Source organism: Candidatus Tumulicola sp., assembly GCA_035601835.1.
Classification (GTDB): domain Bacteria; phylum Vulcanimicrobiota; class Vulcanimicrobiia; order Eremiobacterales; family Eremiobacteraceae; genus DATNNM01.
The window spans coordinates 1-115,094 of sequence record DATNNM010000009.1 but is presented as its reverse complement, the minus strand read 5'-3'; the positions used below and the strand labels follow the sequence as shown (position 1 = coordinate 115,094).

Below are 115,094 nucleotides of genomic sequence, written 5' to 3'. Positions count from 1 at the left end.
ACCGCATCGAATCGCGGACCCTTGGAGTGTTCAAAGCGTAATGCATAGGCTCGTTGTTCGCGTACGTCAGCCGATGACCCCTAACAATTGGGGGGCTAGTCTGTAGCTGAGGACTCCACGGCGGTTATCTCAGCAGGCACGGCCTCGCGGCGTTGCGCGAGCAATCCCATGACTAGCGCGACGGTCGCCCACACGGCCGACGTCAATCCGGCGTAATGCGGGCCGAAACGTCCGAGGATCCCCGTCGACACCGGCGGCATCAGCACGCCCGAGAGATTGTCGAGCGACGAGCCGACGCCCAATATCGTGCCGCGCTGATTCTCGGGAGACGCCTCGGTGAGCAACGAAGTCAGCCCGGGTCGCGCCAGCGCCATGCCGAAGGCGAAAAGCACCATCGTCGGCAGCACCGTCACAATATCGTGCGCGATGGGAACGAGCAGAAACGCGAGCAGCGCGCTGGCGATGCCGATGTTGGAACTGCCCCGATCGCCCAGCCGGTCGTAGATCCGCCCCACCACGAAGACTTGCAGCACGACGCTCAAGACGCCGAAACTGGCGAAGAAGAACATGGTCTGCGTGGGGCTGAAGCCGAGCCCTTCCTGCATCAGCAGCGTGAAAACGGCGAACCACGCGTAGAGCGCGAGCGAAAACGCCCACAGCTGCCAGAGCAACGGAGCGAGCTTCGGATTGCCCAGCGACTTGGAGATGTCGGCGAAGGTCGCCACCTGCGCCTGCTGGTCGCGGTTGCGCGACTCGGGCAGCATGAAGATCGTCAGCAGCAAAGTGAAGAACTGCAGCCCAGCCGCCGCGAGAAACGGTGCAGGGAAACCGAAACGCGCGTACAGCAAGCCGCCGAACAGCGGGCCGAAGACGATGCCTGCGCTGAACGCCGCGCCGACGTACGCGAACGCGCGTGCGCGCTTCTTGGGTTCCACAAGGTCGGCGACATAGGCTTGGGTCACGCTGATGTTGCCGCCGGAGGCCCCCTCGATGATGCGTGCCACGAACACCAGCGGCAGGCTATTGGCGAACGCGAGCAGCCCCCATCCGAGGGTCGCGCCGATCTGGCTGATGATGAGCACCGACTTGCGCCCGATGCGGTCGCTGACGTTGCCCCAGACAGGGCCCGCGAGGAACTGGAAAGCGGCAAAAGTCGAAAACAAGAGGCCGACCACCAGATCCGAAGCGCCGAAATGCTTCGCGAAATAGGGCATGATCGGGATCAGTATGGAGAATCCCAGAATGTCGATGAACGTGATGCCGAGGATGGGGAGAAGCTTCGTGAACATGCGCTTTAGTATGGGTGCGCCGTGCGGGCCGCTTTACCTGTGCTCGCGACGTCCCGAAGTGCGGAAGCCCATGTAACGAAAGGCCTGGCGGCTTCGTCATACTAGTGCCTGGGGGCGAGAGGAAAAGACTCAAGTTGCATCTCTTCATTACGACCATCATGCCTATAGCCGCTACCGCGATCGCCGTTACGCTGGCAACCGTATCGCTCGCCGTTGTGGCCCTTAGCCTACGCCGTCAAGAGCAAGACGAAATACGCCGTGTTATGACGATAGTCGACACCATGTGTTTCGACGAGGACGCAGCCGCCAGCTAAAGCCCCCTCCTAAAACTCTTTCACGAACCGGAATAACGACCCGCGGCTGCGAAGCGGCCGCGTGTTGCATTTATACCGCTTGGCGTTGCCTCTTGTCTCGGTGATGATCGCCGGCGCTTCGCCCGCAGCCTCCCAGCAAACCGACACGACGTTCACCGTGGATCCGCTCGCCGGCACGGTACGCATCGTCATGCAGATCGGCAGGCAGCCGACGCTCGACATCCCGACCGTCACGCTTTTCCATACTTTGGCCAGAGATTTTTTCCGCCAAGATGACGGGACCATGTACGTCCAGACCGGCGATATCCCCGCCATGTGGCTGCGCGATTCGTCGGCGCAGACCATCCCCTACGTGCGCTTCATCCCGGCGGTCACAAGATTAGGCTCACTGATACGCGCCGTGATCGAGCGCAACGCGAAGAACGTGCTCAAGAATCCGCGCGCCAACGCGTTCACGGTCGGCTACCAGATCTGGGAAGAGAAGTGGGAGGTCGATTCGTTGGCCTACCCCGTGACGCTCGCGTGGACCTATTGGAAACAGACGCACGACCGCAGGGTCTTCACGCGAAAGCTGCACTGGGCGCTGGCTCATACGGTTTCGACCTTTGCTTGCGAGCAGCAACACCGGCGCTGCTCGCAGTACACGTCTCGGTTCTTGGACAATCACGGCCGCGGCGCGGACTATGCCGACACGGGGATGATCTGGAGCGCATTCCGCCCGTCAGACGATCCCGTGCGCTATCCGTTCAATATTCCGCAGCAGATGTTGGCAGAAGTGGCGCTGCGCGAACTTGCCGAGCTGGCGGTGACGGGATACGGCGATCTCGACCTGGCCGCAAAGGCGCGCGCGCTCGCCGGCCAAGTCCGGGCCGGCATCGACCGCAACGGCGTCGTCTACGACTTCCGCTATGGCTGGCTCTACGCGTACGAGGTGGACGGCAGGGGCAACGTCGAGCTGATGGACGACGCCAACGTGCCCAATCTGGTCTCGGCGCCGTACCTCGGCTACGTATCTAAGGAAGATCCGGTCTACAACAACACGCGGCGCTTCGCGCTCTCGTCCGACAACCCGTATTACTATCGGGGCCGCTACGCGGAAGGATTGGGCAGCCCGCACACGCGCACGGGATGGGTGTGGCCGCTCGGCATCATCGCTCGTGGGCTCACCGCGCCGACGCCCAAGGAAGTGTCCGACACCATCGGCCAGGTCCATCTCTCGAATCCAACGGACGAGCTCATCCACGAGAGCTTCGACCCGAACGATCCGTCACAGTTCACGCGCACGGAGTTCGGATGGGGCAACGCGATGTTTGCGGAGTTGATCTTCCGCAGCGCCACCGTGCTGCCGTTAAACCCGCTTCCGCCGCTCGAAGAGATTTCGATTCTGCCGCTGGAACGCCGAACGCCACGTGTGGTCGATGACGCTCAAGCGCTGCTCAACGCATACGCGATCCAAGCGACGCTGCTGCGCCTGCTCCAGGAATGACCTTTTCGTGACGCTATTTTACGAATGAGGGAGCGGGGCGTATGCCATACGTGGCGCGCAGGCGATCTATCGCGGCATTATCTTTCGGGATCCTCAGACCCCGCTTACTCGCCTCTACAAAGAATCGGTCCAAACCGCCGGGGACTATTGTCAAGATCAGCTCACCTGTCGTTTTACCAACGTTGAGCCACTGATGCGGTTTATTACGTGGCAAAAAGATAACGCTCCCTGGCATTGCGTCGACAACGCGCGTACCGCTCCAAAAACGAAAGTGCCCACGCATGACAACGTAGATCTCGTCCTCGCGGCTGTGGATATGCGCTCTCGGACCATGGCCCGGGGAAGGATCCACGCGCAACGTCGAGCTGACGCCGTTCGTGTCGGTCGAGGATACCTCTACCGTCATGCGGTCCCCAACAGTATCGATGAACGGGTGCGAGGTTGTGGCGCCCGAGCCCAACGTGATGAGAAGGCCGAGAATGGTTAGTGGACGGATTAGTGAAGCGAGCATGAACTTCTCCCCTCACCGTTTGAGGTTCAATGCCAAAACGGCTGCAACCCGCCGTGGAGTTGCGAAGGGGAGCTACTTTGTTGTTGGTTGGGTGGGCAGCGGAGCGAGGGCCAGTGCGCCGCGCAAGTATCTGCCTTCTTGGCGGACCACGTGCACGAATTGTGAATCAATCCGGCCGGCTAACCGCCATCCGTCGCGCAGGGCCTCAGAGAGCGTTTTCATCGTATTAGTTAGACCGCCGAAGCCCCGAAAACGTTACGCCTTGCGGCCGCAGGAGCGGGGGACTGGCAAAAGGCCGTCTGGAATCCTCGGGCGACTATGGACCCCCTAGAGAACTTCAAATTCCGCGTCAAGTGGGATGGCCGCTACGTCGCCGGCGTGAGTAAGGTGAGCGCATTGCGACGCACGACCGAGGTCGTCCAACACCGCGAAGGCGGCGACCCGAGCGGGATTCTCGAGTTGCCGGGGCGGACCAAGTATGAGCCGATCACGCTCGAGCGCGGCATCACCAGCGACACTGAATTCGAGAAGTGGGCCAATCTCGCGGTGAATCCGGGCGCCGGCCCGGGCATCGCCAATTTCCGAAAAGACATGATCCTCGATGTCTTCAATGAAGCCGGCCAAAAAGTGCTCTCGTACTTGATCCACCGCTGCTGGGTTTCGGAGTATCAGGCCCTCCCCGATCTTGACGCGAACGCCGATGCGGTCGCGATCGAGCACATCAAGCTCGAAAATGAGGGTTGGGAGCGCGACACGCAGGTCGTCTGGCCACCGTAGCCGGAACTTCGGCCCGTGCAATGCCAATGCTACGAGTCGGCTCACGAGGGCGGGAACCACAGACCTGCGATGAGCCCCGAACTCGGCCGCGACGATGAAGAGCGGCGCAAGCTGGTTCGCGGCGAAAACGATTGGCCCAAGGACGCGACCGAGCGGCGCAAGTCGGTTCGTTGCCAAAACGAGGCCAGCGCAGGCGCAGAATACTGTGACGACTGCGGCGCGCACTACAAAGCCGATCCGCACTAGATCGGCGCAGCCGGTGGCGTCGAATTTCGGATCATGAGCGCGACTGAACGCTTGAAGTCACTGACCGTGAGAATAACGTGGTCTATCATATTTTCCTTTCTGTTTAAAAACGACCGCGACTACAATGCGTTGCTTGCAGCCACCCACTCTGGCCGCATCAAGGCGACGCACAATCTAACACAGCGGAGCGCATAGCCAGGGCCTCTTGAGGGCGAGGCGCTACGGCTTGCGCGCGACGACCTCGAGCTTCGTGCCCGCCGGATCCTCAAAGAACACGGCAGACCAGTCTTCAAAGGATGATGAGGGTTCAACATTGCGCGCGCCGATGCGGCCGAGCAACGCGACCCAACGATCGAGCTCGCCGACCGAGGCGATGCGGAAAGCGATGCGAGTGGAAACGGGCTTCATCGCTGGGTCCTCGATGAAGCCGATGAAATGCGCTGGTTGTCGGTCCGACGGTTTTTCGTGGTACTCGATCGTATTGTACTGCTCTCCCGGTTTAGCTCTGCTCCAGGCGCCGGTAGCATCGACATTGTGGCACTCTTTGTCCGGTAACCCGATCTCAGGCATGAGTTTATCGTAAAAAGCTTCGACCGCGGCAAGCGAGCACACGCGCGTGTCGACGTGATCGAACCCGAGGAAATCCGCCATCGCCTAACCTCCCGCTAAAGTGCCGCGCGGTTCCGGGAGCGGCGCGCGATCACCTCGACGTCATTTCGGCGACATCGTTTTGGCGCGCGGCTCCTCGACTCTTCTTGGCGGACGTTCTAAGGTGGTGTTATCGCTTAGCGGGCTGGGGCGCCTTGAGCAAGCCGAGTTCGCGGCCGACCTTTTCGAACGCCGCGAGCGCGCGGTCCAGGTGCTCCCGCTCGAGCGCCGAGCTCATCTGCACGCGGATGCGCGCGGTGCCCTCGGGCACCACCGGGTAGCCGAACCCGGTGACGAACACGCCTTGCGCCAAGAGCATCTCGCTCATCTTGATCGCAAACGCGGTTTCGCCCACGATGATCGGGATGATCGCGCTCGTCCCCTCGAGCGGCTTGTAGCCCAGCGCGCCCAGGCGCTCGCGGAAATACCGGATGTTCTCGCGCTGCTTGGCGAGCAGCTCTGGATGCTCGTCGAGTTCGTCGATGGCAGCAAGCGCGCTGCACGCGACCGTTGCGGGGAGCGCGTTGGAGAAAAGCTGAGGCCGAGATTTCTGGATGAGCGTATCGACGAGCTCGGCGGAGCCCGCCACAAAACCGCCGGCCGCGCCGCCGAGCGCCTTGCCCAGCGTGCCGGTGATGATGTCGATCTGATCTTCCAGGCCGTAGTGCTCGATCGTGCCGCGCCCCGTCCGGCCGGTCACGCCCGTGCCGTGGCTGTCGTCGACGATGGTGACGGCATTGTAGCGTTTTGCCAACGAGGCGACCTCGGGCAGTTTGGCGAGGTCGCCCTCCATCGAAAAAACGCCGTCGCTGATCACGAACTTCGTCATCTCGGGCGGCAGGGCGGCTAGTTTCGCCTCGAGATCCGCCATGTCGGCGTGCTTGTAGCGCAGCCGCTGCGCTTGTGTCGCGAGCCGGCAGCCGTCGATGATGGAGGCATGGTTGAGCTCGTCCGAGACGATGGCGGTGCCCTCGACCGCAACGGTGGGGATCAGCCCGGTGTTCGCGCTCCAGCATGACACGTACGTGAGCGACGCCTGCGTCCCCAAAAACGAAGCGATGCGCTCTTCAAGGCGCCGATGGATGTCGAGCGTGCCGCAGATGAAGCGCACGCTCGCCGTACCCGCGCCGTAGTGCTTGAGTCCTTCAATGCCCGCCTGCACGACGCGCGGGTTGTCGGCCAGACCCAAATAATTGTTGCTGGAAAGCACGATCGTATCGCCGGCCTCTTCCATGTGAACGACTGCACCCATCGGCGTGGTGATGTGACGCAGCGTCTTCAGCGTACCGGCGGCACGCAGCGCGTCGAGGTCCTCGCGCAGCTTGCGATTGTAGGTTTGATTCATGGGCGGTCTAGGCTCCGGACGTCAAGTCAAGCACGATCTTGACGGCCTCGCTTCGCTTGAGCGTCGTGAAGCATTCTTCGAAGCGCTCGAACGGCACGACGTGCGTGATGACCGGCTTCAAGTCGATGCGCCCCAAACTCACGAGCGCTTGCATCTGATACCACGTCTCCCACATGCGCCTGCCGAACACGCCGACCACCGTGATGCCCTTGAGCACCACGTGCTCGGCGAGATCGAAGGTGACGTTACCGCCGGGGATGCCCAGCACCGCCGCGCGTCCGCCGTTGCGCAGCGCCGCCAGACCGGAATCGAACGCGACCGGATTGCCGCTCATCTCCAGCAAGACGTCGGTGCCGTTGCCGCCGGTCTCGCTGCGGATCGCCTCGCGGAGGTTTGGCGCCGCGGAGTCCAGGACGACGTGGGCGCCCATGACGCGGGCCAGCGCGAGCTTGTGCGGATTCGGGTCGACGGCGATGATCTTCGAAGCGCCGGCCGCAGCCGCCACGCCGACGGCCATGAGCCCGATCGACCCGGCGCCGGTGATCAAGACGGACTTCAGACTGACGTCACCGACCGCAACAGTGTGGACCGCGTTGCCGAACGGGTCGAAGATGGCGGCCCATTCATCCGGCACGCCGGGATCGAGCTTCCAGACGTTGCTCTCGGGCATGGCGATGTAGTCGGCGAAACAGCCGTCGCGATCCACGCCGATCACTTTGACGGCGGCGCAGATGTGCGCCTGACCCGAGCGACACAGGAAACAGGTGCCGTCCGGGATGTGGCCTTCGGCCGACACGCGCTCGCCGACGCTCACGCTGCGAACGGCGGCGCCGATCGCGGCGACGACGCCCATGAATTCATGCCCGATGACCAGCGGCGGGCGCAAGCGGTTTTGCGACCACGGGTCCCAGGCCCAGATGTGCGCGTCGGTGCCGCAGATGCCGGCCTTGAGCACGCGGATGAGCACGTCGTTGGGACCGATCGCGGGAACAGGCACTTCGCGCAAAGCCATGCCGGGACCGGGCCGCTCTTTGACGAGTGCACGCATGCTGCGCGGGATGTCGTGCCTCGCAGCCGCGGCGCGAACTGGTTGCGCTATGGACACAAGTCCCGCATATTCGGGCAGCATTTCTGGCTTGCCTTTGCGAACTTCGTGCCATAAAACATGAAGCGTAAGAAGAAGAAATCGCCGAAACGCGCGATCGCGACGGCCAAGAAAAAACTCGCGATTCAGCGGCGCAGAGCAGCAAGACCGACGCTGCCGGTCAACGCGCACGCGCAGGTGAGCGAATCGCTCGTGGAGCGCAAGCGCCGCCTTGAAAAGCGCCGTGTCCAAAAACGCGACTGGGAGAACCTCTAAAGATGTAGTGCCGGGGCTTTAGCCCCGGGGTAAACCTAAAGGTGCCGCCCCACCAGGGTACCAAACACTTGTTTGGTACACGTGGCGAAAACATTGCTAACGATAGAACGCGCGCTTGGGCCCGGTGGCCTTATGGCCGACTCGCTGAGCGGTTACGAAACCCGCCCGGCGCAGATCGCCATGGCCAAACTCGTGAACCGCGGCTTCCTCGAGCACGTCCACGTGATGGTAGAAGCCGGCACCGGCACCGGTAAGTCGCTCGGCTACCTGATCCCCGCGCTGCTCTCGGGGCAGCGCATCGTGGTCTCGACGGCCACGCTCGCGCTTCAAGAGCAGCTGCTCAACAAAGATATTCCGCTGGTGCTCGACGCGCTCGCCAGCAAAGCGCGCGTGGTGCAGCTCAAGGGCCGCAGCAACTATCTGTGCCGCGACAAACTCGAGCAGCTGCGCCGGCGCTTCACCCTCGCGCAAAGCGATCAAGAGCGCAAGATCTTCCGCTGGGCAGGCGTGACCGACACGGGCGATCGGTCCGAGTTGGATTTCGTGCCTTCCGACGCGCTGTGGCGCGAGCTCGACACCGACGCGGACGATTGCATCATGGAGGCGTGCGACTTCTTCGGGCCGGAGCGCTGCCATCACATGCGCGCGCGCGAGTCCGCCCGGCACGCCGACATCGTGGTCGTCAATCATGCGCTGTTCTTCATCGACCTCGCGATGGGAGGCGGCCTGATCCCGCCCTACGACTATGCGGTCCTGGATGAAGCGCATCAAATCGAGGAATGGGCCACCGCCGCGTTTTCTTCTTCCATTTCGCGCGCCGGCATCGGGCGGCTGCTCCAAAAGATCAACCGCGCGTATGTTTTCAATGAAGCGCTGCACGCCGAAGTGAGCGATACCGCCGACGCATTCGCTGCAGCATTGGCCGACGGTCCCAACGGGCGCTACCCGATGCGCGCGAACGAAAAAGCGCTGGAGTTGATGGATCCGCTGCAGCGCGCTCTGTATCGCACGGAGAACTGGGTCGCCGAGCACTGGGCGCGCGGCGCGCGGTTTCCGCAGATGGGCGAGCAGGCGCTCGAGCGGCGCCGCGATCTGCTGATGCACTCGATCACCGCGCACACGCAGACCATCGAACGGCTGCGCGCCGACCTCGACGGTTGGATATCATGGGTCGAGCGCACGAGCGAGCGGCGGGATTCGCACGCGGCCCTGTGCGCGCCGGTCACGGTCGCGCCGCTCCTGCGCGAGCGGCTCTTCGAAAACGCGCGCAGCGTCGTCATGACCTCCGCGACCATCGCGGCGGGCGGCGATTTCGACTACTTGCGCCGCCAAGTCGGACTCGAGGGCGCGCAAGTCGACGAACTGGTGCTGGATTCGCCGTTCGACTTCGAACGCCAAGCGATGCTGTATCTGCCGCCCGAACGGATCAATCCCAAGGACGTGCGTTTCGCCACGCTCGCAGCCGCCGCCATCGACCCGGTGCTTGCGGCGACGCACGGCCGCGCGTTCGTGCTGTTCACGTCCTATGCCGTGATGCGCGAAGTGGCTGCTGCGTTGCGCCCGACGCTGCCGTTCCCTAGCCGCATGCAGGGCGAAGCTCCGAAAGGTCAACTGCTCGACTGGTTCCGCGCAGAATCCAATCCGGTGCTGTTCGCGACCGCGTCGTTCTGGGAGGGCGTGGACGTCGTCGGCAAAGCGCTCTCGTGCGTCATCATCGATCGCATTCCGTTTCCGCCGCCCGACGATCCCATCGTCGCCGCGCGCTCGAGCTTGCTCCAGGCCGAAGGCGTCGATGCGTTCGACGCGCTCATGGTGCCGGCGGCGATCACGCGCTTGAAACAAGGTTTGGGTAGACTCATCCGCAGCCGCTCCGATAAGGGCTTGATGTGCATCCTCGACGGCCGCTTGGAAACGATGAAATACGGCCGGCGCATTTTGGCGGCGCTGCCGCCCGCGCGCCGGGTGCATTCGCTTGACGAAGTGCGCGCGTTCCTTTCAGGCTAAAGGGACGCTGTGCCGGGTCGGCGTACCATACATTTAGCACTCTCGAGTGCCGACTGCTAATGCCAAAAAAAGCTAAAACAAGCGACCTGCCGGAGCCTCAGACCGAAGCGGACAAGGCGTCAAGCCAACCCGAGCTCGACCGCCGCAAGACCTCGATTCTAGGCACGGTCGTCTATGAGTACATCGCCACCGGCGAGCCGGTCGGCTCCGCCACGCTCACCCAAAAATACAACCTTGGGATCAGCCCGGCCACGGTGCGCGCCGAAATGGCGAGCCTGGAGGATGAGGGCTATCTCGACCAACCCCACACCTCGGCCGGACGCGTGCCGTCGGACCGCGGCTATCGCTATTACGTGGACCGCCTGATGCTGCCGGAGATGCTCAGCAACGAGGAGCGCGAGCAGATCCACGGCGAGGTGCGCCGCGCGAGCCGCCAGCTCGACACAGCCGTCGATCACGCCTCCCATGTTTTGTCCGGCCTCACGCGCAGCATCGCGTTCGCCATCGCGCCTCGGCTCAACAGTCAGACCTATCGTCATTTGCAACTCATCTGGCTGGGCAGCCGAAGCGTGCACGCCGTGCTCGTCACCGACATCGGCCTGGCGGCGCAGACGACCATCGAAACTTCAGAGGACGTTCTGCCGGACGATCTTACCCGCTTTTGCAACAAGCTCAACGGCCTCTTGCCCGGCCGGCGCCTGTCAGCCATCTCGATCGAACTGCTGCGCGAGCTCGCGCGCGAGCAGCCGCTGCCGCCCGACCTCCTGCGCGCGCTCGCCGGCATGTTCGCGCAACATGGCGAGAACATCGTCGAGCAGCGCCTCTTCGCGGGCGGCGCCAACAATCTGCTCGATCAACAGGAATTCCGCGACTTTCGCAAGCTGCGCGCCATCCTCGATCTGCTGGAAGAGCAGCGCACCCTGTATCGTTGGCTTCAGGATTCCTTGCTGCACGACGGCACGACCGTCGTCATCGGCAGCGAACTTGGCAATATCGACATGAACGAGTGCAGCGTCGTCACCGTGCCGTACAAAGTCGCCGATCGCAACGCGGGAGCGGTCGGCGTGCTCGGACCGCGCCGCATGCACTACGCGCGACTCATCGCGCTGGTGAACTGCATGGCCGAAAACCTCAACGAGTTGTTCCAGGGCGAGCAATAGACGCACGGTGCCCACGCAGCGCGACTATTACGAAGTCCTAGGAGTCTCTCGCACGGCATCCGATGCGGAGATCAAGCGCGCCTACCGGCATTTGGCGCGGCAGCATCACCCCGACGTCGTGCACGAGCGCGAGAAGTCCGGCGCCGAGACACGCTTCAAAGAGATCAACGAAGCCTACACCGTGCTGTCCGACCAGAACAAGCGCGCGCAGTACGATCGCTTCGGCACCGTGCATCCGCAAGCCGGACCGTCGGGCTTCAGCGACTTCTCGCCGTTCAACGATATCTTCGACGCTTTTTTCAGCGGCGCCGCCGGGCGGCGCGCCGGGCCCGCGCGCGGGGCGGATCTGCGTTACGACGTCGGCGTGAGTCTCGAAGAAGTGCTCGAGGGCGTCGAGCGGGAGATCAAGTTCGAACACCTCGGTCTGTGCGACGCGTGCGGGGGCACCGGATCGGCCAACAAGTCGCGCCCGGCGACGTGTCCGGATTGCCGCGGTACCGGACAGGTGCGCTCGGTGCGCAATACGCTGCTCGGTCAGTTCATGAGCACGGGCCCGTGTCAGCGCTGCGGAGGAACCGGCGGCGTCGTCGTCGATCCGTGCAAGGCGTGCCGCGGCCAAGGCCGGCGCGAAATCTCACGGCGACTGACCGTCAAGATCCCGCCGGGCGTCGAAGACGGAACGCGACTGCGCTATGCGGGCATGGGCGAGGCGGGAGAACGCGGGGGCACCAGCGGCGATCTGTACATCTTCGTGTCGGTGCTCGAGCACGACGTCTTTGAACGCCACGGTGCGGACATCCATTGCGAGACGGCCGTGTCGTTCACGCAAGCGGCGCTCGGTGCCAAACTCGAGATCGAAGGACTCGATCGCGAGGAGGAGCTCGAACTGCCGCCGGGCACGCAAAACGGCACGCGCTTTCGCATTCCCGGCCGCGGCTTGCCGCGCATGCGCGGCGCGGGGCGCGGTGACCTGCTCGTGGACGTGAGCGTGCGCGTGCCCACCAAACTGACCAAGAAGCAGCGCGAGCTGCTCGAAGCCTTCGCGCGCTCTGGCGGCGAAGATGTCCACGATCGAAGCTTTTTCAAGAAGGTAAAGGAAGCATTCGGCGGCGAGTAGCCCCGGCGTCGCACCTGGTCCGCTTCTCACTCGAGGTCGCGGCGGAAGAGTTCGAGCCGGCTTCAGCGGTGCTGCACCACGCTACCCGCGCGCGCGTGGCGATCGAGCAGCCGCTCTCGGGCAGCCATCGAGTAGGCAAGGCATTCGTGTCGGCATGGGTGCCGCAGAACCGTGCGGCGGCCGTCAAAAAACGGCTTACCGCGGTGCTCGCGCAAGCGCGTCGAGCCGGCATCCTCGGTCCCGTGCGTCTTCGCACGAAGCGCGTGCGCCAAGAGGAATGGGCCGAATCTTGGAAGCGTTTCTTCAAACCCTCTAAGATCGCCGAGCGTTTGTACGTCGTGCCTTCGTGGGAGAAAGATTTCCGGGTGCCGCGCGGACACGACGCGATCGTCATCGATCCCGGCATGGCTTTCGGCACGGGCCAACACGCGACGACCGCGCTGACCCTGCGACTTTTGCTGCCGCGCATCCGTCTCCGGCACAGAGTGCTCGACGTCGGCTGCGGGTCCGGCATCCTTGCGCTCGCGGCCGCGCGACGCGGCGCGGTTGTGTATGCCTCCGACAATGATCCGCTGGCAGTCACCGCGACGCGCGCCAATTTTCGCAAGAACCGGCTCAAGGCGCGGGCGATCCTGCGCGCGTGCGGCGTGCCGCGCGCCTTTCCGCGCGTAGCGATCATCGCGGCCAATCTCAGCGCCGAGGTGCTGATCGATCTCGCTCCCGCGTTCGCTAAGAAACTTCTGCGCGGCGGCATCCTCGTCACCAGCGGCATCACGCGCCGCTCGCGCATGCAGGTTCAGCACGCGCTCGCCATGGCGGGCTTCGAGCTTGAAGAGGAGCGCCGCTCCGGTGAGTGGCTGGCGCAAGTGCACGTCAAATGAGCCGGCCGCGCTTTTTCGTTTCGCAAACCTGCGGGCCTGGCCGAGAGATCGAGCTCGACGCACTCGATGCACGCCACGCCACACTCGTGCTGCGCATGAAAGCGGGCGGGGAGGTCACGCTCGTGCGCGATGGCGTCGCGTGGAACGCAACGCTCTCGCATGTCGGAGCCGACGGCGTGCGCGCGACGTGCGCCGGTGTCGCAGCCGGCGAGCGCGGCGAACTTCCGCTGGACGTCTCGCTGCTGCAAGGCGTCACCAAAGGCGCGAAATTCGACTTCGTCGTCGAGAAGGCCGTCGAGTTAGGCGTGCGGCGCATCGTGCCGGTGGAGTGCGAGCGCAGCAGCGCGCGCGCAGGCCAGCAAAAGATCGATCGGTGGCGGCGCATCGCTCGCGCCGCGGCGGAGCAATCACGCCGCGTCAATCTCCCGACGGTCGAGGCCACGCGCGATTGGGCGAGCGCCGTCCGAGAAGCGGCCGGCAAGCTTATCGTGGCGGTCGAGAGCGCTCCGCCCGGTTCGCTCGCGCCGATCGTACGCGCACTAAAAGCGCGCGACGTGCTGACCATCGCCGTCGGTCCGGAGGGCAGCTTCACGGAAAGCGAACTCGAGACCGCGCGAGCCGCGGGCGCGACACTCGTCTCGCTCGGCCCCACGATTTTGCGAACCGAAACTGCGGCGATGGCGCTGCTCGCCGCGATCGCCTCCCATTTCTGGTAGGTCGGGTTAACAGCGTCCATGAACACACACCAAATGCCGCAATACGAAGTGTCCGTCGTCAGTCCGTCCTACAACGAAGCCGGCGGCATCGAGAAGCTGATCGCCGCCCTCACGGACGTCTTCGCGAAGAATAATATTGCCGGCGAGATCGTCGTCGTCGACGACAACTCGCCCGACGGCACCGGCGCGCTCGTGGATTCGCTCGCTGCGAAATATCCCGTGCGCTGCGTGCATCGCGCCGGCAAACTCGGTCTGTCGTCAGCCGTCATCGACGGCTGGGCGACCTGCATGTCGCCGATCATCGGCGTCATGGATGCGGATTTCAGTCACGATCCCAACGTCGTGCCGCAGATGATCGAAGCGATCAAGAGCGGCGCATGCGAGCTGGCGATCGGCAGCCGCTACGTGAAGGGCGGCGCCATCATCAATTGGCCGTTGCGACGCAGGATAACCTCGCGCGTCGCGATCGCGCTCGCGCGCCCGCTCACGCCGATCCGCGACATCACCTCTGGTTTTTTCTTTTGCAGACGCTCGGTGATCGAAGGCGTCGCGCTCGATCCGATCGGATTCAAGATCGGGCTCGAGGTCATCATGAAAGGGAAGTATCGCGCCGCAAAGGAAATACCATATGTTTTCACCGACCGCGCCCACGGTTCGAGCAAGCTCAACTCCGGTGAGATCATAAACTATTTGAAACAATTGTCGAAATTCTACCTTAGGCGAAAGAAACGGCCCGAACTCGCCGCCTCGCTTGAAGCCTCCAAGGGACGTGAGTAGTCTCATTTGACACCGACACCGAACTGGTTGCGTCGGCGCACCCCACGGCCGCAAGCGGCCGAAGACACGCTATGGGAGATCTGCCCAAGCTGTAACGAGCGTCTTTACATCAAAGACCTCGAGCAGCGTTTGCGGGTCTGCCCGAAGTGCGGTTACCATTTCCGTTTGAGCGCGCTCGAGCGCATCGCGCTGCTCGCCGACGGCGATTTTCACGAGACCGCGGAAAATCTTGCCACCGGCAATCCGCTGCAATGGCACGACCGCATTCCTTATGCGGAGAAGATCGCCGGCGATCGCGCCAAAGCCGGTCTGCTCGAAGCGGTGATGACGGGGTTTTGCACGGTCGACGGTATCCCAATCGGTCTCGGCGTGATGGATTTCGCATTTCGAGGCGGTACCATGGGCGGGGTCGTCGGTGAAAAGATCACGCTGCTGATCGAAGATTGCGCCCGGCGCAAGTTGCCGGCCGTCATTGTGACCGCCTCGGGCGGCGCGCGCATGGAAGAAGGCATGATCGCGCTCATGCAGCTGGCGAAGACCAGCGCGGCGGTGCAGCGTTTCGGCCAGGTCGGCCTGCCTCTCATCACTATCCTCACGGATCCGACCACCGGCGGCGTTTCGGCCTCGTTTGGTTTCCAAGCAGACGTCATCATCGCGGAGAGCGGCGCGGCGATCGGGTTCGCAGGCCGGCGCGTGATCGACCAGACGATCCGGCAAAAGCTTCCCGAAGGCTTCCAATCCGCAGAGTTTCTGCTCGAGCACGGACAGGTGGACATGGTCGTGCGCCGCAGCGAGATGAAGAGCGCGCTCGCGGGCGTGCTGCGCTTTCTCACCGCCAAGGCGGTGCCGGCGTGAACCTCATCGCCGAACTGGAGCGCCCGCTGGTCGAGCTCGAAGCGAAGATCGACGGGCTCAAGAAGCTCAACGAGTCGCAGCGCGTCGATTTCTCGGCGGAGATCCGCGCGCTGGAAGAAAAGGCGGTCTCGCTCCGGCAGGAGATTTTCGGCAATCTCACGCCATGGCAGCGCGTTCACATGGCGCGCCATCCGAAGCGGCCGCTCGCGCTCGACTATCTCGCCGCACTCGACGGGTTCGTCGAGCTGCACGGCGATCGGCACTTTCGCGACGACCCAGCCATGGTCGCGGGCTTCGCAAGCCTGGGTGGCGTACCGATATTCGTGCTCGGCCAGCAGAAGGGCCGCGACACCAAAGAAAATCTCTACCGCAATTTCGGCATGTCGCATCCGGAAGGTTATCGCAAAGCGCAGCGCATCATGCGTTTGGCCGAGAAATTTCACAAGCCGCTGGTGACCTTTATCGACACGCCGGGCGCTTATCCGGGCATCGGAGCGGAAGAGCGCGGCCAATCCGAAGCCATCGCAGCGAACTTGACGGTGCTCGCCGGGCTGCGCACGCCGATCGTGATCAACGTCATCGGCGAAGGCGGCAGCGGCGGAGCGCTCGCCATCGGCATCGGCGATCACATCGCCATGCTGCAGCACGCGATCTATTCGGTCGCTTCGCCCGAGCCCGCGGCTTCGATCCTGTGGCGCGACGCCTCGAAGGCAGAAGAGGCGGCGAGCCGCTTGCGGCTGACCTCAGACGATCTGTTCGAATTCGGCATCGTGGACGAGGTCGTGCCCGAACCGCTCGGCGGGGCGCACAGCAAACCAGATGTGGTCATTCGAAGCGTGCTCGAAACCGACAAGCGCGCGCTAGCCCAGTTGCTGCGTCTGCCGACGGACGAGCTCCTCGACCGTCGTTACGAGAAGTACCGCAAGATCGGCGCGCATGCCGAACTGGTGCACGACCGTGCGGCGCGGTAGCTTCGGCTTCAAAGTCAGCCGCATCGCCGGCAAGCCCGCAGGGCGTGCCGCTCGCCGCGCGCGCGAACGTAAGCTGCTGCACTGGACCGTTCTGGCGGGCCGGACGATCGCTATCGTTGCGGTGCTGCTCGTCGCCGTATCGTTCGGCGCGCAAGCATGGCACATCGGCTACCGGAACTATGAGCTTCACAAGCAGATCGTGACGCTCGAGGCGCAAAACCACAACTTGAGTGCCCGCGCGGTCACGCTGAGCCGCGAGATCCTGTACTCACACAATCCTGAGTACTTGGTGCCGCTCATCCACGAACAGCTGGGTCTCACCAAACCGAACGAAGTCTTCATCCAAGTCGCCCCAGCCCCGAAATAGCGCCGCCGATGGAACGTGTCAACGGAACTGCCGTTCATTGCAGCCGCTTCGGCTGCGTCGTTCGTCTTGAGGACGGCCGCCTCGCGAATCTAGCGCCGTCGGAACCGGGGCACGCCGCCGTCCGCCGCGCGCTCGCAGGAGGCAAACGCGCGCGCTTCGGATTCATGCTCGAGGAGACCGACGGCCGGCCCCGCTTGAGCCTCGCGCCCGACCAACCCGCCGTCGAGACCCCCGTCACACAAACCCAAACATCCACACTCGACGAGAAGATCATCGACTACTTGCGCCAGACGGCCGATTGGGATCCCAAAGGCGCTATCGCCGAGCAGGCGTATCAAACCGGACCGCCGCGTGCCGATCGCCTGCTGCCGTTCGAGATGCGCGCCCGCCGTCAGTATCGCGAGTCGGCGAAGCGGCCCCCGCGCAAGAAGCGTTAGTCATGCGCCTTGCCGTCATCTCGGCCGGCACCAACTCGTGCCGGTTGCTGATCGTGCGCCGAGAAGGCCGTGACCCGATCGAAATTGAGCACCACGATATCCGAGGCACGCGGCTCGGCGAGGGCGTAACGGCATCCGGCAAACTCTCCGACGAGGCCATGGCGCGCACCCTCGCGGCGATCGTCGAGTTCAACCGTCTGGCGAGCCAGGCGGAGAAGACGTTCCTCATCGGCACCGGCGCACTGCGCCAGGCGGCAAACGCGAGCGCCTTCGCGGATCAGGTCAAGGCGAAGACCGGGCTCACTCTGCGAGTCCTGAGCGGAGAAGAAGAAGCGCGCGCCTCGTTCGCCGGCGCGATGTGGTCGCTCGACCGCGCTGGCATCGATCGATCAAACGGAGCCTGCGTGGCCGACGTCGGCGGCGGCAGCACCGAACTTGCGCTGAGCGACGCGCGTGACGCCGCGATCCGTGCGATTTCCCTGACGCTGGGCGGAGTCGCGCTTAAGGAAGAATTCTTCAAGACCGATCCGCCCGCGGCGAGCGAGATAGCCGCATGCCGCACGGCGATCAGAATTTCGCTCGCGAACGCTCTGCCCGCGCTCGGCGAGAACCAGTCGCTCGTGGCGGTCGGCGGCACTGCCGACACAGCAGCCCGCATGCTGCAAGCATACGACGCGATCGGTCCGGGCGTCGCAAGAATCGAGCGCGCGGATATCGCCGACTTGACAGATTTGACTGTCGCCCTGCCGCTCGCCGAGCGGAAGCGGCTGCGTGGTCTGCCGCCGCAACGCGCGGACATCTTTCCAGCGGGGCTGATGATCCTCGACGAGATCGCGCGCGCAGCGAAAAGAGACGCAATGATGGTGGCCGAGAGCGACCTGCTCCTCGGCTACCTCTTGCTCAACAGCCCATAAACGCTCGCTTGTAGTGCCGGGGCTTTAGCCCCGGAATGAATGTAGCGTTCCGAGCGAAGCTCGGACGTCATAACCGTGTAGTGCCGGGGCTTTAGCCCCGGAATGAATGTAGCGACCCGAGCGCTAGCTCGGGTGTAGCGTTCCGAGCGAAGCTCGGATTACCGGAGGGATACAACTCTAGACGCCCAAACCTCCGGTCCACAACCCACCGACGAATCGAGTTAGCTTCACCCACACCTAGATCAGGCGCGAGTGAGAAGGGAATCGGTTCCTATGGAAGGCGTTGATCACCCCGCGTCATCCGCGCCGGGGGTGGAGTCCGCACCGTCGAGTCCGCTGGGCCCCGGCATAGCGCGAGAGTGGTTTTCCAACATGCCGGCGATCGGCTGGGTCGCGCTCGCGATTGCTTTCTACGTCATCCTTGCGGATGCCGCGATTGAGACCTTCATTAGCGGTTCGCCGGGGCGCTGGATCACCGCAGGGACGGTTGCGCTCTACGCTGCCGCCACCGCCCTGTTCTGGCGCCGCACTTCCTGGGCGACCAAGATGGTGGCCTCGGCGCTGGTGCTGCTCTTCCTCATCACACTGACTGCTTGGCTTCCAGACGGCGTATCGCGCGGCATCGTCTTGCTCGGATGGCCCACGTCCACGGTTCTCGCCCTGGCCACGGCTCTGGCGATTCTACTGGCCGGCGGCGTCCTGGCTGTGTCGACAGCGCTCCCACCGCCGGTGAGATGGGCAGCCGGCATCATCGCAGCCTACGGCATCGCGGCGTTCGTGCCCGCCATCATCGCGGGTAACGATTATGCGGATCTCTTTCACGGCGCGAGCCTATGGGCGCGGCTGCCATTTTGGCTCCAGGGGACATTCATCGGTGCGTTGATTCTGGTTCCTGCGGCGCTGGTGTTCCAGCTCGCCACCGGCTTGCGTGAAAGCCCGAGCCAACACTCGTTCTTACGCAGGCGCGGGTTCCAGGTCGCCGGGTTGAGCGCGGCTGTCATCGTGGCCGTGGCGGGCTTGAGTACACCCGCGAGTTTGGCGCTAACCGGGCTGCGCATCGAGGTTCCCCCGCTTTCTTACCAGCTTGGTCCGGTCATCTTCGCAAGCGGCCAGTCCGGCGATCAGCCAATCGGTCAGGCAACGAGTTTCCAGCAAGGCATCAAGGCAGTTTACGCCTTCGCCGATTTCGAGGGTCTGACGGGTGATGACACGATCGACTCGATATGGTACAAGGGGGCTGCGCAACTGGCCGAGCGGAAGTTCAAAATGTCGGAGATCTACGGGGCTGCGGTCCCCAAGAAGGGGCGCCTTTGGTTCACCCTTACCCTCGAGCAAGGCGCGCAGCCTGGCGGGTACTTCCTGCGGATTTCCATAAACGGCATCCTGGCCGAGCCAGGAATCCTCCGGGTCGACGCAGCTCAATGAGGGAGGCCTAACGTGCGTAGTACACAGACGCTCCGGGGTTTGCTTGCAGGTGCTTTGGCTTTGACGCTCTTCCAGTTCCCACGCGCTGCGGCCGGAGGGTCATCACCCACGTACACAATTCCTCCCAGAAACTTCACCGGCTGTCAAACCGCAAATGCGGGCGACCCAGGCTCGTGCAATCCCAGTTATCAGGGCAGGGGAGGTACCTTTGCCTGCACTGACCGTGGTCCTGAGGCGAGCTATGTTAAAGACCGTGAGGCCAAAATCAAGGCCTTAACTGACCTAATCGACACATTAGACGCTGAAATAGCGGCCCTGGACGCCGACATGGCTCTTCTGCAGGTGAGGATTGACCAAGCAGAGTCGCCCGGCAGCACTACGGACCTCGCCACGTTGAGGGATCTCCAGAAGCGATACAGCGAGGACGGTAAGAGTCGTCATTCCCTCAACGTAAAGGATTTTAACGCGATGCGTGACCGCGCGTTCCTGCTGAATGAAAGAGACAAAACGGAGTACAACCATCACGAGGGTTGCCACTGCCAATATTTTTGCGACACCGGCTCCTACCAGTGCCCCGGCGAACCCCCTCCACCTCCGGCGCCTAACAAACCTAGAATTGGAATCGGGGGAGGGCAGTGCCGGTAGTGCGCGCGCCCCTCGGCTACTTACTACTTGTTGACTAACTTTGTAGTGCCGGGGCTTTAGCCCCGGAATGAATGTAGCGACCCGAGCGCTAGCTCGGGTGTAGCGTTCCGAGCGAAGCTCGGATTATCCCTAAAGGTGGAAAAGCGCGCTAAGCGTGGGTTCGTTCGTTGGTCGACTCAGGCGGCGTAGCCGCTTGTTCTTGCCACAGTAGGTGGCGGTTTGACTGTGACAGTTTGGGCACAAAAGGCGAAGATTGAAAAGTCTGTTGTCGCGGTTATCCCCGTTTCGGTGATCCAGGTGAAGCGCAATGTTCGCTCCTAACCACCGAGAGATACCGCACGATTCGCAACGGCTACTCAATAGGCCGGCTTCGACCAACCGCAGTTTCAGCTTGTACGACCCACCTTGGTAAGGACTGTTCCGAACAAGGACCCGTTCAAGCGGAGCTTTTCGACCCCAGCTGTGTGTCCTGCCTCGAAGGTGACCCCTCCCGGTCCAATGCTTGGTGCTCAGACCAAGTGAGACAATGCGGGAGTAAAAAATTCGGTAGTTTCCGCCGGCGGGGCGGCGACCCAGACTCCTCATGGCCGATGCCGCAGAATGCGCTGTTGCTATGGCTTCCGAGAATTGCTCGTCGCTAATTCGCTGCTTCACGATTCCTAATTTTGCGTGGGATGACCGGGACTTGAACCCGGACGCCCTTGCGGGCGACAGATTTTCGCACCACTATGGCTTTCGCCACTGCGAGCATTTGTGGTCCGGACTGTGCCTTGACCATATCGTTTATCACGACGTAGGCCGCGCCCGTCCAGTCTCTACACCTTCTCCGTTGCCGGAGCTTGGCTCGGCGTTGTCACGCCCGCCGCGCGGGCACAGAGTTCGCCGACTTTGAGCGCATCCCGGAAGCGGTTTCCCGCGCTCCGGCTCATGTCCAAGTCTGTCGTGTCTTCCCGTTCCACCATCATCCCACGAGCGGACACTAGTGCTGGCGTTGGCCTCCGACGTCCCGAAACCCTCGACTAAAGGAGACCAACGCAGCGCGCGCTTAAAGCATTACTCACTATGCAACCACTTGATTTGACGAAACAACCACCCCGCAGTCCGCGCGAAAGCCTTGATGGACTCGTAATGATGCCGCGCACGATTGACAAATTGCGCGCTACGTTGCCGGGTGGGGACGCCGGCCAGTACAAGATCGCCGGTCTGAGCGAACGGCTCCTCGAGCTCATCGGCGTGACGGAAGATGATCTGCGCAAAGCCGTTGCTGAGGCGCAGACCGATGAAGACGTCGCGGTCTGGCTGCGCTCGCACGCCCAGACGTCGAAGTACGCCGAAGCCAACGAGCGATTGTCCAAACGGAAGATCGACGATACGAAAGACCCGGCTGCGATCCGCAAGAAATACCCCGTCGCGGAGCGACCCGAGATCGTCACGCTCTTCGACATGCTCGACGCGGACGACAACGAGGCGTTCTCCAAGCACGCGTAAGGAGAGTCAGGATGCCAGTCGATCCGGCCGAGGCTTTTGCGGCACTTGACGTCCGTGTCGGCACTATCGCCGAAGCTAGGCCGTTCGAAGGCGCGCGCAAACCCTCGTATCAATTGACGATCGATTTCGGTCCTACGATTGGCCGAAAGCAATCCAGCGCGCAGCTCACCGTACACTATAAGCCGGAAGAACTGATCGGCAAGCAGATCATCGCCGCGGTGAACCTAGGCCCGAAAAAAATAGCCGACTTCGTCAGCGAGGTGCTGGTGCTCGGCTTGCCCGATATCAGCGGCGACACGGTGCTGCTGACCCCCGACCTGCCGGTGCCGAACGGCGAGAAACTCTACTAGGCCGGACTAAAGTCCGGCATACCACATCAACTGTATTAGTGGCGGCGTAAGGGCGAGCGGTCACCGATCCAAAGCGTCGGAGGAATCGCTAAGGACTTAGCCATGGCGTTGAGCGGCGCCGCGTATTTCGCACGAATTTTCTTGAAGGCAAGCCAGCTGTCGTCGCCGGTCTGGACGTGCGCTCCAGCAGACTTCAACCGCTCGCACGCCTGATCGAACTCGAAGCGCTCAAGACCCGGGTCGTCGTCGTCGCCGGAGGCGAAGTAACGGCCAAGATCGTTCACCAGGTGGTGCCCAGTCGCCAACATCAAGGTCGCCTGGCCCTTGGGCAATCCATCCGTCACGGTCAGCAAGAGCGTCGAAGCGTCCAGCAGCGCCCCGAGCGCGCCCACCCACGACTCATCGTCATGACTCGAGCGGAAGAATATGAGGATTGGATACGCGAGGTGGCTCTCCAACACTTCGTTGCTCCAGATCTGACCGCTGCGAAGCGTCGCCATCAAGTCGTCCACGAGATCGAGCTTCATCGCCGTCTCGAGCAGCGTGACGCCCGACGGCGGCGCCCCTGCGCGCTGTCCGAGCGTGACGACAAAGACTTCTCGGCGCTGAAACGCTGCGAACGTCTGGAACAGAAATGAGATGACGACCGCGACGACGGCAAGACCTGAGGCGGCGGACGCCATTGCCAGCACACGCGCGAACGCGCCCGTGACGACGATGTCGCCGAAACCGATCGTCAGCATCGAGCTTGCGGAGAGGTACACCGCGTCGCCGAAGCTTGCGATGATCGGATTGTAGTTAGCGCGCAGGGCGTAAAATGCGATCCCGTAGCAGACGATCAAGCCGCCCATCCACACGAACAGCAACCCGACCATGGCGACCGGGGCGAACGCGGCCAGCAACTCCTCGCGCCGGTCGCCAGGACTGAAGCGCAGGCAGAGCTCGCGCCACCAGATCCAGGACCAGCGCACGAGCCGTGAGCCGACGCGCAACGGGTTGAAAGTCTGACGCGGCACGACGACCGCGTTGAAGAGGTCGAAGAGGAAGATCGCTACGCCGAACAAGCCGGCGATCAGCAGCAAAACGTCAAGAACGGACATCTGCCTCCTTGTATTCTCCCGTCGCCCAGGCTGCGATCTCCGCGGCCGCACGCCGTCCGCTCACCCCGTCCGCCACGGCCCGGCCGATCGCTGGCCCGAACTTGAAGCCGTGTCCGGAGCAGGCGCTGATCAGCCAGGTCTTGCCGCGCTGCTCGACGATAAAGCGCTCGTCCGGCTCGACCGTATAGAAGCACGTGCGTGCCCCCACGATCGTATAATCATCGAAATCGCGAAGCGTGCGCCGGGCGCGAGCGAAGATGTCGCGAGTCTCAGCCTCACCGGCCTCGCGCTCGCGATCGGGATCGCCGCGCAGGGTGAACGCGTGCTTCCCGATCTTCATGTCGGTGCCAGGCACCGGCGGCACGAGATAAAACCCCAATTCGCCGTCGAGGTCGAGCAGCATCGGAGCCACGCTCCAGTGTCCTTTAAACCGCGCGGGCGGACGAACGTAGGCGACGACCTGACGCGATGGCGTGACGCGCCCGCTCATGTCCGGCAACAGACGCGTGACCCACGCGCCCGCGGCCAGCACCAAAGCGTCCGCGTTGACGCGTGTGCCGTCCTCCATTTCCAGCGCAGCTCGTTCCACGTCGACGCGCGCAATACGGGCCCGCTCGCGGATACCGACGCCGTTTTCCCGCAGCCAGCGCGCCAGCGCGGCGACGATCCGCGAAGCGAGCAGCGTGCCGCCGCTTTCCAAATAGTACGCGACGCGAAGGTCATCCGCGCGCAGCATCGGATAAATGCGTTCCACATCCGCTGCGGACAAAGCGCGCATCGGCATGCCCGCGCTCGCGAGCGTGGCGGCGGACGCCTCGGCCCAACTGTTTTCGACGCGACCGAGCGCCAGCGTGCCCGTGCGCACGTGCAGCGTTTCGCCGAGGTCCTCCCACAGGTGATCCCACGACGCATACGCCTCCGCCACCATGCGCGTGAAACCCAACCGTGCCCCGTACGGATAGCGGATGAGGCGGTGCTGATCGAAAGACGAGCCGAGCTCATTCGGCACGTCACCTTGTTCGTACAGGCCGACATGGTGCCCGGAGCGACGCAGTGCCCAGGCGGCCGAAAGCCCCATGATCCCTGCGCCGATGACAGAAACGTTCATCGCGGTGTCAAGCGGCGGCGGAGATCAACGCCGCCGGGCTGACTTTGACGATCGTCTCGCCGCGCAGCTCGCTCATCCAAAAACCGCTGCCATCGTAGGCCAAACTCGCAAAGGAGCCTTGATAGCGCTCGATGAGTTCGGGCGTCTGCATGCCCGGGCGCAGGCGCGCAACATCGGTGAAGCCTTTCTCCACGCGCACGCTGAGCCACAGATCGGCGTCGATCCAGAAGAACCCGGTGACCTCCCACGGAACCGAAATCGTCTCTCCGATCGAGCCGTCGTCGCGAAATTCGAAAACCCGCTTGTTGTAGCGCTGGCTCAGCCACAACTTCTGGCCAGCCCAGAAGACGTGCGATCCCGTGTCGTCGGGGCAGCGCAGCGTGCGCTCGGCCCACGCTTGCGCGTGCGGGTCGAACCAATGAATCGAGCGGTCGTCGGTTGAGGGATCGGCCAGCACCGCAAGCAAGCGCCCGGCTCCGAACATCAGACCAATAGGTTGGCCCGGCGCGGAGTGACGCGCCGCGACGGCCTGCTCGTCGTTGAGCTCGAGCAGCGCTTTTTCTTTCCAGTCGCCCGCCCACAACCGGATGCCATCCCAGGCAAGACCGACCGTGGTCGGTGCGGGCTTCGGCCGGGTCAGGACGATCATGTCGGCCACGTTCCGCGCCCGCGCGCGAGAACCCGCCTCGCGGCAAGGTTCGGGCCGGACCGGCCGAGAAATGCCAAGACTCTTTCGACAAACGGCGACCATGTGGTCGCCGTCGTTCTGGAGCGCCTACTTTTGAAAATCGTCGTCACCGTCAAGCAAGTGCCCGATACGAATGCGGAAAAAACGTTCGACGCTGCCACCAAGCGCCTGAACCGCAGCAGCATCGAGAACGTCCTCAACCCGTTCGACGAGTACGCGATCGAGGAAGCGCTCAAGATAAAGGAAGCGCTCGGCGGCGACACGACCGTCACGATCCTCACAATGGCGCCCGCCAGCGGGCTCGAAATCGTGCGCAAGGCGCTCGGCATGGGCGCGGACAACGCGGCGCTGCTTTCCGACGACGCGGTCGGCGGCAGCGACACGATGGCCACCGCCTACGTGCTGGCGCAAGCGCTCAAGCACATCGGCTTCGATCTCATCCTCTCGGGCACGCAGAGCACCGACGCGATCTGCTGCGTCGTGCCCGCCGCCATCGCAGAACATCTCGGCGTGCCGTGCCTCACCTACGCCAAAAAAGTCACCGTCAGCGACGGCAAGATCGAGATCCAGCGCGAGACCGAAAGCGGCTACCTGCGCGTGAGCGCGCCCTTGCCCGCGCTGGTATCGGTCACCAAGGGCATCAACGAGCCCCGCTATCCGACCCTCAAAGGCATCATGGGCGCCAAGAAAAAGGAAGTCAAGGCGCTCACCCTGGCCGACATCGGAGCCGAGGCATCCCGGCTCGGCGACGCCGGCAGCAAGACCAAGGTCGAGGCCTTCACCCCGGTCGGCGCGCGCCAGAAGGGGACCGTCATTACCGTCTCCGACCCCAAAGAAGGCGCTACCAAAATCTTCGAATTTCTCGTTTCTAAAAAGGTGATCTGATTTTGAAGTCCGTCATCGTCTACGTCGAACAAGAAGAAGGAGCGCTGCGCCGCATCGGCCTGGAGATGGCGACGCGCGGCTCCGACATCGCCAAAGAGTTGAGCCTGCCCTGCGCCGGCGTCGTGCTGGGCAAGGGTGCCGCCGCGGCGGCAGAGCAGCTCAAGTCCACGCCGCTCGACAAGATCCATGTGGGCGAAGACGTGCCGACCGGCTCGTTTCACTCCGACCCGGCCGCCGACGCGCTAGAACAACTGCTCAAGGATTCGGGGCCGGCGCTGCTGCTCAGCCCCGGCACCAACGGCGGCAAGGACATGGCCGCTCGCATGGGCGTGCGCTTCGCAGCCGGCGTCATCACGGACGCCACGGACATCGCGATCAAGGATGGCGCGGTGGTCGTGCAGTCGCCGAAGTTCGGCGGCTCGGTCGTCAGCACGATCCGCTTCGCGAATTCCGAATACGGCGTCATCACTTGCCGCGCCAACAGTTTCATCGCGCGCCAGCAACCCGGCAAAGGCGAGATCGCGAAGCTGCCGGCGCCGCCCGCGAAGCAATACAAGGCGGTGATCGAGGAGAAGGTCGCGCAAGAGGCCGGCAAGCTTGGCGTCGAGGAAGCCAGCATCGTGGTTTCCGGCGGCCGGGGACTCGGCGGCCCGGAGCACTTCGACATCATCGAAGCGCTCGCCGAAGCCCTGGGCGGAGCGGTCGGCGCTTCGCGCGCCGCGGTGGACGCGGGCTGGATCTCGCACTCGCACCAAGTCGGGCAGACCGGCAAGACCGTCTCGCCGCAGCTGTACATCGCGTGCGGCATCTCGGGCGCCATTCAGCACAAGGTCGGCATGCGCAGCGCCGGTCTCATCGTCGCCATCAACAAGGACGGGAACGCGCCGATCTACGAGTTTTGCGACTTCGGAGTCGTCGGCGATCTCTTCGGGATCGTGCCCGAGCTGACCAAACTCGTGAAGGAGCGTCGCGCCAATGCGTAGCCGGATCATCATCGCGCTCTTCGCGCTCGCCGCGTTGTTGGCCGGGCTGGCGGGTCCGCCTGACCTCGCGCAAGCGAAGAAAGCGGCGCCCGCGAGCAGCCCGACCCCAAGCGCGTCGCCAAGCGGTTCCCCCACGCCAAGCCCGGAGGAGCGCATCGCGACCCTTTCGCAGACGGTCAAAGACAATCCGAACGATCGCAGCGCGCGTGCGGAACTGGGTGTGCTGCTCGTCCAAACAGGCAAAACGGCGCAAGGCCGCGACCAGCTCGAAAACGCCGTGCGTCTCGGCTTGGAAGACGCCGAGGCATGGTTCTACATCGGCATCGCGGACCGCGAGCTGAACGACCCCGCAGACTCCGTCACGGCATTCGAACGCGCGGAGCGCGATGATCCCGCCAACCAAGCGGTTCTCTCGAACCTCGCGGACGCGTATCTCGCGATGAACCGCCTCGACGACGCCGCGCGCATCGCCAACCGAGCCATCCAATTGCATCCAAAAGAGAGCTTCGGCTACATCGCGTTGGCCACCGTGCAGCTCGATCAGGGCAAGCTCGACGAAGGCCGCAAGACGCTGAACCAAGCGCTCGCGCTCTCACCGAAGGACGCTCGCGCCCACATGCTCCTGGGCCGATCGTACTTGGGCGCCAAGAATGCTAACCCGGACCTCGCCCTCGCGCAGTTCCAATTGATCCTCGCCGACGATCCCAAGAATTTCGATGCACTGCATGCCAAAGCCGAGGCATTGGCGGCGAAGAACGACGTTGCCGGCGCGCTGGCCGCGCTGCAAACGATCGTGAAGCTGCAACCGGATCGCGTCGAACCGGAAGACGACATCGCCGAGCTCTACCTTTCGAAGAAGATGATTGATCCGGCGCGTCAGGCGTTCGCCCAAGCGATCAAGGACCATCCGAAGTCAGCCGAGCCGTATTTGCTCCAAGCCGAATACGACGTCAACGAGAAGAATTATAAAAAAGCGGCGCAGGAGTACGATCAAGCGCTGGCGCTCACGCCCAACGACCCACGGGCGCTCTTCGAATACGGGCGCATCGAGCTGACGACAAAGCAGTACGGCAAAGCGCAAGAGCTCCTCAGCAAACTCTCGGCGCAAGATCCCAATAACCCCGACGTGTTGATGACGCTCGGCGAAACGTACGCCCTCCAACTGAAATGGGCGCAGGCCAGAGACACGTATCAGCGCGCGTTCGAGGTCACGCGCGGCTACACTCCGCTGTTCAACCTCGGGCTTTCGTACTTGAACCTGAAGCAGTATCGAAAGGCGCGCGATGCCTTCGAAGCGCTCGCGTCACACCAGACGAAGGGGCACCCGGATCCGCAGCTCTGGTATGCGCTTGGCGAAACCGATAGGATGATGGGCGACAAGCGCAATGCCATCGCTGCGTATCGGAACTTCCTCGTGATCATACCGAAGGGCCCGATCGCGGACAAGGCGCGTCAGTACATCAAAACCCTCAGCTCCTAAATGTAGCGACCCGAGCGAAGCTCGGGTAAAATGTAGCCACGGACCTTTAGGTCCGTGCATGTGTGTAGTGCCGGGGCTTTAGCCCCGGGAGTGTGCTGATTCCTTAAATGCTCCAAGTCTTCTATCACCATCGCTTCACCGAGCACCTTACCGGGCGGGGCCATCCCGAGCGGCCCGCGCGGCTCGCGGCGTTCATAGAGGGTCTCGCGCAGGGCGGAAGCGCGCCCGATTCGTTCATCGCCCCGACGCCGCTGGATCGTGGCGCGCTCGCGAGCGTGCACGACGAGCCGTACCTCAGTCTGATCGAGCGATATTGCGAGTCGCTGCAGCCGGGCGAAGTCGGCGAACTTCCCACCGGCGACACCATGGTCGGGCATGATTCTTTCGAGATCGCACTGCTGGCCGCCGGCGCCGCGGTATCGGCCTCCGAGCGTGCTCGCGTCGACGCGCCCGCGCTGGGGGTCACGCGGCCGCCCGGGCATCACGCCGAACCCGCGCGCGGCATGGGTTTCTGCCTTCTCAACAACGCGGCGCTGGCGGCCGCGCACGCGCGCGCGAACGGCGCCGTCCTCATCGTCGACTTGGACTACCATCACGGCAACGGCACCCAAGCGTGGGTAGAAGAAGCCCACGCGCGGCCCGGACCGCCGCTCGGCTTCATCTCGACGCATGCCTATCCGGCATATCCCGGCACCGGCGCGTTCGACGAATCCCAAGTCGCAAACAACGGCTTCGTCATCGACATCCCGCTCGCGCACTCAACCGACACGGAAGATTTTGTGGCCGTCTGGTCGACGTTGCTGCCGGCCACGACCCGGCGGATCAAGCCGGCCACGATCGTCGTGTCCGCCGGGTTTGACTTTCTAGCGGGCGATCCAATCGCAGGCCTGCCGATCGACATCAGCGCAGTCGATGCGTTGTGTGGTCTCATCGGCCAGGCCGGCGCGGACGCGGGCGCCGGCATCGCGCTCGTCCTCGAAGGCGGCTACTCGCTCGAGAACCTCAAGGCGAGCGGAGAAGCCTTGGCGCGCTCCTTTGGCGCGTGTTCGGCTCGCACGGCCGTGCCCGCGGCGCGCGTGCCCGCAGACAAGCGCCTAGCAGCGATGACCGCTGAAGCGCTTCGCTGGCTGGTAATGTAGCCACGGACCTTCGTAGCCACGGACCCGCGTATACGTAGCCACGGACCTTTAGGTCCGTGCCAAGGGAGGCTCCGAATTAAACGATATAAGCAACTACCGACGGAGTTCTCTTCCTCCGAGTCTTCGGCAACTTACTTTCGCTCGGCCGTGTTACGCGCGTCCGGCGTCCCTCGTCGGTCGTCTTATCCCAGGACTCGAAACCACCTCTTCGATAGAAAAGGGTTTGGGCGGCGATGTTTTCGCTACGGTGTCGGCGTCGGCAACGGTTTCATGTTGGCCTTGAGATATGTCGCCACGGCCGAGGGCACTCCGTAGTCGATGAGCTCCTGTGTGCTGTAAAGCCCACCAGATCCGAACGTCAGTGACCAAATGCCGCTCTTGCTCTTCGTGGCCACGAATTCAGCGCCCGCAAACCTGTAACCGATCCAGTCGACCAGGGCGTAGGGCGGAGAAGAGTTCAAATCAATTGCGTAATAAGTGATTTGCGGCTGCGCGGGCACAGCGTAAACGCCGGTGAGTTTCTTATTGGTCAGCTCTTCAAGTTGCACAAGATCGGATTGAGTCCCACCTCCCAGCACGGCGCGGTTGGGAACAATCGCTACGATAATCAGGGCCAACAGAAAGGCCGACATCCAAAGGAGTCCTAAAGTTTTTTTTCTCACTCTGTCCTTCGCGCTCCTTATCACTATCGATTAGTAAGGCGCCAAGTGGTAATAGCCGCTTGGATTCACTGGATTAAAGGCGTTTTGATAGTCTGCGCTCGTGGCTTCCCAGCCAAAGCACGGGGCGACGCACGAAACGCTGGGGTCCGAGCGGCTGGCATTCGACAGGATCATTGTGCATCCGTTGTTCTCGCAAATCCCGACGTGGTTCTCGCCATCGTTGCCAAGGTAGCCGTCTCCCTGTACGACTATGTCGCCCTGAACTGCCTGCGACTGCGTGACACCGATCGCGATGGAGCCACGCTGCCCCGGCGAACCGTTTGTCGCCGTTCCGTACGGCTGACTCGCCCAGCCGGTGCGCAAAGCATCAACGAAGCGCTCGACGCCGACCGTACCATTGCCGAGCGTAGGAAGCCCAGCATTTTGTAGAATCTGCTGCAGAGCCGCGACGCAGGCGTTAATGCCGCTATCCGTCCCAGGGATTAGACTTGTGTTTGTCTGAAACGCACCGGATCCGGCAATCGTTCCAGAAGCCGGACCCAGCGAATTCGAACAACTAGCTACGGCAGTGGCCGACACCGATAAGAGGCAAAGCACTACGAGCGGCTTGGACCAATGTTTGCGCATGATGCGGAGATTCAATCCCCTTCCACAAGCAATCGCAAGGAGCTAGCCCAGGCTCTCTACCCGGATACCTCCACGTTTCAGTCTGCCAGAAAGACGTCGCGGGGCCACTAGTGAAGTCCGCAAACTTAAGCCTAGCCTAGCACCGAAAATGGTAGGCGAGGATCTGTGTGTGCGCGTTGTGATCTTGGGAGGCGGGTGCGGGAGGCAACCGAGACAGCTAATGGTGGGGGCGTGGTCTGCCGAGGTGCGGGTTTAGCCCCAGTCGCGTTTTACGGCCTAAGCGCCGCGCCGATGCGCGCTAATTCTTTGGGTCCCACGTCGCCGACCATCGTCAGATTGAGCTTGCCGGCGTTCCAGGACAGAATCGACTGGCCGGACAGCAACGCGTATTGACCTGCCTGACCGCCGACGCTGATCGATTTCGGCGCCGCGCCTTCGAACTTCGGCAGCCGAGCCGTCGCGTTCTCGAACAGCGAGAACGTGCGCAAGCCGTCGCTGTAGATGAGTTGGACCGTCTCAACGCCGTCGCGCGTCTCGGTCGACGCCTTCTGAAGCGAGAAACCGTTGGGCAGACTCTTCGGCGCTACGACCTTGAATTTGGCGTTGGCGGCGAGAGTCGCAACGTCCGTCGTCGATTTGCCGTAGGCCGCGCCGCGCACGAGCGTCATGCCGGCCGGCACGGTGAGGCGGAACAGCTCCTCCGGCAAGCTCTTGACGTACTTGATGTTGTCGAACGTGGTCTTCGAGGCGATGGTCCCATCCGCGTGATACGCCTCGCGCTGCAGCACCACTTTCGTGACCTCATCGATCCACAGGCGCTGCACCAGCGCGTCTGAGAAATTCGAGACGAGCGAAAGCGTCAGCACCTTGTGCCCGGCGACGCTGGTCTCGGCGCCGACCTGGATCGCGTAGTTTTGCTGCACCCGCCCGAGATCGAGCGCCGCGTCAATGCCCGGCGCGAGCAGACCCCAATCGTTGCTGAACACTTTGCCGGTCTTCGGCTCGTACTGATAGGCCACCGACTCGTTGGACAAGATCAGTCGGCCGTACGCGTCCGCCGGAGCTACGAACCACAGCCGCCAACTGTGCGGCGCGAGATGATCGATGCGCACGACCGTCGCGTTTGCCGACTCGCGATCGTAGACGACCGAGGTGACCGTGCCCGAAAACGAAACGCGGTCGTCGGCGGCGACCGCCTGGGTGAGCAGCGAAAGGCCGTCAAGCGCGGTCGAAGCACCAAACGCCGGCGCCGCGGCCGCCATGAGCGCGGCTACGATGATCGCGCAGCGGCTGAAAAGCCCGCTAAGGCGAAACGACATCCGCGGTGTTGGCGTTTGCAGATGTCAGGAGGTACGCGTCCCACGCGCGATCGTTGGACGGAGAGCCGATCGTCTGCGCGACGTGCTGGCGCACGAAGTACGAAGACGAAAGCGCGGAGGTAGCGTGCTGCGCCTGATCGTAGCGAACGATGCCGATGACCAGCAAGACCGCGGCGGCCGCCGGCCCGAGGATCGCAGGCCGCAACGCGGCGCGAAGCTTCTCGAGCATGCCGGGCGCGGCTTGTCCGCGCATCGCGTGACGAACGCCCACGACCACAGCCATCGGCAGCTCGCGCTCTTCGCCCATCGCGCTGCGGATCGACTCGGTCAGCTCCACTTCGGCCTGCCACTCGTTGCGGCAGTCCACACACGATTGGATGTGACCGTGTATGGCCGCATCACGGGCGGCGTCGAGCTCCCCGTGGATGTAGTCGGTCAGTAATTCTCGGCAAAGATCGCAAGTCATAATATAAGTCTGGCGTTGCACGCAGACTCCTCCTGAAATAGGTAACGCAGCGTAGAGGTAAAGCGTTGCGGGACGATGCCGCAACGATGAGCCAAAAGTCGTTCCACTATGCGGGTCATATGCTTGCTGCTCCGCCACCGACACCGGGCGTGCGCTCGCGCTGCACCAGCCGCCGCAACTGCGAGCGCGCACGGTGAAGCCGCGACCGAACCGTGCCGATCGAGCAGCCTACCGTCTGGGCGATTTCCTGATACGAATAGTCTTCGACGTCGGCGAGGATCACCACCGTGCGTTGCTCGGGCGTGAGTCCCCGCAGCGCTCGATCCATAGCCGGCGAAAGCTGCTGCTCGTGCATCGCGGTGATCGGATCGTGCACGGTCACGGCATGCGGCGTTTCCTGAGGTTGGTTGTCTTCGGGCAGCGGCTGCGTGAAGATGCCCTTGCGGCGGCGCAGCTCGTCGCGATGCAGATTGGTGACGATGCGGTAGATCCACGCGAGAAACGACGTGCCCGGCCGGAACGACTGCCAGGCGCGGAACACGCGGATGAACGCGTCTTGCGCGAGATCGCGCGCGTCCGCTTCGTTGCTGGTCAGGCGATAGGCGTAATTGTACGTCTGGCGACCGAACTTCGCCATCGCCTCTTCGACGAAGGCGATTTGTTCTGGCGAAGGCGCCCCGCCGTTGCCGGCGCGTGCTGTGGACACGCGGGCAGTTTCTAAGGGCCTTTGAGCTTTTCCGCTGCTTCGACGACGTGCCTGAGCAGAATCGACGTCGTCACCGGGCCGACGCCTCCGGGCACGGGAGAAACAGCGCCTGCTATTTCGCTCACCGCATCGAAGTCGACGTCGCCGACCATGCGGCCGTCCACAAAGTTTATGCCGACGTCGATGACGGTCGCGCCCGGCTTGACGTGAGCGGCGCCGATGAAGCGCGGTCTTCCGATCGCCGCCACGAGGATGTCGGCCCGCGCGCATACCGACGCGAGATCCCGCGTCCGCGAGTGGCATAGCGTCACGGTCGCGTCGGCGACCGACAACAGCAGCGCGACCGGCCTGCCGACCACGGGCGACCGACCGACCACGACGACGCTTGCGCCTGCTAGCGGAACCACGGAGCGCGACCGCGCAAGCTCCAGCACCGCCGCGGCCGTCGCCGGCGCGAACGCCGGCGTGCCTTGTGCCAGCAGACCGAACGAGTATGGATTCGATGCGTCGACATCTTTGCCGACGACAATCGCATCGCACACCCGCCTGCGGTCGAACGGCGCCGGCAACGGGCGCTGCACGAGGATCCCGTGGATCAAAGGGTCAGCGCTCGCGCCCGCCACCGCTGCAGCAAAACCGGCGGTGCCGGCCTTCGACGGGATCACGACGAGCCCGACGTCGACGTCGGTTTTCAAACCGACCTTCGAGAGCGATTCGGCGTAGTAGATCCCTTCGGCATCGCCCTCGGCGGCAAAAACGGCGCAGCGCGGCACGATGTCGCGCTCGCGCAAAGCGCGCGCTCTGTTGCGGACGTCAGCGCGAATGCGGTCGGCGAGCTCGCGGCCGCTCAGGACGGCCGCGGTCACGATCTCGATCCGATGGCGCTCTTGACCTTGCCGTTGACGACCTCGGCCAGCAAACCCACCTGCGCGAGGCTGGTCGTCATGCGCGCGAGCACGCGCCCGGCCTCGCTTTCGTCTTTGAGCGCCTTTGCGTTGATCGCGATGTTCAGCGCGGCGCCTCGCGCGGCCGCCTGCGCGAAGAGCGCCGCGCAGCCGATGTCGCTGATCGCATTGGGGTTGCCGAAATCGACCAGCTCGACGGCGAGCGCGCAAGTCCGCTGCGCAAGCGTGATGGCCTGGAGCGGAGGATCGCACGCGCCGCGCAGGGACGCTTGGATGGCCGCCGTTCGAGCCGCTTTTTCGGCGTCGCTTGCCTTGGGCAGTTTGTACGCCGCGCTGACCTTGTCGAACGCGGTGACGTCTTCGTCGACGGAGCGCAAGAATTCGCGGGCCAGCGCTTCTGCATCGCGAGCGATCGAGTCGGCGCGCGCGGCGACTGCCGCGTATTTCGGGGACTCGAGGGTGAGGAGCGCGACCATTCGCACCAGGCTTGCCCCCATCGCGCCGACGACGGCGCTCGCGCTGCCGCCGCCCGGCGTTGGATCCGACGAACCCAAACGGCGAGCGTACTCCTCGATCGATAGACCGGCAAGACTCACAAGCGACCCTCTTTGAGGATTCCCGAGCTGGATGGTAGAAGGCGATTCCAGCCGCGCGCGGCCATGCCCTATCTGTTTGTAAATGGAGTCACATTGAAACAAGTCATCATAGTTCTCGTCCTATGTCTGCTCAACGCACCGGCGCTCGCCGGCGGACAGTTCTCCCTCCAACATCACCCGATCTCCACCACCGTCGCCGCTGCGCAAGACGCTTTCGACGAAGGCCTGACGCTGCTCTATTCGTACAACCGCGCCGCTTCGTACAAAGCGTTCGAGCGCGCTGCCAAGGCCGACCCCCATTGCGCGATGTGCTGGTGGGGCATGGGGATCGCGCAGGGTTCCAACGTGAACACAACGGCCGACAGCCAAAGTCAGAAAGCCGCATACGACGACGTGGTCGATGCGAAAACGCTCGAACCCTATGCATCCGATGAAGAGAAGGCCTACATCGAGGCGCTCGCAGCGCGTTACTCGTCCGATCCGGGGCGCGATCTGCGCGCGCTCGCCGTCGCGTATCATGCCGCGATGGCCGGCCTCGTCGCGCGTTATCCGGATGACCTCGACGCCGCCACCCTCTATGCCGAAAGCGGCCTCGAGCTGCACCCGTGGAAATGGTTCACCTCGGACGGCGCGCCGGTCGAGGGCACCAACGAGGTCATCGCAACGCTGGAGTCGGTGATGCGGCGCGACCCGCTGCACATCGGCGCGAATCATTTCTATATCCACGCCGTCGAGGAGTCACGCCATCCCGAGCGCGCGCTCATCTCGGCGGGGCGCCTCGATGCGATGCATTTCGAGGACGCCGCCGCGCACCTCGTCCACATGCCGGCTCACATCTACATGCGGACGGGCAACTACGACAAGGCCACGAGCAGCAACGAGCACGCGACGGCGCACGATCGCGCGTACCTGCACATGGGTCCCGACGACAGCGAAGCTTCCGGCTACTACAATCATAACCTGACGATGCTGGTGAGCGGCTATGAGATGGAAGGAGACAGCGCGGATGCGGCGCGCATCTCGAAACAGCTCGCCGATCAGCAGGACGTGGTTCCCGTCACCTACGATGCGCTGCGATTCCATCGCTGGGATGAGCTGCTTTCGATGCCCAAACCCCAAGAGAACGGGCGGGGCATGCGCACGGTCATGTGGCACTTCGGGCGTGGCATGGCGCTCGTCTCGCGAAAGCAATTCGACGCCGTTGCGCCGGAGCGCGACGCCGTGCATCAGGCGACGACGAGCGTGCACTTCTTCGCGCAGGCGGGCAGCAACAACAGCTCGTTTAGTCTGATCCACATGGCGCAAGACGTGCTCGATGCGGCCGTCGAGCGCGCGCGCGGAGATTCCGCAAAGGAGATCGCACGGCTGCAGAGCGCCGTCGCGACGCAGGACCGGTTGGTGTACACCGAGCCCCCCGATTGGTACTTCCCGGTGCGCGAAGCGCTCGGCGGGGCGTTGCTGCGCCGCGGGGAGAGCGCTCGAGCCGAAAGCGTCTTCCGCGACGACCTTGCCCGCAATCCCAAGAACCCGCGCTCGCTGTTCGGTTTGGCGGCGGCGCTGCAGGCGCAAGGCAAGAGCGCCGACGCGCTCGAGGTGACGCGTCAATTCGATGACGCGTGGAAGCACGCCGACATCAAACTCTCCGTCAACGATCTATAAAAAAGTAGAGCCGGATCTTTTCAGGTCCGGCTCAGCTCACGTTGTTGCTGGTACTCGTGTCTAACTGTGCAGGTTGATCGTCGCCGTGACTGCGGCGCCGGTACCCGGCGCGGTCGAGGTGATGCGCACCGCGACGTTGCCGCCGGACACGGTGTTCACGCTTACTTGTTGCGAGAAGTTACCGTTGCCGTCGGCGGTGAGATCTGCGGTGTACGTGCCCGACGTGATCTGGAAGATGCCTCCGAACACGCCTGAGCCCGTCGCCGCCAGGTGGATGCTAGAGTTCGGCAGCGTTCTACCCGAAACGGTGAACTGACTGCCCACGGTCGAGCCGCTGGCCGGCAACAGGTTGTTGAGGTAGTTCACGGTCGTGCTGCCGCCGGAGCCGAACGACCAGTTGCGGCTGAAGGGGACGCCATCCGCGGACCTGCCCGTGACCACAACCGTATGTTGCGTCGCCGGCAAATCGAAGTTCGGCGAGAACAGGAAGTCGTTAGCGGAGACGTAGGTCGTGCTCGACACGTCGCGCCCGTCAATCGTGATCCTCACGCTGTTGGGGTCGACGGACGAACTAAACCCGCCGGACACCGCAGGCCGATTCGATTGCACGGAACCGTTTCGCGGCGGGTTAAGGTTTGTCAATCGAATGGTATTGGACGCCGGAGTCGCCGTCGGATTCGGCGGCGGCGGCGCACCGGCCATCGCCACGGAAACCGTGCGGGAGTTGCCGTCGTAATTGACGTTCGCTCCCAACGATTCGGAGATGAAGCGCAGCGGCACCAACGTGCGTGCACCCACCAAGAACGGGGCGACGTCCAAATTCGTCTGTTGGCCGTTCACGGTCGCTGCCGTCGAGCCGATGTGCAGTTGGATATTGCGGCCGTTGCCGGTCGCGTTGATCGTGCCGTTATCGTAGACGACCGTCGCGCCAAGCCGTTCGAAAACGCCGCGCAGAGGCACAAACACGCGCCCGCCGCGCTCGATCGGCGGTTGATCGAACGATACGTATTGGCCGTTCACGATGATGCGTACATCGGCCGCGAGAGCTTGCACCGACAGAAGCAGGCCCACGCTTGGAATGAGGAGCGAGAGTACGGTGGCTATCGCCAGAACACGAACGATTCGCATAAATCTGCCTTCCCGATTTATCACAGGCAAGCGCACCCTGCCCAAGGTGGTGAGTTATCTTCTCACCGTATACCCAGAAACGAGCGAGCTCTAACGAAGCGCATGTAGCCACGGAGCTTCAGCTCCGTGCTCAACCGGAGGGGTTTTTGGCAGGCGGAAGGAATCTTGGAAAATCTTTCCCCTCTTCTTTATGGAGTCGGAATTTGTCCCCACTTGAGGCAAAGGTGTCCACGCGCGCCGGCGACGTTAAGGACGCCGGCCTTGCAGAGCTTGGCCGCCGACGCATTGCTTGGGCTGCGCAAAGCATGCCGGTTCTCGCCGCCATCAGAGAGCGCTTTTCGCGCGAGAAACCGTTGAAAGGTCTGCGCGTCGGCGCGTGCCTGCACGTCACCACCGAAACCGCCAATCTGATGGTGGCGCTGGCCGCCGGCGGCGCTGAGATCGCGCTGTGCGCCAGCAATCCGCTTTCCACGCAGGACGACGTCGCCGCGGCGCTGTCGATCGACCACGGCATGAGCGTTTTCGCCGTCAAAGGCGAAGACCACGCGCGCTACTACTCGCACATCGAGGCGGTGCTCGCCACCGACCCGCAGTTCACGATGGACGATGGCGCCGATCTTGTAACCACACTCGTCACCAAGCACGCGAACAAGCTCGCTTCGGTCATCGGCGGCACCGAAGAGACGACGACCGGCGTGGTCCGTCTGCGCAGCATGGAGAAAGCAGGCGTCCTCAAGTTCCCGATCGTCGCCGTGAACGACGCGCTGACGAAGCATCTGTTCGACAATCGCTACGGCACGGGGCAGTCGACCCTCGACGGCATCGTGCGCGCCACCAACGTCCTGCTGGCCGGAAAGGTGATCGTCATCGCCGGGTTCGGCTGGTGCGGGCGCGGCATCGCGCAGCGCGCGCGCGGCATGGGCGCGCAAGTCGTCATCACCGAAATCGATCCGACCAAAGCGCTCGAGGCGGCCATGGAAGGCTATGCCGTCATGCCGATGCACGAGGCGGCAAAGCGCGGTGACATCTTCATCACCGTGACCGGCAACACGCACGTCCTGCGCGAAGAGCATTTCATGTCCATGAAGAGCGGCGCGCTCGTCGCGAACTCGGGGCACTTCAACGTCGAGATCGACATCGAGGCCCTCGAGCGGCTCTCTGAGGGGGAGAAGAAGCGCCCGCGGGAATTCGTGGAAGAGTACCAGCTCGGCGACGGCCGCACCGTCTGTCTGCTCGGAGAGGGCAGGTTGATAAATCTCGCAGCCGCAGAAGGGCATCCGGCGGCGGTCATGGATATGTCTTTCGCAAATCAGGCGCTCTGCGCGGAGTACGTCGTCAAGCACAAGGGCAAGCTCGCGGCGTCGGTCATCCCGGTGCCGAAGGAGATCGACGAAGAAGTCGCGCGCCTCAAACTCGCCGCGCTGGACGTGACGATCGACAAGCTGACGCCGGAACAACACCATTATCTCGCGTCCTGGAATGAGGGGACCTAAGTGGCTGCACACAAGAGACTGTTCACATCGGAGAGCGTCACCGAGGGCCATCCGGACAAAGTCGCGGATCAGATCTCCGATGCCGTGCTCGACGCCATCCTCGCGCAGGACCCCAACGGGCGCGTGGCCTGCGAGACGTTCATCATCACGGGTCAGGTCCACATCGCCGGCGAGATCAGCACATCGTGCTATGTCGACATCCCTCGCATCGTGCGCCAGACGCTGCGCGACATCGGCTACACCCGCGCCAAGTATGGCTTCGATGCCGACACGTGCGGAATCTCGGTGTCCGTGGACGAGCAATCGCCGGACATCGCCATGGGCGTCGACAAGGCCTTCGAAGTGAAGGAAGGCGGGCTCAAAGGCGGGAGCGACCTGGACACGATCGGCGCCGGCGATCAAGGCATGATGTTCGGATTCGCCTGCCGCGAGACCCCAGAGCTGATGCCGATGCCGATCGTGCTCGCGCATCGCTTGACGAAAACGCTCGCCGCCGTTCGCAAGACCAACGCGGTGGATTTCCTGCGGCCCGACGGCAAGGCTCAGGTCACGGTCGAGTACGACGGGTTCAAACCCGTGCGCGTGGATACGATCGTGATATCGGCGCAGCACGCCGACAAGTACCCCATGGACGTGATCCGCGACAACATCATCTCGCACGTCATCGACACGGCCATCGACGCCAATCTGCTCGACAAGAAGACGAAGATCTACGTCAACCCGACCGGCCGCTTCGTCATCGGCGGACCCCTTAGCGATGCCGGCCTCACGGGCAGGAAGATCATCGCGGACACCTACGGCGGGATGGCGCGACACGGCGGTGGCGCATTCTCCGGCAAGGATCCGACGAAAGTGGATCGCTCGGCCGCGTACGCCGCGCGGCATGCCGCGAAGAATATCGTCGCGGCGGGCCTGGCGGATCGCTGCGAGATCCAAGTCGCCTACGCGATCGGCCTGGCGCGCCCCGTTTCCGTCTATGTGGATTGCTTCGGCACCAACCGCATCGAGGAGAATGCGATCGCGGATTTGGTCGCCAAGCATTTCGACCTGCGCCCGGGCGCGATCATCGAACGCTTCGAGTTGCGCCGGCCCATCTACAAGCAGGTCTCGAACTACGGCCACTTCGGCCGCCCCGATCTGGATCTGCCGTGGGAGAAGCTTGACATGGCCCGTACCTTGCGCGAAGCCGCCGGCATCAAGATCGACGAGGAGAAGTTCCCGCAGCTCGTCCTGAGTTGATGGACGCGCCGCAGCGCTTTCTCGCCGCCTGCGCGCGTCAACCCGTCGATCGTACGCCGGTCTGGATGATGCGCCAAGCCGGCCGCTATTTACCCGAGTATCGCGCCGTCAGAGAACGCGTGGATTTTCTCACGCTGTGCAAGACGCCGGAGCTGGCGTCGCAGGTTTCGCTGCAGCCCATCGAGCGTTTCGGCATGGATGCGTGCATCGTGTTCTCGGACATCCTCATCCCGGTCGAGGCGATGGGCGCGCCGCTGGCTTTCGGCGACGCAGGTCCGGTGCTCGAAAAGCCGGTGCGTAGTCTGGCGGACATCGAGCGCCTGAGCGTGCCCGACCCGGATGTCGCGACAGCGTTCGTGATGGAGACACTGCGCCTGACGCGGCGCGCGTTGAACGGCCGCGCTGCGCTGGTGGGGTTCGCCGGGGCGCCGTACACGCTGGCTTCGTATATGCTCGAGGGCGGCGGATCCAAGAGCTTCGCCATCACTAAGCGTTTCATGTATGAAGAGCCGCGCGCCATGCATGCGCTGCTCACCAAGCTCGCCGATACGGTAGGGCGATACGCGGCGGCGCAGGTGGCGGCCGGAGCGCAGGCGATACAGGTCTTCGACACGTGGGCCGGCGAGCTGGAACCGCGCGCCTACGAGCAGTTCGCGCTGCCCTACCAGACCGCGGTGATCGAGCGCGTGCGATCTAGCGGCGTGCCGGCGATCCTCTACGTCAACGGCTGTGCCGGCGTGCTCGAGCTGATGCACCGCACGGGCGCAGACGTCCTCAGCTTGGATTGGCGCATCGCGCTGTCACAGACGCGCGGCAGAGTCGGTGTCGATATCGCGCTGCAAGGCAACGTCGATCCGGCGATTTTGTTGACCACGCCCGAGCTGGTCACCGCCGCAGCCCTCGCAACCATCGCCGACGCGGGGCCTCTCGGGCACATCCTCAACCTCGGTCACGGGATCTTGCCGGCGACGCCGCTTGCGTGCGCGGCGGCATTCGTCGATGCACCGCGCGGCTGAACGCGCGGGGGTCGTCCTTGCGCAGCTGGGCGGTCCGGAAACGCTCGACGACGTGCGCCCGTTCCTCTTCAATTTTTTCGTCGACCTCATCCCCGACAACATCCCCGTGCCTGGTTTTTTGGTGAAGCCGACTGCTTGGCTGATCTCCCGATGGCGCGCTCCGTACTCGCGCGGGCTGTACGCCTCGATTGGGGGCGGTTCGCCCCTGCGCGCGCAGAGCGAGGCGCAGGCGCAGGCGTTGCGCGATGAACTGCGAAGGCGCGGCCGGGCGCTCCCGGTCTACCTCGCCATGCGCAATTGGCGGCCGTATTCGCAACAAGCGCTGGCTCATGCGCGCTCGGACGGCGTGACGCGCCTCGTCTTCCTTCCTTTATATCCGCAATATTCGTATTCGACCACGCGCTCGAGCCTCAACGAGCTCAAACGGGCCATGCACGCGCTCGACTACGCGCCGGAACTTCTGACGGTCCACGATTACTGCGACGACCCGCTGTACATCGACGCGCTCGTCGCGCTCACCCGGCGCCACCTGGCCGCATTCCGCACGCCCGCAGAGGACGTGCACCTGATCTTCTCGGCGCACGGCCTGCCGCTGAGCTACATCGAACGCGGAGACCCGTACCTCCAACAAGTCGAACGCTCCGTCGCCGCCGCGTCCGCTCGGCTGGAACACCCAGGCCCGGTCCATTTGTCGTTTCAAAGCCGGCTCGGACCGGCCAAGTGGCTGGCGCCGGCCACCGAAGTGCTGCTCGAGCGACTCGCCCGCAACGGTGCGCGCGCGGTCTGCATCGTGCCGGTCGCATTCGTCAGCGAGCACGTCGAGACGCTCAACGAGATCGACATCCAGTATGCACGGGTCGCCGAGAGAGCCGGCATCGCTGAATTTGGCCGCGTCTGCGCGGTGAAATGCCACCCGTCGTACATCGCGTGCCTGGCGAATCAGGCCGAGCGGGCTCTTGCATGAAACTTGGAGATATTGACGTTGCCGTCATCGGCGCCGGGATATCCGGCCTCACCGCCGCCTACTATCTGCAGAAGGCGGGCCGGCGCGTAGCGCTGTTCGAGGCGGAGCCGGTACCGGGCGGCTGCATCGGCTCAACTGCGCAGGGTCCGTATGTCGCCGACCGCGGGCCGCAAACGTTCACAACAGCCGAGCCGCTCTTGGAACTCGTGCGCGAATTGAATCTCGATGGAGCGTTCACGAGCGCCGACCGCGCGGCGGCGAGGCGCTACATCTTCAGGCACGGCCGGCTGAACGCGATGCCGACGTCGCTTGCCGGCTTTCTTGAGACGCCGTTGCTCTCGACCGGCGCGAAATGTCGTCTCTTGATGGAGCCATTCGTTCGCCGAAGAATCGATGTAGCGGATGAGTCGATCGCCGCGTTTGCGCAGCGGCGCGCGGGCCCCGACGTCGTCGATGCGCTGGTGGCGCCGATCGTCTCCGGGATTTTCGCGGGCGATCCGGCTCGACTCTCGATGCAAAGCACAGCGCCGCTGCTGCGCGAGATCGAACGTCGCGATGGCAGCGTCTTGGTCGGCTCGGCGCGGCGCATGCGCTCGGGCGCGGTCAAGCGCCGTGCCGCTGGATTCATCCAGGGAAGCCGCGCGCTCGTGTGTGCATTCGCGCGCGCGCTCGGCGACGCGTTGCGCACCGGCGTCCGGGTGAAACGGCTGTCGCAAAAGGGCGCGAGCATTGCGCTCGAATGTGAAGGTCTGCCGGAGTCCACGATAGAGGCGCGCTGGGTGGTGGTCGCGTTGCCGGCGCCCGCCGCGGCCGATCTGCTCGCGTTGCTGGAGCCCGACGCAGCGGCGGCGCTGCGCGAGATCGAAACGCCGCCGATGGCGCAGTTGGCGCTCGCGTACCCGCGCGCGGCCGTCGGCGTGCCGCTGGACGGTTTCGGATTTCTTGCCTGTCGCCAAGAAGGCGTCCGCATGTTGGGAGCGGTTTGGAATTCCGTCGTGTTTCCCGACCGCTGCCCGTCTGACGAGGTGTTGGTCACGGCCTTTTTCGGCGGCGCGACGGACCCCGACGTCGCGAACTGCAGCGATGAGGACCTTGCGCGCACCGCACACGCCGAGCTCACCCGCATCATGAAAATCAACAAAGGTGGAGCGGGATCTTTAGGTCCCGCGAAAATCGTCGCCGGTTTCCGCTGGGACGCCGGCATCCCACAATACACGTTGGGTCACGCCGAACGCGTGGCGCGCATACGGCGAGGCCTCTCGCGCCTTCCCAACGTCAGGCTCATCGGTAACTTCCTCCGCGGGGCAAGCGTGAGCGATTGCATCCGAGTGGCTCGAGAAGAGACGGCGGACTTGTGAAAGCCTTGGAACGAGCGCTGATCGTAGTAGCTGCGCTGTTCATCGCGCTCACGATCCCGCACGTCATCGAGGACGTGACCTTCGGAGAAACGGCGCGCCTCGGGCTCACGATGCTTCAAGCGGGTTTGGTCGTCGGCGGCCTTCACGCGCTGCTGGTGCTTGCCGTGTTCGACGCCAGCCGGCGCGGCAGGCTCGGCGCGTGGGCCATGATCGTCATCGGGCTGATCTGGACGATCGGCATCATCGTCATCCACGGCCCCGAAATCCAAACCGGCGGCTTCGGACGCGGCGGCGCCTCTTTAGTACTCCTTGCCGCGATGTTCGTGCTTGCGCTCGCTCTGACCGCGCTAGGCGGGCGGATCCTGCTGCGGTTACTAGACAAAGATTAGACGAGACGCGCGTCTGTTGAATTTCCCAGGCTTCCTTATGCTCGTCCGGCTAGCATCAAATTGTGAAGCTCGCCGCGCCCTAGCCGTTCTCGCTTTCGTTCTTGCCGCTCGGCCAGCACTTGTGATCTGCCCCATTGCCGGTCGCCCCGAGCAGCTGATCGAAGCCCGAGCGGACGAAGGCGCGGTCGAGCTCACACCGCCCAAGGTAACCTCCCGCCCGCGCCAAAACTTGGCGTCATGGCAGCGCGCCTTTGGTTTGCGATTGCGGCGAGTGTGATATTGTGCGGGGGCTGCGCCGGGCAGGCTACGGCTCCGAAACTCCCGGCGCCGGTGACCGCAATCCCGCAACAAACGCTAAGACCCCGTATGCCCATTGAACTCGACGTCTACGCCCAAACGCGCCAAGGCATGCTGAGCTCTTTGGTGGCGGACGCTACCCCGCTCGTCTACGTGCCGAATTCGATTTCGAACACCGTCTCTGTCATCGATCCGCATACGTTCACGGTCGTTCGCACGTTCCGGGCGGGCTTCGAGCCGCAGCACATCACGCCGGCATGGGACATGCAAACGTTATATGTCGACGACACGCGCGGCAACACCCTCATCCCGATCGACCCAAGCACCGGACTCCCCGGTCAGCCGATCCCAGTGGACGATCCGTACAACTTGTATTTCACACCGGATGGCTCCAAAGCGATCGTCGTCGCCGAGCGAAATCGATCACTTGATATCCGGGATCCGAAGTCGTGGGCGCTGCTGGCGCGCATCCCGATGCCGTGCAAGGGCGCGGACCACGGCGATTTCACCGCGGACGAACGCTATTTTCTCTTGAGCTGCGAGTATTCAGGCACATTGATCAAAGTCGACATGCGCCTGCTCCGCGTTGACGCAGCAATGGACCTCGGCGGTAGTCCGATCGACGTGCGCCTCTCCCCCGACGGCCAAGTCATGTATGTGGCGAACCAAAACTCAAAATTCGGCGGCGTGCAGCTCGTGGACCCAGTGCGCATGCAGCTCATCGGGTACATCCCGACCGGGGCCGGCGCTCACGGAGAGATCCTAAGCCGCGATGGGCGCTCGCTGTACGTCACGAACCGGCTCGGCCATACCATCTCCGTGATTGATTTCGCTTCACGCAAAGTAACGCACACGTGGGTCATCCCAAGCGGGAGCCCGGACATGGGCGGCGTGTCGGTTGATGGTAGCCAACTTTGGGTGTCCGGCCGTTACAATCGGGAGGTCTACGTGCTGGATACTCGAAGCGGCGCCGTGCTCGAGCGCATCCGCGTAGGCGTCGGGCCTCACGGGCTTTGCCTTTTTCCGCAGCCCGGTCGCTTCAGTCTGGGGCATACCGGCAACTACCGATAGGATTTAGATATGGCGTTCAAAGGCTACTCCGCCGAGGCGCTGCGCTTCTTGCGCGATCTCGCCAAGAACAACGAGCGCGCTTGGTTCTATTCTCGTAAACCGATCTTCGAGCGGGAATTACTCGAACCGTGGCGCGCGATGGTCGCGGATCTCTCAGCCGCGATGCGCAAGGCGAAAATCCCGCTGGGCTCCGATACGAAAGGGCGCACGTTTCGCATCTACCGCGACATCCGCTTCTCGGCGGACAAGAGTCCATACAAGACGAATCTCGGCGCTTTTCTGACGCATGGCGAAGGCGACACGCCGGGCGGGCTCTACATCCACATCCAGCCCAAAGAATCGTTCTTCGCAGCCGGTTTTTACCAGATCGACGCGCCTTTGTTGCAGCGCTGGCGCGAAGCGATGGCCGCCAAGCCCGCCCAGTTCCAACGCGTGCTGGAGGCGCTGAAACGAAACGGCGCGCACGTGCGCACGGCCAAAGAATCCGACGCGGCGCTCAAGCGCATGCCAAAAGGCTTCGAGGCGTACGCGAAAAGCCCGATCGCGGACTACTTCCGCTTGAAATCCTTCATGGCAAGCGAACAGCTCACCGATGGGGACGTCGGCAGTCCACGCCTCATCACGCGTGCCGTCGCTTTCGCGAAGAAAGTAAAGCCGCTGCTGGAGTACGGCTGGAGCCTCACACGTTAGAATCGCCGGAGCACTGATATGAAACTTGCCCGTTACTGGACGCGCGCCCAGGGAGAGACGACCACTTCCGACGGCAAGACCATCAGCGTCGAAGCGCGCGGCTGGTCCGATGATAGCCTAGACTCGGCCCGCACGCGCGCACAAGAGATCGCCCAGCGTGTCGCCGAGCGCATCGCCTCCAAGGACGAATCGAAGCAACGCTATCCCTACGGCGACCGCCCGCTGCCCGAACCCGTGATCCGCGAGTTCAACGGTACTGACGGGGAGCGATGCGCGATCGTGACACGCAACGTGTACGGAGCGCTGGTGCTCAACGCCGACCGGCTCATGTTCGTCGATGTGGACCGCAAGGGCGCGCCATCAAATGCGGGCGCGGCGCTCGGGAAAATGGTCTCATCGCTCTTCCCAAAGCCGAAACTTGGGCCGCCGCCTTCAAACCCGATCGTCGAAGCGATGAATCAGGTGGCGCAACGCCACGACCTCTCTGCACGGGTCTACCAGACGGCAGCCGGGTATCGGCTCTTGATCACCAGCGCACCGTTTGAGGCGACCAGTTCGGAGGCGGAAGCGCTGCTCACGGAATTCGACTGCGATCCTCTCTACGTGCGGTTGTGTCGATCGCAGGAGTGTTTTCGGGCGCGCCTGACGCCCAAACCGTGGCGTTGTGCTATGCTGAACCCGCCCGTCGAGTTCCCATTTGAGACACCAGAGGACCTCGAGCGGAGCCGCCGCTGGGAGGCCGACTACAACGCGAAAACCGCTGCCTTCGCGACATGCCGCTACGTGACGACGGTCGGCACGGGAAGCGCGTCCGCCGATTTCGACGAGCTCGTCCAATACCACGATCAAGAGACGAAGGCCGCAACTGATCTTCGGCTCGCGTGAGGCGGAATCGGCCAGAACCCCGTCAAAGATAGCGGCGTCGCCAGCATTCCCCGATAGCTCAGCTGGTAGAGCGTCTGACTGTTAATCATCCCCCTTCACGCGGGGATGATTTTTTCTTGGTCGTCTTGAGGTACCCTTGGTTCGTCTGGAGTAGTCTGTTATGCCAGCCTAAGGGGTACGTCACGGGGTGATGCGAGGCGGTGCATATACGCTTCCCCACACGCATCGCTGCAGAACCTCATGCGGTGCGCAGCCAATTCGCCCCGACAGCGGACGCGCGGCCAGCGCGCAGCGCCGCCAGGCGCCATCATTTGGTCGTTGAATAATTGTCTGTGTATCATTGGGCTCCCCTTGCGACCGACGCTGACGAAGACCACAGCGGTCCCACGGGGTTTTTGTTGGATAATGATGTCGATGTCGAATTGCTGAGATTCATTCAAGGCGCAGGTGCGAGCGCCGTGCAGCTCTCACCGGCCATGCGAACCAGCAGCGATGAAGATGTACTGGCTGAGGCTAAGCGACAAGACAGAGTTCTGATAACACACGATCGAAGGTTCGTCGACCCGCAGTCGGTTGAGCGGGAGAAGAACTCAGGTGTTATTATAATCCCCCGCGATAAACAGGGGCGCTTAGATTGGCCCCTGATCAGCGCGATCCTGGCACATATCGTATTATCGCGTTTCGTCGTTGACCAGACCGTCTGGCGCGTCTTCCCGAGCTGGCGGTTCACCATCTGGAACCCCAATGAATATACCGACGAAATGGAACCGATTTTTTGTCGCGTAAACCGATGACCGTGAAGTTCAGGTTTGGGTGGATGAAGATGGCAATTACGGAAGAGAGCCTGATTACGGGGCTTGAGATTTCGTAGGTCGGGCACTGCCGCTATCCGGCCGCGAGGAGTGCCCGATGCGAAGTCTTCAGATCCTAGACCATTCGCGACGGTATGCGAACCGGATGTCCCACTTGCCACCGTCCTCTGTACGGTTGAGCGAAGCAGCAGTGGCTGCGCAGCGTCTCGCGGACGAGTTGCGCGTCTTTGCCAACGCCCAATGTCGGGAGTGCGCCTGCCAGCTCTTGGGCAGAAATGAAGCTGCGCGGCGATCGTGCGAGCGTATGGAGGCAGGCCCTTGCAAGAACCGACCCGCGTTCATTAGTCTGACTCAGTTCCCACCACGTTGGGATCTCCGGAGCCATTTTTCTGAAGCGATCCAGAGCCTCGGAGTATGGACGATAGAGATCAGCTAACAATGACAAAGCAAAGAGCAGGCCGTTGCCGATCTTCCTGTAAGTCTCGGGAGCCGTTCGGAAGGCGAGCAATCCGATGCCGCCGGCGATCGCGGCTAGAACCCATGGATGCTTCTTGGCCAGCGATCGAATCCCATGGAATAGGCCGCTGGCCGCTAGACTGGGCACCGCCAATACGACGAACAACATCTTGCCCATTTCGCTGGCGTTGCTGCCGTCCATAAGCACTCGCAGCCAATTTAGAAGGTCTTCATTGTCAGCATCTTCAGCGTAGACCGCGTACCGCGCGGCGCGGTCCAAGGTCACGTAAAACGCACCAAGGACGAGCGAGAGAATTACCGATGGAACGTCGCGCGAGGCTCCTAACGCTTTGACGCGCACCACTTCGCTCGGAGCAAGCAATCTCAAGGACAACTCGTCATCTCGAACCGTTCGTATAAGAGGAAGATACTCGTCGCTCCAACGAGCCAAATAGACTTCGTGGGGAACCTTGTAGAAGGCGGCCCGTTCTTCACTGTGTCGGAGAACCTCATCCAACACATGTTGGGCGCAGACAAGCCGCAGAGCTCCGCTATTCGCAGCCGTTATGAGCGTTGTCCGCCCTGCTCTGGTGCACGCCCGCCCGATGTCCTTAAGGAGCACCATCGTGTCCGGAACAATCAGGAGAGCTTCTCCTTGGAGCAATCCGCTAAACCATGATCCGGGAAAGGCTCCATACTGATTTGGACCAATAATGGGCGCCCTAGCGCTTTCAGCGTGCGTTCGCGTGAGGAAAGCCCGAATTGCGTCTTCAGTTATCGCCCCACTATGGAATGCAGGAAGCGCGCCGAAGCTCACCGGAGCACGCCTACCTGTCTCGCGCCGTCAAGCGACGACATCACCGTCATCGACCGCAGCGGTTGCGACTGCGTCGCCAATCCAGTCTTCAAAATGCTCAATGGCCATTTCGATAAAACGGCCGTGGTAAACGGCGTAGACTTCACTCGAAATGTTGACGCCTTTGGGTGGCAAGATGTTGAGGAGCAGCGAATCGTCCTCGAGGGACGGTCGAAGCCAAGCAGTCTCGAACCATTGATCCGGTGTATGCGTAAAATCACCGTCTTCATCGTAGTCCCATGTTTCGATGTGACCCTCGTCGATGCTGCCCTTGATCGCATCTAGGAGCCCGGCCGCGTCTTCCGTATAGAGCCTAACCGACATCCTCGTTACCGCCTAAGCATCTGGGTTTCGCTATTGGGGTAGGTTCACATGGATCGGCGCTGCAGTCGGAAAACGGCCACCGATAAGTGGTCGAAACTGCTCGGCAAGGTATCACTCAACGCCGTCCATCTGGAACGACGATACAGGCGCCCACGTCGCCCGCAGTCTGGAAGACATCGAAAGCAGTAGAACTTGAAGGTCTTTTCGATGAGCAGACAGGCGCGCAGCGACATCGCCTTGGCCAACTCGGAGGACCACGCCATCTGAGGCCCTCCAAATGACGTAAACTCCGGAAACCTTCAGCGCGGATACATCGGATAGGTGAAGGTCGTGCCAACCGGCGGCGCTTTTGGCCCACAGAAGAAGCGTGGGCTGCAACATCTGTGAGAGAGCAGCCTGCAGGGGAGATGGGGTCCGCGGCGCATCGAAAAGCGAGGCAAGAGCCTCACGAAACAGTCGATCGTGATTTACTGGATGAGCAAAAGGGTCGCCCGCGTTTCGGGCGGTGAAGAACGATTTCCAGGCCTCGCTCACGTTGTCGTTACCTCAACCTTTCTCCAAGCCGTGCCACGTGCGGCCGGCGGATTCGGTGACGAGGGCAGCAAAGCTCTTTCCCGTGTCGCCCGCGGCGCGCTTAGCCTGAGCGAGGACCTGTCCTCTGTCCGTTCCGCTGATGGTGTATTCAGCGGTGGGTAGCTTGTACGTCTCGTTGGAGTCGGCGGCGATCGTCCGGCTGAAACCGCGCTCTTCCATTGCGGCGTGCAGCACTTCGTAGTCGAGGACCGACGCCCGGTGGAGTTCCACGCGCACGGTGAAGTTTGCCATGCTAGGTCGCGCCCCGCGCCTGATCGGGGTCACTCGATCCATCCGTATCTCTTGGCCATGCGGTAGAGACCGTAGACTGCGGTGATCGCGCCGCCCAGGGCGAACCCGAATTTGATGAGCTTGTTCAGATCGTCGTTCATGTCGCGAATTCTCCTTGTCGTTGGCGCCCAGCCCGCCGCCGGATCGCGCGCTCGCCTCGAGCCGCCCTTACACACTCAGTATTACTTAACTTGACTTCTATGTCAAGTCGGGGTAGACTGGGAATGTGCCCGCCAGCCTTCCCGCGTTCACAGCGGATGGCGTCTTGCCTCCGGATGACTACCCAATGACACTTCGCGAGCTAGAGGGCTCGCGCTTTGGTGCCGGCGGTACGTCGGAAGGGTATGACGTGGCGTGGCGCCTCAAGCTTCTCAAGAATCTCAGCGTCGTTGTAAAGCAGTTGTGGTCCGTGGGTGTGTCGGATGTGTTCGTTGATGGCTCTTTCGTGGAAGACCGGCCCCACCCGAACGACATCGACGGCTACTTCACGTGCAAGCTGTTCGATCTGATGACGGGCGATCTTGAGATGCGGCTCAACGGCATCGACCCCTACAAGTGCTGGACTTGGGATCACCGGGCCCGTAGACGTCACCCCGACTCCACAAAAGCCGAGCTGCCGATGTGGCACATCTATCGGGTGGACATGTTTCCGCACTGGCAGGGCCAGCCTCCGGATGGTTGCGACCAGCACATTCCGACGCTATTCCGACGACAAAAAGCGACCGATAAACCAAAGGGTATCGTCAAGTTGCTAAAGGAGGCGCGCCTATGATCAAGACGGACGCAGCATACAACGTCGCACTCCAACAATTGCAACACGATCGCGAAGCCATCGAGGGACGCGAACAGAAGCTGCGAAAGCAGGGCCGATCGGCTGAGGAGGTCGCTCGAGCCATGGCACCCCAGTACACGCTGTTCGAGCAGCTGAAGGACGAGGTTGACTGGTACACGCAGGCTAGGCGTGGCGACGTCCAGGTGGCCACGACATTCAACAGCGTGGGCCGTCTGCTAATCGGACTGCGAATTGCGGCCGGCATAACTCAACGCGAGTTGGCTGAGGCGCTCGGTGTAGATGAGAGCCAGGTGTCTCGCGACGAGCGCAACGAGTATCACGGGATCACCGTAAACCGCGTCGATCAGATCATCGACAAGTTGAGGGGCAAGATCGAAATAAAGGTCGAGCCGGCCCGTGAGCTTGTGGTAGCCTGATCGAAAGTAGTCGGCACGCGCGCGGGGCGGTGACGCGAGTTGCCGCCCTTCGATTTGAAGGCGCGCGCAAACTCAAAGTATAGGATCCTGGATATGAGGCCGACGCTGTCAGCCACATTAAGCAAGAGGGCACAACGCCGATGACCAGGCGTCGGCCATACCAATCCTTCAGGACGCCGTCAATCGGCTGAACGCCGAACTTTTCAGATCCTAGATCATTCGCGAGACCAATCCGGCGTAGAGGAATTAGGACAGCTTCGATTCTGCCAGCCAGGGCTCTCGGACTGCCCGAGTCAGCGTGCTGGCCAGATAAGAACCCTTATCTCGCCCCGTTAGCGCGCGGTGGGTTTAGGCCGCTATGTTTGAGCCCCCGCGATGGTACCGGGCGGCATTCGGGGAAATAAGCTGTATGGGTGACATATGGAGCACAGACAAGTTGCTGCTTTTTCTGGTCTTTTTTGTGCCAGGATTCATTTCAATGAGCGTTTACGGACTCTTCATTGCAACTAACAACTCCGATTTCACGAAGCGGCTTCCAGAGGTGATCGCCTACAGCGCAATCCACTATGCCCTGACAGGGTGGATCGTTCTCGTCGCGCCGGCGGGTGTACCGCGCCTCATAGCCGCCTACGTTGTCGTTCTGATATTGCCGATTCTTTGGCCGCCAATCATATTGCTGGCCCGGAAGTGGGACTACTGGCGCGACAGAATCCTAACGACTAAAGTGCTCTCGTACTTGCTCGAGCCCGAAGCTACGCCGTGGGACAAGTTCTTTGCTGACCAGCATGCCCACCGGGTGCGCGTCAAGCTAAAGAGCGGCGGTTACATTGGCGGTATCTATGGCAAAGGGTCGTGGTCTTCATCATACCCGGCCCCTGAACAGCTATATGTCAGGGAACAGTACGAAGTAGATGAAACCGGGTTTGGAGACCGCGTGAAAGGTTCTGCCGGATTTCTGGTCAGCGGTGGCGAAATCGACACAATCGAGTTTTTTGAGTAAAGGAGAGAACGCTGATGGCTTCAGATAGCAAAGGAAACAAGAACCCTGGTATTCAGAAACTACGTGAGATCATCACGCCAAGGAAGAGCGAGCAGCCGTTGGTCGAGAAGGGCGTTCGCGGCGTCACCGTGGACAACATCGACCGAGACAATCCGCCGATAAGAATGCAACCCAAATCCGGAGATACTAATCCCGGCACCACGACCGGCGCTAGCCCGAACGCCACCAAACCCGATTCTGGCGCCGCAACCAACGCGAATCCGAACGCCACCAAAGCAGAAAACGGGTGATGCTCGTCCTGGGAGCCGGTCACACTACTACAGCTACACCGCCAACCGAGCTATGGCACGCCCAGCAGAACGATATCCTTTTGGCCTCCCTTTGGCCACTCGCCCTAGTACTTGTGGTGCTTATCATCAGCATAGCCGCCGTCAACGTCAAGAAAGCAGCGATAGCCTCAGCCGAGGTGATCAAGAAGAAAGCAATCGAAGCCGGCGTAAAAGAAGAAGCGTCCGCCGATCAATCGGCTAACTAGTTCCCAAAGCTTGTCGTGCACGCCGAGCGCGGCCCAGTAGAAGTTATTCGACCGAGCCGCCTGTGTCCCCATCACCAGATTCGCGCCCTAGCTGTCCTCGCGCGGCGGACTGACGGTCAAATAGCTCGTCGGGCCATTGAGCCCGCCACTCTGCGGCAAATTGCTCCAAACCCTCCCGGTCGTTCCTCCACATAGGGTCGTCCTCGGCGCCGACAAGTTCCGCCTCGACGAACGCCCGTGGCGTGAGACCGTCAATGTAGTTCTGTACGGCCTGCCTGGGCATGGTTTTCCTCCCAGAGTATTCGGAGTAGTAGATTTTCCGTTGCTCGAGCAGCTGGCGGACTTTGGCGGCGGAGATCCGCAACATCCTTGCCGCCTCGGTTATTGAGACGACGGGGCTTTCGGTTTTCTGCCTTCTTGACCGAACGATTTTCGCTGGCATTTCCCGTCGAAGCGTTCGATCGTGCCTTATGGGCTCTGGTTTCGGCTCCGGTTCACGGTCTACGCCGTGCTCCAGGACCCTCAAGATCGCTGCCCGAGAAAAGCGACGTAGTCGGCCGAGGCTCATACTCGGAATGCGCGTGTAGACGTTGTTGAGACTTATCCCAAGTATTTGGGCGGCTTCCTTGGCCGTGTAGACTGGCTTGACCAAGCCTTGCAACGGATCGTCGGTGGTAAGCACGGCAAGCGCCTCCGGGGCAATCTCACGAACAGTGTAGTCTGCAACTCTTGGTTGCGCACCGTAGCGCTCGGGGCCCAGAGACAAAAGCGGCAACACGGCCCCGAGAGCCTGTTCCGCGCTGCTGGCCTTCACATCATAGGCCAGACGGATTTCTACGGTCCAATCTTTGCTCTCAAGCATGAAGAATCTCCCAAATGACTCAAGTGTTAGCGAGAGACGAGGGAGTTACAGTGCATCGTTGCCAACCAAGATTCATGCAGCGCTTGCCGACAGCGTGAGTCGCAATGAAGCATATCGAACAGTTGCTTGAGCGGCTGGACACGCTTCATGAACGAGGTAGGGGGCTTCTTGCCCATGGCCCCTCCAGCGGCATCGACGTCGATTTGGCTGAATTCAACGGCTGGAGAACCCAGGTCCAGAGCTATTTGATCAATTTAGTCGGCCCCGATCACATCTATTACATCAATTTTAATCAGGTGACTGGCTCCGCATACAAGTTTAGTGTGAAGAGCGGCCTGGCAATAATGAGAAGCCTTTCGGAAGATCTTCAAAAAGGTTTCTTAACACGCGTCGAAGATTTGGTGTCGGCTGCGGTATTTGGCGACTTTCTCGATATGGCATCACATCTTCTGGACAACGGTTACAAGGACGCGGCCGCCTCCCTAATTGGCGCGGTGCTTGAAAATGGGCTTCGCCGTGTCGCTGTAAACAACGCAATCAAAGTGTCATCGAGAGACGACTTGAGTGCTTTGAATAACAAGTGCGCTACAAACAACGTGTATACGCGTAGCGAGCAGCAGCAAGTCCAGTCCTGGGCAACGTTACGAAATGACGCCGATCATGGGCATTTTTCGAAGTACCTCTTGGAAGACGTGAAAAGAATGCTAACCGATGTTAGGCGGATTCTGGCTACGTATCTAGTCTGAGAAGCGCCGCCCCTCCGCTCTAGGACCTAAATGTCGAGCGACCGAACGTTTTCGGTATGTTGAACACTCTCGTGGATGCGCAGACCGGCGACCCAATCTGCGCGTGCTCCGGATGCAACGGCGGAACGCATCCCTCAGGCGGCAGCAGGTGCAAGGCAACCATGGCCGGCAACGGCGCTAAGTGGAAGCTCGCGCCCTACGCGGACGGGAAGCTCTACAATACCTGCGCGGCCTGCATTGAGGCGCGCGGCAAAGCTCGACCGGCTCCCGAACACGTTAAAGGCGCGAGCGCCTCTGATCCGCGCATGGGCTCAGCGCTTCTGTTTCGGCGCCAACGGAACGGATAACATCTTGTCGCCGAGTTTCAGGTTTAGCGTCGGTGGCCGCTTCCCTGGCCACGAAGCGCGAAATGCGTAGGAACCATCGCGCCGGTCGACCACGGGGAACACTGTGCCGCCCTTGAGACCGGGTCTCAACAGCGAGGCTAGCCCTGGGCCAAGCGGCTCACCGCGGGAATCGCGCGGCGTCACCGTCACCACGGCGCTAGTGGGTCCGCTTGACTCCACCGTCAGGCCGGTGCGCCGGTCGTGGGCTTTGCGTCCGATGTAGAGCGAGAATTCCCGGTAACGGTCGAAAGCGCCCCCGCAAGCTTGCCCCTTCGCCTGAAACTCGAATTGATACACCCCGTCCAGTCGCGGTGCCGGCAGAGTCAGCGTAAAGGGCCGCGATTCCTTACCCGGCTTCATCCTGTACTTCGTCTTCTTCACGGGAATTAGCGGGATCTTCCCCGCGGGAATGGGGTGCTTGTCGGCATCCAGTGCCTTGAGAATGACCGGCGGCGTGGAGACCGCGGCAAGCGACTTCTGGGGCGCCGTTAGCGTAACCACCAATTCGGCGGTGGTCACTGGCAAACCGTGATCCGTGATCGTCGCTTCAATCTGGATGGGCTGGCCAATGTCCACCGCATGAACGATGCCACGGAGTTCAAGCTGGCTTTCCACCACCACACTGGTAGTACAGCGCTCGCTGGCACCGGCCAGCGCCGAGCCGCGCACCTCCATCACCCACTGGCCCAACTGTGACGGACCGATGGTCAGCCCCGAGCCGGGATCCAGTGGCGGAAACGCGATCTGGTAATAGCGATACCCGGGAAAATCGCCATACCGCACGAGCTGGTTTTGGTTCGGCGAGTTGGGCGTGAACAGCGTGCCGTCGGGAGCGCGCACGTTGAGATCCACTTGAGAACCGGCATCGTCCCAGTTGAGCACGAACGTGATGCGGCGTTCGCATTGCGTGATGGAGACCGGGATCTTCTTGGTGGCGCCTTGAGCGATCGCGAATACGGGGTCCTGGGCCATGTTCTGGCGAAATGCGTCGGCCAGCACCTGCACGAAATGCTTTCGCAGGATGAGCGTGTCGTCCGTCTGGAAAAAGTTTCCATTGGACGAGGCGGCCAGCATGCTCAGCGCTGCGGCGGAGATATTCTGAGGCTGGCCCAGGCCGATGGCGTACACTTCGGTTCCAGCGGCGAGGATGGGCGGCTCCTCGGTGGCAATCATCGGGGGAGTATTTTCCATGCCGTCGGTAAACACGAGGATGACCTTGCGCCCTGTCGTCCCGGCAACAACCTGCGCCTGCCCGGTGTGCAGCCCGCCGCCGATCGACGTAAGGTGGCGCGGTGTCAGCGTGTCGGCGTCGTTCTTGATGGCATCTCGCTTCGGGGTGTCGTAAGAGCCAAACGGCGTGAGCACGTTTACTGCGTCATCGAATTCCACCGACCCCATTTCGTCACCCTGGCCTGGAATCATGAGATCCGCAAACAGGTGCACGGCTGCTTTCAGCCCGTCCATCTTGGTCCCGCCTTGCGCGGGTGCGGACATGCTGCCGGAACGATCTAGTACCAGCTCCACTGATGCCGGATTGAGCTGGACGCCCATGCCGCTGAGCGGAACATTCACCTTCGGATTAATCGGGTCGTTGCTCGTGATCGCTAAGGTCCCATTGGACGCTCCGAGGACCGTGGGCGCGAAGACAACCACGAAACGCTTGGACGCGTTTGCCGGAACGCTGCCTGAAACCGTGAGCGACGCCGGCGGCAGCGTGGTGGGATCGACATCGGTGACGAAAAAGGGCGCGCCGTTGGAGGTCAGCGTCACGAAGAGAGATTGGCACGGGCTGGTGTTGGCAATTGTGATACGCCGTCCGATGTAGAACTGCACAGGCGTGGCGCCGAAGTTGATCGGGTTGGGACTGACTGCGATGGCTGGCGGCGGCGTGGGAAGACCCGTACCGTTCAGCGCCACGTTGACCGCCGGGTTGGTCTGATCGTCCGAGGTGATGGTGAGCGTGCCGGCCGCCGGCCCGATCGCCGATGGCGTGAATTTTGCTGTCACTGGCGCGGTGGCACCGGCATTGACGACGAGATTCCCGGGCGCCGCGCTGAATGGCGGACCGCTAGTAGTCACCGAGCTCACCGTCAGGGGCACGGCGCCGGTGTTCTTGATGTTGACCGGGAGCGAGCCCGAGAGGCATACCGCCACGCTGCCCAGGTCTAGGTTCAAAGGCGACACACTGATGTGGGGAAGCCCGCCAACGCCGGACAAAGGAACGGTGACGGTGGGATGCGCGAGGTCATTGGTACTGAAAATCAGGTTGCCGCTGAACGGTGCCTCGGCAGTGGGTTTGAAGGTGATCGTAACCACCTGATTCCCGCCACCCGCGAGATTGAACGGCCCGCCGGGGCTGAAAGTGAAGCGCGGGTCGGAGCTGTGCAGGTTGTTGATGTTGAGATTGCCGCCGCCAGCATTGTGAATGGTGAACATCAAGGACTGGAGAGTGTTAACCTTGACGGCGCCGAAGACCAAAGCAAGCGGATTGACCGTGACTTGCGGCCCGCCTGGCCCCGCAAAGGTGCTGATCGCCAGCGTGGAAATCGACGCGACCGCTGCGTTGGCGGTCCCAAGTACGGCTGGCGCGCCAGTTAGATCGACCAGTGCGACACTCGAACCCAGAATCGCGCCACATGCCCCCGTTTTCCCCTCGATTGCGGTAGTAGAGCCGCCTGCGAGATTCGGGTTGAACGAACTGACGCTGGGGCCGCCGAAGTCGACCTTGTCCGAGTTGAAGCTGTTGGCACTGGCCGCGAGAACTAGCGGATTGGAGACCGCCACCGAGGTGATGCCGGGCAGCATGGTATTCACCGAGGCGATAAGCGCCTTGTTGACATCGAACAACTTAAGAATACCGCTGGTGCTGTCGCCGGCGGCAATCACGGCGCTGTCGGAATCGATGACGGGCGGACCCGCCAATACCGGATTGAAATTCGTGACGACGGGGGCCATCGGGTTTGAAAAATCGACCTGCACGATCTCGAAATCGCTCGGCCCCGAGGCGACCACAACGTTGTCGGAGAGGAAGGCGATCGATCCGACGGCGGTGTTGGGATTGGAGGCGAGCGGTGTTGCAGCAGTGCCAATCACGGTGGGCGCGTTGGGATTGGAGAAGTCGAGCAGGGATACCCGTGCTTTGAAATTGTTGACAAACTCTCCCACCGCAACGCGCGACCCGCGCATCGCGATCGCTCCGATGCCGTTCAACGGCGTCGCGATGGTGCCGCGCAAGGCGGGAACCGCGGGATTGGAGACATCGACGAGTCGCACTTTGCTGGTGAGTACACTGCCCGCGACGGCATTATTCCCGTTGATGGTCACGTGGCAGCCAGAGGCGAAGCCCGGGTCGACTAACTTGACGCTGGGAGCATTCGGGTTGGTGAAATCAATGACAGCGAACGAAGTGTCGTTTTCGGATCCGGCGACGACGACTCTCGGCATAGGGTTCCTCCGACGTGTGCAGTCGTATGGTCAAGAAACTCGTGGGTGCCGGCTCGCATTAGTTGCGTCTGTTCGCAGCCGCAAAAGGTTTTCCTATTTACTTGCCGGTTGAAATAGTTAACAGCCAGGCCAGTTTAGTCGTCGTTAACTGTTGCGTGGGCGGAGAGAAATTGGCTGGGATCGTCTGAGCGACGAAAAAGCCGGGATGGAGTTGAGTGACACTACCCACGTGCTCGACCACGTTCAGAAAAGCCCTTTTCCCAAAAGCGACGCTGAAGCCATAGAGCAGATCGATGGAGCTCTTGGAGGCGCCGACGCCAGCGGTCAAGTTGAGATGGGGAGCACCGGATCCGCCTCCGATGCTTGCGACATCGAAATGCGCAAGGGCCGCGCCAACAGTTCTGGCGCGGCTATTCACCTTATACGCGACGACATAGTGATCAATTACCGGCTTGCCGTTGACGATGGCGAGCACGCCTTGAGCCTGATAGTCGATGTTGGGCAACGTGCTATAGCCAGCGCCCGCGCTCACTGCAAACCGGCTTGGGCAATCAATCGTAACGATGTCTTGAGCAAGTGCTGGTTTACTTTGCTGCCGCGCCTCGGCCCTCACCGAGATGGACGTGCTCAGTCCGTTGAAGCCAAGGCCTTTTGCGCAACCGATTCCCGTGGCTTCCAGCACAAATTGACTCTTGTAGTGAGCACCCGGCTCAGGCGCCGGCGTCGCTTTGGGTTGAGACACCGGCTCGGCCGTACTGCTCGACTCCCCAAGTAGCAGGTCATCAAGCGTGCCCTTCAGCTGCGCGTATGCCGACCTCATCTGCGATCCGGCTAAACCGTCCTGCGCGTACGCAGAAACGTCTAGCGGCTCCAGCGCGTCCTTGATCCGCTCATATTCGAATGGAGTAAGCTTGCTTTGCAGGGTAAGCGTCCGACGAAATTCGGCAAGCTCGAGCTTCTGAAAGCGCTTGACGCAGTCGAATGAGAAATGGTCCGTCGGGCCAAGAACGCAGTCCGTTGCATCGGTACCGTCGCCGAGATCGTTTACCTGTTTCCATGCGCGTACGGCGACGGGATATTGCTTGAGTACTACCTCGGAGAATTGGCGGGCGAACTTATCGGCGTCGACGTTTGCGGGCATCAATGCGGCTTTGTCAACGGTGCTACTGGCGCTTGTAGTTAAGCCCTCAGGCTTGCTAAGGGCCTGGCGCCTAGTTTCGAAGGCCTGCAATATTGTCGCCCGCTCACTTTCAAGAAGTTCGACTACTCGTCGCGCGCAAGCGAAATCCAAACCTTTGTCGCACCGGTGCTCAACCTTGGCCTGCTTCAACGCTGTTCGAGCGGCCTCTACCGCGAAGCCGGGATGGACCGCGCCCTTCCACCACGACCCTAGAGGGGCGAAAATCTGCCCTAGCGGAAGCATGTTCTGGATGTTGCCAAGAAGCGGCGTAAAATCTGGACCCGCCAGCGCCTGAACTGTCGTCGTGACCATCGCATTCTTGTACTTGAAGCCGTTGATACCGACGATTTCGAGTGACACGGTGCCACGAGGCTTCTCGACGATTACGTGATCCTTAGAAGTACGCTCCTGCGCAACCGAAAAGTAGAGTTTCTGTTGCGCGAAGGCTGGAGCGGGAGCACAGAAGACCGCACCCAGGGCGACGATCGCGGCTGCCACAGTGACGCACCGACGCGTTGACCGTTTGAAAGCGTAGCCCACGGTTTTATCCTTTCCTAATCACGCAAGACCTCTTGAGCGACCCGATAAGAACACAAGTAGTGCAGCGCGGACGCGTCCGTCCATGGCGCAGCCAATATACACCGTGGTCGCCGGCGCAGATAAGTGATGAGATGAGATTCCAAGAGTCGCGCCCGTTGACAACTGCCATAGAGATCCCGCTGCCAAGTCGATAAAAGGTCTCTCCTGGCGTGCAGCCGCCTGGGGTAAATCCTGTCCGGAGGCGAGGTTGATATTCTGATTGCAAGCGCTCAAAGGAGTGCTCATGAGAAACACCACGATGACAAAGCGGTTCATTTAAGAGTCCCTTCATAAAAGGGCGCACTCGAGTTGCTCAATCAAACAGCTTTGAAAGCTCACCGAGTATCAGGGAAGCCCCAACGATAGCCAACGCCCACAAACGACGGCACTTGGGTCGCACCAAGCAGCGAGTATCTTGGGTCCACTAGGCTTATGGCCAGACCCCACGCAGCGAACGCGACGGGCGCCGCAAGTATCGGAAAAATCGAGTATGCTTTGATAGGCGGCAGTTTACCAGTCGCGCTTCTTATCTTGCCCGCAACACCCGCTACGACCGCAATAGGCGTCAAGGCCAACAGAACGTAAAACGCCCACGGATCCCAAGTGGTTGCGTAAGGGCCCGGGACGATGTTGAGTATGGCCAAATACGCGCCGATAACTTCCGACGGAATATAGGTCGTGATACGGTCCCAATCACCTTGGAGCGCCTTGCTTCCGGCCTGTTGAATCGCCAGTGGTGTCGGCGTTCCGGAATCCAGCGCGCCGGTGAGCGCCATTAGATTCAAAGGCAGAGTCGCATTACTCGTCTTGGGGTCTTGCTTCGCTAGGTGCTTCACCACGCTAACGTCCACCATCGAGTTAATACTCACAAGGGTCAACCTCCATTTAGACCTCGCGACCAATTCGCTACGGACGATTTCGAGTGCGGGAAAAATCCCACAATCTTTGCCTCAGAGATGGCTTGGCTGGGGTGACTTGCCCGCAACCTCGCCAGCCGCGTAAGCCGCGTTGAGCAGATCCTGTCGATCGAATTGCAATACGCTCAACGGCAGCGGTACAGAAGGCCTCACCTCGAAGATGCTGACCTGCCCTCTCGCCGCGCCATTGCGGAAACATCGCCAGCTTCAAAGCGGCGACAACGACATACCGGTTCTTGGAGCGAAACAAGGCTCTCACGCGTATGCCTCCACGCTTGAGTCTATCAGAGAGACGTCGCGGGGCCACTAGTGAAGTCCGCAAACTTAAGCCCTAGCCTATGGCCGGAATATGTAGACGAAGGATATTTATTCGATAGGGCAAGAGGGTCCAGCGGCGAATGTGGGATGCCCACCTCGCAGGGGTGCGCTATTCGTTCGAGGCGGCATTGAAGATCGCTCGAATCATCGTGGTTGTTCTCGCTGTGGCACTTGTGCTTCCATCCGTATTTGCGCCATTGTCGACGACTGCCGCGACCATAAGCGAATCCGCCGGGCGCATTTCACTTACGGCCGAGAATGAACCGTTACGCGATGTACTTCTCAAACTCGGCAGGCAAGTCGGAATCAACATTGTAGTCGGCAATGACGTGCAGGGTCGCGTGAGCATGACGTTGCACGACGTGACGCTCGATCAAGCGCTCGAGGCGTTGACCTCACAATTTGGATACCGCATCCACCGCAGCGGCAACGTCATCGTGATTGGTTCGAGCGCCCCGATTCGTACCACCGGCGCGGTGCCAAGCGTTACCCCGGGCATCGCACCCGCTGTCATTCCAGTCACCGTCATTTCTGCGGACCGGGCAGCTTCAGTCCTGCGAGGCCTATACCCGCACGCTCAAATAAACGTCGATAGCTCAGCCAACGCGGTTATTGTCATTGCAACGCCTGAAGTCGTCCAGGCAATGCGCGGTGTGCTTCAGGGCATCGACGTCCAGAATCCAACGCGTCCGGTAAGTGAGGCCGTTCCAGTGCGAACGGTTAATGCCAGGGCGTTGGCGACTCGGCTGCAGGCGCTCTACCCGCGCGCGCGCATATCTGCTGGTCCGAACAAGACAATCATCGTAGTCGCTATCCCACAAGATCTAACGCAAATCAAATCCGTGATCGCATCAATTGACACACCCACGGTCACGCCGGCCCCCACCTTCGCTGCGGCCGAGGCGGTCAAAGTGACCCAAGCGCGGTCGCGAGATGTTGCCCGCGTCGTGGCGCGCCAATATCCCGATGTGCGCGCCAGTGCCCTTGGAACATCCGTGATCTTGAGCGGACCGCCCGATGCGATCGCTAAGGCCAAGGCGTTAATTGCCTTGATCGATCTGCCGCAGGCAGGCAGCCGATTCACCCAAGTGTATCGCATCAGGTTCGTCGATGCGCGCTCAGTAGCGGGCTTACTGACCCGCTCGTTCTCGGACATTCACGTGGACGTCGATGCCGATCTTAACGCGATTTCGGTGCTCGCCACGACCTCCGAACAACAACGCATCGCAGACGCGGTCAATCAACTTGACGTCGCGCCCGGAACCTCAGGCGCAACGAGCACGACGACGGGAGTGGCCGGCGCAGGCGTAGCGGGTCCGGGCGGTACGAACATCGAGGTCGTGACCTTGAAATCCGCACAGCCCGGTTTGACCCAAGGTGCGGTCTCAACCACCGCGACGGACATTCAGACGACCGTCACGCAAGCTCTGCAGGGCTCGGCCCCGGATCTTCGGATCACAGTACCACCAAACTCAACCAGCCTGGTTCTTTCGGGAAGCCCGTACAGCATCAAGCTGGCCAGACAGCTCATCGACAAACTAGATATTTCGCCGCCGCAGGTCGTGCTCGACACCGAGGTCCTCGAAGTGCAAGAAAGCACCGCCAAGAACTTGGGCTTGAATTTTCCGACTGCGGTCATCGGCACGACATACTCCGAGATTCAACCAATCGCCCCGCCGACCGGCGGCACCCCACCACCGCTGCTAGGCATCCAACCCTTTACTCGCACCGGAATCTCCATCACCGCGCAGCTCAACTTTCTCATTCAGCATGGTCAGGCACGCGTACTCGCTGATCCGCGCATCACAACCATGTCCGGCCGAACCGCCTCAATCAAGGCCGGCGATAACATATCAATTCTTGTGACAAGCGGCGGCGGTGTTGGCGTGCCCACGCAAACCAGCGTGCAAAGCTTCCAGACCGGCGTCTTGCTGGACATCACCCCGGTCGTCAACAGCGGCGATGAGGTCTCCGTGACCTTGCATCCCAATGTGAGCAGTTTGGCCGGCATCAACAACGGCGTGCCGCAGATCTCTTCGCGCGAAGTGGTGACGACCGTGCAGCTGCATGATAACCAGACACTGGTGATCGGCGGTCTCATCCAAGAGAGCACCACGCGCACCGAAAACAGGCTGCCCATCTTGGGAGATCTCCCGCTCATCGGGCGCATCTTCCGCAACCAGCAACTCACCCAGTCGCGCAACGAGTTGATCATCGTGGTGACGCCGCACATCTTACGTGCTGGGGAGAACCTCGTCGTTCCGGGGCCTGCCTTGCCGGTGCTGCCAACGCCGCGCGCCCTACCCACTTTGCCGCCGAATGCCAACCTGCCAACGCCGAGCGGCCAGTTCCCAATGGGTCTGCCCTTGGCGCAGCCGACGCCTTCGCCCCAAGGCGTGGTCGGCGTATCTCGCCAAGCCATAGCGTTGCCTCAGCCGACGCCCTCCGCGTTCGCAGCGGCCAATGTCTTCACGTTCGGAAGTCCGCCGCCAAACTCGTACGCCGGTCCGACCGATCCGGTGCGCATCTTGTATGCTTCGTTTTCTCCCACCGTGCTACGTAACGGCGCGCTCGTTCATGTTTCGGTCATCACCACGACCAACGCCAACGCAGTGACGCTCGGCGCAGGCGGCTACTCGTCAACACTGACTCTTGTCTCACCGGGGCAATGGCAAGCCTCGTTCCCCTTCAATGCGGGGAGCATCCCGCTGGGCCAGCCGCAAGCACAGCTGACGCTTACGGCTTCCAAACCCGATGGATCCAGCGCCAACCTGCAAATCCCGATCAGCGTGCTTCCGTGAACGCTCGTGCCCAACCGATTGGCGTGCTGGCCCTATGGGGCTGTGCTCTCGCCATCGCGGCCTGTGCGCACCTGCCGAGCTATTCGGTCGTTCCGGGGCCGACCCCAACTCCCACGCCCAGCGCTGGTCCATCGAGCAGCCCGGCAGCGTGCGCAACGCAGGCGCCGCAAGCGACTGTGCTCATCGTCATGTCGTCGAGCATCACCGCAACTATTGCTTCGCCATACAACGTGATTAACGGCTATATCAAGGCGAACACGAATCAAACCTTCGACAACGTCGCTGCGGTCATCAACGCGCACTCGACCGACGTCATCCAATTCGTGAACGCGGAGAACACCGGGCCGGCAACAATTCTGCATTCAGCAGTGGGGTTCCCGAATGCCATCGGCTTTCCGGCACCCCCGTACAGCTTCCCCACTTCGACGCAGCAACAGATTGGAAACTCGATCTCGCAGGCGCAATGGTCCACCGGGCAACTCGCTCCACTGCCATGTTTCTCACAGCCGCTGAGTGTGACACCAGGGACATATTATTTCGGCGACCACGACTACTACAACCTGACCAATGCTCGCAATGTGCTCGTGGTGAGTTCGTAGTCGCAGAGTTTCCGAATCTTGAAAGTGTTTGAAGTTTCCACAGAGCGCGTTCGACAGAATCATCCCGGACGGATTATTGGAACGCCACCGCGCCAAGCATGATTTATCCGGCGCGTCAACGGGTTTTGGGCCTTTTATTCGGTTAGAGTTTGGTGCGACAGCTAGATTCGGAGCACACGCGTTCGCAAACACCTTGAAACGTGGGAGGCTAAACCTTCCCAGTGACTCCGGGGCGGCGAATGTGATAGGCTCAGTGTTAGGCTCGTCAACGGAGAGACCGCGATCACCAGGGTCTTAGCCCGATGTCACCCGTTCTTTGAATGAACTTGGGGTGTGTTATGCGTTCTGTTGTTGCGAAAATTGTCGCCATCCTACTGGTCGGTATGCAGGTGTTCACGCCTTCGCTAGGCTTCACGTCTCCACCAAACTACTCGCTGCATATGGTGGCACATCCCGTCGCATGGACAGGTGGATTCAAGCCAGCGCTGGTGCACTACCCAAGTCAGCCGCGAGCGCAAGTGGTTGCCCCATTGCTGCCGCCGCCGGGAGTGCTGAGCGCGGGGCCGTCCATGCTCTCGCAGCCGGCAATCCTGCAATCAGCCCGTCACCTTCAGCTTCGCGACCCGCGTGCGGCCCAAAATATTCGGCCTTCGCAAAATGGCACCCAACCAACTCCCTTGCCGCAGCGCATTCCACTCGGCCAGGCGCAGTCAAGGCTATCCACCTCCTCGTCCATCCGGCTCATGTCCTCACCGACGATGCCGCCTGCGCAAACCGGCGCGTTCCCGTGGTGGACCATTGTGACTGCCCCGATTAGCGGCGTGGGCAACTCTGGAATCAACATCGCCAATGGAAACCTCGCATTGTCATCCGCGGATCTCACGGCTACTAACAAGGATGCGCCTTTCGCGTTTGCCCGCGCATACAACTCAATGAGCGGGCACGACTACGTTGGCACGGATGGGAGTACACCGTCGAACTACGGGAATGGCTGGACAAACACGTGGGACGCCCATATGGGCTACAACTCGGCGCTTGGGATCATTAGTGTGTACGATTCCAGCGGTACGCGTTACGACTACACAGGCAGCAATGGCTCCTGGACCCCGCCACCGGGCGTTCAAGCAACTCTGACTTGGGACGGTGCCAACGGTTACTATTGGCAGATGAAGTCCGGCGTAGTATTTTACTTCTACTCACCAACGCAAACCTCGTCAAACATGGGCTATGCCGGTCGTCTTTCCAAGATATTCGGGCGAAACACGAACAACAATCTCGTCTTCGCATACTCGTGGGATAACGCCAACGCTTCGAGCAGCGCTACCCTCAATAAGATCACTGTCACCGCGGAAGACGGACGCGCTGCAACGCTTCAGTTTGCCAATTTCGGCACGTTTCGGCTCCTCTCTACGCTGACGTGGCTGGACGGGACGCAAGTTAGCTACGCATATGATAATGCCGCGCATCTCACACAAGTGTCGGAGCCAACAAACGTGCTGAACGGGCAGCCGATTCCACACCAATACACGTACCTGGCAAACGGCTTCTTACAGTCTGTCTTGTCACCTAACTGGGTCCACGGCCAAGGCGGCTTTGCCGCAGCTGGGAGCAATGTTACCTTTAGTTACAACGCGCAGAATCAAGCTACTAACGTTTCATACACCGGCGTCGTTAATTTTGACACCGGTGACGGGACGAGTAGCCTGCTTCAGCCATTGGCCCCGTCCGGCGTACAGACGTATCGCTCCGTCACCATCGCGTATAATTCTGGCTCGACCCAGATTACGGACACGGATGGACACAATTCAACATACTCGATCGACGGATATGGACGGGTTAATCAAATCGCAGCGACGACCGGCTCGACGACTCTGACAACGTCTCAAGGGTGGTATTCACCGCCCGACTTACGAGCGCACCGGGTAAGCTTTACGAAGGACGCACGTGGTAATGAAACCGATCTTGCTTACGACAACAACGGCAACCTCATCGCCATCGGTGCGCCGCAGACTACGACTAGCGCCGGAACTTTCCGCCCTACGAGTTATTTCAGCTACGACGTACACAATAACCTTACCGGCGCGTGCGATCCAGTCAACGTCAACAGTAGGAGCGCAAACTGGACCGCAACACCCGCGGCAACGGCGTCCCTTTGTCCTGCGGGAACGGGCGCGTCAACGCAACTAACCTGGACGCCCCCAGCAGATGGATCAGAGCCCTTCGGGCAACTCATGTCGATCAAAAAGCCGTCTGGCTATGTCACCACTTTCTCGTACAGCGCGAGCAGTCAGGGCGGGCTTGACTACGGCCTCGCAACATCCCTCACGGGCGCGTCATTCACACAACTCGACGGCACCCAGGTCACACCGTCCGGTACCTTCATCTACGACGTTCACGGCAATCTTATCTGCCGCTCCAATGGCCTAAATCGCTGGAGCGTTATGCAGTACAGTACGCCAGGCCAACTACTCGCCGTGGGAGACGCCGATGATGGATCATTGAGCGGTTCGGCGTGTGGGAAAACAGCGGGCCCGTATCAATCCGCGACCTACTTTACATATGCGCCGGACGGTCGTCTCCTCACGCTCCAAACGTCTGCGCAACGCAATACCTATCCATACCCTAATATCTCCTACACCTACGACCCAGACGGCAATCTGACAAGCATAGGCGGAGATACGCCATACGGCGCGAGCTATATGTACGACGGGGACGATCGGCTTGTGGAAGTGGGATTGCCATATGATTCGAACGACTATTTCACGCAGCCGTGGCTCACGCGTTATCTCTACGATCTCACGAAGGGGCAAGGATCGGTAAATATCGGAGACCCGACATACGGCGCCGCGACCTACCTTGCGCACGGCAATCTGTACAAGACTCAAAAGTACTTGACAGCGGCACTCCAGCACGGCCCAACCCAGTTCTCTTTGTACTCCTGGATGGATGTTTCTGGTTCTTCCTACGACGGGCTCAATCGGCCGCTCAAGAGCTACTTCTATCAGCCGGGGGGCAATCTTCAAGTCACGTCGCGCAGTTACGACGCGTCCGGGAATCTCGGCCTCTTGACGACCGTTACGAATGCCCTGCAAGATGTTGCTACGTTAGCGTATGATCCACTCGGCCGCGTGACATCATTTCAATCTTCAGCCTCGCCGTCAGGCGGGTCGCTAGCATACCCGACGCGAAACCTTGTGTACGATCCTGCGGGCCGCGTTGCATCGGTAGCGACAGCCGCCTACGGCATGCAGAGCTATACTTACAACGCCGATGGAACTCTTAACAATTCTGTGGAACCAGCGGGTGGATCCGGCACAACGCAGTACCCCGCCTCAGGATCGCCCAGCTCTCCAGCCACCCTCACCTACGCATACTATCCGAATGGATGGGAATCAGCTCTCTCCGTCACGTCGTCCGGCTTCACGCAAGCGAATTTGAAGACATTTACGTATCGCGACGATGCGCGCGTCTTGAGCGGGACGTTGAACTACGGCTCGAACAGCTACAAATTCGGGTATACGTATACGACTGGTGGCCGATTGGCCACTCAGGTCGACCCGTATGCCACGAGCACCCCTGCGATTTCTGCGACGTATGACAGTTTTGGCCGCCTTAGAACAGAAAGACTGCCTCAAGGCAAATACGATCAGATTGGTTACACGACCTCGGGCCAGATGACTGGTTATGTAGCTAAACCAGCGCCAACCGGCTCGCCAAAGACCCTGGCTTATACTTACGACGTTCGCGGGGAACTCATCGCAAAACAGGTGGTGCCAACGCCCTTTCCCGGACCTTCTGGGTCCTTCGCTTTGCAGAGCGCGGATGGTTTGATGGTCGCTACGACAACAAACTCGGGTACGGATCCAATAACGGGTGACCCAACTACGACAACCACCAGCGGTAATTTCGACGAGCGCGCAGCGGTCCCGCTCGGTCAGACGACATCAACGACGGACAACGTGACGCTTCAAACCACCACCACCGAATCCAACAACATCATGTTTGACGCCGCCGGCAGAGAGATCAGTCCTGTAAGTAGTAACTGGAATTACGACACAGTCGACCATGTCGCCGGGAACGGGAGTTCCTTTAATTACGCATGGGGTCCAAACGGCCACCCGATGATGTCAAACCCCAGCGGGCAGAATCAGACTCTGCACTGGGAGGGCGGCTCGCTGCTGTTCACGACCGATCCCAATGGCCATCTGACCGACTTGAAGTTCGGCACAACGGCCGATATCCTGCCCTCTGACCCGCTTTACTCTGGCTTGACCGTTTGGGATCGAGACCTCTCCGGAGTGGCGGTCTCCCAGCACGGTTCCGCAGGAAAAGGAGCCTGGTTCGATACGAGCCCGGTCGGGACGATATGTTCCAAGACGAAAATTCTCTACTGTTCAGCTACGCAAGTTCTTGCAACGCCGGCGCCATCGTTCACTCCGTCGGCGTCCCTCGGGGGCAACTCATTACCCGCCCCCGATACCCAATTGCCTAACTCGCAGCCGAACTACAGCGTGTACGCCGAGCCGCGAACGGATGGCATTACCGACGGGATGAATATTATTCAGGGAATACGGGCCTACGATTCGATTAACGGTATATGGAACTCACGTGATGCGCTAGGCGCGGATGTCGGGAATCCGCAAAGCGAAGACCCATACATGTACGACGGTAATAACACCGCCGCCTTCGGAGATCCGTCAGGGACTAACCCTAGGCAGATCCCGCTCCTGTGCCAACCGTCGATCTTTTGCGGCGTGAATCCAATAACCTCGGGTGTTAATCCGGAAGCAGATCCGCTCGGTGGCTACGGCGGCCAATCTTACTCGGACTCGTTTGTGCCTGGCAAGGTGACTGTATGCGGACTCTTTTACGTGAATGGAAGCCCCACTAGTGGGGCCAATTGCGGACCGCCTGAGTTGCCCGCTATTATGAAGGGTAATAATTCAGATGACCCACCCCAAGGATTCAATCCTAACGTAGGTTACGACGGTATATGCGCCGGGTTTAGTTACTTTGTTGGCGGGCAGAGGTGCTACTTTAGAGATACTTTTGGACAAGTCTATCATGGTAGTGGTTTTGTTTGGGGCCCCTCAATCGGACCTTCTCTTAGCTACATGTCTGGCTCCCTAAGATATACCCCTAACGCTAAAGGAATGGCGAGCTTCATCACTACTTGGACTTACGGAGGCTGCATGGGCTTCGGTTTCGGCGGGTGCGCGACCGGTGGAACAGGAACGAACAGCACCAATTACGCGGTCGAAAGTGGCTGGACCCTGCCGGGGATTAACGGCAACGCAACTTACTCTTGCAAGGTAGGTCAGGCGCTTAGCGCGGCCGATAGATTGTGGTGCTGGTGAGCCCAGTTAGCATCATCGAAGGCGTGGTTACGGCCACTATCGGCATCGTGGCACTTCTTTTTCCGCGAGTAGTTCGGGGGTGGTCCCTAAGATTCGCAGCGATGAGGCCATTTGGTGTGAGTCGCGAATATGTGCGCTACATGGAATCCGCGGTCTTCCTTGTGGGCACCATGATTGTCGGTAGCGTATTGCTTGTTTTTGGTGTCGCGACCCTCCTATCGTTATTCGGGGTTCACCTCAAATTCCTCGAGCGGTGAACGGAGAGCAGTGAGAACTCAATACCTCCAAACTAAAATGCTTGTCCTGGTCTTCGTGTGCGCGGCTCTGGGATGCCGGCATGATGCACCCGGTGGCATCCAAATGCCGCGGCAGGGTGAAGAGAGCCCCATGGGCATCACAGGGATGTGGAAGGGCTACGTTGGTGCCGTCAAAAAGCGTGTCTTGGTGATTTGGTTCCGCCCCCGTGTGAAAAATGGGGACTTTGAGCACCAGGCTTCGCAAGGTGCCGACGAAATCTTCGTTCGGGTACGACCCTTGCTAGAAAAATCGGTTCTCGATCTTTGCATTATCAAGGCCCAGGCCACCATTGGACTCGGTCCAGTCTTTGCTACCCGGACAAAGAGTTACGTATTTGAAAGGACCGGATCTGGCGATTGGAGGCAGGCGACCAACGCTAAACTCTTGAGTCAGGTTATCAAGGCGGGTTTGTAAACCACGCCTCTCCGTGGATCGGACACGGACTCATCAAAGGTCTGGATGCGTCGTTCGTGCATCACTTCATGCGTCGCGCCAACACGTCAAGCGTTAGGCCCGGTCGGCCAGGAAGTAGGGCGAGGGCAAAGCGGACTTTTGCGCGGGTTACTTTAGTATCCTTAGGTGAAGCCCAGCCTCGGCATCAGGCACTGAATTGCCATCCCAACTGTAGCCAAACTGTAGCCTGATGGGCGAATATCAATGTGTTTAGGCGTACGTCGGTTGAGCGAACTCCCAAAGCTGAGGATCGCCGGTTCGAGGCCCGTCATCTGCGAGCACGGCAACAACAGAAAAGCCAACGCAGTAGTGCAACACTACGACTTAGGAGAAGATCGATCCTCGGATGTGAGATTTGGTAGGGGGGAAGAGTGCTTGAGGGACTCGCGGGCGATCCAGTAGCGCTCGCAACGCTTATCCTGGCCCTAGTGGCAGAAAGAGAGCATGCCCAGACGTAAGAGCGCCAACTCGACCAACGCGTTGATTGCGATCGTAATCGGCGTGTTCTTCCTCTGGCTGCTTCTTCGCGTGATTATTTCTCCGGTTGGTGACGCCGCCGGCATAACGGTCATTGTCGTAGCGCTCATGTATGGCAGCGTCATGGCTTGGCGCCAGGCGTCCACCCGCCGGTTGTGGGAGCGCGTCAGGGATCTTAAGACCCTATCAGGCCCGACGTTCGAAACCCACGTCGCCGAGACGTTCCGTCGACTCGGGTACAGTACAAAGATAACCCGCGCGAGTCGTGACGGTGGTGCCGACGTCATCGCGGAAAGCGGTGCAGACCGAATAGCCATTCAATGCAAGCAGTGGTCCTCGACGATCGGCAACGACGCGGTTCAGCAGGCATACACGGCCAAGGCGATCTACAGGTGCAACCGGGCAGTAGTCATTTGCACGTCGGGCTTTTCCGCTGACGCGCAGAAAGCCGCGCGGGCAACGGGCGTGGAGTTGTTCGATGGTGGCGCATATGCGCGACTCATGCAACAGGTTGGCCCGCGTCGGAATGCGCCCCCTCCGCTCATCCCAACAGGCCGGCCGCTTCTCTTCGAGGCAATGGGAATAGGGATTGGAGTACTTTTTCTGATCGTTCATTGGGTCGGGCAAGGTGTCAGTGCAAGATACGAATTCAATCGGCAGCTAGTTACAAAGCCCATCGCAACCCCGCAGATTACGGAGCAGGGTCCGGCGGGTCAAACAGTCTACGGCCACCCTGCCGTTGTGGTCTCATCCACTCCCCGCAATGCCGGTCGGACAAGACCTTCCCCAATCCCTCACGCAAAGGGGTCAATCAACCGACCACCGTGGTGGACTCCATCCCCGGTCGTGACCTTGCCGCCTCCTGAATCGACCGGAAGCGCCCCAAGTCCAACGCCTACTGCGGGCGTTAGTAGCGCCGCGCCAGGACCGTCGAACGAGCCGGCTTCGCCCTCAACTCAGCCGATTGCCTCGCCACCTCAAGCATCGTCAACGCCGAGGTAGAGAGGCAGAAGAAGAAGGGCTGGCCGCGAAATACCGATCAGCCAACCCAGAGACGCCGGATGATTGGGGTACGCGATTTGAACGCGACAAAAATAGTGACCACGAGTGCGCTTATCGTGGCGCTGGTGATTGCACGATCCCATCCCGCTTACGCCGACTGCCCGTCGCTAGGGGCACGCCTGGACGCTGTTGGGTTCGCGCTGGATCACTTCGTTGAGGCCATGGACTACGGCAACGCGCCGGTCAATGCCAAGGCGAATGCTGCGTGGGAGTCCGCGCGCCAGAACATGGGAAAGGCAAGCGGCCTCCAGGCCAGTTGCGCGGGTGGCAGCTACGAAAGCGACTATGGCTACTACGCCATCGAGGCGCGTTACGCGCACGAGGGTTACATTTACGATCGGCTCTCGGACAGGGTCGCCTACGAGATGTTCGTTCGCGACCTGCAACATCTGAAAGGTTTTGATCGCAACGACGCCGAGATCGACCTCGCGCACATCAAACAAGGTCACCCGAGCTGGTAACTTGGGTGCGACGCTTCTCATGCAAGGCAGTGCGAAGGTAGTCGGTAATCCCGGTTAGCACTTCTTCGGCGCGCTTCGCGTCCTCGGACAGTTGCGTCAAGTCAATCTTGGGAATACCTGCGAGCGTGGGATCACCCCTGTTTGTGCGCACGTACCGAAAATGCTGGGAATCCGGGTCGAACTCATGCATGCGCTGGATGATTGGATCGGCTTCGTCCGCACCGGATTCTTCTTCTGAGCAATAAGCCGCCACCACGTTCTTGGTCTCAGCCCATAGTCGAGCTAGCGAATGGCTGCGGAACAGGTCGTCAGGCACTTCGTGGCCCAGCAATCGTCCGGTACCAAGCGCGACTTTCATCATTAGTTCCAGGCGGTGTCGGCTCAGGTAGCCCAGCGGGTAGACGATCACACTCGCGTCAGCGCTGCCGTCGTTGACTGCGTCCATCAGCAACTCGGAGCCACGACGAAAACCCTCTAGCAAGAACTCGTATCGAAAAGGGACCCAGACGTTAGCAACTTCTTTAGGCGGCTGGTCTTTCGACACGTCGGTGTCCGCCGGTTCCATTATCGTTTCCGGCGCCGCGGGCCGCGACCTGTGCTCTTTTTTGCGCTCGCCTTGACGTTCTTCTTCGAACGACTCGCGACGAGCCGCTTGAAATATTCTCCGTAACTCGGGTCTCTAGCGACAAGATGCTTATGAGCCGACAGCCACCGGCCACCTTCCCAAAAGCGGTTGTCCCTTAGATTAGTGATTGGTTCAGCGAAAAAGTCAGTCGGAATTGCCTTTAGTGCTTCCTCTAGCTCCTCCCTCGGCACCTGATATACTATCCACCAGCCTTGATCGTCCTGAAGCATCAGTTGAATCAGAGGTGCGCGCTTTCGGAATGAGTCTCGGATTTTACCTATAGCTTTAAGTACTCGGGCACCTAGGAAATCGGCTAGCACATCTAAGCCGTGACCCGCAACCCACTGGAGCATGAAGGTCGCCGCCGATTCGCCCCCCGACTCTCGAATGATGTCGGCCTCGGGCTCCTGAGCGACTTTGATACCCGACGCGTCTAGGCATGCTAGAGCGATCTTTCGTTCTTCGGTCGAGACCCGGTAGGAACGGAACTCAACTTTTGTGGGCTTTGTCCGCGCGCGAGCTATGGCTCTACTCCTGCAACCTCCTCGACCCGATAGACCCCCATACCCCTCAACACGACCATCTCATCGTCAACTCTTTCAATTCGGCCGACGACTTCTTGGCCTGAGCGAAATCTGAGGGTAACATCGTTGCCGATGCGAACGAAAAGCAGTCGCGCCATGGTGTTGTGTAGTTTGTCAATGTCAGCCAAAGCAAGTCTCCTCCCAAATGATCCTCCAACGTAGCGCACCGCAAAAGCGAGGTCGCGGGCTAGATCAAGCCCAACTCGCGCGCTCGCGGCCATGCGCTCTGCTGCCGGAGGCAGGTGGCGCATCGGGCCATCGGCGTGCTCGAAACGGTCCGCGGATCGCGCCCAACGTTCACACAAAGATTGTAATCGCCGACGTCCTCCCAATCTACAAGAATGCCGTTCAACTTCATACGGCGCGCTATGTCCAGTAGGTCGATATGTCGCGCGCCGTTCGAGACACGTAGTACACCACGCCCGTCGCGACAATCAAGTTTCGGGCCGCCGCTCCGTGATGCACGTTCACGCATGATCCTAGTGAAGTCTTTCTTGTTCTCCGTGACAATGATCGCTTCCCGGTTGCTCGCCGCCTCCGCGATCTGCTCGTCCCCGGCCGTTTCCTGCAGGCCGACATCATGCAACCGGAACATCCGATGTCCTCGGAACGCTTCGGCGAGATGGTTACAGCAGTTGTCGATCAGAAAGTTGGCCACTGTTCCCTCTTTCGCGACAGCATCGTAAACGACTCCTTGTGCGACACCCTACCGCCCTCGCGAGTCCGCAAAGGATTGCGCGACAAGGACCGATTTATCCGACCCGAGAAAAATAGTAGACACGGAGGCGGAAGCGACATCATGTTGGATCAAGCAGTTCATGAGCGAGGGCTGTACGCCGGCGGCGAACTCCTGCGCATTCACTGTGCGATGGGCGGGGAAGCCGACCCCAATGGCGGAGTGGCGCGCGCCAGAGACGCCATCTGTGTTTCGTTGCCGGTCCTGAAAGCGATCAACGAGCGTCTACTAGCCAGCGCCCCGGCTCGGGAAGTCGTGCGGCAGTTCGGGCTTCATCTCGAAGCCGCGTTGTGGACGGACGAGCTGCGCGCAGACGACCCGACCTCGATGAAGTGGGTCATGGGTACCGCGGCGTTTCACCGGGCCAGGCTAGCGCGATAATAGTTTGCTTACGCCGGTCAACCTAGCCGGCCGCGACCTGAGGCAGAAACGATGACGAGGGCACGCGGCTGTTCGATCGACGAAATAGGTCTGATCATCTGCGACCGTTGCGACGTCGACTCTGCAGAACGCTTTTGGCCAAACCCTAGCGCCTTCGCGCAGCACTACAGGCGTATCCATGGCCAGCTTCAACTGCCGTTGATCGAGGGTCGCGTTTTCAAGACCGACGAGGAGTTCGAAGAGTTCATCGACGCCCGCCAGGCATGAAGCACCGGCGCCGGGCCATCTTATTCGTGGACTCATATTTGTCCACAGGCATGCACAATGAAACAACGGGGCGGCCGGCGTACGTCCTGTCATGTAGCCCAAAAAGCGGAGCCGCGCCGGCGCGCGCGCGTGATCCAGAGAGAACATTCTGGGAACCCCTTGACGCATTGTGCTAAAATAGAATTGACCAAGGGAGCGCCACCGAAACTCGTCGCGACACGCCGGTCTAGCCGGTGAACGATGAGCGATCAACCCCAGGGGAGATCGGGTGAACCTGACGTGGCGTAACCGACGGTAAAACGGTCCCTTCATGCCGGGGCCGTCACCCTCCGCGATACCCCGGTCAAGCCGGTGAGCGAGGGTGGGGCGATACTCCGGTCAAGCCGGTGAGGCCAGTGGCGAGTTAGCCGCTGGTTTTTCGTTTACGGCGGCTCTCCGGAGCTGAAGCCCATGCGCCTAGGTCAGCCGAATCGGTTTTTAGATATCGCATTCCGGCATCGTTTAGAACTCATGACAAGACCCGACCAAACACTCGAGACAACTCTCAGGCTTTGGGGGAGCCTGGACTCGTGCGTTTCCCAGCGCAGAGCCGATCGCTGGTCGCGCATTCGGGTGGGTCTTGCGGCGCTTAATGCGTTTGTTTGCGCTGGCTGCAAGCGCTTGATGGGTTTCGGTTTGCTCAAACCGCCCTGGCGACTAGTCTTTGAAGGCCGAGCCTTTCTGATTCGCTGTGAAGGGTGCTCTACAAAGTATCGATTTTCCAGACACGCATTGCCCACGAGATTTGGGTGGGCAACGGCCGACTTCGGAAATATCGGCCGAGGCAATTGGCTCGTTGTTCCCGAGGCCGTCACAGAGTTGCTTCAGTACGTCGAACGCCTCGGCGGACCGGTCGTGTTCGGTGTACTCAGTCATGAATTTGACGCGCTGGGACATATCGGTGAAGCGGTGCAGGCCGCTGTGAACGAGTGCCTGCTCAAGGTGAAGAACAGCGCATGGCGCTTCAGAACGGCAGACGAAGCGTCGGCAGCTCGCAAAGCGCGACTACTTGCAGCCGAGCGGCGCCGACACGACTACGTCGATCCCGAAACAGTCGGGCTGATGCGCCCCAACAATGACGGGAACCGCGATCCGAGGCGCAAGTCCGGCGTGGTGATGCCCTACCCCGGGAAGAACGACTACATCCTAGGACGGCTGTGCCAGCGCGACCTGGCAGTTCATCCGCTTTCGCGGTTGCCGCGGCATGAGCATGCCGTCAACGGCGGCGCTGACGAAATAACACCCCCCATTTGCTATAATGGGGTAACAGGATAGATGTTGATGAGCGCGTCAGAAACTCCACCCGTGACGATGTTGCGTCTCGTGCGCGAAGCCCTAGGCCTCAGCCAGATGCAACTCGCTCTACGTGTGGGTGTGAGCCAGTCTCTGATCAGCAGGATCGAGTTGCTTAAGTACGAGCCAAGTCCCGAAGCCCGAGAGCGGTTTGTAGCCGTCCTAGGGCATCAGTGGCGCGACCTGGCTGTGTGTGCAGAAATAGCGGAGGTTTGAGATATGAGTCTGATTATTCGACCCAGGAGCACTGATCGTCATGTGAATCTAGACGAACCGCATGGTTCAGAACGCGACGGCCGGCGCCCCGAAATCCGCCTCTTGACGCCCGACGTCGAATGGCGCAGCGCGCCGAGGGATCCGTCTCAAGATTCCGCCGTAACGGCACCCCGGCGGTAGCGGTGTGCGCCCTTTCCGCGTCACAGTGACCCGCTCTCCTGGGGGCGGGTCATCTCTTTTTCTCGATCTACAAAACGGTGGTTCAACCATATGGCTAAGACAGCGGCGAGAGTGTCTGATGCGCCCGACTTCCTTCGGATTTCAGAGGCCGCCGCACTCCTGCGCGTAAGCCCGGCACGGCTATACGAAGACATCGCCGCCGGCACAGCTGGCACAGTCAGAGCGCTCCGGTTCGGCCGGGCGATTCGGATCTCGCGCTGCGAGGTCGAGCGTCTGCTCAGCGGACACAATTCATGAGCCAAACTCGAGCCCCATACATGAAATTTTACACCAGCGACTGGACGGACGATCCGCCCGTCATGAAAATGAGCCTCGCGGAGCGCGGGCTGTACTTCGACATGTTGTGTTACTCTTGGCGACACGGCGCAATTCCCGATGATTCCGCAGAGGTGGCCTTGGCGATTCGCCGCCCAATCGATGAAGTCTCGGCGGCCTGGCCGGCCGTAGCCGCGATGTTCCAGCGAGGCTCCGACACCATGCTCAGAAACGCTCGCCAAGAAGACGAGCGCGCCGACATGGCAGCGCGTCACCAAGAACGCAAAGCGTCTGGTAAGAAGGGCGCCAAGGGTAAATGGGGCAGCCACGCAGGCCAAAATGGCTCAGCCATTTCCAACGCGGGTGGCTCAGCTATTAGAGGTGTAGATGGCGAACAGAAGCAGAGCAGAGCAAAAACAGAGTCAGAAAAAGAGCAGCAACAAGAAGGCGACGAGGCTGCTGCTGAGTTTGAAAAAATCAAGGGCGACTTGGTATCAGACGGCGTTGACGGGCCGACAGCTGAGCGGTTGGCGCGTGAGGATCCCTTAGAGTGCCGGCGCCAACTTGAATTTCTTCCGAAACGATCCAAGATTGAGAATCGGGCCGCCTACTTGGTGGCGGCGATCAAGGGAAAGTACGACCTGCCGGTACGCCCCAATGGGTCACGCCGCGAGGTGAAGTACCGCAGCTGGGATCCGCCGTCCGTCCGCGACGCGCGCCTTGAGGATCTCGCATGATGGGCCGAGAGGTGGGAGCATGAGCTTTTCCCATGCCGAAAAAGCCGAAATCCTGCGTGGCTCGTTCATCCGGGACCTAATGGCAGAGAATGGCCTTCCGGGCAACGCGCATGCGGCGCTCTATCACTTTCGACGCGCCGGCCTGGACCTAGATTGGGTGCTTCGAGCGTGGTTGCAGCGCGCGCGGCTGGGCAAATGGAATCTTCCTCGCGCCGAAGATGTCGCACTCCTTGATCAGGTCGACGCGATCGTAGCCGAGGTGGCCAAGCTGACATTTGCGCCCGGAGACAATGAGCTGCCGTGGGCGCGGCCGGACGCGGAGTAAGCGTTGCCCCGACGCTGCTCGGTCTGCGACCATATCGAGAGAAAGTCCATCGACGCCGCAATCGCAGCAAATAACGATTCAATTCGGAGCATAGCGAAGAAGAACGGGCTGACCTCGGCCGCCGTGCTGCGGCACAGGGATAGCCATCTGGGCCCCCGGCTCGCTCGGGCGCAAACGGCACGCGAGGAGCAGGGCGCCGAAAGCATCCTAGATCGCCTTGGCGCGTTGGCCCAGACGACGCAAGAGCTGCTGAGCCAGGCGATCGACGAGAAAGATCGCGGCACGGCAGCGAAATTGGTCCGCGAATCGCGTGAGAATCTGCTGGCCATAGCGAGGCTCACCGGCCAATTGCGCGATGGTCACGGCAATTTGAACGTGGCGATCGACGCTCGAACCTTGGCGCTCATCGGTGATCTCGATGCCGCGGACTGGAAGTCGCTGGCCGCCGAGCTGAGCACGCGCGCCTTGCCGGGGACGAAATTGGTCGAGCAAAGCGTGCCTTGAGCGCGCGAAGCGCAAGGGCCCGATTTGCGCGCTCAAGCGACGGGCCCGGTGCCCCACAGCCGGACGGGGAATCGTCGCGCAGCGGCCTCGGTAGCGCAAGGGAGGGCCATCCGCATCGAACGTATGTTCGAGCGATAGGCCGGAATGATGCGCGTTTGCCAGTTAGCCAGGCGCTGCCATGTAGGCAATCCCTGTGTTCATCAAGGTTTGAGGTGCGGCCGCGCAGTGAAATACCCGCAGCTTGTACCCCCGTCTCTTCCTTCTAACGACCGTAAAGCCGGACCCACGCCGGCAACCTTAGGCGGCGGCTCCGAGCCGGGCAACTCGGCCAGGTCCACTCGCCGCCTGGTGAGCCGCGTCGATCGGGAGAGTCGGGCGTCGACGTCAGAGGGGGTGGGGGTATACCTCAAAATGAGGCCCCGGGTAGGCGGTGTGCCCCCTCCTCGAGCAAGGTCCAAAATTTTCTGAATTTGCCTCGCGAGGATTACCGGTTGAAATCTGAACCCGAACTTACGGCGCGAGCGCGCGCCGTCATCTCGAACCCAAAGGCACGCGCAGCGGCGCAACAGATGATCGAGCTTCGCGCAGCCCAGACCGATCTGCTCGCCTTTTGTCGGCGCATGGACTCCAAGTTTCAAACGCCGGCTCACATCGTTCGCATCGCTGAGCTGCTCGAGGCAGTCGAGTCGGGCGTACTCAAGCGACTGATCATCAATCTGCCCCCGGGGCACGGCAAGTCGCGCTTGCTCCAATTGTTCGCGGCTTGGTACCTCGGCAAGGATTCAACGCGCAAGGGGATCTTCACGGCGAACAGCGCGGCGCTCGTCGAGCGAAATAGCCGAGAGACGCGCCTGCTCTTCGAGGATTCGCGCTTCCCGTTCCAAGTCAAGCTATCAGCGGATTCGACGGCGGTCGGACAGTGGACGGTCACGCCAGGGCGCGGTGGCCTCTACGCGATCGGCGTCGAGGGAAAGGTCACGGGCTTTCGCGGGAACCTCATCGTGTGCGACGACATCGAGCATGACGCGTCCTCAGAGAGCGAGCAAAACACGACCTGGACCTGGTTCAGCGAGGTCTTGATGCCGCGGCTCGAGCCGGGAGGAGCCGTCGTCTTGATCGGTACGCGCTGGTCCATGACCGACGTCTTCGGCCGGATCGCCGATTCGCCTGATGCGGATGCCTGGAAGGTGCTCCGTGCTGCGGCAATTTCGACTGATGACGAAAGCGACCCATTCGGGCGCAAGTCGGGCGAACCACTGTGGCCGGGCCGCTGGTCGAGCGCGGAGTTAGAACGCAGGAAGGTCGAGATGGGAACGCGCGCATTCGACGCGCAGTACCAATGCGACCCGACTCCGCAGAGCGGTTTGACCTTCAAGGGCGAGTGGTTCGCTAACGCTCCGCGGTTCGAATACGATCGCTTGCCGGACGGGCTTTTCGTCGTCCAATTCTGCGACTCGGCCTGGAAGACCGGTGTGCAAAATGACTGGTCGGTGATCGCAACCTGGGCCACCAACGGGCGCGATTACTACATAGTCGACGTCTGGCGCGGCAAGGTGCAATACGCTGACCTCAAGCACGTGGCAAGACGCGTTTTTTACGAAAGCAAGTTCAGGCCAAGCGCACTGTGCGTTGAAGAGACCGCGGCCGGGTACGCACTGATCTCGGAATTGAAACGCGATACGGGGATTCCGGTGATCCCGATCCAGGTTAGAACGCAATCCAAAGGCGCGCGCGCCGTGGCTACGACTCCGTACTTCGAAGCTGCTCGAGTTCACCTTCCCAAGAGCGCACCGTGGTTAGAGCAGTGGATCTCCGAACATCTTCGCTTCCCGGCCGGCCGAAACGATGACATGGTTGACACAACGAGCATGGCCCTCAACTGGCTGCCGGAGCGCGTGCGTCCCCAAATACAGCTTCAAAGCGTCGCAGACTACTACGGCGGTCCGGGCATCGTCGGTTTGACGGGCGGACGCTAAGGGCTACTCGGCAATCTCTGGGCGCTTGAGCGCGGCAATGCCGTTGTCCAGACGCCCACGATTGAGCCGAAGAGCCCGATTACGAGTCGGCATGGACGGCAAGATGAGTATGGTTCAAGAAGTCTCCTGGAACGGAGGTTTCACTTCATGTCCAACGGCAAAATGCGACTTAAGAAAGCCCTGCTTGACGAAGTTGAGGACTCGACCACCGGTGACAGAATCTTCAACAAGGTCGTGATCGAAGTTCTCGCTGACATCCGCGACGCGCTCGTAGTCGTCGCCAACGGCGCAGGACACATCGCGGCCTCTTCGCACGGCAAGCGCAAAATCTAGAGGCCACTGAAGGCCTAACATCTCGGTCTCCTTCGAAGTAAGGAGTCAGTTAAGCGTACCCTCTGGACGACTCACGTCGCCGGGCTGGTGAGTCACACAGGTTCCCCCTAGAGCTCCATTCTTTTTTGAAGAGGTACTAACTCTTGGACTACATTCTTGCAACTATTAAAGCTGCGGCCATCGAAGCCGGGCTCGTTGATCACGACATGATCGCTCTCATCGAGCGGTCGAAGGTTTCAATGGACGAGCACGGCGAGGTCCACGGCGCCGCGGAAGCGGTCGCGGATCTCAAGGCTAGAAAGCCGCAGCTGTTTCGTTCTGAACGATTCAAAACGAACTCTCAGGCCCTTGATGCGGAGTGGGAAGCACTCGGAAAGCGAGCACGGTAATGCCAACAATCAAACCCGTAGCGCGAAAGATGATGAACCGCGCAACGGTGCAAAGAGTCCTCGCGCGAATGCGGTCCCCGGAATCCTTCGTGGAAGAGCTCGACATGCCTCGGAAGATGTCCAAGCGCAGTTCGCCGCCGGCAGGAAGCCGACGAAGTGGATCGTGCTCAAGGAATTTACCTACCCGTCGGCGTTCTCGGGGCCGATACGGTTCCAACGTGGCCAGCACATCGATGACCCCGCGACCGCCTACGATATCCAGCTCGCCGGCGGCGAAATTCGCGCGATAGCGTGAGCCCAAATTCCGAGAGCCCGTATGGCGATTTTTTCGCCCAAGCCTTGCGTTGGGCGCGGAAAGGCGATGTCGTGCTGACTCGGGAGAACCTCGAGCGCTTCCAACACGCCGGGCATCGGTTGTCAACGAAACGTCGTGAACGCATCGACGCGGCACTGCGCCGCAACGGACGCGCGCTCGACGAAGGAGTTGCATAAGTGATTTCGGGCAGCGAATTTGTGGTGGCCGTGGCTTTTAAAGCCATGTCGAGCCTCGGCGTCACCGCGACGCGCGACGCCGCAGCGATCGCTGGCCTTAACCGACAAGTCGTCGGACTCAACCGGAACATCGCCCTCACGGGACGCTCCTTACCGGCTGGCTGGCAGGGCGCCGGCCCATTCTCGAACATCGCTCGGGGCGCCACGATGGCAAAGGGGGCGTTGGCCGGTCTCGGTGCCTTGGTAATCGGCGGCGGACTCGTGGCGGCCGTCAACAACGCGGCTGATTTGGAACTCGCCCTGAAAAAAATTCAGTTGGCCAGCGGTGCCACCGGCGACGAAATGGCCAACATGAACACGCGAGTGGTGGCGCTTTCCGCCGCGACCGCGCAAAGCGCTACAACGATCGCTGGGCAGATGCTGGCCGTCCTTCAGGCCGGCATGTCGTTCAAGCAACTGAATTCCGAGGTCGGCACAACGCTGATCAAGTTCGGCGATATCATGCAGCTCACGCGCGGTATGAATCCGGCTCAAGCATCAACCATGGCCGTGCAGATCGCCCATCTTTTCGCGAAGTATCAGCCCGGCGAGATCAAAACGATGACGGACCTGATATACAAGATGCAGCAGGTCCAACCGGAGGGCCTGAATCGCGTACTGACGCAGTCTGCTTATGGCGTACCGTTTGCCAGCGTGGCCGGCGTGTCGATCAAAGACACGATGATGTTGCTCACCATGATGGGCCAAGTCGGACTCTTGCGCGGTAAGGGCGGCACCGGACTGGCCAACACGATTTTGCAGTCCCTCGGAGTTCAGCAACTCACGGGGCACCGGCAGGCCGCACGCGATAAGGCCAAAGCAGCACTCGGGCTGACGATTGGTGGCGCGGACCAATTCATGAAGCCCGACGGCAGCGTGGATGTGATGAAGATTCTCCACATCGTTGCTGCTGCCTCGCTCGTGCTACCGAGAAAAGAACTCCTCAAGGACATCTACAACACGTTCGGCATGCAAGGCGGTCGCTTCGTTGCGACGATGATGAGGCCGGAAGCCTTGGAGCAACAGCAGAGAACGTGGACCCGCATGGGCCAAATGGAGGGCCTGGATGAGGCGCAGCGCAATGTTCTGCGCAGCACGTTCCGGGGAACCATGCAACTCATCACTACTGACATCGCAACCGACCTGGGTCAGATGGCGCTCCCCGTTCTGCAATATCTGCACACCCCCATGAAGAGGATCTCTGATCAGCTCGGTCGCCTGGGTGTGTTTTTCGCCACGCACAGGGATGTGGCGATAGCCGCATTTACGACATCGCTTGTAGCCGCGGTCGGATCGGCTACCTATGCTTCCATCTGGTTGCTACGGCTTGCGGGCTCGATCAACACCGTCGCCTTGGCCTCGGCTCGCGCGACTGCGGCCAACGCGACGAACGTGGCCAGTGGATTCCGCGGCAAGTCAGCTCTCGGCGCTATGAGTTGGGCGTGGGGACTTGGGCCAGCGGCCGAGGGCGCCGCGGCCGGCGGTGCCGGAGCGGCTGGTGGAGGATTGCTGCGGCTCCTCGGACCCGTAGGCGTCATCATCGGATTGCTCGCGCTCGCCAAGAATCTGCCCGACATTTCCGCGCATGTCAAACAGTGGTGGTTCGCGAGCTGGCCGAAGGTCGAGTACACGATCGCCTACGGCATTGGTGCGACAGCGCGTCTGCTGGTGCAAGGCCTTCAGTACATGTTCCAACAGGGCATGGGGGCCATCCGAGGTGCGTCGTCACCGAAGGGCATGGTCGCGGCGATGCTGTTGGCCAACCCGCTGACATCTGCCGCTGGCCAGACGTTGCTCAGTCAAGCGATCGATGACGCCATGGCGAACGTGCCTAAACCGAACTGGGCAAATATGAAAGCGGCCCAGGCTTGGGTTCAGTATGGCTGGGACCAACGCGACTTCGCCAAGGGAATGCCGCACCTCACCGGCTGGCAACTTCCGAAAGGGTTTGCGAACACCGCCGGGCTTCCGGGCCAATTCCACGTCGAGGTGATTTTCAACGGTCCGGTGAGCCAACCAAAAGACGTCGCCGCCAGTGTGGAAAAAGCGATTAGCGACAGCCTTGTCAAGTTCGGGAAGTTTGGTGCCAGTAGCACCGGAAGCCGCAGTCCTATCGGTAATCTGCTGTTCGCCGGCGGAACGAGCGGGTTCTAGATGAATCAGCTCCACGCTAGCGGGATCTTTGTCCGTCAGGCATTCGCGCATCTCGGGTACACTTGCGCGGTTGTCAAGTACACGGTCGCGTGGTCTATCGGCCGGGCTGCGCGCTTCTTGATGCAGGCCCTAGGCATCATCCGATGATCTCCCTGCACGGGTCCGCAAAGAAGCCGGCCCTCCTCGACCCGGGCGATAAGCCGCTACGTTAAAAAGGGCGATTATCCGGCGCGCAAGAAAGCGAAAGTCTTCAAAGCAAAAATCGCGGTGAAAAAAAACCAAAGCAAATGATTACCAAGGTCGCCCTGCCCTGCGCCCTCATGCTGTTCGCAGCAGGGTGCGCCGCGCCCCGGGAGCCGCGTGTAGTGACGCCACCTACGCCAGACCGCGGCGCGTACGATGTAGTCCAGCGATGGGATATTCCTTGCGGTGGCTACGGTGGGTTTGGGGAACGTGTCATCGTGCGCTCACATAAGGTCGCCGATCTCATCGCGGCGTATCACAAGTTCATAGCCGTCGTCGGTAGCGGGAGCGATCGGTGTATCACGTTTATTGCCTTCACGTCCAAGGCGGACGTTGCCGTGGATATGGCCCCCTTCGACCAGCAGACGGACGCTAAGGTGAACGCCATGGTCGCACACCGTTTGATGTACGTCAACAATCCCGGCGGTGAGGAGTGGCTCGAAACGCCCAACAAGGCTGATCCCCAAGGTTACGTCATTCACCGGATCCGAGGGAAGTGATTTCGATGAGGATTAAACCGTTGGTGTCAACAGGCAGACAATCGCCCTAAAAAGATATCGCAATCTTACCCGATCTACCGAAAGACAACAGCGAAGCGGGTATTGTTAGCGTAAAGCTGCGCTTGCCGCTAGGCACCTCAAAAACAATGTCGGACGTGCGCGGAACGCCGGGCTGCACTTGCGAGTCTAGCCACGACGCATTCTTGTCACCCGTCATTGCGAGAGCAGCATCACCCGTATCCGAGGTCTGATAGACGGTTCCGCCGCCGTCGGTCAGCGTGCATACGGTCGGATTCACGGTCCGAGTGCGGTGGGTGTTGTTTACCATCGCCAGCGAGATTATGACGTAGACCCCGTTGGCACGTGAGCCTCCCATTGCCGGATCGCCAATGGTGTGTGTGGCGCGGACATGCGAAAGCGTGTAGACAACGCCATTCACCTCCACCGATTGGTCGGCCATCGCGCTCGTCGTGTGCAGTGACGCCACGATAAGAGCCAACAACGCCCAACGTAGAGTCCTCATGGCCAGACCCTCCCCATCTCTGAACCCAATACCAGAATGGCTACGACCCACCTCCTAGACCATTTGTGGACGCAGTGTCCTGTCGGCGCCGCAGACCGCCGCCTCTGCGGCGCGCACTGAAGGGGCCGACCCCACAGGCATGGGAAGCGGCCTTGGGACCGTCGGTCCCCCGGGGTGGTCCACCAACGTCCGTGAATACAGTAGGGTATAGGAGGTATATTGAGACACAAAGGCAAACGCGAAGGGGTGAAAACCAGCCTCTACCTGCCGAAGGACCTGTTGGAAAAGTTCCGCATCATCGCATGGTACGAACGTAAAAATGCGTCCGAGCTCATGAGAGAGTTAATGCTCACTCACGTTTCTCGCTACAAACGCATTCCACGTAAGCCCTAAGGAGGTTCGAGGCACGCTTCGTTTCGGAAGGAGAACCACCGTGGCTGACTACGATGCTCTACAGGCCCTAGCGTTCAACGCGATTAGCAAGACCATGAAGACAACAGAGGACGACGAGGAAGCTGCCGACTATGCCGCCGGCCTGGCCTACCGCATCCTCTACAAGGAAGGCGACAACGAACTGCTCGGCGGCTGCGACGGCAGCACCCAATTCGCGGTGGGCTTCGACACTGCGATGAGGATATGCGCCGGGCTCACGGATGATCCGCTCGCAATTCCTCGGACAGAGGTCAAATTTGCATTCGACGACGCAAGGGTGTTGCTGGACGAGTGGCGAGACGATTTGAGGTATGCGAACGTGGCTCGCCGTCGGAAGATCGCATAGGGGCGTTGGCCGATGCAAAAACCAACGTCAAAATCCGATGAGGCTTCCAAGGTCATCGCCCTGCCCGTTCAAGTCGATCACCTCGCGGAAGCTCAAAAGCACCTTAACGCCGTGTACCAACGCCACGGCCTCGAGTCGCCGGCGCACTTACGTGAAACGACCGAGTCGGAGGCTATTCGGCCAGAGCGGCCGGGTGTGGTCCTTCAGTTCAGACCCAGGTCAGACAAAAACCGGTGATGCGTTCCAAGAAAATCCGTCTGGCCGACATGCCCGACTTTCTCGGGATCGCGGAGGCGGCTGCGGTTCTTCGAGTACACCGGACGACTGTTCGTCACATGCTCGACGACGGTCGCATAAAGTATCTTCAGTTGGGCCGCGTGGTACGCATTCCCAGAGCGCAACTGGAGTGTATCGGAAGGGAGGAGACTTCATGAACGAACCAACGGAGACAGTCAAACGAAAACGACACTACACCGGAACGCGTAAGCGTGAGCGACGCAACGCGGACGGATCCAAAGCGATCTACTGGGAGGGCAGAATCGTCGTCAGGGACAGCCTAGGCCGAGTTCGCCGGAAATCCGTCTACGGTAAGACCGTTGAGGAAGTCAGGGCCAAGATGCACGCCGAGCAGGGCAAAAAGATCGCGTCCTTCGACGCGCTAAATGAAACCGCCGGCGACTTTCTTGACCGGTGGCTGGAAACTCGACGCGGCCAGTGCCAAAGACAAAGCGTAGCGCACGTCGATTCGAGCTGGCACCCAAGACGCTCGATGCGCTGCGCGTGCATCAAGGAACACAGCGACCGAAGTCAGACTGGCTCTTTCCCGATGAGGCCGGTCGGCCACGCGACCAGGATTCGGTCAGACGCGGCATTTACAAACTCGTGAAAGCCGCCGAGCTGCCACCCATCCGAATCCACGATCTTCGACACACGTGCGTGACCCTATTGCTTGCGGCAGGCGTGCCGGTGCACGTGGTTTCTCAGCGGGTGGGGCACGCATCAGCAAAGATGACCCTCGACACCTACGCACACTACATGCCATCGATGCAAAAGCAAGCGGTGCAAGCAATCGATGCGATCTATGGCGGACTTCAAGCCGCTTAGGGGTACTTTGGGGTATTTCGCGATGAAGGTAAGACCTCAGAAGCGGCGGAAACTCAAATAGAATCCAGCATTCCCCGATAGCTCAGCTGGTAGAGCGTCTGACTGTTAATCAGAATGTCGTTGGTTCGAGTCCAACTCGGGGAGCCATGTGAGAACCCGCAAGGCACAAAGCTTTGCGGGTTTTCGGTTGATTTGCTTCAAAGTCTCAGAAAGTCAGGGCGGGAGAAACACAATGGGAAGCGTGCAGCTCGATGCCGTAATGAGGAACGTATCCGCCGGCCGATAAAAAGCGGATGGAGGCAAGAGCATGGGGCTAGACATGTTAGAGCTCATAATGGGGATCGAAGAAGAGTTTCAGATCGACATCGATGATGAAAAGACTGCCGAGCTTCTTACCGTAGGTGACCTTTATAACCTCATCGTGAGCGAGCTGGATAATGCGCATCGTCTTGGACGTGGCAAGAGCTGGACTAAGGAAGAAGCATGGGAAGCGATGTGTCGCGTCATAGTCGCGCAAATCGGCGTGAAGCGCGCCGAAATCAACAGTGAAGCGAGAATCGTCGCCGACTTGGGAGTTGACTAGGCTCTCTGTTTGCGGGTTACTTCTTCGTCCCGACAGCGCCCCGCTAGGTATACCTACGTCAAGCCGGAAAGGGCGTTGCTCACCAATCATCCGGTTACAAGAAGATTCCTGGAACACCTAACTTAAGGGGAACAATGATGGCACAAGCAATCTCCGTGCGGGACGCGATTCCCGTCATGCCTGGCGCGAGCGACGCGTACAAAAAGGCGCGAGAAGAGCTCTTTCGCGCCGAAGACGCACTTCGAGAACAGATCGGAACCGTTGCGGCCAAGCGCCGGACGCTTCCCGCCGGACCCGAAGTTCAGGACTACGCCTTCATGGCGGGCGAGCGGCGCGTCCGGCTATCCGAACTCTTTTCGCGAGGCTCCGAGCTGATCGTGTACCATCTCATGTATTGGGCCGACGACGACGAGTTCTGCCCGATGTGCTCGATGTGGATCGATGGATTGAACGGGGTTGCCAAGCACGTCGATCAGCGCGCCAACATCGTGGTGGCCACGCGAGCGCCCGTCGAGAAGCTGCAGGCGTGGGCGAAGCGCCGTGGTTGGGATTCGATTCGATTGCTCTCCGACGATGGTCCAACATTTGCGCGCGACACGGGCGCCGAAGACGCCAACGGCGATCCGGTCGAAACGGTCTTGGTATTCTCGAAGGATGGACCCGCGATTCGGAACACGTACGTCTCGCACGCGTTCATGTTCGGGCAATTCGGCGGCATCGATTTATTGAGCCCGGTGTGGCATTTGTTCGATCTGCTGCCGTCGGGCCGCGATGACTGGAGTCCCTCGAACGACTACGCCTAGTCGAGAGATTAATGCGCCGATTTCATTGGGGTCGGCGCTCTTCTGCGGGCGTTGCCTATAGCGACAATGTTTGTCGCTATTCGTAGCGGTTGTCCCGCTTTCCTCTCAAAATGAGAGGAGTGGGGATTGACAGGTTCCTCTCAAAATGAGAGGATTGTGTTTGTTAATACTTAACGGGTTTTAGATGCTGGTCGTAGGCGCGGCTGTGTTAGAAGAATACGCCATAACCTACCCTGACGCTAAGAGACAGCTAAAAACATGGTTGACGGTGGCGGAGGGGGCGGCATGGAGCAATATCATCGAACTCAGGAAGACCTATCCGCAAGCAGATTACGTCAAGCCGTACACGGTCTTAAACATCAAGGGCAATAACTACAGGCTCATCACAATAATTGATTATCAGCGCCAACTAATCAACATCGAGCAATTCTTGACGCACAGTTCGTATAATAAGGGAAAGTGGAAACGATGACGACCGCAGTCCGCGAGAAGTACCGCACGATTCTCACCGAGCGTCTGCCTCACGTGATCCGCACCCGCAAGGAGTACGACGAACGTCGGGCCGAGCTCAGCGCTTTCATGCTGGAGGAGAACGAGCTCGAGGAGAGCGGTCGGCACCTCGACGAGGCGTGTGGTGATTACCTTGATCTGCTCGTTGCGCTTATCGCGGACTACGATCGCCGCCACGTAAGAATCTCGAAAGCGACGCCGATCGAGGTTCTACATGAGCTCATGGAGGCCCGTGAAATGAAGCAGGCCGACCTCGCGCGCTTTACGAGTTCGAGCGGAACCGCATCGGAGATTTACCACGGGAAGCGGCCGATAAGCGTGAGTCTGGCGAGGAAGCTAGCACAGCATTTCAACGTTTCTGTGGCGGTGTTTATCTAGCACTTGGCGGGTTTTTCATTGCCAGAATCCATCGGGGGTGGTCACTCTTGCTACAACGCGCCGATTTGGTTATCATCAACGAATGAGAAGCGTAAGCGACCGAAGCGTGGAGAGCCGGGGCGGCCTCCGGACGAGCCAACAACGGAGCGGGTGTATTTCACATTCGGCAAAAGGCATGACGATAGAGCAGATGGCCGCCGAGATTGATGCCTTGCACGCCAAGCACTTCGGAGTAACCGATAGCGCTATTCCTGCAGTACCCGGTGAACGAAAGAGATTGCAATCGACCCTTCGCCGACGGCGGATGCGACGCGCTTGATGCTCCCGCCGCGCACGTCGCCGACGGCAAATACGCCCGGCACACTGGTTTCAAGCAAGAACGGCTGCCGCGCCAGGGGCCATTTGGAAGCGCGCAGATCCTCCGGCGATAGATCGGGACCCGTCTTGATGAAGCCTTTCTCATCAAGTGCGACACAACCGTCAAGCCAGCGCGTGTTCGGAGCGCCGCCGGTCATGAGGAACACGTGACTGATCGCGTGCTCTTCGCTCGCAACGGTTTCGCTGTTTTGCCAAGTGACCGATTCGAGGTGATCATCGCCTCGAAGCGCGGTGAGCTCAGTGTGCGTTCGCAGTTCGATCGCCGGCGTCTCCTCGATCCTGCGGATCAGATAGCGCGACATGCTCTCGGCCAAACCCGCTGACCTGACGAGCATATATACCCGCGACGCCGTGCGCGCCAGGAACACGGCTGCCTGCCCTGCGGAATTCCCTCCGCCTACGACGACCACTTCGTCTCCGGTGCACAATTGCGCCTCAACGAAGGTTGCTCCGTAGTAGATACCGGCGCCCTCGAAGCGGGCCAAGTTCTCTAAGCGTGGCCTTCGATACTCGGCTCCGGTGGCGATCACGATGGCACGCGCCGGGATGCGAGCGCCGTTGTCGGCTTCGACGATGTTTGGTTTGGGGCCGCACCAGAGCCGTTTGCCCGTCGCCATCAGCAATTGTGCGCCGAACTTTTCCGCCTGGGTGAAGGCCCGGCCGGCGAGCTCCTGCCCCGTGATCCCAGTGGGGAATCCCAAATAATTTTCAATGCGAGAGCTGGAGCCGGCCTGACCGCCTGGCGCGTTTGTCTCCAGCACCAGCACGTCAAGGCCTTCCGATGCGCCGTACACGGCCGCGGCCAAGCCTGAGGGACCTGCGCCGACGACGACCAGATCGCGCATGTGCGTTTGGTCGATCGTTTCGTTGAAGCCAAGGCAATCCGCGACTTTCTGATTCGTCGGATTTCGAAGCACGACCTGACCACGGCAGATCACCACCGGTATCTCGCCGGCCTCGATATGGAAACTCTCAAGCAGGTTCTGTACGTCAGGGTCCCGTTCGAGGTCGATGTAGGAATACGGATGGCCGTTGCGCATCAGAAATTCTTTGATGCGAAGCGTACCGGCGGAATGCGTCGATCCCAGGAGCACGACGTCACCCATACCAGCCGCTACCAGCTCCACCCGGCGGAGAATGAACGCTCGCATCAAGATCTCGCCAAGCTCGGCGTCGGTCTGCAACAACGCCAGCATCTGCTGACGATCGAGCTCGATCACCTCGCCGGACTTGGAGACGCGCAAGCGCAAGATGGCGGGCCGACCCGAGAGAGAGTTGACTTCGCCCGTGAACTTCCCGGGGCCGAAAACGGTGACAAGGGTTTCAGTCCCGGCCCAAAGGCGGACGACCTCGAGCTCACCGGAGACGACGACAAAGAACGGGACGGGGGTGGCTCCCGGTTCGTAGAGCACGGTGCCGGCTTGAATCGCGCGCACCCGCCCGTGTGGCGCAAAGCGACGAATCTGTTCTGGCGTCAAAATCGGAAAGACGTGTTCAGCGAGAGCGCTGGTTACCGGAAGTCCACTCATAGCGAACTCCCCTGCTTAGCTAGCTGCGCACGGCAACCTTTCATGCGGAGTCAAGGACCTTTCGTTTTTGCACGGAAGACGCGACCGCATCATGCAGACTTCTTGCCCGCCGCACACCGCAGCGCTGCTGCGCCATTTCGTCGATTTGCGCGACGGCACGCATCACGGCGTCACCGCCCGGTCGGATAAGGAACGCCTGTTCACCAAGGCCGTCGCCCTCGTCGATCCATACGCGCGCCAAACGCTCGAAGAATTAAACACATGTCTGTTGCTCGGTACCGGCGAGGTCACAGCGACCGGTGTTCAGCGCTCACCTAACGCAGGAGTTGAGGCGATTTGGGCGCTTTCCTGGCCACAGCAGAAGACCGCCGGCATCAACCCGATCATCATTCGCGCGTACTACGGCAGCGGTTTCCTCCATCCGCATTTGCGAAGCGGAACCGTCGGTGATTGGCCCCTCAACGTGTTCGATGAGGAGCAAGCGGCGGCGGAACTGCCCACGCTGCGTGCGATTGCGTCGACCGACATTCACAACCTCGTCTTTCAACTCCGCGGGGACGTACGCATCATTCCGGCGATCCTTTGAACGCAGACGTCATCGTGGTCGGTGCCGGCGCGGCGGGCTTGTCGGCTGCGCGGAGCCTCGCCGGCCGGTCGCTGCAGGTGATCGTACTGGAGGCGCGTGACCGCATAGGCGGTCGCGCGTGGTCGAAGCCGTCGGTGCGAAAAGCGGTGGCGGAGGAACTCGGCGCGGAGTTCATCCACGGCCGGGCCGAAGAGACGATGGCGTTGCTTCGCGATGCCGGGACTGCCGCGATCGAAACCGTCGGCGATGGGTGGACATGTCGCGAGGAGGGGGACCTGCGACGCGACGAAGCCGACTTGCGATCGGCCACCCGCATCTTCGAAAAGGCTCGCGCGCTCGCCGACGATGAGAGCGTCGAACGATTTCTGCGGCGCTTCGAGAACGACAAAGACAACCGCGAAGCGGTGCGAGCGGCGCGCGCATTCGTCGAAGGATTCGAAGCCGCCGATCCGGCGATCGCAAGCGTGAAAGCGATCTCGGACGAGTTGTGGTCGGGCGTCGATTTTGCGAGCGCGCGGCCGCTCGGCGGTTACGGGCCGATGTTCGAGCGCCTGCGCGACGCCTGCGCCGCCGCAGAAGTTCAGATCTCCTTGTCGACGATCGTGCAGCGGATTTCGTGGCGGCGCGGCGCCGTCGCCGTCGCTATGAAAAGTGAGTGGGGGGAAGCACGGACGATTCATGCGCGAGCAGCCATTGTGACGCTTCCGGTCGGCGTCTTGCGCCATAACGGCGACGAAACCGAGGTCGTGTTCGATCCCGACTTGCCCGCAGCTAAGCGCGAAGCGCTTCGGAACATCGAAATGGGCCACGTGGTCAGGGTAGGGCTTTGGTTCCGAACGGCGTTCTGGGAGCGGATTCGAAACGGACGCTACCGCGACGCAGCATTTTTCCGCTGCCTAGAGCGGCCGTTCGCGGCGTATTGGACGCAGTTGCCGGTGCGCAGCGAGCTGATCGTGGCGTGGGTGGGCGGTCCGAAGGCGACCGCATTGGGCAGCGCCTCGCAGGCAGAGCTCATCGAGCGCGCGCTCGACGGCTTTGGGACCTTGGTCGGCGAGCCCGCGCTCGCGCGTGAGGAGTTCGAAAGCGGTGTCATGCACGATTGGAACCAGGACCCGTTCTCGCGCGGCGCATACAGTTACGTCGCCGTCGGTGGCGGGGATGCGCGCGCCGTGCTCGGGGCGCCCGTCGACGATGCGCTGTTCTTCGCAGGCGAGGCGACATCGAATGATGGGCAAGGCGGCACGGTGAACGGGGCGCTTGAAACGGGTGAGCGCGCCGCCCGGGAAGCGGCGACCGCGCTCGGAGCCAAGGCAAAATAAGATGGCTGAAAACGCGTCGTCTTTCCTCACTCCGTGGTCGAGCTTCTACGTCATGACCGGCTCGTCGGCTGCCGCGCTGACCGGGTTGATGTTCGTCGTGATCACCCTGATCACCGGAGTGGAGCGCGTGCGAAGGAACCCAGACGGGATCTCGACGTTCAGCACGCCGACGGTGGTGCACTTCTGTGCGGCGTTACTCATCTCGGCGATCATCAGCGCGCCTTGGCACTCGCTGGTTCAGCCCGCCACGTTGATCGGACTTGTCGGTCTGTTCGGCGTTGTGTACGTGTTGCGTGTGATGCACCGGACGAGGCGGCTGACCTCATATAGTCCGGATCTCGAGGACTGGGCCTGGTATTCGATCCTGCCGTTGCTTGCATACGCCGCCATCCTCGCAGGCGGTATCATGTTTCCAGGCAGTCCGGTGAACGCGCTGTTCGCGCTCGCAGCCGGCGTCATATTCCTGATCTTCATCGGCATTCATAATGCGTGGGACATCGTGACGTACATCGTCACGGAACTCCTTCAGGAACCACCGAGTTCGAGCTAGCTACTTCGCGAGCGGGCCGAAGGTCCGCACGGGCTGGTAGAACTCGAAGGCGTCGCCGGTTTCGCCTACGGGTCCGATCACCTTCGTGGTCGCTGCGGATTCGCGGAACGCGGCCAAGCTCTCCTTATGTTCCCAACGGTGCATCAAGTAGCTGTGTGTTCCGTCATCCGCGCCAAACACCGCCGCACCGACAAACCCCGCCGGATGCGACTTTGCGATGACGTTCAGCACTTCATCGGCCCTCGCGGCGCTAAGGCTGAGTCTCTCGATCGCTGAAACGGTGTGCGCTCCCGGCTCGATCGTCGCATCGCCGGCGACCGCAGTGACGCGACATAACGACAAGTCGCGCTTTTCCACGGCTTCGCGATGTTCGCGTTCAAGGTGATGCTTATCCCAAGCATGCTGGAGCTTGGCATAGGCATCGTGTCCGGTGAGCCAGACAAACGTCGCAACGCGTCGTTTGTGTCGCGAAACGAAGATCGCGGCCGCCTTCACGTCGACCTCTTTGCCGAGCAACTCGATAAGCGTTTCGCTTGCGGCGATAGCCGCATCCGCGCGATCGCTTCGCGCGTGGACCAGCTCGACTGCCGTCCATTCGGTCGCCCCTGCGCGCAGCACTAGCGGCGGCCCACCTGCGCGGTGGTCGACGGGCGTATGCGCGCGCGTCTTGCGACTACTCATCTATGCTGCTCGCCTCGCTTTCTATGCGAATCGCGAGACGACGAAAAGCCCGCCGCCTATCGCCACAATGTCCTCCACAAGAGCGACCGCGAAATCCGGCGCCCCAAGGCCTTTGACCAACTGCGTTCTGGCCTCGTACCCTCCGAGAGTGCCCGCCACCGCGCCCAAACCGCCGAGAAGTGCTCCCGCTGCGGCAGAGTGCCGCGCCGCCATGCATAGTGCTGCTCCCGAGAATGCGCCCAAGACGATACGAGCAGCGAACACCGGCGGTGTTTTCCGGCTCGGCGTCTTCGGAAGCTTATCCATGATTAGTTCGAGAATCGCGAACGCTGAAAAGATGTAAGGAGTCAGCGCGTAGCCTAAGAAGGCCAACCAGCTATGTTGGAGATTGAGCCAGCCGAGGCGCGCAGCCCAACTGACGACCGTGGGCGCCATGAGCGACCGCTGCCCGGCGACGATGCCGAGCGCAAACGCGAGGATGAAGATTTCCGAGGCGTTCACCGCAAGAGCACGAATCTGCCGCCGTTGGTGAACAGGATGACGAGCAGCAACGAGATCAGCGTCAAGTCGTACGACCAGCCAAATCCATCTTTGCCCCAAAACCCGGTCTTCCACACGAAGATCTTTTTCTGGATCGCGCCGAGCATGACGAGGATCAATCCGATCGCGGCCAGCTGCTGGAGCACACCCAAGATAAGCGCAACTCCGCCGGCCAGCTCGGCCACGGCGAGGAAAACCGTGAAGCTCTTGGGCATTCCGATGCTTTTGCTGCGCGCGTCCGGATCCTTGAGGTCGTTGTAGCCGCTGTTGGCATAGATCGCGCCGGCCATAAGTCTAAGGAACAGCAAGCCGTAATCAGTCAAGTGAGCGAGCTGAAACATGCGCCGGTGACTTAAGAAGTTGTCGAGCGAATGCCTCCGGCGTGGCTTTCTGGGACACATAAGTACGACCCGCGCACAAAGATGGTTTGAAGCGTCCCAAACGTGGGCATGCTTGCTATATAAGAATCAAAAAATTGGCGTTTTGATTTTTGACTCATTCGCACTCGTGTCGCCTTTCGAACACTGCCGGTAGTCCCGCACCTGCCGCAGCCGACCATTTCGGATCGCATGGCACACGCCGATCCCCCCAAGGATGGCACAACGTGGCCCGATCCGTCTCCGTTGCGGGCGCGCCGAAACCGCCGAAACCGCGCGCGAAATCTCCGGTGCTCCTCCACGTCGTCGCGCCAACGCATGCAATAGAGCAGACGATAACGCCCGACGACCTCACCCCGGACCAAGCCCTCGCCGAGCCCGCGCCCGTTAACGCAGAGCTCGAGCGACGCCTGGCCGAGCGCACGGTCGAACGCGACACCGTCGCTCGAGACGAAGCGCTCACCGAACTTACGCGGACCAACGCTGAGCTCACGCGACGTCTCGCCGAGCGCACGATCGAACGCGACACTGTCGCTCGGGACCAAGCCCTCGCCGAGCTCACGCGCACCAACGCAGAACTGAAGCAGCGTCTCGCTGAGCGCACGATCGAACGCGACGACGTCGCTCGGGACGAAGCACTCACCGAACTCACGCGGACCAACGCCGAGCTGACGCGACGTCTCGCCGAGCGCACGATCGAACGCGACACCGTCGCTCGCGACGAAGCACTCGCCGAGCTCACGCGCACCAACGCAGAACTGAAGCAGCGTCTCGCCGAACGCACGATCGAACGCGACGACGTCGCTCGGGACGAAGCGCTCACCGAGCTGGCGCGCACCAACGCGGAACTCAAGCAACGTCTGGCCGAGCGCACGATCGAACGCGACACCGTCGCGCGAGACGAAGCTCTCGCCGAGCTCACGCGCACCAACGCAGAACTGAAGCAGCGTCTCGCCGAGCGCACGATCGAACGCGATGACGTCGCTCGGGACGAGGCCCTCGCGGAGCTGGCGCGCACCAACGCGGAGCTCAAGCAACGCCTGGCCGAGCGCACGATCGAACGCGACACCGTCGCTCGCGACGAAGCACTCGCCGAGCTCACGCGCACCAACGCAGAACTCAAGCAACGTCTGGCCGAGCGCACGATCGAACGCGACGACGTCGCACGGGACGAAGCGCTCACCGAGCTGGCGCGCACCAACGCGGAACTCAAGCAACGTCTGGCCGAGCGTACGATCGAACGCGATGACGTCGCTCGGGGAAAAGCCACTGCCGAGCTTGTCCGAACGAACATGGCCGAAGAAGAGTTGCATGCGCATGCGGCCGACCTCACAGCTCTTAACGCCGAATTGGAGAGCTTCAGCTATTCGGTTTCCCACGACCTCCGCTCACCGCTTCGCGCCGTTTTGAACTACACGCACTCGATCGAAGAGGACCACGGTTCCCAACTCGACGACGAAGGCCGGCGTCTTCTTTCCGTCGTCGCCAGCGAGGCGTTGCGGATGGGCGATCTCATCGACGACTTGCTCGCCTTTTCGCAACTGGGGCGCCAGCCTTTGGTGAACGCGCCGGTCAACATGACGAGCTTGGCCCGGGAGGTCGCGGCCGAGCAGGCGCTAGCGGCCGGCCAGCTGGCCTCGATCTTCGTCATACCCGACCTTCCCGTCGTGCGCGGTGACCGCGTCCTGCTGCGCCAAGTGTGGGTGAACTTGCTCGCCAACGCGATCAAATACTCGAGCAAGAAAGCAGATCCACAACTGCGCGTTTGGGCGACGCAGGAAGCGTCTCGCGTCGTCTATCACGTGCAAGACGACGGGGTCGGCTTCGACATGAAGTACGCCGATAAGCTCTTCGGCGTCTTTCAGCGCCTTCACCGAAGCGATGAGTTCGAAGGCACCGGAGTGGGCCTCGCAATCGTAAAGCGGATCATCCAACGTCACGGCGGCACGGTTTGGGCCGATGCCCGGCTTGGCGAAGGAGCCACATTCTCATTTGGTTTGCCGATCGGAAATGACAAGTGAACGACTTCGATGACGTTGAGACCCTCCTCGTCGAGGACAGTAAGCACGACGCCGAAATGACGATGCGCGCGTTGAAGAAGGGGAATTTCCTCAACAAGGTGTTTTGGGTCCAGGACGGCGTCGAGGCGTTGGAGTTTCTTCGCTGCGAGGGCGACTTTAAGAGCCGCGATCCGCAGCAACTCCCGAAGTTGATCCTCCTCGACTTGAAGATGCCGCGTCTTGACGGGCTCGACGTCCTGCGCGAGCTGAAGAAGGACGCGCGAACTCGTGCGATTCCGGTCGTTGCAATGACCTCGTCAAATCATACACGCGACATCACCGCGAGCTATCGGCTCGGGGCTAACGGCTATGTCGTCAAGCCGGTGCAGTTCGGGGCGTTCGTCGAGACGGTGGCGCAAATCGGGATGTTCTGGTTGTGCGTCAATCGGACCGAAGTGACGTGAACGCGACCGTCCAAGGCCTCGAGAGCGCCAACGCGCGGTTAAGCGCCGAGCTCGAAGTCGTCAACGCGGATTTGGAGAGCCTCTGCTACTCGGTATCCCACGACCTGCGCGCTCCCGTGCGCGCCGTCATGGGATACGCGCGCGCTGTCGTGGATGACTACGGCTCTGCGCTCGACGAGGAGGGCCGCCGGCTTCTCTCGGTCGTCCAAAGCGAATCGGTGCGCATGGTGGACATGATCGACGCCCTGCTCGCACTTTCGCGCCTCGGCCGCCACGCGATGGAGAGCGTCACGGTCGACATGATGGGCTTGGTCCAAGGGGTCGTGGCCGAACAGTTACAGCTCGCTGGCCGGCCGCAACCGATGGTCGAAGTGGCCGATCTCCAGGCCGTGCGCGGGGACCGCGCGCTGCTCCGCCAAGTGTGGACGACCTTGATCTCCAACGCCGTCAAATACTCGAGCAAGCAATCCGCTCCGCAGCTCCAGGTCTGGGCTGCTCTTGATGCGGCTCGCGTCGTCTATCACGTCCGCGACAACGGGGTCGGATTTGATATGCAGCAAGCCGGCAAGCTCTTCGGTGTCTTCCAAACGCTCCATCGTCGGCCTGAGTTCCCCGGTACCGGCGTCGGGCTTGCCATGGCGAAGCGGATCGTCCAACGCCACGGCGGCACGATCTGGGCCGATGCTCGACTCGGCGATGGCGCTACCTTTTCATTCGGCCTGCCCAAAGAAAGTGTTATATGAACGACTTCGACAATATCGAGATCCTTCTCGTGGAGGACAATCACAACGACGCCGAGATGACGGTGCGCGCGCTGAAGAAGAACAACTTTCTCAATAAGTTGTTCTGGGTTCAGGACGGCGTGGAAGCTTTGGATTTCATCCGTTGCAAGGGGACCTACGAAATCCGAAATCCGCATCAAGTCCCAAAGCTGATTCTGCTCGACCTGAAGATGCCGCGCCTCGACGGGCTGGACGTACTGCGCGATCTGAAGGGGGACGAGAAAACTCGCCGGATTCCGATCGTCGTGATGACCTCGTCAAATCAGGAACGCGACCTTGTCGAGAGCTATCGGCTGGGGGTCAACGGCTTCATCACCAAGCCGATCCAGTTCGGAGATCTTGTGGACTCCGTCGCAAAGATCGGGATGTACTGGCTGATGGTCAACATGGTTCCAAAATAGTGAACGCGATCGCCGAGAGGCTGGCGCCTCTGCCTGACGGCACGATCAAGATCCTCATCATTGATGACTCGCCGATCGACGCCGAATTGGCGACGATGGAATTTCGTCGCGCCGGGGTTGCGACGGAGTGCGTGATCGCCGCGGACAAAGCGGAACTGACCGCCGCACTCACCACCTTTGCCCCCGACGTGATCCTGTGCGATGTCAGCTTCCCGGGCTTCGATGGCTTCACGGCGCAGCGCATCGTTCGAAAGGCGTACCCGAAGACGCCACTGATCTTCGTGTCTGGTACGATCAGCGAAGACCGGGCCGTCACGGCTCTCCAAAGCGGCGCGGTCGACTACGTCTTGAAGTCGAACCTGACGCGTTTAGCGAGCGCCGTACAACGTGCCGTCCGCGACGCCAGGGAACGGAAGCACCTCGAGGGCTCCCTCGAATACTCCGAGACGCGGGCGCGCATAGCGGCTGAACAGGCGGAAGAGCGCTCGCGGCAGCACGCCGAGCGGCTTGAAGAACTGTGGCGACTCGTCAACGATCCGAGCCTGCGCGAAGAAGAGTTGTGGCTTGCCATGCTCGGTCAGGCCGCTGCCGCCATTTGGCCGGGTCAGGCTTCCTGGGGAAACCTATGGCGCGTCGGCGGAACCAATTTGATCGTGGAGGCGCTCAGCGACTCTTCCGAACCCCTTCTCTCTGATTCTCGTGCCCACGCAGGGTCGATCATTCCGATGGAGACGACGGCCATCGGCAGGATCCTGAGAGAGGGCGGCGGTGCGCGATCGTGGGACGACATCCAAGCCAGCGATTATTCGAGCGCGCTCGAGCGCGAAAGCGGCACGCGCGCCTTCGTCGTCACGACGTTCATCGCCGGCGGTGCGACCTGGGGGGTATCCTTTTCATCCGCCAAACCGACAAGCAAGCCATTAGGACCGAACGAACTCGCATACGTCGAAGTTCTCGCGTCATTCTTCGCAAATCACGTGCAACAGCGCTGGCAGTTCGAGCGGATCCAATACCAGGAGTCCCACGATATCCTGACTGGGCTCCTCAACCGATCCCAATTCCGATCGCAAGTCGGTGTGGCAACGCGTGCAAGTTCCCGCTTTGGGGTCATCCTCGTCGACGTCAACGATTTTCACGAAATCAACGAATCGTACGGAACGACGATCGGCGACGCCTTGCTCGTCGAGATCGGCAACGCTCTCTTAAAACGAGCATCTCGCGGCGAGATGGTTGGTCGCGTGGGCGGCGACGTCTTCGCCGTCTATGTCGCGAATCCGATCTCCCTGGAATTCCTCCGCTCTCGAGCGCTGGTCTTCGCGCAGGTCTTCGCACACTCGTTCGCGACCGGCGAGCGTGAAGGAAAGGGACTCATCGCACGCACCGCGTGCCTCGGGGTGTCGCTGGCTCCGGAGGATGGTTCGGACATCGACGCCATCCTTTCGCATGCCGACGCAGCGCTGTTCGCCGCTAAGGAGCTTGGACACGGCTCGGTCATCTTCTACGAGGCCGGCATGGAGGCCAATGCGCAGCACCGCGCCGCGCTTCGGAACGAGATCGGCGAGGCGATCGGCTGCGACCAGTTCACGCTCTATTATCAGCCCCACATCGAGGTGAGCACCGGCGAGGTCACCGGCTGCGAGGCCTTGATCCGCTGGAATCACCCCGTGCGAGGGCTCCTTGCGCCGAGTCATTTCATCCCGTTCGCGGAGCAGAGCGGCATCATCACGAGCATCGACGCCTGGGTGATGCGGAGAGCATTTGCCGACGCCAGGGAGTTGAGCGCTGGGCGGCCCGGCTTCCGACTGTTCTTCAATCTCTCGGGCCGCCAAGCGGGCGATCCGAAGCTGATCCGCGCATTCACCCACGCCGCTCGCAATGGAGTGGCGTTGAGCAACATCGGCGTCGAGATCACCGAATCAGACGCGATGCGAGACGTCGAGGCGACGCGGCGCGTTTGCCGGGCCCTGCGGCGCCTCGGCGTGCAGATCGCGATCGACGATTTCGGTACGGGATATTCCTCGCTATCCTTCCTGAAGCGGTTGCCGATCGACATCGTCAAGATCGATCGGAGCTTCGTCTCCGAACTGCTGAGCGATCCCCACGACCAAGTGATCACCGAAACCATCATCTCCATCGCCGAGCGCTTTGGTTTTAAGTCACTGGCTGAAGGCGTGGAGCGGCCCGAGGAGCTCGAGTGGCTGCGGCAACGCTGCTGCCGTTACGCGCAAGGATTTGCGATTTGTCATCCCTTGCCGCTCGGAGGCTTCACGTCGTGGCTAGCCGCCCGCAGCGCTTAGCTGCTTGGGGGCACGTGACGCTTGGTGCCCAAGAGCATGAAGCGCTCGAGCGCGCGCACCAGCCACATGGCGCGGTGCTCCGAGCGCTCGATCGGGTCCGTGAGGATCGCGCTGATGCCCAACAGTTTGGCGGCGAGCACGTCGGCGAACATCTGGTCTCCGACGACCACCACCTCCGAGCGAGCAACGCGCAGCTGCTTGACGGCTTTGATCACGCCGAACGGCAGCGGTTTGAGCGCGTTGTGCACGTAGGTCACGATGCCCATCAGCTCGGCGATGCTGCTCACCCACGCGCGCACGTTGTTTGACACGATCGCGACTGCCAAGCCCAGCTCTTGCGCCCGCCGGACCCACGCCGCAACCTCCGCCACCGGCTCCTTGAGTCTGTACCCGACGAGCGTATTGTCCAGATCGATGATGATCGCGCGGATCCCCTGAGCCTTCAGTTCGTCAAGCGAAATCGACGTGACGCTTTCGACCCAGCGAAATGGGCGCAGCATCTGGCGGGGGTTGCGAAACCTCACGCTTCGCGTGGGCTATTCTCCGGCACGAAGACGGTGACGGCGCGCGGCACGACCTTGACCACGGCGGGCGTCATCGAGACGATCTCGCCGTCCGCTTCGATCGGCCTCGGCCTGCGCGTTTCAATCTCGAACCTTCGCCCGTGGAGCGTGAACACACAGCGCGACGTGTCGTAGCGGTGGCTTGCCAGCGCCCAGAGCGCCTCGACATACGACCACCAGTGCCGCAGCTCTACGCTGTACAGATCGAGCTTGCGGTCGTCGATCGCCGCGTCATCCGTCGTGACGAAGCCGCCGAAGTTGGTGCTGTTGCCGATCGTGAGCTGCGCCGTTCGCAGGACCTGCTCTTTGCCGTCGCACGTGACGCGCGCTCCAAAGCGGCGCATGCGGCGCAAGATCCAAAGCGCCCGGCCCAAGATGGCAAAAATGCCGAACGTCGCCTTAGCCTCCTTGGAGAGCACCCGCGAAACGGTCGGGCTCATGCCGATGCTCATTTCGCTGAAAAAGTATGTGCCGTTCACGCAACCGACGTCGATGCGCCGCGTATGCGCCTTTGCGATCACGTCGCACGCCTGCTGCAGATCGAGCGGGATGTTCAACGATTTGGCCAGATCGTTGGCGGTGCCGAGCGGTAGAATCCCAAGCGGCAGATCGGTGCCGACGATCCCTTGCAGCACCCTGTTGAGAGTGCCATCACCGCCGGCGCTCACGATCAGGTCAACGGACTTCGCATACTTTCCAATGATTTTCTCAGCATCGTCGCGGGACGAAATCTCAGGCTGCACAAGTTTATAACCGGACGCCCGCAGTGCCTCGACCACCGCATCGGCATCCTCTTGGACCTGGCGCGCCTGCTTATTGAGCACGAGCAGCACGGTTCGGCCCTCGTGTGATGAGCCTGCGGCCTCCGATGTCTTGGGGGCGGTACTGGTCGTCATGAGTTTGCTCCCTATGATATGCCCATGCGCACACTCCCCGAACCGTTTCGCTTGAAAGCTGCGTTCTCAGGAATGGGGGAGTCTTCGGCGTCCAGCCTTTCAGAGGCGTTTTCATGTGGGTAGGATGACGCGATTGGGCGCTCGAAAATAACGACAAATGTTGTGCGACCTTTGCCGCCGGGAATCCCAGCAGATCATACGGGTTGATAGCATCCAAGTATGCCAGTGGTGCGTCAGCAACAAGGTGCTGGAACATGCCTTGGAGGTGCGCGAGAATATCAGGGTGCTCCGCGATGCCGTTGCGACGGCAAGCCTGAGCCATAAAGATGACGTGAAGCGGACGAAGAGCGCTGAGACGAGACTGAAGGCGGCGTACTCGGAACTTGAGGGCGCCATGAAAGAGCTGGCGGCAGTGACCGATGAATCCAACAAGAGTTTAGAGCAATCGCTTGTCGCCGTTTCCAAACTGAAAGAATACCAGACAGAAGAGCAGACGAAGACACGCGAGGCGCGCGACTAACTTCCCATGAGTGACACCAAGCATGTCGTCGCCATCGTGCAGCATCCGCCCGCGATGTACGACCGCGCCGAAACGCTGCGCCGTGCCGTCGGTTGGGTCGACGAAGCGGCGGCAGCCGGCGCCCGACTGATCGTATTTCCAGAGACGTTCATTCCCGGATATCCCGATTGGGTGTGGCGCGTGCCTCCAGAGAACTATAAGCTCAACGCGGCCGTCTTCTCGCGCCTGCTCGCCGGCTCGATCGACCTCGCAAGCGACGATCTCAAGCCGCTGCAGGATGCCGCGGCTCGGCGCAGCGCCACCATCGTATGCGGCATCGACGAGCGCAATGGGGCGTACAGCGGCACCACGCTCTACAACACCATCGTGACGATCGGGCAAGACGGCTCGATCCTCAACCGCCATCGCAAGCTCATGCCTACCAATCCGGAACGCATGGTTTGGGGCATCGGCGATGGCAGCGGCTTGCGCGTCGTGGACACACCCTCCGGCAGAGTCGGCGGCCTCATCTGCTGGGAGAACTACATGCCGCTTGCGCGTTACGCGCTATACGCGCAAGGCGTGCAGATCTACGTGGCGACGACATGGGACCAAGGCGACGGGTGGCTTGCGACCATGCGTCATATCGCGCTGGAGGGCCGCTGCTGGGTCTTGGGCTCGGGCAGCGGGATCCGTTTCAGCGACGTCCCCGCCGATTTTCCGTTCCGCGACGAGATCTACGGTGACGTCAAAGGTGAGTGGATGAACGAGGGCGACTCCGTGGTGGTCAATCCGTTCGGCGAGATCGTCGCCGGGCCGATGCACGAGGCGCAGGGCGTGCTCTACGCGGAGTGCGATCCCGCAAAGGCGATCGCCGCTCGCCGCACGCTCGACACGGCCGGCCATTATAGCAGACCTGACGTCTTCGATTTGAAGATCAATCGCGAGGCGCCGGGTCCCGCCGCGTTCGTCGGCAACGGGTTTGCGGCCACCCGCAAAGCTTAAGACCCCTAGCCGCCCGCCATCGCGCCCACGACCAAAAAAGGCTCCGTCCCCTTCGCGACCGCATCCGGCAGCGCGGTGTCCTGGGCTTCATGTGAGAGATCCTGTTCGCAGGCGTAGAATCTGACGAACGCGCGGCGCTCGTGCGTGACGTGATCGCGTATCGTTCCGCGCAGCATCGGATACCCGCTCTCGAGCGCGTCGAGGACCGCGCGCAGCGTGGCCGGACCCTTGACGTCGAGCTTCACCTCGCCGTCGACGTGCGCCAGCGTGCGCAGATGCGGCGGGAGCACGACGCGGATCATGGCAGCGTCTGGGCCTCGACGGACAGCACTGGTGGAAAGTCTCGAACGATAGGAGCCCAGCTGTCGCCGGCATCGCGCGATCCATAGACCTGCCCGCCGGTCGTGCCGAAGTACACGCCGCACGAATCGAGGGTGTCGACGGACATCGCGTCGCGCAACACGTTGACGTAGCAGTCTTTTTGCGGCAGACCCTTCGTGAGCGCTTCCCACTCGTTTCCGCCCGTGCGGCTGCGATAGACGCGCAGCTTTCCGTCGGGCGGGATGTGCTCGGAATCGCTTTTTATCGGTACGACGTAGATGGTGTTCGGCTCGTGCGCGTGCACGTCGATCGGGAACCCGAAGTCGGTCGGCAGGTTGCCGCTGACTTCTTTCCACGACTCGCCCCCATTGTCGCTGCGCATGACGTCCCAGTGCTTCTGCATGAACAGCACGTCTGGACGCGAGCGATGCATGGCGAGGCGGTGAACGCAGTGGCCGACCTCGGCATTCGGGTCGGGGATCTGTTCGGAACGCAGCCCGCGGTTTATCGGCCGCCAGGTCTTGCCGGCGTCGTCGCTTCGAAACGCGCCCGCCGCAGAGATGGCGATGAACATCCGCTGAGGATGACTCGGGTCGACAATGATCGTGTGTAGGCACATCCCTCCGGCGCCCGGCTGCCAGGCGCGCGCCGAGTCGTGTTGGCGCAGCCCGGGAAGCTCCTGCCAGGTTTTACCGGCGTCGCTTGAGCGGAACAAGGCGGCATCTTCCACCCCGGCATAGACCGTGTCCGGATCGGCCAGTGAAGGCTCGAGATGCCAGACGCGCTTGAACTCCCACGGGTGCGGCGTGCCGTCGTACCACAAGTGCGTGCCGGTGGCGCCGTCGTACACGAATTCACTTCCGACTTGCTCCCAGGTCTTGCCGCCGTCGTTGGAGCGCTGTATGACCTGTCCGAACCAGCCGCTCGACTGAGACGCATACAGGCGATTCGGGTCAGCAGGCGATCCCTTGACGTGGTAGATCTCCCAACCGGTGAAGTGGGGACCGCTGATGTCCCAGCGTTCGCGTTTTCCGTCCGATGTCAGGACGAACGCGCCCTTTCGTGTGCCAACCAGCAGCCTTACTCCGCTCATGCATTGCTCCTTTACGAGGTGACCCGTTCTTCGCGGCCAACGACACTCGGCCTCCCGGACCGCGAAGAGGGTAGGCAGGGCGGTATGCGCGAAGGCCGCGCGCTCTCATCGTAAAGGAGCCGTGCCATGCCAGTGGTCGTCGGAATTTTCCCCAGCAACTCCGCCGTCGAGAAGCTCACCGACTCGCTCAAGCAGGGTGGACTCGATCCGGCCCGCCTCACCGTCATCTCGGGCGACGAAGCTTCCGGCAAGCTCATCTCCAGCGGCGTGCAATTCGTTTTGAGCGGCGAGGCCGAAGAAACGACCCTCGCCGGCGGCACCGGCATCATCACGAGCCACGGCGGACCGGACGTGCCGGGTCTGTCGAAGCTTAGCACCGACGTCGGAGAGATCGAGGAGGCGCCCGAGCTCGAGGCGCTCTCAGACCTCAATGTGCCGGATGGCCGCACCGATGATTACGCCGAGGCGCTCGAGAACGGGCGCGCCATCGCCGGCTATTACGCGGATGATGCCGACAAGGTCAAAGGCCTTTTCACGTCCGCCGGCGCGACCTCGGTCGAAGTCTTCTAATACTGAAGGTGGATGTCGCTCCACTTGCCGGAAAACGTCGGGCTATCTTGCGTGAGCGGTTGCCATTCCTGATGGCTCGGGGCGTAGCTGATCACGCTCGAAAAAGGCACGCCCGCCTGGCCCGGCCCAGTCACCCGGATGTCGAACTCCGACTTGTCGCCGTAATGCCCAGGCGTCATCACCCTCTCGTATACTCCAGGGCCGACCTGCGCCCACGGCGGGGGATAGCCGGAAGTATCGGGCCCGCTTTGTGAAGGCGGGGCAAGCGTGCTTGCAACCACGTGGTAGTTATTTGCATTTGCGAGAATCGTTTCGCGCGCATTGCGGATGTTGAAGATCGTCTGTCCGATATCGCCCATGCGGCCGATCGCCGAATCCATCGAAGGCAATCCCGGGATCGTGCTCGACAAGGTGTTCCACTGACCCTGGACCTGTTCGATGAAACTGCCCGCCGCCAAGGCGCGGAAATCCGGGATGAGCGCGTCGAAGAGCTGGCGCGATGCGAGCGGCAATTCATCGTAGCGCATGCCTGCCTGCATGGCCCATGAGAGCGATTGGAGCTGCTGGAAGTCCACGTTTTTCCCGGACGCGCGCGCGTACATGGCGGCCAGGAGGTTGCCGCGCGTGCCGCGCAGCGGGCCCATCAACCATAACGCTCGGCTGCCGCCGTGCCGATGGATGTCGGTGCAATATACGCGCGTCTCAAGCGCGTAATCGCCGGGTGGCAGGTTGACGATGCCGGTGCTCGAGTGAGCGAGCTGCCCCTGGATGAGTTGCCGGATTCTGGCGACACTAGCGGCGTCGCTGGCCGGTGCGAACGGCGCGCCCGGCAGCGTGTTCGTGTTCGGGTACAGCGCGCTCCAGTCCAAAAGAATCGGCTGGTTGGCGCGCACCCACGGCGCCATCTGCTTGATGGCCGCATTGATCGCCACGGTTTGCGGATCGATGCCGGGTACGCCCGGAATGCCCGGGATCGGAAACCCGACCGCTCGGCCGCCAATGAGGATGGACGAGACAGCGGCCGCAGCCGCCGCAAAAGCTAAAATGCGGTGCATTTTCATTGCGGGTACCTCACGGGTTAGATTAGGGCGGGTTTACGCCGAGGTCCTGCCAAGCGATCACGAAGTATAGATTCGTGTCCGGGAAAAACGGCGGCGGCACGACCGCGGCGCGCGCGTCATAGCGGTATTGATCCGCGTAGCCCTTTTGGTTGGCGCCGCCGATGGGGTCGCCCTGGAAACCGGGGATGTTCTCGACCAGGCTTCCATAGATGGTCCAATCGCCCAAGTTGCCCGAGGAGGCGATGTCGGGGTTGTACCACGTGCCGTCGCCGCACGGACTCGACCCTGACGTCGTCGTGCATTCACCATTGGACCCCGTCAGCAGGTTGCCGTCGAACTCGACGTTTTGATCGACCTTGTCCTTGATCAGCACGTCGTTGGCCCAGACGCCGAGCATGTCGGTCGAGGCCGGGTCGATGCGCGGATCGTCTCGGTACTTCAGGTTGCCGAGCAGCGAGATCGTCTCGCCGTTCACCGGCGGATCGGGCGTGCCCAGGGTGAATTGGCCGTGCATGTAATCGGTCGTGCCGTTCTGCCCCAAATTGACGCTGCCGTCGACGAAGATGGCGCCGTTGGCCTGGTGTCCTGCAGACGCGTTGACCTGCTGACCGTTGGGCAATCCGGTGTAGGTGAGCGTGCTCGTCGGGCTCGACACCCCCGGTCGTCCGGGAGGCGCGTAATAGTTCACCGTCGTCTGATTCGAACTGAAATTGAGATTGACCGTGTACGAGCCGGGGATCGAGTTCGGGTCACCGGCGACCGGCGTGAAGGTGAAGGTCTGGTTGTTGCCCGGATCCACGTTGGGGGATTGCGCCTGCGAGGTCATGTTTACGTCGCCGTAGATGTACAGCCCGCTTGCGATCGCGCTGCTCGGCCCTGCCGAGTTGGCAAGCGACTGATTCACGTACAAACCTTTGCCTGAAGACGGCGCGACGTAGCCGCTCGACTGCGTCAGGCTGGAACTATTGCCCGCCCAGGCCTCGCTCGCGAGAATGAAATTCTTGTCCGCGCCCGGCAGCTGCAGCCCGTTCGGATCGACCAAAAAATCCGGCTTGCCGCCCTGTAGAACGTTGTGCCAAGCGCCGTCGGGACTCGGCGTGGCCGAATCTGGCGAGCTTGATCCTGCCGGCGCCTGGTCGTTCCAAATCGGGACTTGAGCCGTGCGGACCTTGCCGAGGAAGATCGGCAGAAGCCCCGGAGTCGAGCTGTAGTTGATGTGCATCGGGCCGCCGGAATACACCGGTCCCGTGATCGCCTCGTCCTGGATGTAATAGTGCTGACAGCGCCCGCCGCCGTTCTTGAAACACTCGGAGATCGTGAAGTTGCCCCAGTACGAATAGGGCACCGTCTCGAGGATGGCGCGCACGTAGCGGACGTTGCCGCCGGCTTGGCCGCGCGACGTCACGAGAAAATACTTGTTGCTCGAATTCCACGTCTTCTCGAGCGTGACCGTATACGCCATGCCCTGCGGATCCGACGAAGACGTGGTGTACGTGTAGCTGGACGCCGGGTTGCCGGCCGTCACTTCCATCTGCTCCGTGAATTCCTGAATGCCGGCATCGGCCGCGTACAGCGCGCGATTGTCGAAGCCGCGGTTGCCGACGTCACTGAGGTCGCCGGCGATCTGGACCAGCAGCGCGCCGATGAGGATCAACATGACGACCGACATCAGCAGCGCGGTGACGAAGGCGATGCCCCGTTGCGCGGGAGCGTGGATGCGTTTGTTTTTCATGGATAGTAACTCACATAGACAGACGAGGTGAGTTTAAAGGATTGGGCCGTTGATTGGTTGCCGCTGGCCGGCGACGTCACCGTCAGATCGAATTCGTATTCGCTGCCTTTCGGCGTGACGACGAAATTCGTGACGTTTTGGCCGATGACTTCCGGCGCCGGCGACGGTCCCACAAAGGTCGCGGCGACGACGTATTGGTTGAGGTGCCTCGAGGCGGCGTCGTACGAGATGATCACGCGATCGTACGCTGGGGTCGGGCGCCCGTTCGTGACCGGGATCGAGCCGGGAGAGCCGCGCAGATCGCGAGCGCGATAGAAGGCGACGCTCGTGTCCTGGCTGCCCGTTTGATCCGAGGGCTGGCAGGTGCCGGGGCACAGCGGCGACACGACCGGCTGTTGCGACGTCGGGTTGTCGGTTTGATCCGGCATCGCTTGACGGAACTCGTCGGTGACTCGCGTCATGACGACCCGAGCGGTGCGCTCGGCATCCAGCTGCTGCGAAGAGCGCGAAAAATGCGACCACACCTGCGGGAACTCGACCGCGGTAAGGGCCAGCACCAGGGCGAGGATCGTCAGACTCACCATGAGCTCGACGAGCGTAAATCCGGCGGTTGCGGAGGTCTTACCCAAGGCGCTTCTCCGTCACGACCTTATACACGCTGCTTCGTCCGTCCACGTTGGTGTAGATCCATATCGTGATGGTCGCGTCGTACGGGAAGTTGGAACCGGCGCTGTAATCCTTGACGTCGGCACGCCACATGAACTTCCATTGGAAATCTCGTCCGGTGCCTTTGTAGTTCTGAAGGTACGAGAGGTCGCCGCACGCATAGCCCGGCTCCCAGGCCTGCTGATCTTTGCTCTTCGATGTGTCATAGCTATCGTTGTAGGCGTTGACGTTCTGGCCGGGTCCAGGAGGCACGCCGAGGCCGCACGGCTGCCCTGGAACAACGTTCCAGCAGTTGCTGCCTGTGCTGCAGCCGTTGGGTCCGTACTCGTCCCAGAAAAGCGGATCGCGCCGGACGTTCTCCAGCAGCGCGTTGGCGATGGAGATCGCCTGCGTGTGTTCTGCTGCAGTGTTCGCGGCCTGCGTAGCGATGATCGCACCGGCGGCCCATGTGAGGAAGACGAAGACCAACAGGGCAGCGGCCAGCAAGACCTCGACCAGCGTTGACCCGCGCTTATTCAAAAGACGAATCACCCTTCCATCATAATGTGTCACGGGAGGTTTTATAGACTTCGGCTCGGCTATCCGGCAAAACTGCAAGCGCCGTCACACTTCGTGCGACGGGCTATTCCGATGCGAGGGACGCCTGAGGACCTACAGCTTGACTTCGATGTTGAGGATGGCGTCGATCGGCTGCTTGGTGAACGCGTTGCCGTACGGATACTTCACAAGCCGCTGGATCGGATCGCCGGGATTGTAGATGTTCCCCACCGGAGGCAAGTGACCGGAGATCGTGTCGTAGCCGCACGCCGCGCCGCTGTCCTTGGTCCAGGGCATTGCGTCGCCGCCGCTGCAGGTCACGAACAAGTTCACCAGCGTCAGCTTGTACGAGACGCGTCTCGATGCTTCGTAGCCGATTTGCGCGTGGCCCGAGAAGAACGACGGTTCGCGGAATGCGCCCGGCGCGTCGAAGTTGCCGCTGAACTGATCGGGGATGACCATCGTCCCCGAGCAGGTCGTGGCGTCATATGGATTGCCCGAGGTGCTGCCGGGCGGATAGCGCGGATCGCCGGCCAGCGGAGCGGCGAGCGGCCCGCACATGGATGGATTGATCCCGATCTGCTGCTGCGGCGAACCGTAGCGGCTGCCTGCGATGTATTGGAACACCGGTGCGAACGTCCAGCGGTTGTGCCGGTAGTTGAACAGCAGCGTTGCGTATGACGGCACCCCGAAGCTAGCGGACGAGAGCTGGGTCCCCGTCGGCACGATATGGTACGTCACGTACGATCCGTTGGGATCCAGCAGCGCTCGGGCCGGCGCGTTGAAGTACGGATTGGCGACGGTGCCGATGCCCGTGCAGGTCGGATCGGGCGGCCCGGGCGAGCTCACCGAGCCGGGCGAGAAGCATGGCGACGCGTTGGCGTTGCCGTTGACGCCGCACAGGCTCGCCGGGTTGGTGGAAGGCGTCGCGCTCGAGCACGCGGAGGTGAACGAGTTGTAGAGCTGGATCGAGGCGTTCGCCGGCGTGAGCAGCGTCGAGCCGTTCGCCAACGTGTCGTAATGCACGCGGCTGTACGTGTACGTGTACGCCAACTGCACGGAGAGCCCGTTGTTCGCGAGGTCGCCCTTGGTGAGCACGAACTCGAGGCCGGAAGCGTTCTGATGTCCGGCATTGATGCCGGAGAACGTGCCGGTCGAAGGATTGACGAAGAATTGCTGCTCTTGATCGTGAGTGGTGCGGTAGAACGGCGTCAGCTTGAACGCGACGTCGCTCTTGCCGAACCGGTGTTCCCACGATGCGTCGAGATTGTAGGAGACCGGAGGACGGATGTCGTGTTCGGGTGTCTTGAACCCGAACGCGTAGAAGAGCGGGCCGATGAAGCCCGGCAGATCGTTCTGCAGGGTGTTGTACTGTTCGAACTGGGTCTCCGGCGGCAGCGCGTACTTGCCGTACGAGAAGCGGATCACGTCGTTCTCGCCCGCGGTGAACGTGCCGCCGAAGCGCGGCTCGAGCTGCGTGAACGTCACGGACGAACCGCCCGCGGTGGAATTGGTCAAGGTCGCCGGCTGCAGCGCGCCTGCGGGAATGCCGGGCCCGGAGATGGCCGCGCACGGAGTTCCTGGTGCCGCGCCGATCAACGTCTCGTCGATCGGATTGCCGCCGTTGATGCCGGGGTTCACGCACATCACGTTATTCCAAGCGTTGAACCAAAAGGCGCGCGACGCGCCGCCTGCAGTGGGCGGCATGTTGAACTGGAAGCGATCGAAACGCAGGCCGAGATTGAAATGCAAGCGGGTCGACGGCGTCCACTGATCCGATGCGGACAGCGACGTGAAGCGCGGCGAAACGCCATTGACTTGGCCGGAGGGTCCGCTCTCCACCGCAAGCCATTCAAAACCCGTCGGCGGCGGAATAAAGGGTCCGCCATACGTCAGGAACTTCTGGGTCAAGAAAGGCGAAGGCGAACCGGTCATGCACGACACCGGAACCGGCGCCACGGGGAAGATGAGATTCATCGCGTAGCACGTGCCGTTGGTGGGCGCCGAGACGCTGACCAACGCCGCGAACACCGTCTGCGGCGACGGGAAGAACGGCGCGCCCGGCGTCGAGTTAGTCATCTGCGTATTGTCGAAGAAGGTCGTGTTCGCCGACGTGTACGATGCCTGGAGATCGAACAGATGGCGCGGGCTGATCTGCGCGGCGTACTCGGCCGAGAAGCCGCGCTCGTGCGTGAACAACTCGCGGTCGAGCGAGTTGCTGATATACAACTGCCCCGTGCTGTTCGGGCTGTGCACGAACCAATCCGAGTAGTCGGTGAAGCCGTAGACGCGCACGTAGGCGGCCGGGCTGAAATTGTGCTGGTATTGCACCTTGAAGATGCTCTGCCCGTTCGAGACGCCGTCGCGCTTGCTCCCCGCGATCTGGCCGTTGGCGCCGAACGCCGCTTCGCTTGGGAACACATACGGGATCATATTGTCGATCGCACCGAACGGCGCGCCGCTTGCAGGCATGAGCAGCGCGCCCGTGTACTGGAAGCCGGCCTGGATGGTCGGATAGGCATACGTCGGCGGTGGCGCCATGGAGTTCGTGTGGGCGCCGAGTTGCGCGCCGGCCGCACTCCAAAACGGTACCCCGCCCCAGTCGTTGAACGACGAGTATTCGCTCGTGAAGATCGCCGACGTGTCGTACAGGACCTGGACGTCGTCATTGATCCCCTGGCCGTGCGGAAAACCGAAGTGGAGGTTGACCATGCTTTCGCGATCGGTGATGCGCGAGTTCTTGCCCATGTTGTACGGCCCCAGGATATAGCCGCCCGGGCCGACCGGCAGTGCGTTGAAAAAACCGTGGTTCGCATAGCAGCCCGCGAAGTTCGAGCCGTTGGGCAGCGGCGGGCAGCCCGGCGCGCCGACCGGACTGTTCGGGCCGAGCGCGAAATTGGCGAGATCGAACGGCTGACCAAAGGTTTGAGAGAAGAACGGCCCGTTGAACTGATCGACGTAGCGATAATCTTGGTCGAAGCCGCCGGTCGCGGCGTAATAACTGAAGCGATGGTCCGGCGTTGCCCCGCCAACCTCGAAATTCAGCTTATTGTATAGCGCTGGGGCGCCGACGCCGAAGGTCACGTCCGCGAAACCCGGATACGTGCCCGTGCGCACGACCTGGTTGATATAGCCGGACAGACCGTGCGACTGCGCGTCGGCCGGTGCTCCGCCGGTGTAGATCTGGAGCTGCTGCTGGCCGAGCGTCGCCAGATTGGTGGTCGTGATGTTGTCGAAGAAGCGATTCAGCGGCACGCCATCCAGCTCGTAGCCGACCTCGGTGAAGTCCCCGCCGCGCAGAAAGATGGGCTGGTTCCAGCCGGTTTGGAACGGCGGCACGAACGTGCCGGGGCTGGCCGCGATGGCGGAATACGCAAAATCGAGATTGCCGCCGCCGCCGAGTGCGACGAGTTTGGAGCCGAGGCGCTGGTTGACCGAATACACGTTTTGCACGGTGCCGGCGCGCACCAGACTCGGACTGGCCGAGACGTTCACCGTGCCCAGCGTCTTGGTCTCGCTCTCCAACACCAGCCGAAGCGCCTGCGTGTTGTCGGCGAAGACCTCAACGCCCGGTTGCGAGACCGCATGGAATCCCGCTTTGGTCGCGGTGACCGCGTATACGTCCGGTAGCAGCGAGACGAAGGTGAAGTGGCCGCGTGTGTCCGTGAGCGTGGATTCGTTCTCAGCGGCGGAAGTCACGGTGATCTTGGCATCGGCGACCGGGACTTGGCCGCCGGTCACGACGTCGCCGACCAGCGCGCCGGTGGTTCCCGCGAGAGAAAGGGCCGGCGGCGCCGCGAAAAGCATTGCGAGCAGAGCGACGCAGGTCAAACGAAAAATCATGCGTGGTCCTCCAAGCCTGTCGAGAAAAGTTGCGCCGTCATGTACCCACGGACCTTTAGGTCCGTGAATTCCGTTCTTCCAGCCCCGCAAGCGCCTCGATGGTCTCGCGGAAGAACGTCGCCTGAAACGCGACCATATCGCGCACGAGCGGGAACTGCGGGTGCGCTCGCTTTTCGGTCAGCCGGTAGCGTCCCGTGTCAAGAACCAGTGTGCCCAAACGGACCATGCCCATGATGGCTGCGCGCGCCATTCGCTCCGGATTCGCTTGCAGTTCTGGATCAACGCGCGCGCCGGACGGCAGGCTTTGCACTCGGCTTGAGACCGCTTGCACTGCTTCGTCCGCATCGAAGGAGCCGTGCCCGTCAAGGATCCAGGCGCACAGCACCTGACTGACGGTGATGGGCCGCGCCGCTTTTAACGACGCGCGCAAATCGTCCGGATCGGCGGGCTCGCGCAGATTGTAGAG

Annotated in this window: 115 protein-coding genes and 1 tRNA gene (1 of these 116 running past the window's edge); 75 read left to right on the top strand and 41 right to left on the bottom strand. The window is 61.4% G+C overall.

Annotation, left to right across the window (positions count from 1 at the left end):
• Window positions 1-7, bottom strand: partial view of a hypothetical protein gene (locus VN934_03945; protein HXM17945.1) — the start only. Its footprint begins 926 nt before the window's first position; the window shows 7 of its 933 coding nt (coding positions 1-7); the start codon lies at window positions 5-7; the stop codon falls past the left edge of the window.
• Window positions 8-95: 88 nt separating this feature from the next.
• Window positions 96-1,289, bottom strand: coding sequence for an MFS transporter (locus tag VN934_03940; protein HXM17944.1), 1,194 nt, complete (start codon window positions 1,287-1,289; stop codon window positions 96-98).
• Window positions 1,290-1,664: 375 nt separating this feature from the next.
• Here VN934_03940 and VN934_03935 point away from each other — a divergent pair, with 375 nt between their 5' ends.
• The 3 genes from VN934_03935 to VN934_03925 all read left to right on the top strand — a co-directional run bounded on the left by VN934_03935 (window position 1,665) and on the right by VN934_03925 (window position 4,623).
• The gene (locus tag VN934_03935) at window positions 1,665-3,089 is read left to right on the top strand and encodes a glycoside hydrolase family 125 protein (protein ID HXM17943.1); all 1,425 of its coding nucleotides are present in this window, start codon (window positions 1,665-1,667) and stop codon (window positions 3,087-3,089) included.
• Window positions 3,090-3,918: 829 nt separating this feature from the next.
• The gene (locus VN934_03930; GenBank protein HXM17942.1) at window positions 3,919-4,377 is read left to right on the top strand and encodes a phage tail protein; all 459 of its coding nucleotides are present in this window, start codon (window positions 3,919-3,921) and stop codon (window positions 4,375-4,377) included.
• Window positions 4,378-4,446: 69 nt separating this feature from the next.
• The gene (locus VN934_03925; GenBank protein ID HXM17941.1) at window positions 4,447-4,623 is read left to right on the top strand and encodes a hypothetical protein; all 177 of its coding nucleotides are present in this window, start codon (window positions 4,447-4,449) and stop codon (window positions 4,621-4,623) included.
• Between the two features lie 219 nt (window positions 4,624-4,842).
• Here the strand turns inward: VN934_03925 and VN934_03920 are convergent, their stop codons facing one another.
• The 3 genes from VN934_03920 to tdh all read right to left on the bottom strand — a co-directional run bounded on the left by VN934_03920 (window position 4,843) and on the right by tdh (window position 7,664).
• Window positions 4,843-5,274, bottom strand: a complete 432-nt coding sequence (locus VN934_03920) for a VOC family protein (protein HXM17940.1) — start codon at window positions 5,272-5,274, stop codon at window positions 4,843-4,845.
• 127 nt (window positions 5,275-5,401) lie between these two features.
• Window positions 5,402-6,616: a glycine C-acetyltransferase gene (locus VN934_03915; GenBank protein ID HXM17939.1), complete on the bottom strand. Its 1,215-nt coding sequence runs from the start codon at window positions 6,614-6,616 to the stop codon at window positions 5,402-5,404.
• 7 nt (window positions 6,617-6,623) lie between these two features.
• A complete protein-coding gene (tdh, locus tag VN934_03910) occupies window positions 6,624-7,664 on the bottom strand; it encodes an L-threonine 3-dehydrogenase (GenBank protein ID HXM17938.1) in 1,041 nt (346 codons plus the stop codon).
• Window positions 7,665-7,781: 117 nt separating this feature from the next.
• Here tdh and VN934_03905 point away from each other — a divergent pair, with 117 nt between their 5' ends.
• From VN934_03905 to VN934_03835, 15 genes are all read left to right on the top strand, one after another.
• Window positions 7,782-7,976 carry a hypothetical protein gene (locus tag VN934_03905; protein ID HXM17937.1) on the top strand — a complete coding sequence of 65 codons (195 nt, stop codon included), beginning with the start codon at window positions 7,782-7,784 and terminating at the stop codon, window positions 7,974-7,976.
• A 132-nt stretch (window positions 7,977-8,108) separates the two neighbouring features.
• Entirely contained in the window at window positions 8,109-9,980 is a 1,872-nt protein-coding gene (locus VN934_03900; GenBank protein ID HXM17936.1) for an ATP-dependent DNA helicase, read from the top strand.
• Window positions 9,981-10,039: 59 nt separating this feature from the next.
• Complete coding sequence (gene hrcA, locus VN934_03895; GenBank protein ID HXM17935.1) at window positions 10,040-11,140, top strand: heat-inducible transcriptional repressor HrcA; 1,101 nt, start codon at window positions 10,040-10,042, stop codon at window positions 11,138-11,140.
• 7 nt (window positions 11,141-11,147) lie between these two features.
• The gene (gene dnaJ, locus VN934_03890) at window positions 11,148-12,257 is read left to right on the top strand and encodes a molecular chaperone DnaJ (protein HXM17934.1); all 1,110 of its coding nucleotides are present in this window, start codon (window positions 11,148-11,150) and stop codon (window positions 12,255-12,257) included.
• Entirely contained in the window at window positions 12,242-13,138 is an 897-nt protein-coding gene (locus VN934_03885; GenBank protein HXM17933.1) for a 50S ribosomal protein L11 methyltransferase, read from the top strand. The genes dnaJ and VN934_03885 overlap by 16 nt, the downstream gene beginning before the upstream one ends.
• Window positions 13,135-13,854: an RsmE family RNA methyltransferase gene (locus VN934_03880; protein HXM17932.1), complete on the top strand. Its 720-nt coding sequence runs from the start codon at window positions 13,135-13,137 to the stop codon at window positions 13,852-13,854. The genes VN934_03885 and VN934_03880 overlap by 4 nt, the downstream gene beginning before the upstream one ends.
• Before the next feature lie 18 nt (window positions 13,855-13,872).
• Window positions 13,873-14,631: a polyprenol monophosphomannose synthase gene (locus tag VN934_03875; GenBank protein HXM17931.1), complete on the top strand. Its 759-nt coding sequence runs from the start codon at window positions 13,873-13,875 to the stop codon at window positions 14,629-14,631.
• A gap of 27 nt (window positions 14,632-14,658) precedes the next feature.
• Window positions 14,659-15,486: an acetyl-CoA carboxylase, carboxyltransferase subunit beta gene (gene accD / locus VN934_03870; protein HXM17930.1), complete on the top strand. Its 828-nt coding sequence runs from the start codon at window positions 14,659-14,661 to the stop codon at window positions 15,484-15,486.
• Window positions 15,483-16,457 carry an acetyl-CoA carboxylase carboxyltransferase subunit alpha gene (locus VN934_03865; GenBank protein ID HXM17929.1) on the top strand — a complete coding sequence of 325 codons (975 nt, stop codon included), beginning with the start codon at window positions 15,483-15,485 and terminating at the stop codon, window positions 16,455-16,457. The genes accD and VN934_03865 overlap by 4 nt, the downstream gene beginning before the upstream one ends.
• A complete protein-coding gene (locus tag VN934_03860) occupies window positions 16,444-16,824 on the top strand; it encodes a septum formation initiator family protein (protein HXM17928.1) in 381 nt (126 codons plus the stop codon). The genes VN934_03865 and VN934_03860 overlap by 14 nt, the downstream gene beginning before the upstream one ends.
• 8 nt (window positions 16,825-16,832) lie before the next feature.
• The gene (locus VN934_03855; protein ID HXM17927.1) at window positions 16,833-17,261 is read left to right on the top strand and encodes a hypothetical protein; all 429 of its coding nucleotides are present in this window, start codon (window positions 16,833-16,835) and stop codon (window positions 17,259-17,261) included.
• A 2-nt stretch (window positions 17,262-17,263) separates the two neighbouring features.
• Window positions 17,264-18,175 (top strand): hypothetical protein, encoded by a 912-nt coding sequence (locus tag VN934_03850; GenBank protein HXM17926.1) that lies wholly within the window; start codon window positions 17,264-17,266, stop codon window positions 18,173-18,175.
• Between the two features lie 273 nt (window positions 18,176-18,448).
• Window positions 18,449-19,600 (top strand): hypothetical protein, encoded by a 1,152-nt coding sequence (locus tag VN934_03845; GenBank protein ID HXM17925.1) that lies wholly within the window; start codon window positions 18,449-18,451, stop codon window positions 19,598-19,600.
• Between the two features lie 1,707 nt (window positions 19,601-21,307).
• Window positions 21,308-21,733, top strand: coding sequence for a DUF5069 domain-containing protein (locus VN934_03840; GenBank protein HXM17924.1), 426 nt, complete (start codon window positions 21,308-21,310; stop codon window positions 21,731-21,733).
• A gap of 11 nt (window positions 21,734-21,744) precedes the next feature.
• Window positions 21,745-22,083: a tRNA-binding protein gene (locus VN934_03835; GenBank protein ID HXM17923.1), complete on the top strand. Its 339-nt coding sequence runs from the start codon at window positions 21,745-21,747 to the stop codon at window positions 22,081-22,083.
• A gap of 35 nt (window positions 22,084-22,118) precedes the next feature.
• Here VN934_03835 and VN934_03830 read toward each other — a convergent pair whose 3' ends face one another.
• Genes VN934_03830 through VN934_03820 form a run of 3 tightly spaced genes read right to left on the bottom strand, consistent with a single transcriptional unit; the run spans window position 22,119 to window position 24,940 of the window.
• The gene (locus VN934_03830; GenBank protein HXM17922.1) at window positions 22,119-23,183 is read right to left on the bottom strand and encodes a potassium channel family protein; all 1,065 of its coding nucleotides are present in this window, start codon (window positions 23,181-23,183) and stop codon (window positions 22,119-22,121) included.
• Window positions 23,170-24,291, bottom strand: a complete 1,122-nt coding sequence (locus VN934_03825; GenBank protein ID HXM17921.1) for an FAD-dependent oxidoreductase — start codon at window positions 24,289-24,291, stop codon at window positions 23,170-23,172. Before VN934_03825 ends, VN934_03830 begins: the two co-directional genes overlap by 14 nt.
• A 7-nt stretch (window positions 24,292-24,298) precedes the next feature.
• Window positions 24,299-24,940, bottom strand: coding sequence for a hypothetical protein (locus VN934_03820; GenBank protein HXM17920.1), 642 nt, complete (start codon window positions 24,938-24,940; stop codon window positions 24,299-24,301).
• A 132-nt stretch (window positions 24,941-25,072) separates the two neighbouring features.
• Between VN934_03820 and VN934_03815 the strand changes: the two genes are divergently transcribed.
• The 4 genes from VN934_03815 to VN934_03800 all read left to right on the top strand — a co-directional run bounded on the left by VN934_03815 (window position 25,073) and on the right by VN934_03800 (window position 29,466).
• Complete coding sequence (locus VN934_03815; GenBank protein HXM17919.1) at window positions 25,073-25,864, top strand: electron transfer flavoprotein subunit beta/FixA family protein; 792 nt, start codon at window positions 25,073-25,075, stop codon at window positions 25,862-25,864.
• A gap of 2 nt (window positions 25,865-25,866) precedes the next feature.
• Window positions 25,867-26,847, top strand: coding sequence for an electron transfer flavoprotein subunit alpha/FixB family protein (locus VN934_03810; GenBank protein HXM17918.1), 981 nt, complete (start codon window positions 25,867-25,869; stop codon window positions 26,845-26,847).
• Window positions 26,840-28,327: a tetratricopeptide repeat protein gene (locus VN934_03805; protein HXM17917.1), complete on the top strand. Its 1,488-nt coding sequence runs from the start codon at window positions 26,840-26,842 to the stop codon at window positions 28,325-28,327. Before VN934_03810 ends, VN934_03805 begins: the two co-directional genes overlap by 8 nt.
• Window positions 28,328-28,434: 107 nt before the next feature.
• Window positions 28,435-29,466, top strand: coding sequence for a hypothetical protein (locus VN934_03800; GenBank protein ID HXM17916.1), 1,032 nt, complete (start codon window positions 28,435-28,437; stop codon window positions 29,464-29,466).
• A gap of 242 nt (window positions 29,467-29,708) precedes the next feature.
• Here VN934_03800 and VN934_03795 read toward each other — a convergent pair whose 3' ends face one another.
• From VN934_03795 to VN934_03765, 7 genes are all read right to left on the bottom strand, one after another.
• Window positions 29,709-30,098 carry a hypothetical protein gene (locus tag VN934_03795; GenBank protein HXM17915.1) on the bottom strand — a complete coding sequence of 130 codons (390 nt, stop codon included), beginning with the start codon at window positions 30,096-30,098 and terminating at the stop codon, window positions 29,709-29,711.
• Window positions 30,099-30,158: 60 nt separating this feature from the next.
• Window positions 30,159-30,770, bottom strand: a complete 612-nt coding sequence (locus VN934_03790; GenBank protein ID HXM17914.1) for a hypothetical protein — start codon at window positions 30,768-30,770, stop codon at window positions 30,159-30,161.
• 254 nt (window positions 30,771-31,024) lie between these two features.
• Window positions 31,025-32,074, bottom strand: a complete 1,050-nt coding sequence (locus VN934_03785; protein HXM17913.1) for a hypothetical protein — start codon at window positions 32,072-32,074, stop codon at window positions 31,025-31,027.
• A complete protein-coding gene (locus tag VN934_03780) occupies window positions 32,058-32,540 on the bottom strand; it encodes a zf-HC2 domain-containing protein (GenBank protein HXM17912.1) in 483 nt (160 codons plus the stop codon). Before VN934_03780 ends, VN934_03785 begins: the two co-directional genes overlap by 17 nt.
• A 115-nt stretch (window positions 32,541-32,655) precedes the next feature.
• Entirely contained in the window at window positions 32,656-33,246 is a 591-nt protein-coding gene (locus VN934_03775; GenBank protein ID HXM17911.1) for a sigma-70 family RNA polymerase sigma factor, read from the bottom strand.
• Between the two features lie 11 nt (window positions 33,247-33,257).
• Window positions 33,258-34,112, bottom strand: coding sequence for a bifunctional 5,10-methylenetetrahydrofolate dehydrogenase/5,10-methenyltetrahydrofolate cyclohydrolase (locus tag VN934_03770; GenBank protein HXM17910.1), 855 nt, complete (start codon window positions 34,110-34,112; stop codon window positions 33,258-33,260).
• The gene (locus VN934_03765) at window positions 34,109-34,747 is read right to left on the bottom strand and encodes a cyclodeaminase/cyclohydrolase family protein (protein ID HXM17909.1); all 639 of its coding nucleotides are present in this window, start codon (window positions 34,745-34,747) and stop codon (window positions 34,109-34,111) included. The genes VN934_03770 and VN934_03765 overlap by 4 nt, the downstream gene beginning before the upstream one ends.
• A 93-nt stretch (window positions 34,748-34,840) precedes the next feature.
• Between VN934_03765 and VN934_03760 the strand changes: the two genes are divergently transcribed.
• Window positions 34,841-36,406 carry a hypothetical protein gene (locus VN934_03760; GenBank protein HXM17908.1) on the top strand — a complete coding sequence of 522 codons (1,566 nt, stop codon included), beginning with the start codon at window positions 34,841-34,843 and terminating at the stop codon, window positions 36,404-36,406.
• A 60-nt stretch (window positions 36,407-36,466) separates the two neighbouring features.
• On the opposite strand, the gene VN934_03755 is transcribed toward VN934_03760, so the two are convergent.
• A complete protein-coding gene (locus VN934_03755) occupies window positions 36,467-37,534 on the bottom strand; it encodes a copper amine oxidase N-terminal domain-containing protein (protein ID HXM17907.1) in 1,068 nt (355 codons plus the stop codon).
• A 224-nt stretch (window positions 37,535-37,758) separates the two neighbouring features.
• Between VN934_03755 and ahcY the strand changes: the two genes are divergently transcribed.
• The 10 genes from ahcY (at window position 37,759) to VN934_03705 (ending at window position 47,730) form a co-directional block, all read left to right on the top strand.
• Window positions 37,759-39,027, top strand: a complete 1,269-nt coding sequence (gene ahcY, locus VN934_03750) for an adenosylhomocysteinase (GenBank protein ID HXM17906.1) — start codon at window positions 37,759-37,761, stop codon at window positions 39,025-39,027.
• On the top strand, window positions 39,028-40,266 hold the full coding sequence (gene metK / locus VN934_03745) for a methionine adenosyltransferase (protein ID HXM17905.1): 1,239 nt from the start codon (window positions 39,028-39,030) through the stop codon (window positions 40,264-40,266).
• Complete coding sequence (hemE, locus tag VN934_03740) at window positions 40,266-41,282, top strand: uroporphyrinogen decarboxylase (GenBank protein ID HXM17904.1); 1,017 nt, start codon at window positions 40,266-40,268, stop codon at window positions 41,280-41,282. Before metK ends, hemE begins: the two co-directional genes overlap by 1 nt.
• Complete coding sequence (gene hemH / locus VN934_03735) at window positions 41,266-42,246, top strand: ferrochelatase (protein ID HXM17903.1); 981 nt, start codon at window positions 41,266-41,268, stop codon at window positions 42,244-42,246. Before hemE ends, hemH begins: the two co-directional genes overlap by 17 nt.
• Window positions 42,243-43,604 (top strand): protoporphyrinogen oxidase, encoded by a 1,362-nt coding sequence (gene hemG / locus VN934_03730; GenBank protein HXM17902.1) that lies wholly within the window; start codon window positions 42,243-42,245, stop codon window positions 43,602-43,604. The genes hemH and hemG overlap by 4 nt, the downstream gene beginning before the upstream one ends.
• Window positions 43,601-43,993, top strand: coding sequence for a hypothetical protein (locus VN934_03725; GenBank protein HXM17901.1), 393 nt, complete (start codon window positions 43,601-43,603; stop codon window positions 43,991-43,993). The genes hemG and VN934_03725 overlap by 4 nt, the downstream gene beginning before the upstream one ends.
• Before the next feature lie 366 nt (window positions 43,994-44,359).
• Window positions 44,360-45,361: a YncE family protein gene (locus tag VN934_03720; GenBank protein ID HXM17900.1), complete on the top strand. Its 1,002-nt coding sequence runs from the start codon at window positions 44,360-44,362 to the stop codon at window positions 45,359-45,361.
• 9 nt (window positions 45,362-45,370) lie between these two features.
• Complete coding sequence (locus VN934_03715) at window positions 45,371-46,051, top strand: DUF2461 domain-containing protein (protein ID HXM17899.1); 681 nt, start codon at window positions 45,371-45,373, stop codon at window positions 46,049-46,051.
• An 18-nt stretch (window positions 46,052-46,069) separates the two neighbouring features.
• On the top strand, window positions 46,070-46,936 hold the full coding sequence (locus VN934_03710; protein ID HXM17898.1) for a hypothetical protein: 867 nt from the start codon (window positions 46,070-46,072) through the stop codon (window positions 46,934-46,936).
• Window positions 46,937-47,334: 398 nt separating this feature from the next.
• On the top strand, window positions 47,335-47,730 hold the full coding sequence (locus tag VN934_03705; GenBank protein ID HXM17897.1) for a DUF5615 family PIN-like protein: 396 nt from the start codon (window positions 47,335-47,337) through the stop codon (window positions 47,728-47,730).
• Between the two features lie 133 nt (window positions 47,731-47,863).
• Here the strand turns inward: VN934_03705 and VN934_03700 are convergent, their stop codons facing one another.
• The 3 genes from VN934_03700 to VN934_03690 form a co-directional block, all read right to left on the bottom strand.
• Window positions 47,864-48,724, bottom strand: coding sequence for a hypothetical protein (locus VN934_03700; protein ID HXM17896.1), 861 nt, complete (start codon window positions 48,722-48,724; stop codon window positions 47,864-47,866).
• A 324-nt stretch (window positions 48,725-49,048) separates the two neighbouring features.
• Window positions 49,049-49,384 carry a hypothetical protein gene (locus VN934_03695; GenBank protein HXM17895.1) on the bottom strand — a complete coding sequence of 112 codons (336 nt, stop codon included), beginning with the start codon at window positions 49,382-49,384 and terminating at the stop codon, window positions 49,049-49,051.
• Window positions 49,385-49,930: 546 nt separating this feature from the next.
• A complete protein-coding gene (locus VN934_03690; protein HXM17894.1) occupies window positions 49,931-50,209 on the bottom strand; it encodes a hypothetical protein in 279 nt (92 codons plus the stop codon).
• 325 nt (window positions 50,210-50,534) lie between these two features.
• Here VN934_03690 and VN934_03685 point away from each other — a divergent pair, with 325 nt between their 5' ends.
• From VN934_03685 to VN934_03665, 5 genes are all read left to right on the top strand, one after another.
• Window positions 50,535-51,020 carry a hypothetical protein gene (locus VN934_03685; GenBank protein HXM17893.1) on the top strand — a complete coding sequence of 162 codons (486 nt, stop codon included), beginning with the start codon at window positions 50,535-50,537 and terminating at the stop codon, window positions 51,018-51,020.
• Window positions 51,017-51,457, top strand: a complete 441-nt coding sequence (locus VN934_03680; GenBank protein HXM17892.1) for a helix-turn-helix domain-containing protein — start codon at window positions 51,017-51,019, stop codon at window positions 51,455-51,457. The genes VN934_03685 and VN934_03680 overlap by 4 nt, the downstream gene beginning before the upstream one ends.
• Window positions 51,458-51,866: 409 nt before the next feature.
• Window positions 51,867-52,457 (top strand): DUF6338 family protein, encoded by a 591-nt coding sequence (locus VN934_03675; GenBank protein HXM17891.1) that lies wholly within the window; start codon window positions 51,867-51,869, stop codon window positions 52,455-52,457.
• Between the two features lie 14 nt (window positions 52,458-52,471).
• Complete coding sequence (locus VN934_03670) at window positions 52,472-52,747, top strand: hypothetical protein (GenBank protein HXM17890.1); 276 nt, start codon at window positions 52,472-52,474, stop codon at window positions 52,745-52,747.
• On the top strand, window positions 52,744-52,992 hold the full coding sequence (locus VN934_03665) for a hypothetical protein (protein HXM17889.1): 249 nt from the start codon (window positions 52,744-52,746) through the stop codon (window positions 52,990-52,992). The genes VN934_03670 and VN934_03665 overlap by 4 nt, the downstream gene beginning before the upstream one ends.
• Window positions 52,993-53,035: 43 nt before the next feature.
• On the opposite strand, the gene VN934_03660 is transcribed toward VN934_03665, so the two are convergent.
• Window positions 53,036-53,854, bottom strand: coding sequence for a helix-turn-helix domain-containing protein (locus VN934_03660; protein HXM17888.1), 819 nt, complete (start codon window positions 53,852-53,854; stop codon window positions 53,036-53,038).
• A gap of 104 nt (window positions 53,855-53,958) precedes the next feature.
• Here VN934_03660 and VN934_03655 point away from each other — a divergent pair, with 104 nt between their 5' ends.
• Window positions 53,959-54,600 carry a hypothetical protein gene (locus VN934_03655; protein HXM17887.1) on the top strand — a complete coding sequence of 214 codons (642 nt, stop codon included), beginning with the start codon at window positions 53,959-53,961 and terminating at the stop codon, window positions 54,598-54,600.
• Window positions 54,601-54,911: 311 nt separating this feature from the next.
• Here VN934_03655 and VN934_03650 read toward each other — a convergent pair whose 3' ends face one another.
• The 3 genes from VN934_03650 to VN934_03640 form a co-directional block, all read right to left on the bottom strand.
• Window positions 54,912-58,430 (bottom strand): choice-of-anchor D domain-containing protein, encoded by a 3,519-nt coding sequence (locus VN934_03650; GenBank protein ID HXM17886.1) that lies wholly within the window; start codon window positions 58,428-58,430, stop codon window positions 54,912-54,914.
• A 97-nt stretch (window positions 58,431-58,527) separates the two neighbouring features.
• A complete protein-coding gene (locus VN934_03645; GenBank protein ID HXM17885.1) occupies window positions 58,528-60,108 on the bottom strand; it encodes a hypothetical protein in 1,581 nt (526 codons plus the stop codon).
• Window positions 60,109-60,524: 416 nt separating this feature from the next.
• Complete coding sequence (locus VN934_03640; GenBank protein HXM17884.1) at window positions 60,525-61,058, bottom strand: hypothetical protein; 534 nt, start codon at window positions 61,056-61,058, stop codon at window positions 60,525-60,527.
• Between the two features lie 446 nt (window positions 61,059-61,504).
• Between VN934_03640 and VN934_03635 the strand changes: the two genes are divergently transcribed.
• The 4 genes from VN934_03635 (at window position 61,505) to VN934_03620 (ending at window position 70,892) form a co-directional block, all read left to right on the top strand.
• Window positions 61,505-64,225 (top strand): secretin N-terminal domain-containing protein, encoded by a 2,721-nt coding sequence (locus tag VN934_03635; protein ID HXM17883.1) that lies wholly within the window; start codon window positions 61,505-61,507, stop codon window positions 64,223-64,225.
• On the top strand, window positions 64,222-64,824 hold the full coding sequence (locus tag VN934_03630) for a hypothetical protein (protein ID HXM17882.1): 603 nt from the start codon (window positions 64,222-64,224) through the stop codon (window positions 64,822-64,824). Before VN934_03635 ends, VN934_03630 begins: the two co-directional genes overlap by 4 nt.
• A gap of 338 nt (window positions 64,825-65,162) precedes the next feature.
• Entirely contained in the window at window positions 65,163-70,181 is a 5,019-nt protein-coding gene (locus VN934_03625) for a DUF6531 domain-containing protein (protein ID HXM17881.1), read from the top strand.
• Between the two features lie 387 nt (window positions 70,182-70,568).
• Window positions 70,569-70,892, top strand: a complete 324-nt coding sequence (locus VN934_03620; GenBank protein HXM17880.1) for a hypothetical protein — start codon at window positions 70,569-70,571, stop codon at window positions 70,890-70,892.
• A gap of 702 nt (window positions 70,893-71,594) precedes the next feature.
• Here the strand turns inward: VN934_03620 and VN934_03615 are convergent.
• On the bottom strand, window positions 71,595-72,023 hold the full coding sequence (locus tag VN934_03615; GenBank protein ID HXM17879.1) for a hypothetical protein: 429 nt from the start codon (window positions 72,021-72,023) through the stop codon (window positions 71,595-71,597).
• A 464-nt stretch (window positions 72,024-72,487) separates the two neighbouring features.
• Between VN934_03615 and VN934_03610 the strand changes: the two genes are divergently transcribed.
• A complete protein-coding gene (locus VN934_03610; protein HXM17878.1) occupies window positions 72,488-72,931 on the top strand; it encodes a hypothetical protein in 444 nt (147 codons plus the stop codon).
• On the opposite strand, the gene VN934_03605 is transcribed toward VN934_03610, so the two are convergent.
• Window positions 72,906-73,496: a hypothetical protein gene (locus VN934_03605; GenBank protein ID HXM17877.1), complete on the bottom strand. Its 591-nt coding sequence runs from the start codon at window positions 73,494-73,496 to the stop codon at window positions 72,906-72,908. The genes VN934_03610 and VN934_03605 overlap by 26 nt on opposite strands.
• Window positions 73,497-74,327: 831 nt before the next feature.
• On the bottom strand, window positions 74,328-74,798 hold the full coding sequence (locus tag VN934_03600) for a DUF5615 family PIN-like protein (protein HXM17876.1): 471 nt from the start codon (window positions 74,796-74,798) through the stop codon (window positions 74,328-74,330).
• A gap of 141 nt (window positions 74,799-74,939) precedes the next feature.
• On the opposite strand from VN934_03600, the gene VN934_03595 reads away from it, so the two are divergent.
• From VN934_03595 to VN934_03535, 13 genes are all read left to right on the top strand, one after another.
• Window positions 74,940-75,257 carry a hypothetical protein gene (locus VN934_03595; protein ID HXM17875.1) on the top strand — a complete coding sequence of 106 codons (318 nt, stop codon included), beginning with the start codon at window positions 74,940-74,942 and terminating at the stop codon, window positions 75,255-75,257.
• Window positions 75,258-75,308: 51 nt separating this feature from the next.
• Window positions 75,309-75,524 (top strand): hypothetical protein, encoded by a 216-nt coding sequence (locus tag VN934_03590; GenBank protein ID HXM17874.1) that lies wholly within the window; start codon window positions 75,309-75,311, stop codon window positions 75,522-75,524.
• Between the two features lie 858 nt (window positions 75,525-76,382).
• A complete protein-coding gene (locus VN934_03585; protein HXM17873.1) occupies window positions 76,383-76,838 on the top strand; it encodes a hypothetical protein in 456 nt (151 codons plus the stop codon).
• A 731-nt stretch (window positions 76,839-77,569) separates the two neighbouring features.
• On the top strand, window positions 77,570-78,304 hold the full coding sequence (locus VN934_03580; GenBank protein HXM17872.1) for a DUF1376 domain-containing protein: 735 nt from the start codon (window positions 77,570-77,572) through the stop codon (window positions 78,302-78,304).
• Window positions 78,305-78,323: 19 nt separating this feature from the next.
• Window positions 78,324-78,629 carry a hypothetical protein gene (locus tag VN934_03575; protein HXM17871.1) on the top strand — a complete coding sequence of 102 codons (306 nt, stop codon included), beginning with the start codon at window positions 78,324-78,326 and terminating at the stop codon, window positions 78,627-78,629.
• Between the two features lie 3 nt (window positions 78,630-78,632).
• Window positions 78,633-79,133: a hypothetical protein gene (locus VN934_03570; GenBank protein ID HXM17870.1), complete on the top strand. Its 501-nt coding sequence runs from the start codon at window positions 78,633-78,635 to the stop codon at window positions 79,131-79,133.
• 491 nt (window positions 79,134-79,624) lie between these two features.
• Entirely contained in the window at window positions 79,625-81,109 is a 1,485-nt protein-coding gene (gene terL, locus VN934_03565; GenBank protein HXM17869.1) for a phage terminase large subunit, read from the top strand.
• Between the two features lie 147 nt (window positions 81,110-81,256).
• Entirely contained in the window at window positions 81,257-81,442 is a 186-nt protein-coding gene (locus VN934_03560) for a hypothetical protein (GenBank protein ID HXM17868.1), read from the top strand.
• A 143-nt stretch (window positions 81,443-81,585) separates the two neighbouring features.
• Window positions 81,586-81,831, top strand: coding sequence for a hypothetical protein (locus VN934_03555; protein HXM17867.1), 246 nt, complete (start codon window positions 81,586-81,588; stop codon window positions 81,829-81,831).
• Between the two features lie 163 nt (window positions 81,832-81,994).
• The gene (locus VN934_03550) at window positions 81,995-82,126 is read left to right on the top strand and encodes a hypothetical protein (protein HXM17866.1); all 132 of its coding nucleotides are present in this window, start codon (window positions 81,995-81,997) and stop codon (window positions 82,124-82,126) included.
• The gene (locus VN934_03545) at window positions 82,123-82,323 is read left to right on the top strand and encodes a hypothetical protein (GenBank protein ID HXM17865.1); all 201 of its coding nucleotides are present in this window, start codon (window positions 82,123-82,125) and stop codon (window positions 82,321-82,323) included. The genes VN934_03550 and VN934_03545 overlap by 4 nt, the downstream gene beginning before the upstream one ends.
• Entirely contained in the window at window positions 82,324-84,516 is a 2,193-nt protein-coding gene (locus VN934_03540; GenBank protein HXM17864.1) for a hypothetical protein, read from the top strand.
• 461 nt (window positions 84,517-84,977) lie between these two features.
• A complete protein-coding gene (locus tag VN934_03535; GenBank protein ID HXM17863.1) occupies window positions 84,978-85,259 on the top strand; it encodes a hypothetical protein in 282 nt (93 codons plus the stop codon).
• Window positions 85,260-85,305: 46 nt separating this feature from the next.
• Here the strand turns inward: VN934_03535 and VN934_03530 are convergent, their stop codons facing one another.
• The gene (locus tag VN934_03530; protein ID HXM17862.1) at window positions 85,306-85,746 is read right to left on the bottom strand and encodes a DUF4352 domain-containing protein; all 441 of its coding nucleotides are present in this window, start codon (window positions 85,744-85,746) and stop codon (window positions 85,306-85,308) included.
• A gap of 469 nt (window positions 85,747-86,215) precedes the next feature.
• On the opposite strand from VN934_03530, the gene VN934_03525 reads away from it, so the two are divergent.
• The 7 genes from VN934_03525 (at window position 86,216) to VN934_03495 (ending at window position 89,938) form a co-directional block, all read left to right on the top strand.
• Window positions 86,216-86,560, top strand: a complete 345-nt coding sequence (locus VN934_03525; GenBank protein HXM17861.1) for a hypothetical protein — start codon at window positions 86,216-86,218, stop codon at window positions 86,558-86,560.
• A 714-nt stretch (window positions 86,561-87,274) separates the two neighbouring features.
• Window positions 87,275-87,664, top strand: coding sequence for a site-specific integrase (locus tag VN934_03520; GenBank protein ID HXM17860.1), 390 nt, complete (start codon window positions 87,275-87,277; stop codon window positions 87,662-87,664).
• Between the two features lie 71 nt (window positions 87,665-87,735).
• A tRNA-Asn gene (locus tag VN934_03515) sits at window positions 87,736-87,811 on the top strand.
• A 160-nt stretch (window positions 87,812-87,971) separates the two neighbouring features.
• On the top strand, window positions 87,972-88,247 hold the full coding sequence (locus VN934_03510; GenBank protein ID HXM17859.1) for a hypothetical protein: 276 nt from the start codon (window positions 87,972-87,974) through the stop codon (window positions 88,245-88,247).
• 134 nt (window positions 88,248-88,381) lie between these two features.
• Complete coding sequence (locus tag VN934_03505; GenBank protein HXM17858.1) at window positions 88,382-89,050, top strand: DUF899 family protein; 669 nt, start codon at window positions 88,382-88,384, stop codon at window positions 89,048-89,050.
• 184 nt (window positions 89,051-89,234) lie between these two features.
• Window positions 89,235-89,522, top strand: a complete 288-nt coding sequence (locus VN934_03500) for a type II toxin-antitoxin system HigB family toxin (protein ID HXM17857.1) — start codon at window positions 89,235-89,237, stop codon at window positions 89,520-89,522.
• The gene (locus VN934_03495) at window positions 89,519-89,938 is read left to right on the top strand and encodes a helix-turn-helix domain-containing protein (protein ID HXM17856.1); all 420 of its coding nucleotides are present in this window, start codon (window positions 89,519-89,521) and stop codon (window positions 89,936-89,938) included. Before VN934_03500 ends, VN934_03495 begins: the two co-directional genes overlap by 4 nt.
• A 245-nt stretch (window positions 89,939-90,183) precedes the next feature.
• On the opposite strand, the gene VN934_03490 is transcribed toward VN934_03495, so the two are convergent.
• On the bottom strand, window positions 90,184-91,794 hold the full coding sequence (locus VN934_03490; GenBank protein HXM17855.1) for an FAD-dependent oxidoreductase: 1,611 nt from the start codon (window positions 91,792-91,794) through the stop codon (window positions 90,184-90,186).
• A 142-nt stretch (window positions 91,795-91,936) separates the two neighbouring features.
• Between VN934_03490 and VN934_03485 the strand changes: the two genes are divergently transcribed.
• The 3 genes from VN934_03485 to VN934_03475 are packed head-to-tail and all read left to right on the top strand — an operon-like array spanning window position 91,937 to window position 94,300.
• The gene (locus VN934_03485) at window positions 91,937-92,431 is read left to right on the top strand and encodes a hypothetical protein (GenBank protein HXM17854.1); all 495 of its coding nucleotides are present in this window, start codon (window positions 91,937-91,939) and stop codon (window positions 92,429-92,431) included.
• Window positions 92,428-93,750, top strand: a complete 1,323-nt coding sequence (locus VN934_03480; GenBank protein ID HXM17853.1) for an NAD(P)/FAD-dependent oxidoreductase — start codon at window positions 92,428-92,430, stop codon at window positions 93,748-93,750. Before VN934_03485 ends, VN934_03480 begins: the two co-directional genes overlap by 4 nt.
• A 1-nt stretch (window position 93,751) precedes the next feature.
• Entirely contained in the window at window positions 93,752-94,300 is a 549-nt protein-coding gene (locus VN934_03475) for a hypothetical protein (protein HXM17852.1), read from the top strand.
• Here VN934_03475 and VN934_03470 read toward each other — a convergent pair whose 3' ends face one another.
• Genes VN934_03470 through VN934_03460 form a run of 3 tightly spaced genes read right to left on the bottom strand, consistent with a single transcriptional unit; the run spans window position 94,301 to window position 95,862 of the window.
• On the bottom strand, window positions 94,301-94,981 hold the full coding sequence (locus VN934_03470) for a hypothetical protein (GenBank protein HXM17851.1): 681 nt from the start codon (window positions 94,979-94,981) through the stop codon (window positions 94,301-94,303).
• A 21-nt stretch (window positions 94,982-95,002) separates the two neighbouring features.
• Complete coding sequence (locus VN934_03465) at window positions 95,003-95,482, bottom strand: DUF4126 family protein (protein HXM17850.1); 480 nt, start codon at window positions 95,480-95,482, stop codon at window positions 95,003-95,005.
• Window positions 95,479-95,862, bottom strand: coding sequence for a DoxX family protein (locus VN934_03460; protein HXM17849.1), 384 nt, complete (start codon window positions 95,860-95,862; stop codon window positions 95,479-95,481). The genes VN934_03465 and VN934_03460 overlap by 4 nt, the downstream gene beginning before the upstream one ends.
• Before the next feature lie 263 nt (window positions 95,863-96,125).
• Here VN934_03460 and VN934_03455 point away from each other — a divergent pair, with 263 nt between their 5' ends.
• Genes VN934_03455 through VN934_03435 form a run of 5 tightly spaced genes read left to right on the top strand, consistent with a single transcriptional unit; the run spans window position 96,126 to window position 101,842 of the window.
• Window positions 96,126-97,919: an ATP-binding protein gene (locus VN934_03455; protein HXM17848.1), complete on the top strand. Its 1,794-nt coding sequence runs from the start codon at window positions 96,126-96,128 to the stop codon at window positions 97,917-97,919.
• On the top strand, window positions 97,916-98,362 hold the full coding sequence (locus tag VN934_03450; GenBank protein ID HXM17847.1) for a response regulator: 447 nt from the start codon (window positions 97,916-97,918) through the stop codon (window positions 98,360-98,362). The genes VN934_03455 and VN934_03450 overlap by 4 nt, the downstream gene beginning before the upstream one ends.
• On the top strand, window positions 98,359-99,105 hold the full coding sequence (locus VN934_03445) for an ATP-binding protein (GenBank protein ID HXM17846.1): 747 nt from the start codon (window positions 98,359-98,361) through the stop codon (window positions 99,103-99,105). Before VN934_03450 ends, VN934_03445 begins: the two co-directional genes overlap by 4 nt.
• Complete coding sequence (locus VN934_03440) at window positions 99,102-99,545, top strand: response regulator (protein HXM17845.1); 444 nt, start codon at window positions 99,102-99,104, stop codon at window positions 99,543-99,545. Before VN934_03445 ends, VN934_03440 begins: the two co-directional genes overlap by 4 nt.
• Window positions 99,545-101,842: a GGDEF domain-containing response regulator gene (locus VN934_03435; GenBank protein ID HXM17844.1), complete on the top strand. Its 2,298-nt coding sequence runs from the start codon at window positions 99,545-99,547 to the stop codon at window positions 101,840-101,842. The genes VN934_03440 and VN934_03435 overlap by 1 nt, the downstream gene beginning before the upstream one ends.
• On the opposite strand, the gene VN934_03430 is transcribed toward VN934_03435, so the two are convergent.
• Together VN934_03430 and VN934_03425 are read right to left on the bottom strand one after the other, a co-directional pair.
• Window positions 101,839-102,366 (bottom strand): YqeG family HAD IIIA-type phosphatase, encoded by a 528-nt coding sequence (locus tag VN934_03430; GenBank protein ID HXM17843.1) that lies wholly within the window; start codon window positions 102,364-102,366, stop codon window positions 101,839-101,841. The genes VN934_03435 and VN934_03430 overlap by 4 nt on opposite strands.
• Complete coding sequence (locus tag VN934_03425; protein HXM17842.1) at window positions 102,363-103,301, bottom strand: lipid kinase; 939 nt, start codon at window positions 103,299-103,301, stop codon at window positions 102,363-102,365. Before VN934_03425 ends, VN934_03430 begins: the two co-directional genes overlap by 4 nt.
• Window positions 103,302-103,458: 157 nt before the next feature.
• On the opposite strand from VN934_03425, the gene VN934_03420 reads away from it, so the two are divergent.
• Window positions 103,459-103,821, top strand: a complete 363-nt coding sequence (locus VN934_03420) for a hypothetical protein (protein HXM17841.1) — start codon at window positions 103,459-103,461, stop codon at window positions 103,819-103,821.
• A 6-nt stretch (window positions 103,822-103,827) separates the two neighbouring features.
• A complete protein-coding gene (locus VN934_03415; protein HXM17840.1) occupies window positions 103,828-104,805 on the top strand; it encodes a carbon-nitrogen hydrolase family protein in 978 nt (325 codons plus the stop codon).
• Window positions 104,806-104,810: 5 nt separating this feature from the next.
• Here VN934_03415 and VN934_03410 read toward each other — a convergent pair whose 3' ends face one another.
• On the bottom strand, window positions 104,811-105,107 hold the full coding sequence (locus VN934_03410; protein HXM17839.1) for a MoaD/ThiS family protein: 297 nt from the start codon (window positions 105,105-105,107) through the stop codon (window positions 104,811-104,813).
• The gene (locus VN934_03405; GenBank protein HXM17838.1) at window positions 105,104-106,219 is read right to left on the bottom strand and encodes a hypothetical protein; all 1,116 of its coding nucleotides are present in this window, start codon (window positions 106,217-106,219) and stop codon (window positions 105,104-105,106) included. Before VN934_03405 ends, VN934_03410 begins: the two co-directional genes overlap by 4 nt.
• Window positions 106,220-106,345: 126 nt before the next feature.
• Between VN934_03405 and VN934_03400 the strand changes: the two genes are divergently transcribed.
• Window positions 106,346-106,789 carry a hypothetical protein gene (locus VN934_03400; GenBank protein ID HXM17837.1) on the top strand — a complete coding sequence of 148 codons (444 nt, stop codon included), beginning with the start codon at window positions 106,346-106,348 and terminating at the stop codon, window positions 106,787-106,789.
• Here VN934_03400 and VN934_03395 read toward each other — a convergent pair.
• From VN934_03395 to VN934_03370, 6 genes are all read right to left on the bottom strand, one after another.
• Window positions 106,786-107,850, bottom strand: coding sequence for a hypothetical protein (locus tag VN934_03395; protein HXM17836.1), 1,065 nt, complete (start codon window positions 107,848-107,850; stop codon window positions 106,786-106,788). The genes VN934_03400 and VN934_03395 overlap by 4 nt on opposite strands.
• Before the next feature lie 22 nt (window positions 107,851-107,872).
• On the bottom strand, window positions 107,873-109,582 hold the full coding sequence (locus VN934_03390; GenBank protein ID HXM17835.1) for a hypothetical protein: 1,710 nt from the start codon (window positions 109,580-109,582) through the stop codon (window positions 107,873-107,875).
• Window positions 109,579-110,211: a type II secretion system protein gene (locus VN934_03385; protein ID HXM17834.1), complete on the bottom strand. Its 633-nt coding sequence runs from the start codon at window positions 110,209-110,211 to the stop codon at window positions 109,579-109,581. The genes VN934_03390 and VN934_03385 overlap by 4 nt, the downstream gene beginning before the upstream one ends.
• Window positions 110,204-110,767 carry a hypothetical protein gene (locus VN934_03380; protein ID HXM17833.1) on the bottom strand — a complete coding sequence of 188 codons (564 nt, stop codon included), beginning with the start codon at window positions 110,765-110,767 and terminating at the stop codon, window positions 110,204-110,206. Before VN934_03380 ends, VN934_03385 begins: the two co-directional genes overlap by 8 nt.
• 132 nt (window positions 110,768-110,899) lie before the next feature.
• Complete coding sequence (locus tag VN934_03375) at window positions 110,900-114,628, bottom strand: carboxypeptidase regulatory-like domain-containing protein (GenBank protein ID HXM17832.1); 3,729 nt, start codon at window positions 114,626-114,628, stop codon at window positions 110,900-110,902.
• A gap of 55 nt (window positions 114,629-114,683) precedes the next feature.
• Window positions 114,684-115,094: hypothetical protein (locus tag VN934_03370; protein HXM17831.1), on the bottom strand; the 411-nt coding region annotated here is incomplete at its 5' end.

What these genes read in the sequence shown, in the direction of transcription:
- VN934_03940 (HXM17944.1), bottom strand. Translation starts at nt 1,289, where the DNA reads ATGTTCACGAAGCTTCTCCCCATCCTCGGCATCACGTTCATCGACATT.
- VN934_03930 (HXM17942.1), top strand. Translation starts at nt 3,919, where the DNA reads ATGGACCCCCTAGAGAACTTCAAATTCCGCGTCAAGTGGGATGGCCGC.
- VN934_03925 (HXM17941.1), top strand. Translation starts at nt 4,447, where the DNA reads ATGAGCCCCGAACTCGGCCGCGACGATGAAGAGCGGCGCAAGCTGGTT.
- VN934_03920 (HXM17940.1), bottom strand. Translation starts at nt 5,274, where the DNA reads ATGGCGGATTTCCTCGGGTTCGATCACGTCGACACGCGCGTGTGCTCG.
- VN934_03915 (HXM17939.1), bottom strand. Translation starts at nt 6,616, where the DNA reads ATGAATCAAACCTACAATCGCAAGCTGCGCGAGGACCTCGACGCGCTG.
- tdh (HXM17938.1), bottom strand. Translation starts at nt 7,664, where the DNA reads ATGCGTGCACTCGTCAAAGAGCGGCCCGGTCCCGGCATGGCTTTGCGC.
- VN934_03905 (HXM17937.1), top strand. Translation starts at nt 7,782, where the DNA reads ATGAAGCGTAAGAAGAAGAAATCGCCGAAACGCGCGATCGCGACGGCC.
- VN934_03900 (HXM17936.1), top strand. Translation starts at nt 8,109, where the DNA reads ATGGCCGACTCGCTGAGCGGTTACGAAACCCGCCCGGCGCAGATCGCC.
- hrcA (HXM17935.1), top strand. Translation starts at nt 10,040, where the DNA reads ATGCCAAAAAAAGCTAAAACAAGCGACCTGCCGGAGCCTCAGACCGAA.
- VN934_03880 (HXM17932.1), top strand. Translation starts at nt 13,135, where the DNA reads ATGAGCCGGCCGCGCTTTTTCGTTTCGCAAACCTGCGGGCCTGGCCGA.
- VN934_03875 (HXM17931.1), top strand. Translation starts at nt 13,873, where the DNA reads ATGAACACACACCAAATGCCGCAATACGAAGTGTCCGTCGTCAGTCCG.
- VN934_03855 (HXM17927.1), top strand. Translation starts at nt 16,833, where the DNA reads ATGGAACGTGTCAACGGAACTGCCGTTCATTGCAGCCGCTTCGGCTGC.
- VN934_03850 (HXM17926.1), top strand. Translation starts at nt 17,264, where the DNA reads ATGCGCCTTGCCGTCATCTCGGCCGGCACCAACTCGTGCCGGTTGCTG.
- VN934_03845 (HXM17925.1), top strand. Translation starts at nt 18,449, where the DNA reads ATGGAAGGCGTTGATCACCCCGCGTCATCCGCGCCGGGGGTGGAGTCC.
- VN934_03840 (HXM17924.1), top strand. Translation starts at nt 21,308, where the DNA reads ATGCAACCACTTGATTTGACGAAACAACCACCCCGCAGTCCGCGCGAA.
- VN934_03835 (HXM17923.1), top strand. Translation starts at nt 21,745, where the DNA reads ATGCCAGTCGATCCGGCCGAGGCTTTTGCGGCACTTGACGTCCGTGTC.
- VN934_03830 (HXM17922.1), bottom strand. Translation starts at nt 23,183, where the DNA reads ATGTCCGTTCTTGACGTTTTGCTGCTGATCGCCGGCTTGTTCGGCGTA.
- VN934_03825 (HXM17921.1), bottom strand. Translation starts at nt 24,291, where the DNA reads ATGAACGTTTCTGTCATCGGCGCAGGGATCATGGGGCTTTCGGCCGCC.
- VN934_03820 (HXM17920.1), bottom strand. Translation starts at nt 24,940, where the DNA reads ATGATCGTCCTGACCCGGCCGAAGCCCGCACCGACCACGGTCGGTCTT.
- VN934_03805 (HXM17917.1), top strand. Translation starts at nt 26,840, where the DNA reads ATGCGTAGCCGGATCATCATCGCGCTCTTCGCGCTCGCCGCGTTGTTG.
- VN934_03800 (HXM17916.1), top strand. Translation starts at nt 28,435, where the DNA reads ATGCTCCAAGTCTTCTATCACCATCGCTTCACCGAGCACCTTACCGGG.
- VN934_03795 (HXM17915.1), bottom strand. Translation starts at nt 30,098, where the DNA reads ATGTCGGCCTTTCTGTTGGCCCTGATTATCGTAGCGATTGTTCCCAAC.
- VN934_03785 (HXM17913.1), bottom strand. Translation starts at nt 32,074, where the DNA reads ATGTCGTTTCGCCTTAGCGGGCTTTTCAGCCGCTGCGCGATCATCGTA.
- VN934_03780 (HXM17912.1), bottom strand. Translation starts at nt 32,540, where the DNA reads ATGACTTGCGATCTTTGCCGAGAATTACTGACCGACTACATCCACGGG.
- VN934_03755 (HXM17907.1), bottom strand. Translation starts at nt 37,534, where the DNA reads ATGCGAATCGTTCGTGTTCTGGCGATAGCCACCGTACTCTCGCTCCTC.
- hemE (HXM17904.1), top strand. Translation starts at nt 40,266, where the DNA reads ATGGACGCGCCGCAGCGCTTTCTCGCCGCCTGCGCGCGTCAACCCGTC.
- hemH (HXM17903.1), top strand. Translation starts at nt 41,266, where the DNA reads ATGCACCGCGCGGCTGAACGCGCGGGGGTCGTCCTTGCGCAGCTGGGC.
- hemG (HXM17902.1), top strand. Translation starts at nt 42,243, where the DNA reads ATGAAACTTGGAGATATTGACGTTGCCGTCATCGGCGCCGGGATATCC.
- VN934_03720 (HXM17900.1), top strand. Translation starts at nt 44,360, where the DNA reads ATGCCCATTGAACTCGACGTCTACGCCCAAACGCGCCAAGGCATGCTG.
- VN934_03715 (HXM17899.1), top strand. Translation starts at nt 45,371, where the DNA reads ATGGCGTTCAAAGGCTACTCCGCCGAGGCGCTGCGCTTCTTGCGCGAT.
- VN934_03710 (HXM17898.1), top strand. Translation starts at nt 46,070, where the DNA reads ATGAAACTTGCCCGTTACTGGACGCGCGCCCAGGGAGAGACGACCACT.
- VN934_03695 (HXM17895.1), bottom strand. Translation starts at nt 49,384, where the DNA reads ATGTCGGTTAGGCTCTATACGGAAGACGCGGCCGGGCTCCTAGATGCG.
- VN934_03690 (HXM17894.1), bottom strand. Translation starts at nt 50,209, where the DNA reads ATGGCAAACTTCACCGTGCGCGTGGAACTCCACCGGGCGTCGGTCCTC.
- VN934_03685 (HXM17893.1), top strand. Translation starts at nt 50,535, where the DNA reads ATGACACTTCGCGAGCTAGAGGGCTCGCGCTTTGGTGCCGGCGGTACG.
- VN934_03680 (HXM17892.1), top strand. Translation starts at nt 51,017, where the DNA reads ATGATCAAGACGGACGCAGCATACAACGTCGCACTCCAACAATTGCAA.
- VN934_03675 (HXM17891.1), top strand. Translation starts at nt 51,867, where the DNA reads ATGGGTGACATATGGAGCACAGACAAGTTGCTGCTTTTTCTGGTCTTT.
- VN934_03670 (HXM17890.1), top strand. Translation starts at nt 52,472, where the DNA reads ATGGCTTCAGATAGCAAAGGAAACAAGAACCCTGGTATTCAGAAACTA.
- VN934_03660 (HXM17888.1), bottom strand. Translation starts at nt 53,854, where the DNA reads ATGCTTGAGAGCAAAGATTGGACCGTAGAAATCCGTCTGGCCTATGAT.
- VN934_03655 (HXM17887.1), top strand. Translation starts at nt 53,959, where the DNA reads ATGAAGCATATCGAACAGTTGCTTGAGCGGCTGGACACGCTTCATGAA.
- VN934_03650 (HXM17886.1), bottom strand. Translation starts at nt 58,430, where the DNA reads ATGCCGAGAGTCGTCGTCGCCGGATCCGAAAACGACACTTCGTTCGCT.
- VN934_03635 (HXM17883.1), top strand. Translation starts at nt 61,505, where the DNA reads ATGTGGGATGCCCACCTCGCAGGGGTGCGCTATTCGTTCGAGGCGGCA.
- VN934_03625 (HXM17881.1), top strand. Translation starts at nt 65,163, where the DNA reads ATGCGTTCTGTTGTTGCGAAAATTGTCGCCATCCTACTGGTCGGTATG.
- VN934_03620 (HXM17880.1), top strand. Translation starts at nt 70,569, where the DNA reads ATGGGCATCACAGGGATGTGGAAGGGCTACGTTGGTGCCGTCAAAAAG.
- VN934_03615 (HXM17879.1), bottom strand. Translation starts at nt 72,023, where the DNA reads ATGAACGATCAGAAAAAGTACTCCAATCCCTATTCCCATTGCCTCGAA.
- VN934_03605 (HXM17877.1), bottom strand. Translation starts at nt 73,496, where the DNA reads ATGGAACCGGCGGACACCGACGTGTCGAAAGACCAGCCGCCTAAAGAA.
- VN934_03595 (HXM17875.1), top strand. Translation starts at nt 74,940, where the DNA reads ATGTTGGATCAAGCAGTTCATGAGCGAGGGCTGTACGCCGGCGGCGAA.
- VN934_03590 (HXM17874.1), top strand. Translation starts at nt 75,309, where the DNA reads ATGACGAGGGCACGCGGCTGTTCGATCGACGAAATAGGTCTGATCATC.
- VN934_03580 (HXM17872.1), top strand. Translation starts at nt 77,570, where the DNA reads ATGAAATTTTACACCAGCGACTGGACGGACGATCCGCCCGTCATGAAA.
- VN934_03575 (HXM17871.1), top strand. Translation starts at nt 78,324, where the DNA reads ATGAGCTTTTCCCATGCCGAAAAAGCCGAAATCCTGCGTGGCTCGTTC.
- VN934_03560 (HXM17868.1), top strand. Translation starts at nt 81,257, where the DNA reads ATGTCCAACGGCAAAATGCGACTTAAGAAAGCCCTGCTTGACGAAGTT.
- VN934_03510 (HXM17859.1), top strand. Translation starts at nt 87,972, where the DNA reads ATGGGGCTAGACATGTTAGAGCTCATAATGGGGATCGAAGAAGAGTTT.
- VN934_03505 (HXM17858.1), top strand. Translation starts at nt 88,382, where the DNA reads ATGATGGCACAAGCAATCTCCGTGCGGGACGCGATTCCCGTCATGCCT.
- VN934_03500 (HXM17857.1), top strand. Translation starts at nt 89,235, where the DNA reads ATGCTGGTCGTAGGCGCGGCTGTGTTAGAAGAATACGCCATAACCTAC.
- VN934_03495 (HXM17856.1), top strand. Translation starts at nt 89,519, where the DNA reads ATGACGACCGCAGTCCGCGAGAAGTACCGCACGATTCTCACCGAGCGT.
- VN934_03485 (HXM17854.1), top strand. Translation starts at nt 91,937, where the DNA reads ATGCAGACTTCTTGCCCGCCGCACACCGCAGCGCTGCTGCGCCATTTC.
- VN934_03475 (HXM17852.1), top strand. Translation starts at nt 93,752, where the DNA reads ATGGCTGAAAACGCGTCGTCTTTCCTCACTCCGTGGTCGAGCTTCTAC.
- VN934_03470 (HXM17851.1), bottom strand. Translation starts at nt 94,981, where the DNA reads ATGAGTAGTCGCAAGACGCGCGCGCATACGCCCGTCGACCACCGCGCA.
- VN934_03460 (HXM17849.1), bottom strand. Translation starts at nt 95,862, where the DNA reads ATGTTTCAGCTCGCTCACTTGACTGATTACGGCTTGCTGTTCCTTAGA.
- VN934_03440 (HXM17845.1), top strand. Translation starts at nt 99,102, where the DNA reads ATGAACGACTTCGACAATATCGAGATCCTTCTCGTGGAGGACAATCAC.
- VN934_03425 (HXM17842.1), bottom strand. Translation starts at nt 103,301, where the DNA reads ATGACGACCAGTACCGCCCCCAAGACATCGGAGGCCGCAGGCTCATCA.
- VN934_03420 (HXM17841.1), top strand. Translation starts at nt 103,459, where the DNA reads ATGTTGTGCGACCTTTGCCGCCGGGAATCCCAGCAGATCATACGGGTT.
- VN934_03415 (HXM17840.1), top strand. Translation starts at nt 103,828, where the DNA reads ATGAGTGACACCAAGCATGTCGTCGCCATCGTGCAGCATCCGCCCGCG.
- VN934_03410 (HXM17839.1), bottom strand. Translation starts at nt 105,107, where the DNA reads ATGATCCGCGTCGTGCTCCCGCCGCATCTGCGCACGCTGGCGCACGTC.
- VN934_03405 (HXM17838.1), bottom strand. Translation starts at nt 106,219, where the DNA reads ATGAGCGGAGTAAGGCTGCTGGTTGGCACACGAAAGGGCGCGTTCGTC.
- VN934_03400 (HXM17837.1), top strand. Translation starts at nt 106,346, where the DNA reads ATGCCAGTGGTCGTCGGAATTTTCCCCAGCAACTCCGCCGTCGAGAAG.
- VN934_03395 (HXM17836.1), bottom strand. Translation starts at nt 107,850, where the DNA reads ATGAAAATGCACCGCATTTTAGCTTTTGCGGCGGCTGCGGCCGCTGTC.
- VN934_03390 (HXM17835.1), bottom strand. Translation starts at nt 109,582, where the DNA reads ATGAAAAACAAACGCATCCACGCTCCCGCGCAACGGGGCATCGCCTTC.
- VN934_03375 (HXM17832.1), bottom strand. Translation starts at nt 114,628, where the DNA reads ATGATTTTTCGTTTGACCTGCGTCGCTCTGCTCGCAATGCTTTTCGCG.